Origin of the sequence: Streptomyces clavifer, assembly GCF_036345975.1 — a bacterium.
GTDB classification, from domain to species: Bacteria; Actinomycetota; Actinomycetes; order Streptomycetales; family Streptomycetaceae; genus Streptomyces; species Streptomyces clavifer.
The window spans coordinates 7,045,295-7,159,106 of the sequence record NZ_CP107793.1; the positions used below are offsets into that span (position 1 = coordinate 7,045,295).

Here is a 113,812-nt window from a genome sequence, read left to right on the forward strand (position 1 = left end):
GCTGACCGAGACATGACGCAGCCGCCGTTCGTCGACGCCCACCACCACGTGTGGGATCTCTCCGTACGCGACCAGGGATGGATCACCGGCGAGGAACTCGCCCCGCTCCGCCGCACCTTCACGCTCGCCGACCTGGAACCGGAGGCCCGGGCGGCGGGTGTCGGCGCCACCGTCCTCGTCCAGACCGTCACCGTCGCCGAGGAGACCCCCGAGTTCCTCGAGCTCGCCGCCGGCAGCGGCCTCGTCTCCGGCGTCGTCGGCTGGACCGACCTCACCGCGCCCGACGTCGCCGGCACCCTGGCGGCCCTGCGCGGCCTGCCCGGCGGGGAGCTGCTCGTCGGGATCCGCCACCAGGTGCAGGCCGAGGCCGACCCCCGGTGGCTGCTGCGCCCCGACGTCCTGCGCGGACTCCGGGCCGTCGCCGCCGCCGGACTCGCCTACGACCTGATCGTCCTGCCGCATCAACTGCCCGCCGCCGTCCGAGCCGCCGCCCTGGTACCAGGGCTCACCTTCGTGCTCGACCACGCGGGGAAGCCGCCGGTGGCCCAGCGGCGTACCCACCCCTGGGCCGACGGGCTGCGGGCGCTCGCCGCGCTGCCCAACACCGTCTGCAAACTCTCCGGCCTGGTCACCGAGGCCGACCCCCGGACCTGGACCGCCGAGGATCTGCGTCCGTACACGGACACCGTCATCGACGCCTTCGGACCCGAGAGGCTGATGTTTGGCTCCGACTGGCCGGTGTGCCGGCTCGCCGCCTCGTACGCGGACGTCCTCGACACGGCGCGCACGCTCACTGCCGGACTCGGCGAGGACGGGCAGCGGGCCGTGTTCTCGGCGACCGCGCGCCGTGTCTACGGTCTGGGCGGACCCACCTGACCGTCGGAGGAGGCATCCGCCGGGCCGCTGCGGCAGGCTGGTGTCATGCCCGAACTACCGGAAGTCGAAGCCCTGCGGGAATTCCTCGACGACCATCTGGTCGGCAAGGAGATCGCCCGCGTCCTGCCGCTGGCGATCAGCGTCCTCAAGACGTACGAGCCGCCGCTCGGCGCCCTGGAGGGCACCACCGTCACCTCCGTGGCCCGCCACGGCAAATTCCTGGACATCGCGGCGGGCCCGCTCCATCTGCTCATCCACCTGGCACGTGCGGGCTGGCTCCAGTGGAAGGACGGCTTCCCCACCACACCGCCCCGCCCGGGCAAGGGGCCGCTGGCCCTGCGTACGGTCCTGAGCGGCGGCGACGGTTTCGACCTGACGGAGATGGGCACCACCAAACGCCTCGCGGTCCACCTGGTTCACGACCCCGCCGACGTGCCGGCCGTCGCACGGCTGGGGCCCGATCCGCTGGCCGACTCCTTCGACCGGGACGCGTTCGCGAGGCTGCTCGGCGGGCAACGGCGGCAGGTCAAGGGAGCGCTGCGCGACCAGTCGCTGATCGCCGGCATCGGCAACGCCTACAGCGACGAGATCCTGCACGTCGCGAAGATGTCCCCGTTCAAGCTCACCACCAGCCTCGGCGACGACGACGTCACCCACCTCTACACGGCGATGCGCACCACCCTGCGGGAAGCCGTCGATCGCTCCCGCGGCCTCGCGGCCGGGAGGCTCAAGGCCGAGAAGAAGAGCAGCATGCGCGTCCACGGCCGTGCCGGACAGCCCTGCCCGGTGTGCGGCGACACGGTTCTCGAGGTCTCGTTCAGCGACTCGGCGCTGCAGTACTGCCCCACCTGCCAGACCGGCGGCAGACCCCTCGCCGACCGGCGCCTGTCCCGGCTGCTCAAGTAGGGCCCTCAGCGCGTCACGGTCGCGAGCCGATGCCCGTCCGACGCCCGTACCTCGAAATGATCGATATCGGCAGGATCCAGCGCCGCGCCGCCCCGCACGGTCGCCGGCTTCCCGCCGGCCCCCGCCACCGACCAGGTGCTCACCGTCTGCTCACTGCCGTCCCGGCCCACGGCGACCAGGGCGCACACCCCGGCCGCCACCGGAAGGCGCGCCACCTCCAGGCCGACGTCCGTCCCCCACTCCCGGGCACCGGTCGTCACCACCGCGCTCACCCCCGGAAGCCCGCCCGTCGCCGTCCACCGTTCGGCCCCGGCCCGGTCCGCGGGAACGCCCTGCAGGACCAACGCCGGGCCTCCGACGCCGAGCGCCACGGCGGCCGCCACCAGGGCCAGGCGCCGTCTGCGGGACGTGCGCCGGCCGACCGCGGCCGCGGCGACCATGCGGCGCAGCACCTCGGGCCCGGGAGACACCACCGGAGCCACCCCCGCCGGCGTCCGGCGCGCGTACGCCGCCAGCTCGGCCGCCACCGCGCGGAATTCGCGCACCCGGACCCCGCACGCGGAACACTCCGCCAGATGCTCCTCGAAGCGGAAGACATCGGCAGCGCCGAGCACCCTGAGCGCATAGGCTCCGGCGTCGCGGTGGGGTTCGATGATGCGCATGCCCTCGGATACGGGGAGAACCCGCGAATCACTCACCCCGCTTCGCCCGGACACCACCTAAACTCCGGCCTCATGCTGCGCGTACTGGCCGTCGACGACGAAGAACCCGCCCTGGAGGAACTGCTCTACCTCCTGCGCGCCGACCCCCGCATCCGGAGTGCCGAGGGAGCCACCGGCGCCACCGAGGCACTGCGCCGCATCGGCGGCGCCGTCGACGCCGGACCCGAAGACCCCTCGGCCATCGACGTCGTCTTCCTGGACATCCACATGGCCGGCCTCACCGGACTCGACGTCGCCCAGCTCCTGGCCGGCTTCGCCGCACCCCCGCTCATCGTCTTCGTCACCGCCCACGAGGGCTTCGCCGTGCACGCCTTCGACCTCAAGGCCGTCGACTACGTGCTCAAGCCCGTCCGCCGCGAGCGGCTGGCCGAGGCCGTACGACGCGTCGCGGACCAGGTGGGCGAACGCTCCGCCCCCGTCCACGACGCCGCCGCCGACCAGATCGCCGTCGAACTCGGCGGCGTCATCCGCTTCGTCCCCGTGGACGACATCGCGTACGCCGAGGCGCAGGGCGACTACGCCCGGCTGCACACCGCCACCGGCAGCCACCTGGTCAGGATCCCGCTCACCACCCTCGAGGAACGCTGGCGGTCCCGGGGCTTCGTCCGCATCCACCGCCGCCATCTCGTGGCCCTGGGCCGCATCGACGAGCTCCGCCTCGACGCGGGCAGCATGAGCGTGCGCATCGGCGACGCGGAGCTCGCGGTCAGCCGCCGTCACACCCGCGCCCTGCGCGATCTCCTCATGCGCCAGACCGGCCGCTGACCTGGGCCGACCCGGCTTCGACCTCTTCCCAGCCGCCTCCGCGCCGCCTACACTCCGAGCCCATGTCCGCAGAGAGCACACCCCGGCGCGAAGTGGTCACGGGGGAGCCCCGGCGGGTGCGTCCGCTGCCCCGCTACCGTGCCCAGTCGGAGATCGACGAGCAGACCGCGCTCGGCGGCGCCTACGTCCGCTCGCTGATGCGCAGCCAGCTCCGCGCCGGACTCACCGCCTTCGCCGGGCTCGCCCTCGCCGCCGGCACCCTGCCGCTCGTCTTCGAGGCACTCCACAGCAACGCCGTCGTCTGGGCGGTGCTCGGATTCGCCACCTATCCGCCGCTCACCCTCGCCGGGTGGTGGTACGTGCGGCGGGCCGAGCGCAACGAACGCGACTTCGCCCGACTGGTGGAAGGCCGCCCCGCACCGTGAACGCACCCGGCCATCCGGCATCGGTGGTGGCGGTCGCGCTCGTCGTCCTGGCCACCGTGCTCGTCGGCGGCTTCGGACTGCGGATCTCGCGCACCACGTCCGACTTCTACGTCGCCTCGCGCACCGTCCGGCCGCGGCTCAACGCGGCGGCGATCAGCGGCGAGTACCTCTCCGCCGCCTCCTTCCTCGGCATCGCGGGCCTGGTCCTGGTGCACGGACCCGACATGCTCTGGTACCCGGTCGGCTACACCGCCGGATACCTGCTGCTGTTGATCTTCGTCGCCGCGCCGCTGCGTCGCTCGGGGGCGTACACCCTGCCCGACTTCGCCGAAGGACGCCTGGAATCACGCCAGGTGCGCAGGCTGGTCAGTGTCTTCGTCGTCGGCGCGGGCTGGCTGTACCTCGTGCCCCAGCTGCAGGGCGCCGGCCTCACGCTGAGGATCCTCACCGGAGCCCCCGGCTGGCTCGGCGACGTACTCGTCGCCTCCGTCGTGGTGCTCGCCGTCGCGGCGGGCGGCATGCGCTCGATCACCTTCGTGCAGGTATTCCAGTACTGGCTGAAGCTGACCGCGCTCCTCGTGCCGGCGATCTTCCTGGTGCTGGCCTGGCAGGGCGACGGGCAGCCCCGTGTCAGCTTCGACGAGCAGGCTTCCGCCTTCCGTGCCGACCATCCGCTGTACGCGACGTACGGGCTGATCGTGGCCACCTTCCTCGGCACGATGGGCCTGCCCCACGTCGTGGTCCGCTTCTACACCAGCCCCAACGGCCGCGACGCCCGCCGCACCACGGTCGCCGTGCTCGCCCTGGTCGGCCTGTTCTACCTGCTGCCGCCGGTGTACGGGGCGCTGGGCAGGCTGTACGCCCCCGAGCTCATCCACGGCGGTGACGCCGACGCGGCCGTACTGCTGCTGCCCGCGCGGGTGATCGGCGGACTCGGAGGCGACCTGCTCGGCGCGCTCGTCGCGGGCGGGGCCTTCGCCGCGTTCCTCTCCACGGCCTCCGGGCTCACCATGGCCGTCGCCGGAGTGATCACGCAGGACGTCCTGCCCTCCCGCGGCGTACGCCACTTCCGGGTGGCCACCGTCCTCGCCATCGCCGTGCCCCTGGCGGGTTCGCTGCTGGTCAGCCGGGTGCCGGTGGCCGACGCCGTGGGCATGGCGTTCGCGGTCTCGGCCTCCTCCTTCTGCCCGCTGCTCGTCCTCGGCATCTGGTGGCGGCGGCTCACCCCGCCGGGTGCGATCGCGGGGCTGCTGCTCGGCGGCGGCTCCGCCCTGCTGTCCGTGGCCATCACCGTCAGCGGCGCGGTCCGTCCGCCCGGCTGGCCGCACGCCCTGCTCGCCTGGCCCGCCGTCTGGTCGGTGCCGGTCGGCTTCCTCGCGATGATCCTCGTCTCCCTCGCCACCCCCGGACGGATACCGCCGGGCACCAACGCCGCGATGACCCGCTTCCACCTGCCGGAAGCCCTGACCTCCGGGAGGGGACGTTGACCGGAGCGGCCGTCGGCGTCATCGCCGTGCTCGCCCTGCTGCTGTTCGGCACCGGCTTCCTCCTGGGGCGCACGGCCCGTCCCGTGCGCCCCAGCGACGTGGGCACACCCGTCGAGCACGCCACGTTCGAGACCCTGCACACGGCCTCCCTGGCCGCGCCGCCGCTGCGCGCCGGACTCACCGAGGAGAGCGCCCGCAGGTCGGCCCGCCGGCTCCGCTCCCTGCTCGGCACCGACGCCCTGTGCCTCACCGACCGGGACCGGGTGCTCGTCTGGGACGGCGAAGGGGACCACCACGGCACGGACGTGATGCAGCACGTCCGTGAACTTCTCGCCAGCGGCCGGGACACCGCCTTCCGCAGCGACTGCGGCGACCTCGACTGCCCACTGCGCTGGGCCGTCGCCGTCCCGCTGACGGTCGACCACCGGGTGCTCGGCACGCTCGTCGCCTACGCCCCGCGGGAATCCGCCGTCCTGGCCAGGGCGGCGGGCGAGGTGGCCCGCTGGGTCTGTGTCCAGCTGGAGCTCGCCGAGCTCGACCGCTCCCGTACGCAGCTGATCGAAGCCGAGATCAAGGCACTGCGGGCCCAGATCTCGCCGCACTTCGTCTTCAACTCGCTGGCGGCCATCGCCTCGTTCGTCCGCACCGACCCCGAGCAGGCACGCGAGCTGCTGCTGGAGTTCGCCGACTTCACCCGGTACTCCTTCCGCAAGCACGGCGAGTTCACCACGCTGGCGGACGAGCTGCACTCCATCGACCAGTACCTCGCGCTGGTGCGGGCCCGCTTCGGTGAGCGGCTCTCGGTCACCCTCCAGGTCGCCCCGGAGGTGCTGCCCGTCGCCCTTCCGTTCCTCTGTCTCCAGCCCCTCGTGGAGAACGCCGTCAAGCACGGCCTGGAGGGGGCCGTCACCAGGAGCCGCATCACCATCAGCGCCCTGGACGCGGGTGCCGAGGCGGAGGTCGTCATCGAGGACGACGGCACCGGCATGGAGCCGGAGCGGCTGCGGCGGATCCTGCGCGGCGAGGGCGGCGCCTCCACCGGAATCGGCCTGCTCAACGTGGACGAACGCCTGCGGCAGGTGTACGGCGACGACTACGGGCTGGTCATCGAGACGGGCGTCGGGGCGGGCATGAGGATCACCCTGCGGCTGCCCAAGTACCGCGCGGGAGTACACGGTTCGTGACCGGCCGCGGCTGCCCGGCGCTCAGTACAGATGGATCGCCAGGTGTCCCAGCGGCAGTCCCAGCTGCCACGCGGGCGTCCACACCCGCGCCTCCCCGTACTCCCCGGCCCTGTCGTCGCCCACCGGCTCCCAGGGGGGCGGCCCGATCGCGTCGAGATCCGCGGCCAGCAGCTCCGTCTCCTCCAGCCACCGCCAGGCCGCACGCGCCAGTGCGAGGTCGGGATCCGGCTGCCCGGCCGGGGGCGCGGGCAGCGTCAGGGCGGTCAGCCGCTCGCAGACCCAGCGTCTCCAGGACGCGCCGTACGCGGTGAGGAGCCGCAGCTCGTCCACCCGGGCCGCGGGCAGCGCATCGGCCACCGCCCCGTCGGAGAGGAAGAGCGTCAGGGCGAGCGCATCGCGTCCCGCGCGGTACTCCAGCGTGGCCGGTTCCATCAGGTCACCGGTCACCAGTAACTCGTCCGCGACGTACTCGGCGTACATCCAGGCCATCGGGACCAGCAGCCCGCCCCCGCCGGGTCCGTCATCATGTTCGGGACGCATCCCGTCTCGCCTCTTCCTTCGACTCGGTACCGGGCTTCACGCAGCATTGAACCGGGGGCGGATGCCCCGCGTGGGCAGAAGGGCAGGATCCGTCGGGAGATACGAGGTGAGATGACCGCCGACCGCGGTGACGACCCCCACGTGCGGCAGCTGCTGGGCGCGTACGTGCTCGACGCCCTGCCCGCCGACGAGACGGGCCCGGTCGCCCGGCACCTCCAGCGGTGCGACGCGTGCGCCGCGGCCTACGTGGAGGTCGCGGACGCCGTGTCCCTGCTCGCGCTGCTCGACGAGGAGGACCTGCTGGAGTAGCCCGGCAGGTTGCGGGACAGCAGTCGCAGCGCGTAGTAGGAGCGCGATTTGACCGTGCCCGCCGGTATGCCGAGGATCTGGGCCGTCTCGCCCACGCTCAGCCCGCGGAAGTAGATCTGCACCAGCACCGCCCGGTGCTCGGGGCTGAGCGTCCTGACGGCCTCGCGCACATCGAGGGCGCGGACCGCCGAGTCCGCGGTGTCCTCCCGGGCGGGCGCGCTCTCCAGGACGACGTCGCTGACCTCGGTCGGCCGGGCCTGGCGGGACCTGCGGGCGTCGATGGCCAGACGCCGGGCGACGGTGAAGAGCCAGGGCCGCATCGAGTCGTAGGGCGCGTCGAACGCCTCCGGGTGCTGCCACGCGCGCAGCAGCGTCTCCTGCGAGAGGTCCTCCGCCCGCTGACGGTCGCCGAACGTCAGTCCCAGCAGGAAGTGGAGCAGCGCGGGCCCGTGCTCCCGCTGCAGCTCCGCGAGGGTGCGCTCATCGGTTGTCGCCGTGGTCATCGTGAACGTCCTTTCCCGAAGAGGCTCCTGCCGCCTCGCTCCCGCCTGGCGTATACGAACGCATCGAGGCGCGGGGGAACAGGCGGTGCGCCGAGGTCTGCGCCGAGCGGTCGCACAGAGCGGCGAGTGGTGCGGTGAACGGTCGAGGGATGGCGATACGGCCGATTCAGGTACTTCATCTGCTTTGTCCTTGACTCGGCAGTATGAATATATGTGTATTCGGATGGCTGAAATCATCCGAACCGGGAGTCGTGCAGATGGCGAAGCGCATCCGAAAAACCACGCTGATCGCCGTCGCGGGCCTCCTCGCTGCCGCTACGGCCTGTACCGGCCAGCAGTCCACGCCCCCCGGATTCGCCGGACGGAACCCGTCCGCCGGGCACGGCGCGAGCGGCGCGGCCGGCGGGGGAGAAGGCGGTGCGCGGCCCTTCACGCTGCTGGCCTCGGGGGACGTCCTGCCCCACTCCTCGGTCATCGACCGGGCCGCGGTTGACGCGGGCGGCAGGGGCTACGACTTCCGCCCGATGCTCAAGGGCGCCGCGCCCCTCGTCTCCGGTGCGGATCTGGCCATCTGTCACATGGAGACGGTGTACGGGCAGAAAGGCGGCCCCTACACGGGCTACCCGTCCTTCAAATCACCGCCCGAGGTGGCGACGGCGCTGCACGCCACCGGCTTCGACTCCTGCTCCACCGCCTCCAACCACAGCCTGGACGACGGCGCTCCCGGCATCGACCGCACGCTGGACGCCCTGGACGAGGCCGGCGTCGCCCACGCCGGCTCCGCCCGCTCCGCCGCCGAGGCGGGCCGCCCCACCCTCCTCCGGGCGGGCCCGGGCAAGAACGCGGCGAAGGTCGCCCACCTCGCGTACACGTACGGCACCAACGACCTGCCGCTGCCCGCCGACCGGCCCTGGGCGGTCAACCTGATCGACAAGGACCGCATCGTGGCGGACGCCCGCGCGGCGCGCCGCGCGGGCGCCGACGTGGTCGTCCTCTCCCTCCACTGGGGGACGGAATGGCAGGACGCGCCCGACGACGTCCAGCTCGACCTCGGTCGCGAGCTCACGGCCTCCGGCACCGGGGGGCGCCCCGACATCGACCTGATCCTCGGCACGCACGCCCACGTTCCGCAGGCGTACGAGAAGGTCAACGGCACCTGGATCATCTACGGCATGGGTGACCAGATCGCCGGTGCGATGGTCAATCACGAAGGGGCTCAGGACCCGCGGGGCAACGAGAGCTCGATGGGCCGCTTCACCTTCGCACCGCCGAAGGGCGCGGCGAAGCGCTGGACCGTGAGCAAGGCCGAGTTCATCCCCCAGTGGTTCGACCCCCGGGCCGGGCGCGTGGTCGGCCTCGGCGAACCCGCCGAGCACCTGCGCGAGGTCCGCGACCGGATCCGCGGCGTGGTCCTCAGCCGCGGAGCGGCCCAGGCGGGTCTTGTCATGGGGAAGTGACGGGCCGGCACGTCGTACACGAGGGCTGAGCCGAGACGCGACGGGGCTCCGGAGGCGCCGGCACCGGAGGCGGGACGGTGCGCTGCGGCGCGGCCGGAACACCACGGTGCTCCGGCAGGCCCGTACGGCGGGGCTACGGCACGACGGTGACCGGCCAGCGCCCGGCCTTCACCAGCCGGACGGCCACCGAACCGATGAAGCGATGCCCGGCGGACTCCGAGGCGCCCACCACCACGGCGTCCGCCTTCAGCTCGTCGGCCGCCGTCACGAGCCCGTTGTACGGGTCACCGCGGAACGTGTGGAACTCCCAACGGACGTTCCAGATGTCCTTGAGGTGCTCGGTCGCCGTCCTGATCTCGTTCACCAGCTCCTCCGCGACCTCCCCCGTCGTATCGGCGACCGGCACGCCCAGAGCGGCGCCGGCGGGCATCACCGGCTGCACGTAGACGAGGGTGAGCATGGCGTTCTGCCGACGGGCCAGGCCCGCCGCGTACGCCGCCGCGCGCATCGAGGAGTCGGACCCGTCGATGCCCGCGACGATCACCTTGGGGCCGTCGGTGCCGCGCTCGAACCGGTCGTGTCGCTGGTCTGTCACGGCCACGAGGTTAGCCGCTGCGGTCGCGGGCCGGCCGTGCCGGGTCCGTAGCGGCCCGGTCGGTGCCCTCCGGACACCGGGCTCCGCCCATCGGGTGCAGATCACCGTTCATCCGGTGTCGTGGACGTATCCGAGCGGAGATCCGTGCAAGCAGTTGGTCATGAAAAATGATCAGATTCCCGCGGAACGCCGCATCCTGCTGCGCCTCGGCCTCGCGCTGGGCGCCGCCGCCGTCGTGCGCATGATCGTCGCGGACCCGGCCGGTACGCCCGCCCGCCCCGGGGGTGAGCCTCTCGGACCGGCCGCAGGGCCCCCCGCGAGGGCGGGAACGGGCCCCACCACGACCTACCGGCTGCGGCCCATGACCGGGGAGGCCCCGCCCGGCTTCCTTCCCGCCCCGCCACGGGTCCGCACCCGGCCGATCGAGGAGATGCCGGAGCTGGGTGCCGACGCTATGGTCCTCAGCTTCGACGACGGCCCCGACCCGCGCTACACGCCGGACATCCTGGCGACGCTGCGCAGGTACGGGGTGCGGGCGATGTTCTTCGTCTGCGGCGAGATGGCGGTGGACAACCGCGACCTGTTGCGCGAGATGGCGGGTGACGGACACGTGGTCGGCAACCACTCCTGGTCGCACCCGCTGATCCCGAAGCTCTCCCGGCGCAGGATCCGTGACGAACTGGGCAGCACCAGTGAGCTGATCGAGAAGACGCTCGGGACCCCGCCGCTCTGGTACCGGGCTCCTTACGGGGCCTGGAACCGCAATTCCTTCGAGATCGGCGCGGCCATGGGCATGGAACCACTGGCCTGGACCGTCGACACCCTGGACTGGACGCGACCGGGTGCCGATGCCATCGTCGGCAAGGTCGAGCAGGGTGCCGGGCCCGGTGTCGTGGTGCTGTCGCACGACGCGGGCGGCAACCGGGCCCAGAGCGTCGCCGCCCTGCGGCGGTATCTGCCCGCGCTGATCGCGGACGGGTACCGCCCGACCGTGCCGCACCGCAGCTGAGCGCCCCCGCGCGCCGCGCGACCACCGGGGCCCCGGTGGTCGTCGTACCGGCTATCGCGTCTCGACGAGCCGGGCGAAGACGACGACGTTCCCGTCGTAGCCGTCGGCCTTCGAATAGCCGCCGCCGCAGGTGATGACCCGGAGCTCGGAGTACCCGGTGTCGCCGTACACCCGGGCCCCGGGGAAGTCGTTCTTGGAGAACACCTCCACCCCGTAGACCTCGAACACCGCGACCCGGTCGTCGTAGCGGGACACTTCGACGCGCCCGCCCTTCTGGAGGGAGCCCAGGCCGTAGAAGACCGCCGGACCGGACAGATTGTCGACGTGCCCGACCACCACCGCGGTTCCGCGCTGTCCGGGGGAGATGCCGTTCTGGTACCAGCCCGCGAGGTTCGGGTCCTGCGCGGGCGGCGCCTCGATCCAGCCGGCCGGATCCAGGTTCACATCGATCACGGGCGCGTCGACCTGGATCGACGGGATCCGTACACGGGCGGCGGGGGCGTACGCGAGCGGCTGGACCGGCTCACCCTCGACCGGTTCGGCCCGCACCGCGTCCCGGGACCCGGACACCGAGGCCGCGGCGGCGGGCTGCGGGGGTCCGGGAGAGGTCTCCACACCGTTACGCATCAGAGCGAGCCCGGTGAGCATCACGAGGGCGATCGCGCCCCACGGTGTGTGTCTGCCCCGCACGGTGCCCCACTGGTCCCGGCCCATGGTCATCCCTTCGTCGCGACACCGCACACGCTAGGTGCGCGGTGGTGCGGGGGCGATCAGGGGAGTGCGAACGGGTGGTGGCCACCGGGCCGGCCACGGAGCCGACTCCTCTTCGGAGTAATGAGCGGATAAAAATACTGACGGTCCGTGACCTGCGGCTCCATCAGGTTGGGGAGACGTCGCACGGCGTGTCGGCTCACCGGGGTGGAGCAGTGCCGAAGTGCGACTTCATCGGCATCTGGTGAGGGTTCGTCATGGGACGCGTTCTCGTCGACGATCCCGGAGAACAGGACTCCGGGGCGCTTCCCGCTGGAGGTTCAACGATGCGTGCTTCACGCACTCTCGCGGTGACCGCGACCGCATTCGCTGCGGTCGGGCTCGCCGCGCCGATGGCCGCTGCCGGCGGTGGACCGGGCAACCCGAGCACCGCTCCCACCAACGTCACCGTCAACCCGTCCTCGGTGCACCAGGGCGCCACCATGCAGGTCAGCGCCGAGGGCTGCGGCCGCGCCGGTGGAAAGGTCTGGTCGAACGCGTTCCCGACGGTGAACCTCTCACCGGGACGGGTCGGCTACGCCACCGCTCACATCCGGGACAATGCGACGCCCGGTCAGTACAGCCTGTCCGTGCGGTGCAACGACAGCGACAACAACTTCGGCGGCGGCAACGGGGGTGACGGCGGCAACGGCGGCAACGGAGGCAACGGGGGCGACCGCGGGAACGGAGGCGACCGCGGGAACGGAGGCGACCGCGGCAACGGAGGCGACCGCGGCAACCGCGGTGACGGGGGCGACTCGGTCGCGACGGCTCGGTTCACCGTGCTCCCCAGCCGGGGCGCGCAGGGCGGCCTCGGTGGCTCGATGGGCCCGAGCTCCGTCGAGATGCAGGTCGGAGGCGGTCTCGTGGCCGCGGCGGCCGTCGGCGGTGCCGTCTTCGTCATGCGTCGCCGGATGAGCAATGCGGCAGTCTGACGCGTCGAACCTCCCGTCCGGCCCGATACGCCCGTCGCCCCGAGTCCTGGATCAGGACCCGGGGCGACTGTCGTGCGGAGTGTGCCGGGGCGTCAGTGCTGACGCCCGGTGCGCCGCTTGCGCAACGCGAAGAAGGCGCCTGCTGCGGCGACAGTCACCAGGGCGGAACCGGCGGCGATCTCTCCGGGGTCCATGGTGTCGACACTGCCCCCGAGCCCGCCCAGCACACCGCTGGGAGACGCGGTGGAGCTGGTGGTGGGAGCAGTGGTGGGAGCCGTCGTAGGAGTGGCCGTGGCACCACTCGTGATGGACAGGTCCGCCGTCCGCGTGGTGGTGCCGCAGCGGAAGGTCACCTCGTAGACGGAGCCCCGCTTGGCATCCCAGTCGACGGTGGCGGTGGCCGACCTCCCCCTCGGAATGGTGATCGTGTCGAACACGCCCGAGAAGGCGGTCGCGTCGCTCGTGCACCCCATGGCTCCGAGGGTGACCCGGCCTCCCGGCGCGACCGTCGAAGGAGTGATGGTCGGCGTGAAGGTGGACGTGCCTCCCGTGGGCACGTGGGCCGATGCGGCCGGCGCCGTCAGGAGACAAGCGGCAGCACCCAGCAGGGCGGCGGGTGCGACACGTATCGCGCGCATGGTGAATCCTCCGGGTCCCGAGGAGCAGCTGCGGAACGGATTTCCGCAAGGAAAGAGAAATGCACCTCGATGCCCGAAACGGTAGAAGTGCCACATATGACCCGCGATCGGGGTCAGGCGAATGGGGCAGCCATGTCCCCCGGCCGGCGCACCGGCCGGGGGAGGGGCTCGGGGGTCCGCTGTGCGGATCGCGCGGGGCCCCGAGCCGTGACGCTGAGGGACGGTCCGGGGCCCTTCGGCAGGACCCCGTTCCGGGGGCCCGCCGTGACCGGGACTGGTCCCTAGCCCCCCGTGGCGTGCGGGAAGAGATCGTCGAACGGGGCGGTGGTCGCCGAGATCCCCCGGCCGAAGGGGGCGTCGAAGTCCCAGATCAGGAAGAGCAGGAAGGCGATCAGGACGCTGAAGAGGCCCGCCAGCAGCAGCTCACGGAATGTTCTGCGGATCTGGAGCGTGAAGATCAGCCCGACCGTGACGAGCGCGCCGGTGATCAGGCCGAACCAGACGACGCCGGGCATGGTCGCGCCCGCGTTCTGTCCCCGTGAGCCCCGTGCGTCGTCGACGGCGGCCACCTGGTCCACCAGCGGTTGGTACGCCTGCCCCTCGTGGTCCGTCTTCGGCTGGTACTCCGTGACGTCCGCACGCAGCCGGTCCAGGAGCCTGGTGCCCTCGGCGGTGAGGGTGGCGTGGTCCGTCATGGCCTTCCACTCGTCGTTCACGACATACGAGACGTACGCGTCGACATCGCCGCGGATGCGGTCCCGGACCTCTGCCGGATAGACGGCGGCCCGCGCGCTCACCTCGTGCAGGGCCTGGGCCTCCAGGCGTACCGACTCCTGGGCTGCGCTGCGGCCCTCCCAGACGCCCGCGATGGCGAGACCGAGCACGATCGCGTACACCACGCCGATCATCATCGTCATGTACTCGATGACGTCGGGCGTCTCGGAGGGGTCGTCGTCCTCCCCGATGCGGCGGTTGTTGAGGACGGCGATGGTGAGGACGACGGCACAGGCCGAGGCCATCGCGATGGTCAGAACAAGCCATTCCGACATGTGTTCCCTTCGGTGGTCAGCGGGACGAACGGGGCCGCAGTACGGCTACGGCGAAGACGGCCGGTGCGGTGATGAGCAGGGTGAGCGAGACCAGTGAGGGACCGGCCCGGGGTGCCTTCCGGGCCGGTCTCCGGTAGGTGGGGAGCGCGACGGGCGCGGGCGGGGTGGCGCGCGGCCGGCGCGGCGGGGCGGGGGCCGGTTCGGGCTCCGGTTCGGTCGGCGCAGGGGGTGGTGGAGGAGGCGGGGGAGGCGGGGGAGGTGGAGCGGGCGGGAGAGCGGGTTCCGGCAGCGGTGGAGGGGGTGGCGGTGGCGCGGGCCGGGGCTCGGGCGGGGCCGGCGGCGGGGGTGGAGGCGGCTCGGGCTCGGCGATGACCGCCGCGCATCCGCCCTCGCCGGACACGGCGATGGACGAGCCGCCGTCCCCCAGGCCGATGGAGGCGACGGCGCAGTCCTCACCGGCCGCCGGTATCGGCAGAGCGAAGAGCCAGAGCAGAGCGGCAGCGGCCGTGAGGCGCCCCATACGTGATCCGTACACGCGGGGGATCATGGTCCCCGGCGGCGGGGGACGCGCCGAGCACGGAGATGATTCGCCTGATGGGGGGATATTCGGCGATTCACGTTTGCGGCCGGAGAAACTTTATCGGTGACCGATTGAACAAGCGGCCACCGATCGCCCGTACCTAGGGCCATGAAAGGCGCGGACTCGCGTCACAACCGGCAGAAGGACAACGGGAGTCGACATGAACACCTGGCGGAACGCCTCGCTCGCGGTCACGGCCGCGGCCCTGTTGACGCTGACGACGGCGTGCGGTCAGGAGAACGGCACCTCGTCGCCCAACGGCCAGGCCGTGGGCAACGCCGCCCCCGCCCAGCAGCCGGCCGGCAGCGGCTACGGCTCGGACGGCGGCTACGGCACCGACACGGAAGCCGATGCGTCGGCGCCGAAGCCGGCGGGCCGGCTCGCGGTGTGGGACAGCAAGGAGCTGGGCAAGGTGCTGACCGACAGCGCGGGTTTCACGCTCTACCGCTTCGACAAGGACACGGCCGATCCGCCGAAGTCGAACTGCGAGGACGACTGCGCGAAGGTCTGGCCGGTGGTGCCCGCCGGCGATGCCACGGCCGCCGCCGGAACCGACGCCGCGCTGCTGGGCGAGGTCACACGGGCCGACGGCACCGAGCAGTTGACCGTCGGAGGATGGCCGATGTACCGGTACGCCAAGGACGCGGGGCCGGGCGACGCCAACGGACAGGGTGTCGGCGACACATGGTTCGCCTCGGCGCCGGACGGAAAGAAGGCGGCGGTGAACGCGGATGGCCCCGCCGCTGCCGAACCGGCGGATCTCGCCGGGCTTTCGGTTCGTAAGGACCCGAAACTCGGAGATATCGTCGTCGACAAGCGGGGCATGACGGTTTACCGGTTCAAGAAGGACTCGGCCTGGCCGATGAAGTCCGCGTGCACCGGCGACTGCCTCAAGAAGTGGCCCGTTGTGAGTCCGGTGGAGAAGAATGACGTCGACGGCGTCACCACCAAGGGATTCACGACCTTCGACCGCCCGGACGGCATCAAGCAGCAGTCGCTCGATTGCTGGCCGATCTACACCTTCTCCGGCGATGCCGAGCCCGGAGACACCAACGGCCAAGGCGTCGGGGGCACATGGTACGCGGTGTCGCCCGAGGCGAAACTGGTCGGAGCCCCCAAGTAGCACCGACGAAGCTCGCCGTACCGGTCCGTCGCTGATTGTTCACACGCAGCGACGGACCGATGCACATGCCACCGGTGTGTGACCAATAACGGATCTCTAATTTCCGTTTCCACTCGCTCTCTTGGCGGTCGATCAGTAGCCTCTGGTCCACACTGACCATGAACATGGCCGGATCGCCGTGGCGACTGTTGGAGACATCGATGGAGCGTCCCTCCTGGGCACCGCAGGGCATAGACATCTCGGTGCCGAGTGTGTCTCGCATGTACGACTTCTATCTGGGCGGTTCGCACAATTTCGAAGTGGACCGCGAAGCGGCCCGCAAGGCCATGGAGTTCATGCCGGGGCTTCCCAAGATCATGCAGGCGAATCGCGCCTTTATGCGACGGGCCGTGCGCCACGCCACCGCTTCGGGCATCAACCAGTTCCTCGACATCGGCTCCGGCATACCGACGTTCGGCAACGTCCACGAAGTCGCCCAGGCGGACGACCCGGAGGCCCGGATCGCCTACGTCGACCACGACCCGGTCGCGGTCGCGCACAGCCAGGCCGTGCTGGAGGGCAACGAGCGGGCCGTGGTCGCCGCCGCGGATCTGCGCAAACCAGCGGAGATCCTGGAGAACCCCGAGGTCCGCGCACTCATCGACCTGGACAGGCCGGTGGCCCTGCTGCTCGTGGCGGTGCTCCACTTCATCGAGGACACCGACGACCCGTACGGGGCGGTGGCCGCCCTGCACGAGGCACTCGCCCCGGGCAGCCTGCTCATCCTCACCCACGCCTCGTACGAGGGCATTCCGCTCTCCCAGGAGGAGGCGGGCGGTACGGTCGGCGTCTACCGCACGATCCGCAATCCGCTCATCATGCGGTCGCGCGAGGAGATCAGCCGCTTCTTCACCGGCTTCGACCTGGTGGAGCCCGGACTGGTCTCGATGCCCGACTGGCGCCCCGAGTCCCCCGGCTCGCAGACGCAGGAAGACCCGTTCGCCTTCTCGGGCTTCGCCGGGGTCGGGCGCAAGGCGTGAGCATCCCCGCCCAGGCGTCCGGCGCGCCGGACGCGGAACCGGACGGGCCCGAGGGCCGGCTCCGGAGATTCGCCACCATCTGGAGCCGGGCGATCTTCCCCTCGACGGCCACCTCGATGACCCGCCCGGAGTTCGAACAGCACCTGCTGCCGATGGCCCGGGAGCTCAGTACGATCCTGCACGCGCGGCCGTTCGACGCGGCGTCGGCGCAACGGGTGGGTGCGGCGCTCGTCGACGCGCACTGCACCGATCCCGACGCCCTCAGCTCCACGCTCGGAGTCGTCGACTCGTACCTGGTGTTGTACTGCGGAGGAAACGGGCCGGTGGAGCTGTCCACCGAGGACAGCCGGGCCCGCTGCGCGCGCATCCAGCACGCGTTCGCCGGCGGCTTCACCCAGGCGCTGCGCGAGCGGACACTCGCCGAACAGGAGGCCATCGCCCGGTCGGCACTCACCGCCCGCTCGCACGCGGAGGAGGCGCTCCACGCGACCGAGGCACGCTTCCGCGCCGTGTTCAAGGACGCCGCCGTCGGGATCGGCATCGCCGACCTCGACGGCAACATCCTGGAGATCAACGACACCCTCACCCGGATGTTCGGCGGACTCGAGAACCACGTCCGCAGCCACAAGGTGAACGAGTGGGTCCACCCGGAGGACTCGCCGCACGTCTGGAAGTACTACAACGAGCTGGTGCGCGGCGAACGCGAGCACTACAGCGTCGAGAAGCCGTACTACCGCAACGACGGCACCGTGCTGTGGACCAACCTCACGGTCTCGCTGCTGCGCGACTCGGAGGGCAGACCGGAGTATCAGCTCGCCCTCATGGAGGACACCACCGAGCGGCGGCTGCTCAACCTGCGGCTGCGGTACGAGGCCACGCACGACGCGCTCACCGGACTGCCCAACCGGACCCTGTTCTTCGAACGTCTGGAGAAGGCCCTCGCCCACAAGGAGGGCATGCGCTTCGGGCTCTGCTATCTCGACCTCGACGGCTTCAAGGCGATCAACGACAGCCTGGGGCACGCGGCGGGCGACCGGCTCCTGGTCGAGGTCGCCGACCGGCTGCAGAGCTGCGCGACCGCTCCCGGCGAGATGGTCGCCCGGCTCGGCGGCGACGAGTTCGTCGCCCTCACGACCGGCCCGCGGACCGAGCAGGAGGTCGACGAACTGGCCGGCCGTATCCTCTCGGCGCTCGCCACGCCCATCCGCCTCGACGGCCGGGAGCTCACCGTACGGGGATCCGTCGGTGTCGTCGAAGGGCCGTCGGGCGAACGCACCGCCGCGGAGGTGCTGCGCAGCGCCGACATCACGATGTACCGGGCCAAGGCGGCGGGGGGCAACCGCTTCGCGCTCGCCGACGCCGAGGCCGACGCCCGTGCCATCACCCGGCACGGTCTGACGACGGCCCTGCCCACGGCGCTGGACCGGGGTGAGTTCTTCATCGAGTACCAGCCGCTGGTCCACCTCGGCGACGGCAGCGTGCACGGCGCGGAGGCGCTGGTGCGCTGGTGCCACCCGCAGCACGGCGTGCTCGGCCCCGACCGGTTCATCCCGCTCGCCGAGCACACCGGGCTGATCGTGCCGCTCGGCCGCTGGGTGCTGGAGGAGTCGGTACGGCAGGCCAACTTCTGGCAGGAGCGGCACACGGACGGCGGGCCGCTGCGGATCAACGTCAACCTGTCGCCGACCCAGCTGCACCACCCGCGGCTGGTCGCCGAGACCGTCGACGTGCTCGAACGTTCCGGGCTCGAACCGGGTGCGCTCTGCCTGGAGGTCACCGAGTCCGCGCTGATCGGCGCCGACGACGACCTGCTCAAGCCGCTGCGTCAACTGGCGGAGATGGGCGTGGACATCGCGCTCGACGACTTCGGCACCGGCTACTCGAATCTGGCGAATCTGCGCCGGCTCCCGGTGAGCGTGCTCAAACTGGATCGTTCCTTCACCCAGGGCATGCAGCACCACCCGGCCGATCCGGTGGACATGAAGATCGTCGAGGGCATCGTCTCGCTCGCCCACAGCCTGGACCTCGCGGTCACGGTGGAGGGCGTGGAGACGGGAGCGCAGGCGGAGCAGCTGAAGCAGCTCGGCTGCGACACGGCCCAGGGGTGGTACTACGCCCGCCCCGGGGCGCCGGACCGGATCCACGCGCTGCTGCTGGCGGACGCGGTCTGAGGCCTGCTCACGGCCGCCGGACGGGTCGTGTCCGACCGGCTGCCGGGCACGCGGCGTACGGCTACGGCCGGTCCGTCCCGGCCGCCCGGCCCGCCCCGTCCGCCGCGTGGGCGAGGAGCATGCGCTGCAGCTCGCGTGCCGCCCGTGTGGGCGGCACGTCGCTGCGGTGCGCGAGCGCGATCGTGCGCCGCAGGCCGGGAGGGGCGAGAGGGGTCGTCCGCAGGTCCCGGCCCGTCCGCACAGCGACCATGCGGGGCACCACGGCGATCCCGAGCCCCGCCCGTACGAAGCCCAGTACGGCGTCCATCTCGCCGCCCTCCACCGTGAACGACGGCTCGAAGCCCTCCGAGCGGCAGGCGGCGACGGTCAGCTCCCGCAGGTCGTAGCCGTGCCGGAACATCACCATCGGCTCGCCCGCGAGATCCGCGATGCGGACGGTCCCCCCGTGGCCCGGGGCCGGCCGGGCGGGCGACGACAGCACCACCAGGTCCTCCCTCAGCAGCTCCACCGTGGTCAGCGCGGGCGACGCGGCGGGCAGCGGCAGCACGAGGAACGCGAGGTCCAGCGCGCCCCGGGCCAGCTCCCGTACGAGGTCGTGGGAGCCGCCCTCCTCGATCAGGAGCCGGACCCCCGGGTGCAGGTCGTGGAAGGCGCGCAGCAGATCGGGAAGCAGGCCCGTGCAGACGCTCGGGGTGGCACCGAGCCTGATCCGTCCCCGGCGCAGCCGCACCAGCTCCTGCACCTCGTGCCGTGCCGTGTCGGCGTCCGCCAGGATCCGGCGAGCCAGCGGCAGCAGTGCCTCACCCGCATCGGTCAGCGCGATATTGCCCCGCGCCCGGCTGAACAGCTCGGCACCCAGCTCGTTTTCCAGCGCCTTGATCTGCTGGGAGAGCGACGGCTGTGAGACGTGCACCTCCTCGGCAGCCCGGGTGAAGTGCTTCGCCTCGGCGACGGCCACGAAGTAGGTGAGCTGCTGGAACTGCATGAGGTCGACCATAGCGGTCGCATAGCCAAAGGCTATGGAGATCAATCACTTCATGTCTTGGACTGATGATGCCCCGTGGCCCTAGCGTCGTGTCCATGGCACTGGCAACCCGGACGGACCGACGGTCGTCCATGACGCGCACGCTCTGGGACTCGTCCGTCGGCAAGAAGACGATCATGGCTGTGAGCGGTCTGATCATGCTCGGGTACCTGGTCGTCCACATGCTGGGCAACCTGAAGATCTTCTTCGGATCCGACGAGTTCAACCACTACGCCCACTGGCTCCGGACCCTCGGCGAGCCCTTCCTGCACTACGAGTGGGCCCTGTGGATCGTGCGTGTGGTGCTCGTCGCGGCGGTCGTCCTGCACGCCGTCTCCGCGTACCAGCTGAGCCGCCGTGACATCAGGGCGCGCCCGAACGCGTACGTGCACAGGAAGGCGCGCGCGAGCTACGCCACCCGCACCATGCGCTGGGGCGGCATCATCCTGGCGCTGTTCATCGTCTGGCACATCCTGGACCTGACCACCGGCACCGTGCACCCGGGCGGATTCCAGGCCGGACACCCCTACCAGAACGTGCTCGACACCTTCTCCACCTGGTACGGCAACGTCATCTACATCGTCGCGGTGCTCGCCGTGGGCCTGCACGTCCAGCACGGTTTCTGGAGCGCCGCACAGACCCTCGGCGTGGGCAACGCGACCCGTGACCGGATGCTCAAGACCGTGGGCAACGTCCTGGCAGTGGTGCTGACGGCGGGCTTCGTCTCCGTGCCCGTGGCCGTCATGACCGGAGTGGTGAACTGACATGAGTGACTACACGAACTACGTGACCGGGGAACCCGTCGTCGACACCAAGGCGCCCGAAGGGCCCGTCGCCGACCGCTGGGACACCCGCCGGTTCGAGGCGAAGCTGGTCAACCCGGCAAACCGCCGCAAGCACACCGTCATCGTCGTGGGCACCGGACTGGCCGGAGGGTCGGCCGGCGCGACGCTCGCCGAGCAGGGCTACCACGTCGTCCAGTTCTGCTTCCAGGACTCGCCCCGGCGTGCCCACTCCGTCGCCGCGCAGGGCGGGATCAACGCGGCGAAGAACTACCGCAACGACGGCGACTCCGTGCACCGGCTCTTCTACGACACCGTCAAGGGCGGCGACTTCCGCGCCCGGGAGTCCAACGTCCACCGCCTGGCCGAGATCTCCGTCGAGATCATCGACCAGTGCGTCGCCCAGGGCGTGCCCTTCGCCCGCGAGTACGGGGGTCTCCTCGACAACCGCTCCTTCGGCGGCGTCCAGGTCTCCCGCACCTTCTACGCCCGCGGCCAGACGGGACAGCAGCTCCTCCTCGGCGCCTACCAGGCACTGTCCCGGCAGATCGCCGCCGGCAACGTCGAACTGCACCCGCGTACCGAGATGCTCGACCTGATCGTCGTCGACGGCAAGGCCCGCGGCATCGTGGCCCGCGACCTCGTCACCGGGAAGATCGACACGTACTTCGCCGACGCGGTCGTCCTGGCCAGCGGCGGCTACGGCAACGTCTTCTACCTGTCGACGAACGCGATGAACTCCAACACCACCGCCATCTGGCGGGCCCACCGGCGCGGTGCCTACTTCGCCAACCCCTGCTTCACGCAGATCCACCCCACCTGCATCCCGCGCACCGGCGACCACCAGTCCAAGCTGACGCTGATGAGCGAGTCGCTGCGCAACGACGGACGCATCTGGGTCCCGAAGGCCAAGGGCGACACCCGGCCGGCGAACGAGATCCCGGAGGAGGAGCGGGACTACTACCTGGAGCGCATCTACCCGGCGTTCGGCAACCTCGTACCCCGCGACATCGCCTCCCGCGCCGCCAAGAACGTCTGCGACGAGGGCCGCGGGGTGGGACCCGGCGGACAGGGCGTCTACCTCGACTTCGCCGAGGCCATCCAGCGGATGGGCCGGGACAAGGTCGAGGAGAAGTACGGCAACCTCTTCGACATGTACGCGCAGATCACCGCGGAGAACCCGTACGAGACGCCCATGCGGATCTATCCCGCCGTGCACTACACGATGGGCGGGCTCTGGGTCGACTACGACCTCCAGACCACGATCCCCGGCCTCTTCGCGATCGGCGAGGCCAACTTCTCCGACCACGGCGCCAACCGGCTCGGCGCCTCCGCGCTCATGCAGGGCCTGGCCGACGGCTACTTCGTCCTGCCGTCGACCATCAACGACTACCTGGCCCGCAACCCGCACGCCGAGGCGGTCGACGCCGGCCACCCGGCGGTCGCCGAGGCCGTCGCCGAGACCGAGGACCGGCTCAACCTGCTGCTCGCCGTCGACGGCGACCGGACCCCGGACTCCTTCCACCGCGAGATCGGCGAGCTCATGTGGGAGTTCTGCGGAATGGCCCGCACCGAGGAAGGGCTGCGCAAGGCCCTGGACCGGATCCCGCAGATCCGCGAGGAGTTCTGGCGCCGCATCAAGGTGCCCGGCACCGGCGAACAGTTCAACCAGTCGCTGGAGAAGGCCAACCGCATCGTCGACTACCTGGAGCTCGCCGAGCTCATGTGCCTCGACGCCCTGCACCGCGCCGAATCCTGCGGAGGCCACTTCCGCGAGGAGTCGCAGACCCCGGACGGCGAAGCCGCCCGCCGGGACGCGGAGTTCTCCTACGCGGCCGCCTGGGAGTTCAGCTCCACGGGCGACGCCCCCGTCCTGCACAAGGAAGACCTCGTCTTCGAGTACGTCCACCCCACCCAGCGGAGCTACGCATGAAGCTCACCCTGCGCGTCTGGCGCCAGCAGAACGCCGAGACGCCCGGCGCCATGGCCACCTACGAAGTCGACGGCATCTCCCCGGACATGTCGTTCCTGGAGATGCTCGACACCCTCAACGAGGAGCTCATCCTCGGCGGGGACGAACCCGTCGCCTTCGACCACGACTGCCGCGAAGGCATCTGCGGCGCGTGCAGCCTCGTCATCAACGGCGACGCCCACGGCCCGGAGCGCACCACGACCTGTCAGCTCCACATGCGGTCGTTCCAGGACGGCGACACGATCGACGTCGAGCCCTGGCGCGCCTCCGCCTTCCCCGTCGTCAAGGACCTCGTCGTCGACCGTTCGGCCTTCGACCGGATCATCCAGTCCGGCGGATACATCTCGGCACCCACCGGCACGGCGCCCGACGCGCACGCCACCCCGGTACCCAAGCCGGACGCCGACTTCGCCTTCGAGCACGCCGAGTGCATCGGATGCGGCGCCTGCGTCGCGGCCTGCCCCAACGGCTCCGCGATGCTCTTCACCTCGGCGAAGGTCAACCACCTCAACGTGCTCCCGCAGGGCGCACCCGAGCGCGAGACACGCGTGCTCGACATGGTCGCGACCATGGACGAGGAGGGCTTCGGCGGTTGCACCCTTACCGGGGAGTGCGCCACGGCGTGCCCGAAGGGCATCCCCCTGCCCTCGATCGCCGCGATGAACAAGGAGTGGCTCCGGGCCACCCGCAAGGTGCGCCGCTGACCGAGGCCCGTGCCCCGGCGGGGAGTCAGGCCGTCCGCAGCGCCTTCGCCAGGTACGCGGCCGTCCGGCTCCCCGCCGCTCGCGCGACCTCCCGCGGGGTGCCGGTGGCAACGATCCGGCCGCCCCGGTCACCGCCGCCCGGGCCCAGGTCGATCACGTGGTCGGCACCCGCGACCACCGCCATGTCGTGCTCCACGACCACCACCGAGTCGCCCGCCTCCACCAGACCGTGCAACTGCCGCATCAGCACCTCCACGTCGGCCGGATGCAGGCCCGTGGTCGGCTCGTCCAGCAGATACAGGGTGTGTCCGCGACGGGTGCGCTGCAGCTCGGTGGCGAGCTTGATCCGCTGGGCTTCGCCCCCCGACAGCTCCGTCGCCGGCTGTCCCAGCCGCAGATAGCCGAGCCCCACGTCGAGCAGAGCCCGCAGACTGCGTTCGGCCGCGGGTGTCCCCGCAAGGAATCCGGCAGCCGCCTCCACCGTCAGGTCCAGCACCCCGGCGATCGTGAGACCGCGGAGCGAGACCTCCAGCGTCGCCGGGTTGTAGCGCGCGCCGTGGCAGTCCGGGCAGGGGGCGTACGTGCTGGGCAGGAAGAGCAGCTCGACGGAGACGAACCCCTCGCCCTGGCAGGTCTCGCACCGTCCGCCCGCCACGTTGAACGAGAACCGCCCGGCCCGGTAGCCCCGTTCCCGAGCCGTCGCCGTCCCCGCGAACAGCTTCCGTACGACGTCGAACAGCCCGGTGTACGTGGCCAGGTTGGACCGGGGCGTCCGGCCGATGGGCTTCTGGTCGACCTGCACCAGCCGGTCCACCGCACCCAGGCCCTCCGCCGACGCGCAGCTCCCCTCCCCGACCGGTGCCCCGGGGGCGTCCGCCTGCCGGTCGGCCAGCACACCCGCCAGTACCTGGCCGACCAGCGTCGACTTCCCCGATCCCGACACCCCGGTGACGGCCGTCAGCACCCCGAGCGGGAAGTCGGCGTCGGCGCGGCGCACATTGTGCCGGTCGACCCCGCGCAGCCGGATCCACCCGGACGGGGTGCGCGGCTCCCGCGCCGGAGCCGGGTCCTCGTCGAAGAGGAAGCGCCGGGTCGCGGACGCGGCCACGCCGGCGAGCTCGTCCGGCGGTCCGCTGTGCAGCACCCGGCCCCCGTGCTCGCCCGCCAGAGGACCCACATCCACCAGCCAGTCGGCCTGCCGCACCACGTCCATCTGGTGCTCCACCACGAACACCGAGTTGCCCGCCTCCTTGAGCCTGCCGAGGACGGAGAGGAGGGACGCCGTGTCGGCGGGGTGCAGCCCGGCCGACGGCTCGTCCAGCACGTAGACCACGCCGAAGAGCCCCGACCTCAGCTGGGTCGCGAGCCGCAGCCGCTGCAGCTCGCCGGAGGACAGCGTCGGGGCCGTGCGGTCGAGGCTGAGATAGCCGAGGCCCAGCTCCGTCACCGGCTCGATGCGCCCCAGCAGATCGGCGGTCAGTACCCGTGCGGTGTCGCTGCGACCGCCCGCGGCGAGCAGCACCTCGGTCAGGGCGGAGAGCGGAAGAGCGGTGAGGCCGGCGATCGTGCGGCCCGCGAACGTCACCGCCATCGCCTCCGGCCGGAGCCGGCTGCCGTGGCAGACCGGACATGGGGAGCTGGTGAGGAAGCGCTCCGCCTTCGCCCGCAGCGCGCGGCTCCTGGAATCCGCGAACGTGTGCATCACATAGCGTCGTGCGCTCATGTACGTGCCCTGGTAGGGGCGCTGGATCCGCCCGGCCTCACGGACCGGATGCACCGTCACCACCGGCTGCTCGTCGGTGAACAGGATCCACTCGCGGTCCCGCGCGTCCAGCTCCCGCCACGGCCGTTCGATGTCGTATCCGAGCGCGTCCAGCACATCGCGGAGGTTCTTCCCCTGCCAGGCGCCCGGCCAGGCCGCGATCGCCCCGTCCCGCACCGACAGAGAGGGGTCCGGCACGAGGAGTTCCTCGGTCGTGCGGTGGATCCGCCCCAGCCCATGGCACTCGGGGCACGCGCCGGCCGCCGTGTTCGGCGAGAAGGCGTCGGAGTCGAGCCGTGCGGCCCCCACCGGATAGTCACCCGCGCGGGAGAACAGCATGCGCAGCGAGTTCGACAGGGTCGTCACGGTGCCCACCGAGGACCGTGATCCGGGCGCCGAACGGCGCTGTTCCAGGGACACCGCGGGCGGCAGGCCGGTGATCTCACCGACATCGGGAGCGCCGACCTGATGGATCAGCCTGCGGGCGTAGGGGGCGACGGACTCGAAGTAGCGGCGCTGGGCCTCGGCGTAGATCGTCCCGAACGCCAGCGAGGACTTTCCCGAGCCCGAGACGCCGGTGAAGACCGCGAGGGTGTCCCGGGGGATGTCGACGTCCACATCGCGGAGGTTGTGCTCCCGGGCGCCTCGCACCCGGACGTACGGATCGTGTGGGGTGGGCATGGGCGGTACGGCTCCGTACGGATCAGTGGGGCGGACAGGCTCTGCCGGTGATCCTCCCGCATGCCACTCGCGGGAGGACCGCCGGCAGGCGCGGGCGCGGGTCCCCTACACCATGGGATCCATGCCGCGGTCCTGCATACTGCTCTCCTGCTCGCCCTGCTCCCGCAGGCGACGGGCCTTGTCCTGGAGCCTCTGGCGCTGCTCCGGGTCCGTGGCGCGGTCTGCGGCTTCCTTCAGTTCTTCTGCCTTGGCCTTCAGCTGCCGCGCACGGCCGCCGGACTCACCTGCAACGCTCATGATCACTCCTGGGTCGGTGGGGGAGTGGACCCGATCAGCGAATCAGCGGCCGGGCGCACACGCATCTCGAACGGCCACGGTCGATGGCGACGAGTTGGTCCGCGGCGCCGCCGAGCCGGCCGGAGTCGGGTGGTGCGGGCCCGCTGGGGAGCGTGCGGGCCGCACCTGATCCGGCCGGGGACGGGCGTCACGCCAGGGTCCGCGTCCGGTCAGGCGTTCCCGTCGAGCCGGAAGCCGACCTTGAGGCCCACCTGGTAGTGGGCGATGCGGCCGTCCTCGATATGGCCGCGCACCTGCGTCATCTCGAACCAGTCGAGATGGTGCAACGTCTCCGACGCCCTCGCGATGCCGTTCCGGATCGCCGCGTCCAGGCCCTCCTCGGAGGTTCCCACGATCTCGGTGACCCGATAGGTGTGATTGGACATGTATGTCTCCTTTCGTGGTTCCACGGTGCCTCACCCTCCGTCGGTGCGCGAGGCACCGCGATCGGTGATCCGCTCGCGACCGGGGCTTGACCTGTGCATTGGTCCATACCAAACTCCGGTCCATACGCCCGTGCGAGCGCCGCCCGCAGTCCCCCCACCCGGGTCCTGTCATTCGTCGTGCCGTTTCGCAGAAGGTGACCCCCGTGAAGATCCGCACTCTGGCCGGAGCCCTCGCGCTCGTTTCCTCCGTCACGCTGGGCGGCTGCGGTTTCCTCCCCGGCTCGGGCGGCGACGGCCGCACGGTGACGGTGTGGCTGATGAAGGGCAGCGTCTCCCCGGACTTCCTGGACCGCTTCACCCGGTCGTACGAGGAGGAGAACCCCTCTGTCGAACTGGAGTTCGTTCTCCAGGAGTGGGGCGGAATCGGCCCCAAGGTCCTGAAGGCGATCGAGGGGGACGACGCGCCCGACGTCATCGAGGTGGGCAACACCCAGGTCGCCCAGTACGCGGACAGCGGGAAGCTGCGTGACCTCACCCTGGAGTCCATGCGTGACCTCGGAGGGGAGGACTGGCTGCCGGGTCTCGCCGAACCGGGCAGCATCAACGGCGGGCAGTACGGGATTCCCTGGTACGCCGCCAACCGCGTCGTGATCTACAACAAGGACCTCTTCGCACAGGCGGGCATCACCGCTCCACCCACGACCCGCGAGGAATGGGTCGGGATCACCGAGAGGCTGGACGACAGCGCGGACCAGCAGGGCATCTACCTCGCGGGGCAGAACTGGTACGTCCTGGCCGGGTTCATCTGGGACGAGGGCGGGGAGCTGGCCGAGGACACCGGCGGCGACTACCAGGGGGCTCTGGATTCGCCCGCCGCACTCAGGGGCATGGACTTCTACAAGGAGCTGCAGGCGCTCGGCGCCGGCCCCAAGGACGCCGACGAGCAGACACCCCCGGAGACCGACGTGTTCGCCGGGGGCGACGTCGCCCAGATCATCGCGGTGCCGGGCAGCGCCGCGCTCATCGAGCAGGCGAACCCGGAGCTCAAGGGCAAGCTCGGCTACTTCCCCATACCCGGCAAGAGCGCGGACAGGCCGGGAGCGGTCTTCACCGGTGGTTCGGACCTCATCGTGCCGGAGCGTGCCGACCGGCGGAGCGAGGGCATCGAGGTCGTCAAGGAGCTGGCGGGCGAGAAGTGGCAGACGGAGCTCGCCAGGGCCATGAACTACGTGCCCAACAAGCCCGCCCTCGCCCGTGTCATCGAGGGCCAGGAAGGGACGGCCGCGATGGCCGTGGGCGCCGCCGAGGGGAGGGCCACGCCCAACTCCCCCCACTGGGCGGCCGTCGAGGCCGACAACCCGATCAAGCCGTACATGACGACGGTGCTGCAGGGGGGTGACGCCGCGGAAGCGGCGAAGAAGGCGTCGGCCCGCATCACCGCGAAGCTCATCACCGGCTGACGGACCGCGCGCCCGGTGGCGGCCCGCCGATCCGGACCGTGGCGCGCCCGGCGGCCCGGCGTTCGGGCCGGCGTGCTCGGCCGGCCGGGCAGGGCGCGATCCGGCCACCTGGGGATTCAGCAGGATCACATCCCCGCTCCCCGTGGCGGTCATGTCAAGTCCAGCCGGTCGCGGAAGAAGTAGGGGGCCGGGCCGTCCCGCAGCCGCGGAGGTCCGGCAGCCGCCCCAGCCGATCCGTCCCCGGAGACCGCCATGACCGTGCTGCCCCTCGCCCCTCCGCCCGCTGCCACCGTCCCGCCGGCCCGTGTGCCCGCCCCCGCCCGTCCCACCGGCTACCGGGTGTCACTGGCCACCGGCCCGGAAGACGTACGCGCAGCCCAGCGCCTGCGCCACCAGGTGTTCGCCGGAGAGCTCGGCGCCCGGCTCGACAGCCTCGAACCCGGCCTGGACAGTGATGCCTTCGACGCCTACTGCGACCACCTGCTGGTGCGTGAGGCGGCCACCGGAGACGTGGTCGCCACCTACCGGCTGCTGCCGCCCGAGGGCGCCAGGCTCGCCGGCGGCCTGTACGCGGAGGGGGAGTTCGACCTCTCACGGCTCGCGCCGATCCGCGACGACCTCGTCGAGGTCGGCCGCTCCTGCGTCCACCCCGCCCACCGGGACGGAGCCGTCATCGCCCTGATCTGGGCCGGACTCGCCCGCTACATGGAGCGCACCGGACACAACTGGCTGGCCGGCTGCTGCTCCGTACCCCTCGCCGACGGGGGCGCGCTGGCGGCCACGAGCTGGAACACCGTGCGCACCCACAACCTGGCGCCCGAGGAGTACTGGGTAGCCCCCCACCGCCTCTGGGACACCACCGGACATCCCGGCGACGGCCCCGGGGGCCGGGCGGCGCTGCCGCCCCTGCTGCGCGGCTATCTGCGCCTCGGCGCCTGGGTCTGCGGGGCCCCCGCCCACGACCCGGACTTCGACGTCGCCGACCTCTACGTCCTGCTCTCGATGCGCCGCGCCGACCCGCGCTACCTCCGCCACTTCCTCTCGCTCGCCCCGCTGCGGTGAGCGTCTGGCTGCCCTCCGCCCCGTGCACCCCGCGCGCGTGCGCGGGGCACCGGGGCGCGCGGCGCGCACCCCTGCCCGCAGCCGTCCTGCTGACCGCGGGGTGCACGCTCACCCTGCTCGGTGCCGTGTGCGTGCCGGCCGTGCTGCTCCTCGGGCCCGCACTCCGCGACCGGCTGATCCGCGGCTGGGCGTACGCCGTGGTGAGGGCCTTCGGCGTACGCGTACGGGCCACCGGACCAACGGCGGACGCGGTCCGGCACGGGGCGGACCCGGTCCGGGCCCCGGTGGGTGAACTCGTCGTCGCCAATCACGTCTCGTGGCTGGACATCCCGCTCGTCGCGACCGTGTTCCCGGCCAGGATGCTCGCCAAGAGCGAGATCCGGACCTGGCCGCTGCTCGGACCGCTCGCCGCGCTCGGCGGCACGCTGTTCATCGAGCGGGACCGGCTGCGTGCCCTGCCCGGCGCGGTACGGGCGCTCGCCGGGGCGCTGGCCTCGGGGTCACGGGTCGCGGTGTTCCCGCAGGGCAGCACCTGGTGCGGCCGGGGCGACGGCGGCCGCTTCCGGCACGCCGCCTTCCAGGCGGCGATGGACGCGGGGGCCGCGGTCCGGCCGGTCCGCATCCGGTACCGGACCGCGGAACAGCGCCCCGCGGGCGCCGCCGCGTTCGTCGGCGAGGACCCACTGGCCGCCTCGCTCTGGCGGGTGGTGACGGCTGCCGGGCTCACCGCCGAGATCCGCGTCCTGCCGCTGATACCCGCGGGCGGTGAGCCCGACCGGCGCGCGCTGGCGCGCGCTGCTCAGTCCGCCGTCGCCAGCGACAGCGCGAACCGGCCTCCTGAATCCGTCCACCACTGATCCAGCCGCAGTCCCGCCGCGGCCAGTTCTTCCCGCACTCCTTCCTTGCGGAACTTCGCCGAGATCTCCGTGCGCAGCTCCTCGCCCTCCTCGAACGGCACGACCAGGTCCAGCTCGCGGATCTTCACGGTCAGCGCCCGGCGGGCGCGCAGCCGCATCTCGATCCACTCGTGGTGCGGGTCCCACACGGCCACGTGGTCGAAGTCGTCGAGCTGGAAGTCCGCCCCCAGCTCACGGTCCACCACCGTCAGCACGTTCTTGTTGAACGCCGCCGTCACCCCGGCCCCGTCGTCGTAGGCCGCGACCAGCGTCGCCTCGTCCTTGACCAGGTCGGTGCCGAGCAGCAGCCCGTCGCCGGGCGAGAGCCGCGCTCGTACGGACCGAAGGAACTCCGCGCGCTCCCGGGGCAGCAGATTGCCCAGCGTGCCACCCAGGAAGGCCACCAGCCGGGGCCCGGGGCTGTCCGGCAGCTCCAGGACGTGCGTGAAATCGGCGATGAGGGCGTGCACGGAGAGCCCGGGGCGCTCGGCCAGCAGTGCCTGGGCCGCACCCGTGAGGGCGCTCTCACTGACGTCGACCGGCACGTACGTGTGGAGTCCGGGCAGTGCGTCCAGCAGGTGCCGGGTCTTCTCCGACGACCCCGACCCCAGCTCGATCAGGGTACGGGCCCCGGATGCCGCGGCGATGTCCCCGGCACGGGCGATCAGGATCTCCCGCTCCGAACGGGTCGGGTAGTACTCGTCCAGCCGGGTGATCTCCTCGAACAGGTCGCTGCCGTGCGCGTCGTAGAACCACTTGGGCGGCAGCGTCTTCGGCTGCCGGGTCAGACCGCTCAGCACATCGGCGCGCAGCGCCGCGTCCGTCGCGTCCACCGGCAGGGTGCGGGTCAGCAGGAAGGGACTCACGCAGTGGGCTCCTTGAGCGGGGTCAGTAGAACATCGGTGCGGGTCGCGGCCAGCAAGGTGCGGTCCGGGACCTCGTGCCAGGACGGATCGTCGTCGTACGGCTCGGAGGCCACCACCGTGCGACCGCCCGGTTCGTCGAGATACCAGAGCGAGTCGCCCCAGGCGGTCGCCACGATCGTGGAGCCGTCGGTGAGCAGCAGGTTGAGACGTGACCCGGGGGCGGCAGCCGCGACGTCGAGAACGGTGTCGGCGACTGCCCGGGCTATGTCGTCGCCCGCCGTGATCCGGTGGAGCACGAGCGCCCAGAGCAGTGCGGAGTCGCTCCGCGCCGCCAGCGAGAGCAGGGCCGCGGGCGGCAGCGTGCCGGCCAGCGGAGCCAGGGAGCCGGGCCAGTCGCGCACCGCTCCGTTGTGGCTGAACAGCAGCGTGCCCTCGGCGAAGGGCGCGGCGGCGGCCTCCCCGTCCGCGCCCGCCCACGTCGCGTCACGGACGGCCCCGAGCAGCGCGGTGCTGCGCACCACGCGCGCCAGGTCGGCGAAGGTCTCGTCGCCCCACACGGGCCCGGCACGCCGGTAACGGCCCGGCGCGGGGTCGTCACCGGCGTACCAGCCGACCCCGAATCCGTCAGCGTTGACCGTGCCGTTCCTCTGGCGCCGGGGCTCCCAGGACTGCCGTACGAGTGCGTGCGGGGGTGTGACCAGCACCTCACCCAGGGCCACGGAGGGCCCGAGATAGGCGATGTGGCGGCACATCAGGCATCCCTCGCGGTGCGGAAACCGGAGAAGATCTGGCGCCGCACGGGAAGGTCCCAGTTGCGGAACGTCCCCCGGCAGGCCACCGGGTCCACAGCGAACGAGCCGCCGCGCAGCACCTTGTGCTCCGGCCCGAAGAACACCTCGGAGTACTCGCGGTACGGGAAGGGGGCGAAGCCGGGGTAGGGAAGGAAGTCGCTCGACGTCCACTCCCACACATCACCGATCAACTGCCCGGCTCCAGCCGGGGACCGGCCCGCCGCGTAGGCCCCCGCGGCGGCGGGACGCAGATGCCGCTGGCCCAGGTTGGCCCGCTCGGGCGTCGGGTCACCGTCGCCCCAGGGGTAGCGCAGCGACCGGCCGGAGGCGGGGTCGTGACGGGCCGCCTTCTCCCACTCGGGCTCGGTCGGCAGCCGCCGGCCCGCCCAGCGGGCGTACGCGTCCGCCTCGTACCAGCTGACGTGGAGCACCGGCTCGTCCGGGGGCACGGGCTCGGTGACGCCGAAGCGCCGCCGCAGCCACTGGCCGGCGTCGCGATGCCAGAACAGGGGCGCGGTCAGCTCGTGCCCGCGGACCATGGCCCAGCCGTCCGGGGCCCACCAGCGGGCGTCGGTGTACCCGCCGTCGTCGATGAACCGCTGGTAGGCACCGCACGTGACCGGAGCGGTGTCGACGAAGAACGCCGCGACCTCCCGCCGGTGCGCGGGCCGTTCGTTGTCCAGTGCCCACGGCTCGGTGGACGTGCCCATGGTGAACGGGCCACCCGGAACCAGCACTTCTGCCGGAAGCGCCACCGCGTCGTCGGCCACCGGCGGCTCCGGTGCGCTGAGCACGGGGGGCCCGGTACGCAGCTGATGAGTGATCAGCATCGTCTCGTCGTGCTGCTGCTCGTGCTGGGCGACCATGCCGAAGGCGAAGCCCGCCTGCTCCAGTGGCCGTCCCCCGCCGTGCAGCGGGGCCCCGTCGAGGATGTCCAGGGCCCGGCCGCGTACGTCAGCGGCATAGGTACGCGCCTCGGCGGGTGCCAGCAGCGGCAGCGAGGGACGGCTCGCCCGGGGATGCTCGAAGGCGTCGTACAGTCCGTCGATCTCGGGGCGCAGCGCCGCCCGCCCGCCCACCGCCCGCAGCAGCCACAGCTCCTCCTGGTTGCCGATGTGCGCCAGATCCCAGACCAGGGGCGACATCAGGGGGGAGTGTTGGGCGGTCAGGTCATGGTCGTCGACGCTGTCGGTGAGCAGCGCGGTGCGTTCGCGGGCGGTGAGGAGCGCGGCCAGGGCGCGCTTGCGCAGCGCCTCCGTGTCGAGGTCCCCGTGCCCGGGGGGAACAGATGTGCCGGTCATCGGCGCGGACTCCTTCCGTGCTGCGGTCCTGCGGCCTGCTGCCACGGTGCCGGGTCGGGCAGATCGTCTGCGGGACATCGGCCCCGGGCCACGTAACGGTCGGTGAAGGCCGCCACGGTGTTCTGCACGTGGTCGCTCGCGCCGAGCCGGGGCAGCGCGTCCAGAGCCGCGGCGAAGCAGGCCGCGGCGGCCGAGGCCAGCTCCGGGTTGCCCAGCCCGTCGCGGGCGGCGGCCGTCCACAGCGGATTGCGGGGTGCGGCGGCCGGGCCCGCCGTCTCGGCCAGCGGTTTCACGGTGCGGTACACGGTCTCGGCCGCCTCCGGGTCGTCGAACATCGCGGTGGTCGCGGCCAGTGGCACCAGCCAGCCGTCGGTGCCCGACTGGGCGTCGATCATGCGCAGCTCCAGATGCCCGCGGGGGCGCACCGGGGGGAAGAGCGTCGTGATGTGGTAGTCGAGATCCGCGCGCACCACCGGCCGGGGCCCGCCGCCGCGGATCCAGTCCCGGAGTGACAGCCCCTCCGGCACGGCCCAGGGGCCGTCGTCGTTCCGGATGCACATCACGGGCGTGTCGAGTACGTGGGCCGCCCAGGCGTCCCGCGGTGCGAGACGGCTCGTCGGGGCCAGCGACCTGGCCGGGTCGAGAGCGGCCCACAGGGCCTGCCGGGTCGAGCGCCAGCCGGTCCGGCGTCCCTGCCGGAACGGCGAATTGGCGAACGCCGCCACGAGGACCGCGCCCAGCAGGTGTCCGAGCTGCCAGCGCCGCCCGTAGCCCAGCGGGCCCGGCTCCTCCTCACCGGCGTCCAGGCACACCTGGACGGAGGCGGAGGTGCACATCATGGCGCGCCCGGCGGTCCCGGAACGGTCGAGCGCGGCTTCCATCGCCGCGTAGCGGGGCTCCTTGAGCAGACGGCGGGGGGAGTGCCACGGATCGACACCGAGGCCGGCCGGCACGAGTCCGGCCCTTCCGAGGGTGTCGCGCACGGCGGCCAGATCGGCGGCAGTGGCGTCGATGCACGCCATCAGGGAATCCGCCGGCCGGGAGCTGAGCTCCAGCTGACCGCCGGGTTCGAAGGTCAGGGACGCGTCCAGCGGGACCGCGCGCACGGCGTCGGCACAGGCGCGCAGGCGTTCGGGGGAGACCGCCGTCCCGGGGTCCTCACGGTCGTGGATGAGCCATTCGAGTTCCACACCGACCGTCCTGGGCGGTCCCGTCTTGAAACATATGCCGCGGAGCAGATCCTCCGCCTCGTCCTCGCCGAGGGGTTCCACGTCAACGGTCGAGCCATGAACGCCGGGAGTGTCCGGGAGCATGCTGGTCCTCCTCTTCGGGTGCTTCCTTACCACCCAAACCCTTACCGGGAGTTCGCACAAGGGTGCCCCTGCGGGACGGAAAACCGGTTGCGTCCATGCCGCTGGACGTCCAGCATGCCCCGTATGCACCACACGGGGGCGCGCCCATGAGCGCACGACTGCGCGGGATCGCGCGAGAGACCGAGGCCATCGTCGAGGCCGGGTACTACCGGACGCCGGAGGGGCGCGAGGTGACGATCGAGCGCGCGCTGACCGCCGCGCTGTCCGGGACGCGGCTGTACGGTCCCGAGCCGGTGCCCGTCGCCGTCCTGGACACGGACCGCACACCCGTCATCGAGGTGACCGGTGAGAGCAGCCTGCAGGCGGCACGCCGGATGACGGGTGCCTCGGCGGGCAGGGTGGCCGTGCTGAACTACGCCTCGGCCCGCAATCAGGGCGGTGGATATCTGAACGGCGCGCAGGCCCAGGAAGAGGCTCTGTGCCGTGGCTCCGCGCTGTACGTGACGCTGCTGCGCGCCCCCGAGTACTACGCCCACCACCGCGCCGAACGCAGCGCCTTCTACACCGACCGGGTCATCCACTCACCCGGTGTGCCGGTCTTCCGCGACGACCGGGGGCGGCTCCTCGACACCCCGTACACCGCGGGATTCCTCACCTCGCCGGCGCCGAACGCCGGAGTGATCCGCAGGCGGGAGCCGGAGCACGCGCACAGCATCCCCGCCGCGCTCGCGAGCCGTGCCGAACGGGTGCTCGAGGTCGCGGCCGTCCGCGGCTACCGGAGGCTGGTCCTCGGAGCCTGGGGCTGCGGCGTCTTCCAGAACGACCCGGCCGAGGTGGCGGGCGCCTTCCGTGCGCTGCTCGCCGACGGCGGACGGTTCGCGGGCCACTTCGAGCAGATCGTCTTCGGCATCCTGGACCGCAACCCCGATTCCGCCGTACGGGCCGCCTTCACCAGGATCCTCGCCCCTCAGCTCCAGCCGTAACGATCCCGCAGTCGTACCACCACCAGGTCGAATCTGTCCCGGTCCAGCGCACAGGCCTCGCGCCGCATACCGTCCTCGTGTACCCGCAGCACCCGGTCCAGGTCCACCCAGGACGCACGGCCCGAGCTGTCCCACGGCCCCGCACCCAGCGCGACCCACTCGTGTTCCCGTTCGTGCTGCTTGCTGGACAACTGGACGGCGAGCAGCGTGCCCTCCCTCTCGCGGGCCACGACGAGAACCGGCCGGTCCTTGCCGCGACCGTCGTTCTCCTCGAACGGCACCCAGGTCCAGACGATCTCGCCGGGATCGGGAGCACCGTCGCGGTCGGGGGCGTACGAGGTGCGGACCGGTCCCGCCTCGCGCGGGTCGGCCTCCGCCGTGGCGGTCGGTCCGCTACGGCCCGGGAAGTCGGTCGAGGGATCACTGCTGTGGTCGTGCTGGAACGTCATCACCACACCGTAGAACCTGGACGGCCCAATCCGCCCAGCGGGTCCGCGAACGGGGCCTCAGGCTCGATCTCATGATCACCTCAGTCGTCACCGCCCGTCTGTCCCGCGCCTTCGCGGCCGTCGGGCTCCTCGCGGCAGCGGCCCTGCTGCCCGCGCCTTCTGTCGCCGCGTCAGGGCCGTCCTCCGCCTCACCGGCCGCCCGGGAGCCCGCCGTGGACCCTGCTGCGGCACCACCACCCCGCACGGTGTCGGGATGGCTGCCCTACTGGGACCAGGAGGGCGCCTACCAGGACGCCCTGCGCCACGCCGACCAGCTGCACACCGTCAGCCCGTTCTGGTACGAGGCCGTCTCGGCCGGCCGGATCGACAGCCATCCCGGCGCGGGAGAGCGCCGCATCATCGACGGCCTGCACCGGGCCGGGGTGAAGGTCGTCCCCACGGTCATGGAGACGATGGAGCCCGGCGCGCTGGCGGCGATCCTCACCAGCCCCGCCCGGCGCACCGAGCACGCCGACGCCCTGATGCGCACGGTCGCCACCCGCGACTACGACGGCCTCGACCTCGACTACGAGTCGATCGCCGCCACCGGGGACGCCACGTACGCCTCGGTCCGCGACGGATTCACCACCCTGGCGACGGACCTCTGCCGACGGCTCCGGTCCCTCGGAAAGCAGTGCGTGATCACCGTGTTCCCCAAGACCGCCACCACCGGGCGCATCTGGGACTACGCCGCCCTCGGGCGTGTCGCCGACCGGGTCCGCATCATGGGCTACAACCTGCACTGGTCGGGCGGTGACCCCGGACCGCTCGCCGACACCCGCTGGTACGACGACATCCTCACCCGCGCCACCGCTCTCGTACCGGCGGCCAAGCTGGAGATGGGGCTCCCCGCCTACGGCTGGGACTGGCCCGCGGACAGCGACAGCACGGCCGCCACGAAGCACGTCACCTGGAAGGAGGCCGAGGCGCTGCGCGCGGAACAGGGCGCCCCCTACCGGCTCGACGAGGTCTCCGGGACGCCGTACTTCACCTACGACGACGGCACGGAGCTCCGCGAGGTCTGGTACCAGGACGCCCGCGGGGTCGCCACGCACCTGCCGGTGGTCCGCAAGCACGGTGTGACCCACACGGTGCTGTGGGCCCTCAACTTCGAGGACCCGCAGGTCTGGCCGGTACTCGCCGGTAGCTGACGCCCGTTCCGGGTACCGGTGCCCCGGCCCACGGGGGGCACCACAGGGTCTGTAAGACTGCCCGACGCGATGAGCCAGTTACCCGAGCAGCCCGCCGACACGTCCGTACCGACCAGCGCCGATGTGGCGCGACTCGCCGGAGTCTCCCGGGCCACCGTGTCCTACGTTCTGAACAACAACACGACGGTGCGGATCAGTGAATCCACCCGCCGCCGGGTCAGGGAAGCCGCCTCCGATCTCGGCTACGTCCCGCACGCGGCGGCCCGCAGTCTGCGGGCAGGGCACACCAGAACGGTGCTGCTGCCCGCCGCGCACGTTCCGGCCGGACCTCTCCAGCAGCGCTTCTTCATCGACCTGCAGTCGGATCTGCGCCGTCTCGACTACACCGTCGTCCAGTACGGAAGCGGCGGCCTCGATCCCGACGAGGCCGCCAGGGCGTGGGCCGAACTCCGGCCCGTCGCCGTCGTGTCGCCCGTGGGGATGGCTCTCACCCGCGTCGGCATAGGCGTCCTCACCCGCTCGGGCGCCAAGGCGGTGATCACGCTCGGACCGCAGCCGGTGGACGGCGCGCACGCGCTCGTCATGGACCAGCGCGAGGTCGGCAGCTGCGCGGTCCGCCACCTGCTGTCCGGCGGCCGCAGCCGGATCGGGGTGGTCATGCCGCAGGAACCCGGCCTCGCCCCGTTCTCCGAACCACGACTGGCCGGAGCGCTCCGCGCCCTCGACGAAACGGGCGCGGACGCCCGGATCCAGCCGCTGCCGCTGCGGTACGAGGAGGCATCCGCCGAGGACCTTGCCGCCCGGTGGCGGAGTCTGGGCCTGGACTCCGTGTTCGCCTACAACGACGAATACGCGATGCTGCTGATGAGGGCCCTGCAGGACGCCGGGGTGGAGGTGCCCGCCGAGGCGGCCGTCATCGGCGCCGACGACCTGATGCTGGGACGGCTGCTGCGGCCCCGGCTCAGCAGCGTCAGGATGGAACTGGCCACCGCACAGCCACTGGCGGAGATGATCGACCGGCTGGTGCAGCACCCGGGCGGAGCGCCCGAGCGCCACTACCTGCTGCGGGCGAGAGCGGTGGCCCGCGAATCGGGCTGACCGGCCGGGGTCCACGACATGCGCGGCCGACGGCGGGTGTCTAGCGTCGTCGGCATGAGTCATCCGCAGAGCTACGAGATCCTGGTGTTCCCGGAATTCAGGAAGACCGTCACCGGGGCGCCCGCGCCCGGTTCCGCGATCCGCTCGGCGGTCGTGGCGGCCACCGGTGACACGGGCGCGTCGGGCTACCCGCGCTACGCGGGGGACGGCATGGAGGCCGACATCGACCCAGCGACCCACACCGTGGAGGCCCTGCTGGTGGACGGTGCGGAGCTGGACTACGGACTCACGGTCAGGATCGCCGAGCGCATCGGCGGGGTGAGGGTGCCCGGCGGCGAGGGGGAGCCGCGGGGTGCGGAGCAGTCCGGCACCGCGGCGCCGCGCGGAGCGGAGGAGCCGGGCGCCGTGGCAGCCACGGCCGCGGAGGGCGGAAACGGCACCGGGGAGCCGGAGCCGAACGAAGAAGCCCGCTGAGCAGACCGGAGGGCCCAGCCGTACCCGGCCAGGCCCTCGCACCGCGTCCGCCGCACCCGCAGGGGGCTACTGCTGCTCCTGAGCCTGCCCCTGTGCCTGCTTCTGCTCCTCGACGGACTTGCGCACCTCGTCCATGTCCAGCTTCCGCGCCTGCCCGATGACGTCCTCGAGCGCCGCCTCGGGGAGGGCCCCGGGCTGTGAGAAGACCGCCACGTTGTCACGGACGATCATCAGCGTGGGAATCGACCGGATCTCGAAAGCCGCCGCCAGCTCCTGCTGCGCCTCCGTGTCGACCTTGGCGAAGACCAGGTCGGGGTGGCGCTCGGACGCCGAGTCGTAGACCGGCGCGAACTGCCGACACGGGCCGCACCAGGAAGCCCAGAAGTCGATCAGCAGGAATTCGTTGTCGCTCACGACCTGATCGAAGTTTTCCTTGGTGAGCTCTACGGTGCTCATGCTTTGTTACCTCTCCCTGGGACCGATCGGACCTGTCCCGCACAACGGCGACGTCGGTTGTCCTATTCCGCCTGCCCGTGTGGCCGCTGCGCACACCCACGACCACACTGTTCCCATGACTGACGCTGATGCTGTGAAGAACAAGGAATACGACGTCGTGGTGATCGGCGCCGGCCCCGTAGGGGAGAACGTGGCCGACCGGGCCAGGGCAGCGGGGCTGAGCACCGCCGTGGTGGAGTCCGAGCTCATCGGGGGCGAATGCTCGTACTGGGCGTGCATGCCCAGCAAGGCGCTGCTCCGGCCGGTGGTGGCACGGGCCGACGCGCGCCGCGTGCCGGGGCTGAGCGGGTCGGTGCAGGGGCCGCTGGACGCGGATGCCGTCCTCGCTCACCGGGACGAGCAGACCTCGCACTGGAAGGACGACGGGCAGGTCGGCTGGCTGGACAGCATCGGCGCGGAGATCTACCGGGGCAAGGGCCGGCTCACCGGTGTCCGCAAGGTGTCCGTCACCGGCTCCGACGGGTCGGAGCAGCATCTCATCGCCCGGCACGCGGTGGCCGTCTGTACCGGCAGCCGGGCCGTCGTTCCGGCACTTCCCGGGGTCGAGGGCGTCCGCCCCTGGACCAGCCGCGAGGCGACCAGCGCCAAGGAGGTGCCGGGCCGCCTCGTCGTGGTCGGCGGGGGAGTGGTCGGTGTGGAGATGGCCACCGTCTGGCAGGGACTCGGCGCCGAGGTCACGATGCTGATCCGCGGCAAGGGCCTGCTGCCCAAGATGGAGCCGTTCGCGGGCGAACTGGTCGCCGAGGCCCTGACCGAAGCGGGCGTCACGATCCTCACGGAGGTGTCGGCCACCGCCGTGAGCCGGGCGGGGAACGACGGACCGGTCACGGTCGAACTGGACAACGGTGAACGGCTGGAGACCGACGAGATCCTCTTCGCCACCGGCCGGGCCCCGCGCACCGACGACCTCGGCCTCGACACCGTGGGGCTGGAGCCCGGCTCCTGGCTCACGGTCGACGACAGCTGCCTCGTCGAGGACAGCGACTGGCTGTACGCGGTCGGGGACGTCAACCACCGTGCGCTGCTGACCCACCAGGGCAAGTACCAGGCGCGTATCGCGGGGGCCGCGATCGCCGCCCGTGCCCAGGACGCGTCCCTCCTGGAGACGGACCGCTGGGGTGCCCACGCCGCCACCGCCGACCACGCCGCCGTGCCCCAGGTCGTCTTCACCGATCCCGAGGCATCCTCGGTCGGTCTCACCCTCGCGGAGGCGGAGGCCGCCGGCCACCGGGTGCGGGCGGTCGACTACGACATGGCCTCCGTGGCTGGTTCCGGCCTGTACGCGCAGGGGTACAGGGGGCGCGCCCGGATGGTCGTCGACCTGGACCGCGAGGTGGTGCTGGGCGTCACCTTCGTCGGCCCGGGCATCGGTGAGCTGCTGCACTCCGCGACGGTCGCGGTCGCGGGCGAGGTGCCGATCGAGAGGCTGTGGCACGCGGTTCCGGCGTACCCGACGATCAGCGAGGTCTGGCTGCGGCTGCTGGAGTCGTTCAGGGGCTGAGGGCAGCCGGGGGCGGGGTGCGCGTACGCGGTGTCGCGGTGGGAGTGACCGCATGTGTCGACGGCGGTGGCGGACGTCGCCTGGTCGGTGTCCGCCGTCCCTCTCCGATGCCGGCCGCTACGTCCTCCCCCTGAGCGTCGGCGTGAAGACGTGCTCGCCGCAGTCCGGAGGCTGCGGCGGGCACGTCGTCGCGCGGGCGGACGCCGGGGAGGCGTCGGGCGCTGCCGGCCCGATGCCGCGGCCGGGACCGCGGGCGCCCGCACAGACGGACGACGACTTCACCGTCCGGTCGCACTGTGGGGTGGCTCGACGGACCGCCTACGGCCACCCCGTCCTGCTCATCCGACCCGAGGCGCACGCCGGGCGTCGGCTGGTGGCGGGTCACTCGGATCCCCCGTCCCTTGCCTGCGGGAACGACTCGGTACGGAGGGGTCCATGAGCAACCGGACACGAGAGACCCCTAGTTGAACGGGTCCAGCGTGATGTACGCCTGCTGCGGGTCGCCGTCGTGCACGAGCGATTCGTGCGCGCCCACGTCGTCGAAGGCGAAGCCGTAGGCCTTGCCGTCCGCCATCTGGGCGTGGATCTTGGCGGAGTAGTGGTTGGTGACCGCGTCCTTGTAGAAGTTCGCGTTGTTCGCGTCGGGCTGGTTGGGGTTGCTCAGCAGCGTCGACCGGTTGTAGCCGGCGCACAGTGTGCGGGAGATGGGCCCCCGGACCAGGTCGTTGGGCGCGTCAAGGAGTTTGTAGCAGCCGAAGACGCTGTCGGAGTCAGGCTTCTGGAAGCTGGTGACGACCGCTCCCGAACTGTTGGTGAAGTTCATGGTGTTGCCCTGAACTCGCCCGAAGTACTTCGTGTTCGGCTGGTCCTTGAACGGCTGGACGGTCAGTGTCTGCGAGGAGTACTTACTCCACACCCGGTTGACGTAGTCGTTCATGACGGAGGCCGGTAGCGCCCCGGCTTCGATGCCGTGGCCGGGGGCGAGCGCCCGCAGGATCGTCCCGTCGGAGCGGGTCCTGATGAGCCCGCCCCAGCCGCCGGGCTGGCTGCGCAGGGAGTCGAAGAACGCCTTGTAGCCGCCGGGCTTCAGGTGGCCGGTGCTCAGGGTGGTGCCGTTCGGGCGCTTCACTCCGACCGCGTAAGGGGCGGAGAACATGTCGACCTGCGTGCTGTTGATCCACAGGCCGGCGTCGTTGAGCGTGTACTCGGTCCAGTTGAAGAGGATGTTCGCGTTCGGGTCGCTCGGGTTCTGCACCGCGGGCTGCACCAGACCGCCGGTGGTGAGCTTGAAGACGAGCTTCTGCCCGTAGGAGAAGTAGACCCGGCCGGAGAACTTCGGCATCCGGATCGTCTTCGACTGCCCGTTGGCCGGGCCCGCGATGGACGCGTCGGGAGCGGGCGTCGGGGGGTTGCCGCCGGCGGGCCACGGATGGAAGGCGCCGTTCGTGTCGGCCCAGCCCTGGCGCCCGGACGAGAGCTCGGTGCCGATGACGTAGACGTGCACCTGCTCGCCGCGCCCGGAGTTGTTGGTCAGAGTGAGCGGGATGGTCGTGGGGACGGCCGCCGCGTCGGTGGCGGCGGTGACCTGGGTGGCGACGAGACATCCGCCGGCCAGCGCGAGCGCGGCAACCAGGGCGGCGGGCCTGGGGCGGGCCCGGTGCGTACGTGGGGCGGAAGGAAGGGTGGCAGACAAGCTCTTCTCCTCATCCGGAAGGCCGTGCTGTGGGGGTAGCCGGTGTGAGAAACCCGAGGCGACTCTGAGAGCGCTCTCAGGAGACTTCCTGGAGCGTATCGACCGGTCAGGGACGCGTCAATGTTCTGGTCTGGACCATAATCCCGTACCCCGTGGCGGCGGAACAGCGGTGAGGGCCTGGTGCGGGGCGGGCGGTTGCCGTCGTCGTCGCCCTCGTCACCGGGACGGGCGGACTCGTCCTCACCTTCGACGCCGCGGCCCGCAGCGCCGGGAGAAGCGCCGCCGAGATAGATGGCCAGGAGGCTCCTCGGCGGAGGGCGGAGGGCGGAGGGCGGAGGCTCTCACGTCTCACGAGATCGCCCACGGCGGGGGCGTACCGACCGAGGGCCCTCATCGGCTACCGCAGGCTCGCCCAATGAGAGGACTTCCCATAGGCGGTCATGGGTGTCACTTGGGAATTCTCCGCCCGGGCGAAGTTCGTGGGGTCGCCCTCTGGGCACCCCGATCGCCACTGCGGCCCCGTCCGTTCTGGCACGGATGTGGTGCGAGCCCTGGCGATCTTCCGGTCAGTGAGGGCCGCGCCGCGGTGGACGCAGCAGGGCCCACACGGCGAGTGTCTGGGCAGAGTATGTGACTCGCTCGACGAGTCGCTCGACAGTGGAGCGGCGCAGGGTACACAGCCACACGTAGCTGCTCAGGGAGACACAGAGGCATCCCAAGGTCTGCCCCAAAAAGGTTTGCTCCGCTGGCTCTTGCCCAGTGCGCAGGTAGAGCATCCATGTGGCTGCCGTGGCTACTCCCACTGCGACCAGGCCAGCTTTGGCTACCTGGCCGCGGACTGCCCAACGGGAGGCGAGAAGGCCGGCGGGAATCTGGATAGCGACGTGGAGCATCAGCACCGAGATCATTATCTCGAACGTTTGGGCATAGGTTTCCGCGGACGCGGCTGGAATCCAGCAGAAGCCGATGTACAGCAGAACGCCACTCACGTGCATGGCGGCAACGTTCAACGGAACGTGCCACCGGCTGACCCAGTGGCGCTCGTTGTCGCTCGCCCGCACGACGTCCTCCCCCTGAGGGCTGGAGCCCCCACTGCTGGCGGGGAGTCTACGTCCAAGGGCAGCATGCGAGGCGTTCCAGCCGCTTTGATCCCCGCGACGAACGACAGCCTACCGAGCTCACCAAATGAGATGACTTTTTGTGCCGGTTTTCGTTCCGATGTTCCTCAAGCCCCATACCACGTCCGTGCTCCTGCCGCGGTCCGGCCGGACCGGTCGGGCCCGGCCGGACCGGTCGGGCCCGGCCGGAACGGCGGATCAGATGTCGATGACCCGGTAGGCGATGGTGTAGACGCCACCGGAGCCTTCCAGTACCCGGTACTGCGTCTCCGCGCCGAACTCGTTGCCCGTGATGGTCACCGAGCCGAGCCGGTCGTCGCTGCTGGTGCTGTCGTAGTCCCACAGCGAGAGCGTGCGGGACTCGGTCTTGCCGAGGACCAGCAGCGCGTTGCCGTTGCTCCCGTCCAGGGCGCGGCGGTAGCCGGTGCCCATGGTCTGGTACGACGTGTTGGCGGGCCAGAGCTTCACGGCCTTGCCGCCGTTCGCCGCGATGTTGAGGTAGGCCTCGTCGTGGTCGCCCTCGCTCTCGTCGCTGCAGTACAGGTCGACGAGCTGGATCTGCACGTAGTCGACCGGATCGGCCTGCGCGGCGCCGGCGGCGCCCACCAGCGAGGTGAGGCCCAGCGCGCCTGCCAGGGCGAAGGTGGTCAGTCGTCGGACGGTCATCTTGTCCCCCGTGGTCTCAGGTTTTCGCCGGTCCCCCGACCGGCTCGAAGAACAGACTGCCGGACCGCCGTCCGTCGTTCTACGCGCGTTCCACTGAGCGGAACCGGCGCGCGGAGAAGGGTCCGTCAGGTCAGGGGCGCCAATTCTGACGATGCGTCAGTAGTGCAGGACGGGAGGCAGGCGGGGCGAGGCGCCGGCACGGACGAGGGCCGCGGTGACGGCCGCGGCCGCCCGCGCCGCCTCCTGGGCCGCCCGCTGCAGCCCTTGTGCGGACAACGTCATGACGGCCATCGCGGCGACGGTCCGGTCGTCGCGTCCCCGCACCGGCAGCGCCGCGCAGCACACCCCGTCCATCACCTCCGCGCACTCCAGAACCGCCCCCGGCAGCCGGCCCGCGGAGCCGGCCCGGCCCCGATCGCTCAGCACCTGGCCGGCCGCCGTGTCCAGCAGGAAGCTCATCCCGTTCCGCACCGGCACCAACGGCTCCACCTCGCCCGGCACGGACGCCACGGTGAGCGCCCGGCCGTCGTGCAGGACGGTCAGCAGGGCGCTCGCCCCGGTGGCCGCCCGCAGCCGGTGCAGCGGGTGACGGGCCGCCACCCGTAAGCCCGGGTGCGGCTCCCACGCCTGCCCGAGACGGTAGAGCTGCGAGCCGACCCGGTAGCGGCTGCCCCGCCGCTCCACCGCGCCCACCAGCAGCAACTGCTCCAGCAGTCGGTGCGCGCTCCCCTTGGGCAGGGCGCAGGCCGAGGCGATCTCGGTGAGCCCCGCCTCCCCGCCGCACCTGCGCAACGCCTCCAGGAGCGCGAACGCCCCCTCGATCACGCCTCTTCCGCGGTCCGTTCCCCGCTCCTGCTCCCCGCCCGCGTGTCGCGACATCTCTCCCCCAGCCGGTCACCGGGCCGTACCTCTTCGTACGGCCGCCGGGAGAGGATGCCCGACCTTCACGGCAGGGGCACACCCCGCCACGCGTGAACGTGACCCACAGCACACCGGCCACCGCTACCCGTGGGACGGGAGGAGCGCAAGAGGGCTCGGGGGCCGGAGCGTGCGCACCCTCCTCCGGTCAGCCGGAGGGGTCCCGTTCCGCGGCGAGTGCCGCACGAGCGATGCGGACCGCCTCTTCGGAGGTGAGCCGGGCGCCGTGGTCGTAGGCCTCCGTGAACGCGGAGGCCCCCAGGGAGGCCCGCGCCGAAGCGGCGACGCGGTCGACGTCGGTGCGTTCGGCGGGCGGCAGCGGGGCTCCGGCCCGTTGGCGGGCGGCAGCCGCCGCGCCCAGGAGCACGGCCGCGCGGGTGGCGGCGGGCGCGTGGCCGTGCAGGGCCGCCGCACCTGCGAGACCTTCCAGGGAGAGCGCCAGGGCGCGGGGCTCGGCGAGGGCGCGGGCGATCTCGAGTCCCTCCAGGTGGTGGTCCGCGGCCCCGCGCGCGTCGCCGCGGAGTTCGGCGGCGAAGCCGAGCTCGGCCAGGAGCAGGTGATCGCCCGCCCGGGACGACACATCGGCGTAGCCGTCGCGGATGTGCAGCAGGTGCGCCTGTGCCCCGTCGAGGTCGCCGGACCGGCGGGCGCCGAGGGCGAGGCCCATCACGGAGTGGATCTCGCCGTACTTGTAGCCCTGCTCGGCAGCGATCCGGCGGGCCTGTTCGTGCAGGTCACGGGCATGGTCCCAGTCGCGGGCGAGCAGCGCGAGGCGGCCGAGGCCGGAGAGCCGCGCGGACACCTCCGCTTCCAGACCCAGCTCCCGCGCCATCCGGAGCCCTTCGTGCTGGCGGCGCTCCGCGTCCGCGTACGCGCCCTTGATCTCGGCGAGCGCGGCGAGCGGGGAGACCGTCTGCAACTCACCCCAGCTGTCGCCCAGTTCACGGAAGAGCAGAGCGCTCCGCAGGCCGTCGCGGCCGAGCCCGGCGAGGTCGCCGCAGACCAGTGCGAGTGTCGCGCGCAGGCCGAGCGCGGCGGCGGTGCCCCACTGGTCCTCCGCGGCGGTGAACAGGGCGAGCGCTCGGGTGTTCAACTCATTGCTCTCGGCCGCGTCACCGGCGCTGTACAAGCCGTACGCGCACAGCCACAGTGCACGGGCACGACGTACGGGATCGGGGACGGCGTCACCGGCAGCGGCGAGGCCGGCTCCCCTCGCGCCGCCACTGTGTGCCGTGGTGGCGGCGACCGCCGCGTGATCTCCGGTCAGCAGTGCGAAGGCGGTGTGCAGGAGGGCGAGTTCGGCGGGTGCGGAGGGGGCTGACGTCGCGGCCAGCACCGACCCGAGGCTGCGGCGCGCTTCGGTGAGGCGGCCCCGCAGCAGCCACCACCAGGCCAGAGCGGTGGCCAGCCGGACCGCCTCCTCCGGTTCACCCGTGGCCGCCCGGCGCACCGCCTCATCGAGCGCCGTGCGCAGATTGCCGGCCTCCGCGTCCAGCCGGGCAAGCCAGGGCCGCTGCGCGGCCCCGCGCAGATGCGGCTCGGCGTGTACGGCCAGGGCCCGGTAGTGGCGCAGTTGGCGGTCCCGTACGGCGGTGAAGTCCTCCATCTCGTGGAGCTGCTCGGTCGCGTACGCGGCGACCGACTCCAGGAGGCGGTACCGGGGGCCGGTGGGCCCGTCCACCACGACCACCAGGGACCGGTCGACCAGCCGGGTGACGAGATCGAGGACCTCGTCCCGGGTGACGCCGTCACCCGCGCAGACCGCCTCGGCCGCCTCCAGGTCGCAGCCGTCGCTGTGCGCGGCGAGGCGGCGCAGAACGATGCGCTCGGGCGCGCTGAGCAGCTCCCAGCTCCAGTCGATCACCGCCCGCAGCGTCTGCTGGCGCGCCGGCGCACCGCGCTGCCCGAAGGTCAGTACCCGGAAGCGGTCGTGGAGCCGGGCGGCCAGGCCCTGGACCCCCAGGGCCCGCACGCGGGTGGCGGCGAGCTCGAGGGCGAGCGGGATGCCGTCGAGGCGGCGGCAGATCTCGGCGACGGCCCGGCGCTCGGGCCCGTCCGGGGCACCCGGGTCGCGCGAGAAGCCGGGGGTCGCGGCGGCGGCACGGTCCATGAACATCCGGACGGCGTCGGCGGGCGGCAGTGGCTCGACGAGGAACACCGCCTCGCCCGCCAGGCCGAGCGGCTGCTGCCCGGTGGCCAGGACGCGCAGGCCGGGGGCGGTGCGCAGGAGCAGCTCGGTGAGAGCGGCGGCGGCGTCGACGACGTGCTCGCAGTTGTCCAGGACGAGCAGGGTGCGGCGGTCGCGCAGGGCGGCGGCGAGGCGGTGCGGCAGAGAGGGGGTGGAGGTGCCGGTGCCCGGCAGGGAGCGGGGGACGTCGTCCCGGATGCCGAGGGTGGCGGCGACGACCTGCGCCAGGTCGGCGGTGGTGCCGGCGTGGATGCCGGAGAACTCCACGAGCCATGTCTCGCCGGCCGGTTCACCGGCCGCGGCGCCGTCCCGCTCGGCCGTGGCCGCGGCGACGGCCAGCCGGGTCTTGCCGACGCCGCCGGTGCCGGTGAGGGTCACCAGCCGCTTCTCGGCGAGGAGCCGGGAGATCCGGGCGAGGGCCTGGCGGCGGCCGATGAGAGGAGTGAGGGGGACGGGAAGGTTCGAGAAGGAGCCCGGCCCGGCCGCGTCCGCGGCATCCGGAGTCTCCGTGCTGTGCGCGGTCGCCGGAGTGCTCGACGTGGCCGCCCCCGGTGGGGGGTCCGCCGCCACCGTCCCGGCCGCACCCTGGCTCAGACCCGGGTCCTGCCGGAGCACCGCGCCGTGCAGGGCGGCCAGTTCGGGGCTCGGGTCGACCCCCAGCTCCTCGACGAGCAGCGCCCTCAGATCGTCGTACGAGGCGAGGGCCTCGCTCTGCCGCCCCGCCGCGTACAGGGCCCTCATCTGGACGGCGCGCAGCCGCTCCCGCAGTGGGTGGCGCGCCACGAGGTCGGTGAGCTCCCCGGCGAGCAGCGCATGGTCCCGTGCCTCCAGGCGCGCCTCCGCCTGCTCCTCCAGCACGGACAACCGCTGCTCCGCGAGGCGCTGCGCCGCCCCCCGTACGAACCCGCCGTCACCGAAGTCCGCGTACGCGGGCCCACGCCACAGCTCCAGTGCCTCGGTGAGCAGCGCGGCCCGGGCGCGGGGGTCCTGGGCGGGGCGGGCCCCGGTCACCAGGGCGCGGAACCGTACGGCGTCGACCTCGTCGCCGCCCTCGAGCCGCAGCCGGTAGCCCGGCGGCTGCCGCACCACCCGGTCGCGGCCGATGACCCGGCGCAGTTGGGAGATCTTGGCCTGAAGGGCCGCCCGGGGGTTGCCCGGAGGCACGTCGCCCCACAGGTCGTGGATGAGCCGGTCGGCGGACACCGGTCCCTCGTCGTGCGCGAGCAGATCCGCCAGCAAGGCCCGGACCTTGGCCTCGGGGACCTTGACCTCCCGGCCCGCGCCGTCCCACACCACCAGTGGCCCGAGCACCCCAAACCGCATGAGCACCACCGTACATGGCCGGGTGACCGGCGCCCGGCAGGCTTCCGGCAGCCCTCCCTCCACCGCCCGCACGCCCGTCCGGCCCTCCGTCCCGAAGGTTTCCGGAAGGTTCCCCGAAGCGTCTGGGCGCAGAGTCGTCCCCATGGGTGGCACCACGCACCGGCGAGGAACGGGCACCCCGGAGGGAGCAGCACCCATGACCAAGTACGCGCGCAGAACAGCCCTCGTCGTCGGTGAGGTCACCGGCATCGGTCTGGCCATCGCCAAACGTCTCGTGGAGGGCGGGGCGACGGTCCTGCTGACCGTGCGCACCGCACACGAGCGCGCCCACGCGATCGCCGAACTGGGCTCCACCGCCCGCGTCGTCACCCCGGACACCCTCGAAGCCGCTCTCGCCGCACAGTCCGGCACCGGACCCGGTGGCGGAGAGGGCCGCGTCGATCTGCTCTTCTCCGACGCCGTCGCCACCGTGCAGCCACTGCTGCGCCACCTCAAGGGCGGCAGCGCGATCGTGCTCACCGCCCCCACCCCGTGCCCCGACGCCGTACGGGCCCTCGCGGCCGAACTCGCCTCCCGGGGCATCCGCGTCAACGCGGTGGCCCCGGGCTGTATCGAGGCGCCGGGCGCCCGCACCGAACCCCTGCCTCCGCTGGGCCGTCTCGGCGCCGCCGAAGAGGTGGCCCGCGCCGCGCTCTTCCTGGCCACGGAGGCGACGTTCACCACGGGGGTCCGGTTCCCCGTCGACGGCGGACTCGGCCCCCCGTGAACCGGCCACCGAGGACCACCCCCGCGGCCCGGCCCCCACCGCCCCCGCACCCACTCGACGCCCCACACCTCCCTTCCGGAAGACCTGGAGCACATCCCATGAGCACCGCACCCGACACGGCGCCCGCCGCTGCGGCACCGGACCCGCAGAGCGGAGGCGAGGGACAGCAGAAACTCCCGCTGTTCGCCCTGCTGGCCCTCGCCACCGCCGTCTTCATCACCAGCCTCACCGAGACCCTCCCCGCCGGTCTGCTGCCCGCGATGAGCCAGGACCTGCGGGTGAGCGAGTCCGCGACCGGACAGACCGTGACGGTCTACGCGATCGGCACCGCCCTGACCGCGATCCCGCTCACCGCGGCCACCGCCGGCTGGCGTCGCAAGAAGCTGCTGCTCAGCGCCATGGCCGGCTTCGCCGTCGCCAACACGGTGACGGCCGTGTCGTCCGTCTACGAGCTGACGATGGTGGCGCGGTTCGTCGCCGGTGTCGCGGCCGGTCTCGCCTGGGCCCTGCTCGCCGGGTATGCGCGGCGCATGGCCCCCGCCCACCTCCAGGGCAAGGCGATGGCCATCGCCATGGCGGGTATCCCCGTGGCGCTGTCCCTCGGCGTGCCCGCGGGCACCTTCCTCGGTGACTGGCTCGGATGGCGCGTGGCGTTCCTGGCGATGACGGTGCTCACGCTGCTGCTCCTGGTGTGGATCGTCGCGGCGGTGCCGGACTTCCCCGGACAGGGGCGCGGCGAGCGGCCGAAGATGCTGAGCACCCTGCGCATCCCCGGAGTGACCCCGGTCCTCTTCGTCACGCTCGTCTTCGTCCTCGCCCACACCATCCTGTACGCGTACATCGCGACGTACCTCGACGACCTGGGTCTTGGCCGCAGCACCGGCCTGGTGCTCCTGGTGTTCGGCGCCGCCTCGCTGGCGAGCATCTGGATCGTCGGCGCGCGGATCAACCGACAGCTGCGCGGCCTCACCGTCGCCGGCGCCCTGCTCGTCGCCCTCGCAGCCGCGCTCCTGGCCGTCCTCTCCGACACCACCGCCCTCGTCTACGTCGCCGCGGTGCTGTGGGGTCTCGGCTGGGGCGGTGTGCCCACGCTGCTCCAGACCGCTGCCGGTGACGCGGGCGGCGAGTCGGCCGACTCGGCACAGGCCATGCTCGTCACGCTCTGGAACGTCGCGATGGCCGGCGGAGGCATCGTCGGAGGCATCCTGCTGGACGGGGTCGGCAGCGAGTCCTTCCCCTGGACCGTTCTGCTGCTCCTGCTGCCGGTGATCGCGGTCGTCCTGTACGCCCGTCAGGCGGGCTTCCCCGTCCGCCGGCCGACGGATCCGGCCGCGGGCGTGGACCCGGCGGCCTGACGCACCGGAAGCACGACGACCGACCGCCGGGGCAGTCCGTCCCCCGGTGGCCGGTCGTCCAGCCCTCTCGTGATCGGGACATCGCCGCCGAAGTCCGTGCCCTCGGGGACGCTCGGTGGCATGTTCATGATTTGTTAACACTTCACCTGACATGTCCGTGGTGGGGTTTCGCCACTGGTGAAGCCCGTTCCTTCCCGCCCACGCGTCACTCGCCACAGCCCCGGCGAAGGGAGTCTGCGCAGGTCAGCCCGTGAACTTGCAAAGTAGACGGCCGACCCGGGCAAACTCCGTCCCGGACGGTACTTTCACCTCGTACGTATGTGCCATGCATTCACTCGGATGCGAGCGGTGACGGGTATCGAGGGGGCGTAGCGTCAGATGTCGTCAAGCGAGGTGCGCGCGGGGGTGCCGGGCGACGGCGCGCACATGCAGCCGTTCATGGACGAGGTCTTCCGGGCGTTCGGGCGCTCCGAGCAGCGCCGTTGGGCCCAGACGTATCTGTGGGCCCTGATCCATGTGTCCGGCAGGAAGACGCCGCGGCGCATCGCGCTGGCGAGCCCCTTGCCGTCGGCCGCGGCGCGGGGCCTGCACCAGTTCGTCAACGTCAGCCCATGGGACTGGGTTCCGGTCCGCAGGCGGCTCGCCCGGCTGGTGGCCGCGCGGACGACGCCGCTCGCCTGGACCGTCACCGAACTCATCATCCCCAAGCGCGGCGAGCACTCGGCCGGTGTGCACCGGCGCGTGGACACGGCGACCGGGCGCACCGTCAACTGCCAGCGTGCGCTCGGCCTCTTCCTTGTCTCCGGGACCCAGTCCTACCCGGTGGACTGGAGCCTCGTGCTCGGCGGAGCGTGGGAATCGGACCGGGAGCGCAGGCGCCGTGCGCGCATCCCCGGGACCGAGAGGGCGCGCACCGCCGCCGACCACGTCGTCCGGTTCGCTGCCGAGGTCACCGCGCAGCCTCAACTCCCGCGCCTGCCCTGGGTGCTTGACCTCACCCGGTGCGAGGACGTGGCCGGGGTCCTCGCGGGCCTCGCCCGACTCCGGGCCGACGTCGTGTGCGAGGTCTCCGCGGAGCAGCAGGTGCTCACTGGGCAGCACGCCGCCGTGGTCAGTACCGTGAGCGCGCTCATGGAGGTGCGGCACGCCCGGCAGACACACGTGCTCCGCGGGCAGACCCCCGACGGCCGCGTCAGAGCCGTCCCGGTCCACACGCACGCGGGCGCGGTGGGGCTGCCGAGACCCGGCAACGCCGGCGACGCGGGCTCCCGCCCCTACCGCGCCGTGGAGCGGCCCGACCCGGACGGCCGGCAGCCGGCCCGCTACTGGCTCACCACGCTCGCGGGCCGCCGCGTGGAGGAGAACCTGCGGCTCGCCCGGAGCCACGCCGCGGCGCTCTCGGCAACGGCCACGCTCGTCCAGCGGTTCGGCCTCCTCGACTTCGAGGGCCGCTCCTTCCCCGGATGGCACCACCACATGACCATGGCCTCGGCCGCCCACGTCTACCAGCACCTGTTCGGCGCCCCCGGCGGGACCGCCGTTCCCGCCGACCCTCCCCGGGCGCCGACCGCGGGGCCACCGGACCCGCCGCACGCACCGGTCGCCGCGCTCACCAGCGCCCTGAACTGACGTGAAGGAGAGAAGCGAGGGTGAGCACGTGAAACGGGTACTCGTGGTGGAGCAGAACACCGAAGCCGCCGCGGCCATGGTGAGCGATCTCCGGCGGCAGGGATTCACGGCTCGCAGCGTCGGTACCGGAGAACGGGCCCTGCGGGCGCACGTCGAAGCGGATCTCGTGCTGTTCTCCCTGGAGCTGCCCGATATCGACGGACTGGAATTGTGCCGGTCCCTCAGGGACGGTGGCGATACAGCCCTGATGGCCGTCACCGATGCCGGCGACGAAATGGGGCGGGTCCTTGCCCTGAATGCGGGGGCGGACGACTGTGTGGTGAGAACCTGGGGCTTCCGTGAAATCGGTGCCCGTATCGATGCGGTGCTGCGCCGTGCGCAGCCCCGGCACGTCCTTCCGGGCGCCATTTCCCTGCACCAGCTCCATATCGATCCGCGTCTGCGGGAAGTGCGACTGCACAACCGGCTCGTCGGAGTCACGTCGAAGGAATTCGAGCTGCTCTACACCCTGGCCGCCACCCCTGAAACGGTCGTGACGCGAAAGGAGCTCATGGCCCGGGTCTGGGGGAGCAACTGGGGGCACACCAGCCGCACCATCGACACGCATGTGAGCAGCCTCCGGGCGAAACTCGGCAGCGGCGGCTGGATCATCACGGTCCGGGGCGTCGGCTACCGCATGGGGTACGCCTACCGCGTGCCCGAGACGTCCGCCGGGTGAGGGGGGTCCGGCGTGTGAGGGCCTCGAGGGGCGTTTCCGCGTCCGTCGAGGCCCTCGCCGTCACCGTCGCACCGACGCGCGCTCCAGCCTCCGCAGCAGCGGGTGGCGCGCCCCGTCGGTGACTCCCGCCACCCGCCGCGCCCACCAGGCCGAGGCGAGGTTGGAGGTCAGCAGTGTGCGCCGCGGCTCCTGCCGGACCAGCTCGGCGAGGGCGGCGAGCGTGCCCATGCCCGTACCCGTGAACAGCAGGGCCGTGTCGGCGGGCAGCTCCCGCTCCCGTATGTGCCGCAGGATCGTCCCGGTCGTCACCACGTACGGGTCGAAGTGCGCGGCGCCGCCCGCATCCGGGCCCGCGGTGCCCGGGCGGGCCGGCACGAGCACCACCTGGTCGACCGTGAGGCCGGCTCGCTCCCAGAAGGCGCGGGAGGTGTCGGTGAGCCACGGCTGGTACGGGGAGACGAGCGTCAGACGGGTCACCCCGAGGCCCTCGCAGGCCGTGAGGATCGCCTGCGTGGAGGACCGTACGGGGCAGCCGGCGCGCTCGGACAGCTCATCGCAGAAGGCCCGGTCGCCCTCGGGGCCCAGCAGGTAGTGCGACGCGCTGCACGCCACCACGACGGCGTCCAGGCGCAGCGCGCCGAAGCTGCCGAGGAGCGCCGGCAGCACCTCGTTGTACGTCTCCAGCATGGCCCTGAGCCCGACGCCCGGGGTCACCGGGAAGCGGGAGGTGTACACATTCATCGCGGTGCCGAGCAGATGGTTGAACTCGGGTTCCGCCGTCGGATTCTCCGGCGGCACGACGACCCCCAGGCGGGGCAGCGAGAAAAGATCCATGTCCGCACCGTAGGACGCGGGCCGTACCGACGGCCGTTCTTCGACCGGCATTTGGCATCCGCACCACACCCGTCTTGCATTCCCTTTCCTTCTTGACATTCCTTGACACTCCACCACGCAGGCCTGACACGGACGCTGTTGCTCTATTCAGCCGGGCGGCGAAGGATGAAGGCCGGCGATCAACGCCGGTGGTACCCCGAATTTCTATTCACGGACCCCGTCGGTAATGCAGACCCTTTCGGGAGCGAGGAGTGAAGGAAATGACAGCAGGAGAAAGCCCCGAGGAACCGGAGAGGCTGCCTCGCATATCCGACGCGACGCTGCGGGACTCCGCACACATGGCGGGCGTCGAGTTCGGCCCCGACGACGCCGCCGCCATCGCGGACCTGCTGGTGCGCACGGGCGTCGAGCTCGTCGAGGTGGGCATGGTCTCCGGCCCGGACTCCAAGGACGCCGACCTCGTCCTCGCCACCCATGCGGCCGTCGGCCCCGAGCGCAGCATGACGCTCCTCGTCGTACGCGACCGCCGGCAGGTCGCGCGTGCTCTCGACGAGGCGGAGCGCCTGGGCGTGCGCCACATCATGTACTCCATCCCCACCTCCGAGCAGCACGCGCAGTTGAAGCTCGACTCGGCCAGCCCCAAGTTCCTCCAGGCACTCGCGCGTTCCGCGATCTCCCAGGCCAAGGAGCGAGGCTTCCACGTCACGTTCAGCGGTGAGGACGGCGCCCGTACCCCCAGGGAGCGGCTCGTCCCCTACGTGGAGGCGGGGTTCGCGGCCGGGGCCGACCGGTTCCGGCTCGCGGAGACTGTCGCCCAGCTGTCCCCCTGGCAGATGGAGGAGGTGATCGCGGACATCGTCGCGATCGACGGCTCAGAGATCGAGATCCACTCGCACAACATGCTGGGCATGGCCGTCGCCAACTCCCTCGCCGCCGTCCGCTCGGGTGCGCAGTGGATCTCGGCGACCGTCGGCGGCATCGGCGAGCGGGGCGGCAACGCCCCGCTCGCCGAGCTGCTCACCTCGTTGCGTGTGATCCACGGCGACACCCGCTTCGACCTGACCCATCTCACCGAACTGGCGCGGATCACCCTCAGGGGCGCCGGCCTGGGGGACGCCTTCCAGTCCGGGCCGACCACCCCGCACGCCTTCGCGTACGAACTCCCGGGCCAGCTGAACCACCCGGAGGCGTACGAGACGCTGCCCGCCGAACTCGTGGGCAACAAGCGTGAGCTGCGGGTCCGCAGCCGCCTGACCACCGCACTGGTCACCTGGGCCCTGACCGGCTCGGGCCTCGAGGTCGACGTCGACGCCTTCACCCCGTGGCTGGCGGAGCGGCAGGAGCGCGACGGCCGGCCGCCGCTCGACCGGGACGCGATCCGCAAGGCCGCTATCGACTTCCGCCCCGTGTACGTCTGACCCCCACGCATCCCCCCTCTCCCCAATCCCACCTCATCAACGGAGTTGACCCATGTCCACCGTCACCCTGACCGGTGTCTGCCCCGAGTGCGAGACCGACCTGACCGTGCCCCCGGTCACCAGGGGCGAGACCCTCTCCTGCCCCGAGTGCATCCTGACCCTCCGTGTCGAGGCCGTCGAGGACGGACGGCTGACGCTGGAGATGATCGAGGTGCAGCTCCGCGACTGGGGCCAGTGACATGGGAAGCCACCGCACCGTCGCGGTCGTCGCCGACCGTCTCGCCTGGGAGGAACGTCTGCTGATCGAGGCTGCTCCGGCCTTCGGCCTCCGTCTCGACTGGGTCAACGACGAGTCACTCTCCCTCGGCCACCCGGACGCCCCGGCCGTCAAGGGATACGACACGCTGCTGATCCGCAGCCGCAGCTACACCCGCGGCGGACTGATCGCCACCCTCGCCGAGGCGGCCGGCGTCCCCACGCTGAACACCGCCCGGGCCATCCACGCCTGCGAGAACAAGGCCGCCCTGCGCGCCCTGCTGCACACCGCGGGCGTACCGGTGCCGGACCACCGACTCGTGCTCTCGCGCAAGGACTTCGACACGGCACTCGCCGATCTGCCGCTGCCCCTCGTCCTCAAGCCCGTCTTCGGCGGCATGGGCAAGCGGGTCACGCTGATCCGGCACGCCGACACCGCCCACTCCGTGTACGACTACATCGAGGATCTGGCACACGCCTTCGAGCAGGCCAGCGTGGTGGAGCCCTACCTGGGCGGCAGTTCGGTGCGCTGCCTCGTCGTCGGGCGCGAGCTGATCGGCGCGGCGGAGTTCGAGAGCGGCGGGAAGGACTGGCGCAACAACGCCGCGCTCGGCAACAAGAACCGCGCAGTCGACCACGACCCCGACGTACTCAAGATCATCGATGGCGTGGTGGACGTGCTCGGACCCGGGATCTACGGGGTCGACCTCTTCAGCACCCCCGACGGCTACGTCGTCAACGAAGTCAACCACGCGCCCGGCTTCCGGGCCGTGGCCTCCGCCACCGGGGCGGACATCCCCTCGGCCATCGGCCGTCATCTGCAGGAGCTGCTCACATGATCCGTGCAGGAGTCGTCGGTGCCTCCGGGCTCGCCGGCGGCGAACTCATCCGACTCATCACCCAGCACCCCGACCTGGAACTGACCTTCCTCGGCGGTTCCTCCAGCATCGGCAGGCGCCCGTCCGAGCTCCACCCCGGCCTGCGCATCCACCAGAACCTGACCGTGCAGCCCGTCACCGAGGAGGTCGCCGACAAGGTCGACGTCCTCTTCCTGGCCACCCCGGCGACGGTCTCGGCCGACCTGGCCGGCCTGCTCGCCGACCGGGTCCCGGCCCTCGTCGACCTCAGCGGTGCCTTCCGCATCCGTACGCCCGAACTGCACGACCGCTGGTACCCGAAGGTCAAGCGGCGCACCGACCTGACGGACCGCTTCGTCTACGGGGTGCCGGAGCTGGTCGGCGACCAGCTGAAGGACGCCGCGCTGATCTCGCTGCCCGGCTGCTACGCCACCGCGATCACCCTGGGCCTGGCCCCGCTCACGCTCGGCCTCGGGCTCACGCTGAAGACGGTGGTGGTGGACGGCAAGAGCGGGTCCAGTGGCGGCGGGCTCCAACTGCGCACCTCCGACCTGCACCCGTTCCGGGCCGGGGCCATCGCCCCGTACTCCCCGACCGGACACCGGCACGCCGCGGAGGTGGGCGACTTCCTGGAGCGGAGCAGACCCGGTGCCGTCGGCAATCTGTCCATGTCGGCCTACGGCGTCTCCCACGTACGGGGACTGCTGACCTCCTCGTACGTCTTCACCGACGACAAGGTGGACCAGCGCGAGCTGTCACGGGCCTATCTGCGCTTTTACAAGGGCCACCCGTTCGTGCGGGTGCGCCGGCACGACGAGACGCTGATTCCGGTGCCCGACCCGCAGGTCGTCCTCGGCTCCAACTTCGCCGATGTGACGGTCCTGCACGACGAGGAGGGCGGCCGGATCGTCGTGCTCGCCGCGCTCGACAACCTCGTCAAGGGTGCCGCGGGCCAGGCCGTGCAGGCCGTGAACCTGCGGTTCGGCCTGCCGGAGGAGACGGGGCTGACGCAGCAGCCGGTGATGCCGGCGTGAGCGCACCGCACTTTGTTCCCACGGTGGTGAAACTCGGCGGGAGCTGCCTGGACGATCTCGACGGCAGCTGGTGGGACGACCTGGCCCGCCACGGCCGGAGCCGCCCCCTGATTCTTGTGCACGGCTGGTCCAAGCCGCTCAGGAGGGTCAGCGCCCGCTACGGCGAACCGTCGGCGATCCTCCGCGACCGGTACGGCAACCAGAGCCGGTGGACCACGCCCGAGGTCATCGACGACATCAAGGCCGTCAGCACCGAACTGGCCGCGGACGTCCTCGCGCAGCTGGAGGACCGCGGCATCACCGCCGAGCGGCTGCTCGGCAGTGACGGTCTGGTGAGGGCGGGCGAGGGCGAGCGCTGGTGGTGGCGGGAGAAGCGGCTCGTCGAGCTGGAGAATCTCGTCGGCCCGATCACCGGGGTCGACACGGCTCCGCTGAAGGACCTCCGGCCGGGCCACGCCCACCTCGTCACCCCGCTCGCGCGGAACGCGGCGGGCCAGGAGGTCAACACGGACGCCGACCGGGCCGCCGCCGCGATCGCCGGGGCCACCGGCGCGACCGACCTGGTCCTGGTCACCGATGTGGGCCACCTCCTGATCGACGGGGAGCCGGTGTGCCGGATCAGCAGCCGGGACGCGGCCGCCTTCCGCGACAGGGGAGCGAAGGGCGGCATGCGCAAGAAGCTGCGGGCCGCGGGCGAGGCACTGGACCACGGCGTGGAACGCGTCGTCATCGGCGGCGCCGCCGTCACGGAGCTGCTGGACGGCCGCACCGGCACGGTCATCACCGACGCACCGGCCACCACCCACACCTCAGGAGCGAGCGCATGACGCGGCCCCGCGTACTGGTCGTCAACAACGGAACACTGTCCCTCAGGCAACTCCGCTCACGTTTCGAGGCGCTGGGGTCGCAGACCGAGGCGGCCGACGCCCGGTCCGTACCCGCCAGGGTGGACGGCCGCTACCAGGCGATCGTGCTGAGCGGCACCAAGGTACGCGCGTACGACAGCGAGTACTACAAGCCGCTCATCGACCTGGTCACCGACGCCGACGTTCCGGTCTTCGGCATCTGCGGCGGTCTGCAGATCCTCGCCGTCGCGGCCGGCGGACGCCTCGTGGAGGGGCCGCAGCGGGTCGGCGGCTACGAGGCACAGGTCGACACGGAGGAGCCGCTCTTCGCCCACGTGAAGCCGACGGTCACCGTCTTCCACCGCCACACCCTCTACCTCCAGGAAGCCCCGGCGGGCTACCGCACCATAGGCCGCTCCGCGCACGCGCCCGTCGAGTTCCTGCGCTCCGACGACGGCCGGATCTTCGGCTCCCAGGCCCACCTGGAGTTCCGCAAGGACGGGCTGGAGATCCTCCGGGGCTTCGCGCAGCTCTACCGGTGACCCGTAGCCGGTACGCCTCCTCCCGTCCCTCAGCTCCTGAGACCCCTCACACACCAGACGCAAGGACTTCGCCATGAGCGCTCCGGAAGAGCCGCAGGACCCCGCCCTCACCGTCCACCTCAACGGCAGCGGCGGCACCATCAAGGGCTGGGTGGTGATCGACACGCTCGTCGACGGCCTGGCCATGGGCGGCACCCGGATGACCGCCGGGGTGACCGAGGAGGAAGTAGCGGGCCTGGCACGCGACATGACCGAGAAATTCACCCTGGCGGGGCTGCGCATCGGCGGTGCCAAGGCCGGGATCGTCTCCGACGGCTCCCACCGCGAGGAGACCTTCCGCACCTTCGGCCGCACGGTGAAGCCGCTCCTGCACGGCGGCATCCACCTCGGCATCGACATGGGCGTCACCCCCGCCGACCGGGCCGTCTTCTTCGCCGAAGCGGGCTACGACCCCCGCTACCGCCTCGGCGCCCCGGACATGCCGATCGACTGGCGTACGTACTACGAGCCCTTGATCGACGCCACCGGCCACGGCGTCGGCGTCGCCGCGGTCACCGCCCTGGAGGCCCGTGGCCGCAGCGGACCGGCCCGGGTCGTCGTGCAGGGCTTCGGCGCGGTGGGCCGGGCCGTGGCAGGGTTCCTGGAGAACCGCGGGCACATCATCGTGGGCATCGCCGACGTGCAGGGCACCATCAGCGCGGACCGGCTGCCGGTCGCCGGACTGGTCGACATCACCGATCAGTTCGGGCGCATCGACCGCACCCGCCTGCCACAGGACGTCACGCTCTCCAGCGAACCGGAGGCCTGGCTGGACGTCGACGCGGACATCCTGGTCCTGGCGGCCCAGAAGAACGCCCTCACCGCCGAGAACACCCACCGCCTGCGGGCCGGCCTGGTGGTGGAGGGCGCCAACCTCGCCTCCAGCGCGGCGGCGAAGGAGAAGGTGGCCGCTTCCGGTGCCGCCCTGATCCCCGGAGTGATCGCCAACATCGGAGGCGCCGCCTCGGCGGCCCTGGCTGTCACCCGGGTCGTCCCGTTCGGCCTACCGGCCGAGGCACGCAAGGAGTGGGTGTTCGACTGGGTCGGCGACCGGGTGCGGCAGAACACCCGGGACCTGCTGGAGATCGCGGCGGCCCGTGCGGGCAACCCGTTGCCCGAGCTGCTCGCCGCCCGCCGGAAGGACCGCTGATGAGCGCGACGACCACGACGACCACGACGGCGGGGTCGGCCGAGGCCGCCGGGGAGCGGCCGGCTCCCCCCGTCCTCGGACAACGCGCCGCCGAGTACCGCCGCCGTGGCTGGTGGCGGGACGAGACCTTCCTCGACGACCTGCACCGCCAGGCACGCCTGCGTCCGCACCGGCTGGCCGTCGCGGGCCGGCGCGTGGCGGAGTCCCGCACCGACACGCTCGACTACGCCGAACTGAACCGTCTGACCGACCGGTTCGCCCTGGCGCTGCTCGACCTCGGCGTGCGGACCGGCGACTTCGTCGCCGTACAGCTCCCCAACCGGTGGGAGACGGTGCCGCTGATCTTCGCCTCCATCCGGGTCGGCGCCGTCATCATCCCGGTCTCGCCCCTCTGCACGGAGGAGGAACTGCGCCATCGCCTCGCCCTCACCGGGGCCCGGGTGTGCGTGACGCTCCCGGAGTGGTCGGGGACACCGCTGGCGGAGATCGTCACCCGGCTCAAGGGCGAACTGCCCTCCCTCGAGCACGTGTCGGTCGTCGACGGCCCGGCACCCGCCGGCGCGCTTCCTTTCCACGAGCACTTCGTGGCCGAGGAACGGGAGAGGCGTGAGGGCGCCGCCGACCGGCTGCACGGACTGGCGCTCGGCGCCGACGACCCCTTCGTGGTGCTGTTCACCTCCGGCACCACCGGCCCGTCCAAGGGCGTCCTGCACAGCCAGAACACCGTCCACTCGGCCGTACGCGGATACGTCGACGCGTTCGGCGCGGGCGACGACTGGGTGGCGGCGGTCTCCACTCCGCTGGTCCACTACTCCGGATTCGCGCAGGGCGTCCTCGCGGGCGTCATGCTGGGCGGCACCGTCGCCTTCCAGGACGTACGCCGCAACGAGGCACTGCTCGACCTGGTGGAGCGGTACGGGGCCACCCTCCTGTACGGGCCGCCCGCCACCCTCGCCGACGTCGCCGCGTCACAGCGGTTCGGGCGGCGCGACACGAGCACGCTGCGCCACGTGGTGATCGGCTCGGCACCGGTCCTGAAGGAGCTGGCCGACGACGTCCACGAGACACTCGGCGCCCGCGTCCACTCCCTGTGGGGCATGTCCGAGAACGGGCCGGTGACCACCACCCGGCCCGAGGACCCCGAGGGCTGGGCGGCGCGGAGCAACGGCAGGGCCATCGACGCCATGGAGACCCGTATCGAGACGTCCGGGGCGTACGGAACCGCAGGGGCGGAGGGCTCCGTGGGCCTGCTCAAGGTGCGCGGCGCGTCCCTCGCGCTCGGGTACCACCGGCGTCCGGAGGCGTTCGCGGCCGAGCTCGGCGCGGACGGCTGGTTCGACACCGGCGACCTCGCCCGCGACGACGGCCGGGGCGGCATCCGCATCATCGGCCGGGCCCGGGACGCGGTCCTGCGGGACGGGCGGGTGGCGCCGATGACGGAGCTGGAGGCGGTGATCGGCAGCCACCCGAAGGCCGTCGAGGCCGCGCTGGTCGGCCTGGAGACGCCGGCGGGCGGTACCGGGGAGGCCGCGCCCCGGAACGTCATCGTGGCCGTCGTGGTCCCACGCGGTGGTCAGGGCCCGACACTCGACGAGGTCCGGACCCGGATCACGGAAGCGGGCCACGACACCCTCTTCCTGCCGGACCGGCTGGAGCTGGTCCCCGTCCTCCCGAAGACGCTGACCGGCAAGGTCCGCAAGGCGGAGCTGCGCGAACGGTACGCCACGCCGATGCCCGCCTCCTGACCCGCAGCCCCGCCACCCGACGCGCCCCTTCACCCCGACCGCTGGAGTTGTCATGCCCGAACCCGCACCGATCCCCATGTCGGCGACCCTCGCCGCCGACGAGGCCCTGGCCCGACGGCGCCGGGCGGGGGAGCGGGTCCTGTCGATGGCCGGCGGGGAGATCGGCCTGCCCGTCCTTCCCGCGCTCAGGGATCGGCTCGCCGCCGCGGCTGCCGAGAACGCGTACGGCCCCGTCGCCGGAAGCCCCGCCCTGCGGACCGCCGTCGCCGGGTACTGGGAGCGGCGCGGCCTGGCCGTCGACCCCGGGCTCGTCGTGGCCGGCCCCGGCAGCAAGTCGCTGCTGTTCGCGCTGCTCCTCGCCATCGGCGGGGACGTGGTCGTGCCGGTCCCGAGCTGGGTCAGCTACGCGGCCCAGGCCCGGCTGGCCGGAGCACGGCCCATCCCCGTACCGATCCGGCCGGGGCAGGGCGGGGTGCCCGACCCGGACCGGCTGCGTGAGGCCGTCGTCGACGCCAGGGCCGCCGGGCAGGACCCGCGCGTCGTGGTCGTGACCGTCCCGGACAACCCGACCGGAACGGTCGCGTCGGCCGCCACCGTTCGGCGGCTGGCCGACACGGCTCGCGAACTGGACCTCGTCATCGTCTCCGACGAGATCTACGGCGACCTGGTGTATGACAGTTCCGAGCCGGCCGTCTCCCCGGCCCTGCACGCGCCGGAGCGGACCGTCGTCACCACCGGGCTCACCAAGAACCTGGCACTGGGCGGCTGGCGGACGGGAGTGGCCCGGCTGCCCGACAGCGAGCCGGGACGCGCTCTGCACACCCGGCTCGTCGCGGTCGCCAGCCAGATCTGGTCGAGCCCTCCCGCGCCGGTGCAGACGGCGGCCGCGTACGCGTTCGGGGAACCGCCCGAGGTCACCGAGCGCATCGCGGCGAGCCGGCGCCTGCACGAGAAGGTGGTGCGCGCGGTCGCCGCCCACTTCGCGGCCGCGGGCGCGAAGGCGGCCCCCGTCGCCGCGACCTGCTACCTCTACCCGGACTTCGAGCCCCTGCGGGAGCACCTGGCCCAGGTGCACGGTGTCCACGACGGGGACGCCCTGGCCGGGCTGTTCTCGGAGCGCTACGGGGTCGGTGTGCTGCCCGCGAGCGCCTTCGGGGAGCCCGGACGCCCCCTGCGCATCCGCGCGGCGACCAGTCACTTCTACGGCACGACCGACGAGCGGCGCACGGCCGCCCTGGAGGCGGCGGACCCGCTCGCCCTGCCGTGGATACGCACGGCGGTCGACCGGGTCGGCGAGGTCCTGGCCGACCTCACGGGCGCGGACGTGCCCGCCCTCGTCCCGCACTCCTGATCCGCCTCGACCCATCCTCGTACAGAAGGAGCCACCCATGTCCCGCCCCGACCTCCCCGTCCTCTTCGAAGGCCTGTACAACGGCGAACGCCACGTCGGTTTCGGCCGCCACGAAGACGGTGCCGAGCAGACCCTGTACCGGGTGGAGGACGGCCGGGTAGCCGCTGCCTTCATCGCCACCGACGGCTCGGAGGAGGCACTGCGGGCGGCACTCACCGAGGGCTCCACGGCTGTCACCGTCACCGCCGGGGACCCCGGGCTGCGGCTGCTCCCTCCGTTGCTGCCGGCGGCGACGGGCAACGCCCTGCTGAGCGGCTTCATGGGCACGCACAAGAAGAAGTGGGGCGGCGAAACCGCACCGGAGGGGGGAGAGTTCACCCCGCCCAAGTGGTTCTTCAAGGGATTCGGCGACTGGGTGCGGCTGCCAGGCGAGGCGCTGAACGTGCCCGCACGCCCCGTCGCCCTCATCGAGGAGCCGGAGGTCGCCCTCGTCTACGTCAACGACGCCGACGGCACTCCGCACTACGCGGGCTACACCTTCGGCAACGACCTGTGCGACATCGGCCTGCACCGCCAGGACCCGGGCTACAACCCGTACTGCAAGCTGTGCGACACCGCGCTCACCCCCTGGCTCTTCCTCGGCCCCCCGCCCCGCACGGTGACCGGCCGGGTCACCATCGTCCGGGACGGCGCGACCGCGTGGGAGGGCACCTTCGACTGTGGCGACGACGCCCTCTACTACCGGGTGCAGGACATGGCCGACCACCTGTTCACCTTCCCTGCGGTGCGACGGCCCGGGCTGGTCAACTACGTCCTCCTGGGTGCCGACGAGGCCAGCTTCCACGACGGCTTCCGGATCGCCGACGGCGACCGCGTCGCGATCGACGTGAAGAGCCACGGCGTCGCCTTCGAGAACCAGGTGCGGTACGTCTCCCCGGCGCCCTCCGCCACCCCGGCCGCGGCCCCGGCTCCCGCCGCAGCGGCCGCGGCCCCGGAGCCTGTCGCCACGGTATGAACACCTCATGAAGCAGGGCCGGTTGCGCTGTGCAGAAGCGGACCGGCCCGTGCACGCTCTGAGAGCCACCCCCCGACCCCACTCCGACCTTCCGCCCCGCAGCCCGACTTCGCAGGAGGAGACCGCACCGTGCCCGCCACTCCCAGGAAACAGGTGCATCTCGCAGCCCAGCTGCCCGGCATCCACAACGTCACCGTCTGGTCGGACCCGCGCTCCGGGAGCCAGATCTCCATCGACTCCTTCATCCGGCTCGCGCAGACCGTCGAACGCGGCAAGTTCGACTTCTTCTTCCTCGCCGAAGGGCTGCGGCTGCGCGAGCACAAGGGCCACGTCTACGACCTGGACATCGCGGGGCGACCGGAGAACCTGACCGTGCTGAGCGCCCTGGCAGCCGTCACCACCCGCCTCGGTCTCGCCGCCACGGTCAACGCCACCTTCAACGAGCCGTACGAGGTGGCACGCAGGTTCGCGACCCTGGACCGGCTCAGCGGCGGGAGGGCCGCCTGGAACGTGGTCACCAGCTACGACGCCTTCACCGGCGAGAACTTCCGCCGGGGCGGCTTCCTCCCCGAGGCCGACCGCTACACCCGGGCCGCCGAGTTCCTGAACACGGCCCGGGAACTGTGGGACAGCTGGGCGGAGGGCGACCTACGGGCAGACGCGGCGACGGGGGAGTTCGCACGGGCCGGGGCAGGCCGCTTCGCCCACCACGGGCAGCACTTCGACATATCCGGCCGGTTCACCACCCCGCCCGGCCCGCAGGGCCACCCGGTGATCATCCAGTCCGGTGAGTCCGACGCGGGACGCGAATTCGCCGCGTCCGACGCCGAGGTCATCTTCAGCAAGCACAACCGGATCGACGCGGCCCGGTCCTTCTACCGGGACGTGAAGCGGCGCCTGGCCCGGTACGGCCGCAGCCCCGACGACCTGCTGATCCTTCCCACCGCCAACGTGGTCGTCGCCGACACGGACGGCGAGGCCGCAGCCTACGCCGCGGAGATCAGCCGTGAGCTGGTGAGCCCGCAGACCGCCATAGCCCACCTGGAGGCGGTCTGGGGCCGCGACCTGTCCGCCTACGACCCGGACGGGCCGCTGCCGGACATCGAGCCGGAGGACGACGCCCACCTCCTGAAGGGGCACTCGGTCTTCCGCAAGGGCAGAGGAGAGACGGCCCGGCAGTGGCGCAAGATCGCTGAGGAGCGCAACCTCTCGATCCGGGAGCTGGTCATCGAAGTGGGCGGCCGCCACACGTTCGTCGGCAGTCCGCGTACGGTCGCCGACGCCATCGACCACTACGTCCAGAGCGAGGGCGCCGACGGCTTCGTCCTCGTGCCCCACTTCACCCCCGGCGGCCTGGACGATTTCGTGGACCGGGTGGTGCCGCTGCTCCAGGAGAAGGGCGTCCACCGCGACGACTACACCGGCACCACGCTCCGCGACCACCTGGGCCTGTCCGGCGCGCCCCGCCCGGCCGGGTGGGGTGGCCCCACCGCGCGCGACGAGTCCGACGACCCCGACGAGAAGGAGATCCCCGCATGACCGGCACGACGGGCGCACCCGGCACCCCGCTGCACCTCGCCGTCGCCCTGGACGGCGCGGGCTGGCACCCGGCGGCCTGGCGCGAGGCGGGCGCCCGGCCCGGTGAACTGCTCACCGCCGCGTACTGGGCCGAACTGGTCGCGGAGGCCGAGCGGGGCCTGCTCGACTTCGTCACCTTCGAGGACGCCCTCGGGCTCCAGTCCGCAGCCTTCCACCAACCCGACGACCGCACCGACCAGGTCAGGGGCAGCGTGGACGCGGTGCTGCTCGCGTCCCACCTCGCCCCGCTCACCACCCGCATCGGCCTGGTCCCGACGACGAACGTCACCCACACCGAACCCTTCCACCTGGCCATCGGGATCGCCACGCTCGACCACGCCAGCAAGGGCCGCGCCGGCTGGCGCCCGCAGATATCGTCGCGCGCGGCCGACGCCGCCCACTTCGGCCGCCGCACCACGCCCCGGCTCACCGAGGAGGACGTGACCGACTCGGAGCTGATCGCCAAGCGGCTGCGCGAACTCTTCTCGGAGGGCGCCGAGGTGGTGGAGGCCGCACGGCGGCTGTGGGACAGCTGGGACGACGACGCGGAGATACGTGACGCGGCGACAGGCCGTTTCATCGACCGCGACAAGGTCCACCACATCGACTTCCAGGGCACGAACTTCAGCGTGAAGGGCCCGTCGATCACCCCGCGCACCCCCCAGGGGCAGCCACCGGTGGTGAGTCTCGCCCACGCCTCCACGCCGTACGAGTTCGCGGCTCTCAGCTCCGACGTCGTCCACGTCACGCCGCACGACCGGGCGGGCACGGGGGCGATCCTCGCCCAGGTCGCAGAGGCGGTGAAACGCACCGGCAGGGACGTGACGAGCCGGCCGCTGCGGACCTTCGCCGACCTCCTCGTCCTCCTGGACGAGAAGCCGGGAGCCGCAGCCCGGCGCCTGGCACGCCTGGACGAGACGGCCGGCGCCGAGCTCACCTCCGACGCCGAGATCTTCACCGGCACCCCCGGCGAACTGGCCGACCTTCTGCTCGACCGGCACTCCGTCGGACTGGACGGATTCCGTCTGCGGCCGGCCGCACTGCCGCACGATCTGACGGCGATCACCCGGGGCCTGGTCCCGGAGCTGCAACGGCGCGGGGCCTTCCGCACGGAGTACGAATCCACCACCCTGCGCGGCCACTTGCGCCTCCCGCGCCCCGTCGGCCGCTATGCGAAGGCCGGTTGACGAGCCCCGGCGCGACCATGGGCCCGCCCCCGGGACGACCACCACGCGAAGGATCTGGGGCGGGCCCCGCTGTCCGCACCTCACGTTCCGGGAGGCGCGCCGCGCCCACGCCTGCCCCGGCGGTGGGGGCAGGCCCCCGAGACGGCCGTCGGCCGCACGTCCGCGGCAGGTGACCGTGACCGGCGGTCACCTCCGTCGTTGGTCCGGCCATGGGTGAGGATCTCGCTGATGTCAGGGTGCGCCGGGCAGCCGCGATCCTGAGGGCCGATCCCTGCGCCCCGAACACCGGAATGATCCGGACGGCCGAGCCGAGCGCCCCGAACACCGGAGTGATCCGGACGGATCCGCGGACGGCCGCGCACCGGGCCCCTCGGGCGCAGGAGGCCGGCGACCGGGCCCTCCCACTTCCTCGCCGTGCCGCGTTCTCCGCGTTGGTCGGACTCGCCGCCCTTCCTCTGGCCGCGTGCCGCGTCGCCGCGTCGGATGCCGTACCGCCCGTGGGCTCCGGGGCCGAGTCCTCGCGGTCCGGAGGCGCCGCGCACCGGACGGCGCGCGCGTTCCGGGGGCTGGAGCGGGAGTTCGACGCCCGGCTCGGTGTGTACGCGGTCGACACCGGGAGCGGTCTGTCCGTCACCCACCGCTCCGACGAGCGCTTCGCCTACGCTTCGACCTGCAAGGCGCTGCTGGCAGGGGCACTGCTGGACGCCCATCCGCTCCGCCGACTCGACCGGCGCGTACGGTACGGCCCCGGTGATCTCGTCGCCAACTCCCCGGTCACGGAGGAGCACGTGCGCTCGGGCCTCAGCCTGCGCGCCCTGTGCGAAGCCGCCATCCGCTTCAGCGACAACACCGCGGCCAATCTCCTCTTCCGCGAGCTCGGTGGCCCCGGTGGCCTGCAGGACGCGCTCGTCGCCCTCGGCGATCGCACCACCCGTTGCGACCGCTACGAGACCGATCTCAGCGAGGCGGCGCCCGGGGACCCCCGCGACACCAGCACACCTCGCGCCCTCGCTGCCGATCTGCGCGCCTACGTGCTCGGCGACGTCCTCGCCCCGGACGCGCGCGCTCTGCTGACCGACTGGCTCCGGCGCAACACGACCGGCGACACCCTCATCCGTGCGGGCGCCCCCGACGGCTGGGTGGTGGGCGACAAGACCGGCACGGGTGGCTACGGCACCCGTAACGACATCGCCGTCGTATGGCCGCCGGGCTCCGCTCCGATCACCATCGCTGTACTCTCCCGTCGCGCCGCACACGGAGCGGAGCCGCAGGACGCACTCGTCGCGCGCGCGGCGGGTGTGGCGCTCACCGCTCTCGCCACCCGGAGGAGATGAGGGTGCGATCGGGCGCGGGCGCGGAGGCAAGCCGAACTTTGAACTCGCAGATGACAAAGTATGGACTTCCTCAGCAGAAGTCTCCTAGCCTGGCGGGCGCAACCGCAGGCGTAGTGCTCATTCGAGGATCCGTACAGCCCGACCGGAGTGCGACCCCCCTTCTGGAGGACCGATGCATCCACGGCTGTTTCAGCGTGCCCGAAAACAGCTCACCACCGTGCTCGTCGGAGGCTTCCTCGCGGGGGGTGTCTGGGCCGGCGCCCCGGCCGCCGCCGCACCCGACGACATCCCTGCCCAGGAACCGGGCGTCACCCTGCGCGTCTTCGACACCCAGGTGCCGCTCAGCAAGCTGTGCACGCTCAAGCCGGGCCAGACGCCCAATCACGACAAGCTGATGTCCACCGTGGACTGGTCCACGGTCGGTGACTTCGGCGGCTTCGCCGACAACTTCGTGGCCGAGGCCTCCGGCTACCTGGTGGTCCCCGCCGACGGGACCTACACCTTCCGTCTCACGAGCGACGACGGCTCGAGGCTCACCATCGACGACCAGGCGGTCATCGACCACGACGGTCTGCACGGCGCCGAGCCGAAGGACGGCTCCGTCCAACTCACCGCAGGGTCACACCCGTTCCGCGTCGACTACTTCGAGCGGGGCGGCGAGCAGCAACTGACGCTCGCGTGGAAGCCACCGGGCGCGGCGGACTTCGGAGTCGTTCCGCGCGAGGCCCTCAGCACCGACGCCGGGGTCGTCAGGGTCACCGCGCCGGGCCGCAAGGAGTGCGAATCCGGGGCGGACAGCCCCGGCGACGGCCTGCCGCTCACCGGCGTACGTCCCGACCTCGACCTCACCGACCTGCGCCCGCCCGGCTTCGAACCACAGGTCACCGGGATGGACTGGCTGCCCGACGGACGTCTGGCACTCTCGACCTGGGGTGGCTCCGAGAGCCGGACCGGAGAGGTGTACCTCCTCGACCACGTCACGGGTGACACCAGCCGCGACAAGGTGACCGTGAAGAAGGTCGCCGAGGGCCTGCGCGAACCCATGGGCATCAAGTACGTCGACGGTTCGCTGTACGTCTCGCAGAAGCACGAGCTGACGCAACTGGTCGACGAAGACAAGGATTTCGTCACCGACGAGTACCGCACGGTCGCCACCTGGCCGTACGGCGGAAACTTCCACGAGTTCGCCTTCGGACTGCTCTACCGCGACGGCTACTTCTACGTGAACCTGTCGGTCGCCATCAACTACGGCGGTGCGACCACCACCCCGCAGCCGGCGAAGGGCCGCGGCACGACCTACAAGGTCAGCAAGAAGACGGGCAGGATCCAACCCGTCGCAGGCGGCCTGCGGACGCCCAACGGAATTGGCTGGGGCCCCGGCGGCAGCATCTTCACCACCGACAACCAGGGCGGGTGGCTGCCCGCGTCGAAGCTGGTCCAGATCAAGCAGGATCGCTTCTTCAACCACTACACGGAGCCGTCGGGCCCGTTCGACAACCGGCCCGTCACCGAACCGGTGCTCTGGCTGCCCCAGAACGAGATCGCCAACTCGCCCAGCACCCCGCTGCAGCTGACGGAAGGCCGGTTCGCCGGCCAGATGCTCGTGGGCGACGTCACGTACGGCGGACTCCAACGTGCGTTCCTGGAGAAGGTGAAGGGTCAGTACCAGGGTGCCGTCTTCCGCTATACGCAGGGACTCGAAGCAGGCGTCAACCGCATCACCATGGGGCCCGACGGTGCGATATACACGGGCGGTCTCGGTGCCGACGGGAACTGGGGCCAGGAGGGGAAGCTGAAGTTCGGCCTGCAGAAGCTGACACCGAACGGCGGTAACACCTTCGACGTCAAGGAGATGCGCGCCGTCCCCGGCGGGTTCGACCTGGAATACACCCAACCGCTGTCCGAGGCGACCGCGGACCAGCTGGCGTCCCGCTACCAGGCGGAACAGTGGCGCTACACCCCGACCACCGACTACGGCGGTCCGAAGATCGCGGAGGAGCGGCTCGCCGTGGGTTCGGCCACCCTCGCCGACGACGGCCGTACCGTGCGACTGAGGCTCGACGGGCTCAAGCCGGGCCGGGTCGTGCATCTCCGCTCACCACGCCCCTTCGCCTCCGAGTCCGGCGAGACGCTGTGGAGCACGGAGGCCTGGTACACGCTCAACGCCCTGCCGGGCAAGCAGCCCCCGGCGGCCACGCTGTACGAGGCGGAGGAGGCGCGGCAGACCGGCACGGCCGGCGTGGACACCGACCACACCGGATACTCGGGCAGCGGTTTCGTGGACCGCTACGACACGGAGGGCAAGGGCGCCACGACCTTCGACATAGCAGTCCCCAGGGTCGGCGACTACGACGTGAACCTGCGGTACTCCAACGGTCCCAACCCCTTTCAGGGCACCAAGTCCCTCTCCCTCTACGTCAACGGGAAGAAGCTGAGACAGACGAAGCTCCCCTCGACCGGCACGTGGGACACCTGGTCGACGCGGACCGAGCGGATCCGCCTGCACGCGGGGCCCAACACCCTCTCGTACCGCTTCGATCCGGGCGACACCGGTCATGTCAACCTCGACCTGGTCACCGTGCTTCCCCACGATGTCCCCGTCGCCCTCTTCGACGGCAGCACTGCCTCCCAGGGACAGTGGCAGCACACGGACGGCCGACGCGTGGAATGGCCGCAGGCGGCAGAGCAGTCGATGGAGGTGTGCTGCGGTGACATCCGCACCAAGGACGCCTACCAGGACTTCAAGCTGCACCTGGAGTTCCGGGTGCCCCTGCTGCCCGACGACGTGACCGGCCAGGACCGGGGCAACAGCGGCGTCTACCTCCAGGACCGCTACGAACTCCAGATCCTCGACTCGTACGGTGACACCACGCTCGACACGAACGATGCCGGAGCGATCTACCAGAAGAAGGCACCGGACATCAACGCCGCCACGGCTCCGGAGACGTGGCAGACGTACGACGTCACGTTCCGCGCGGCACGCTTCGACGACAGCGGCGGCAAGACCTCCGACGCGCGCGTGACGGTGGTGTGGAACGGCAAGAAGGTCCACGACGACCTCGTGATCGACGGACCGACCGGCGCGGGCGCGCCGGAGGGGCCGTCGGCCGGAGCGATCCGTCTCCAGGACCACGGGAACAAGGTGCGGTTCCGCAACATCCGGATCGAACCGCTGGGCTGAGGCTCCGGATCCGTATCCCGGCACGGGGCACCCACGAACCGTGGGTGCCCCGTGCCGCTGCTCGCCTGCACAGGGGGTCCCTCTGCGCCGGTGCCGAACGGCGGGGGACCCATCGCCTGCGCCTGCCGGCTTCCGCGACGCCCGGGGCCCTTGCGGTGCGTCCGGCGGACAGCTCGATCAGAAGGCGAAGACCGGTCCTTCGCCCAGGCTCGCCCGCATCTCGCACGCGTTGCCGTAGGAGGCGGACCAGGAGACGTTGCGGCCCTGCCACACACCGGTCGCGTCGAGGACGACGGGGTCCCACTGGCGTGTGCAGTTCCCCTGCGACGGAGTTGTGGTGAGCCGCGTGAACTCGCCTTCCACCGAGCGCAGTTCCGTGCATGCCGCGGTGGGGGAGGGGTGCGTGCCGCTCGGCCGGGGTGCGCAGCTCAGGGTGACAGCTCGCTCGACGGTGACCGCGGAGGCGGCGCTGCCCTTCCCGACCGACAGGACGAGTGCGGACGGGGCGTACAGGCCGGTCGGCTGAGCAGGACGGGCCTGGGCGACGCCCATGGCTGCCGTACCGGACATGACGAGTGCGGACACCGTGGTGATGACGCCGATTCTGCCGAGGCGGTGACGCATGTAAGCAACTCCTTAGCCGGGGGTGGTGATTGCGGTCGGGAGTCTGGCGCCTGCGCGGAGTGAACGCACATCGATCAGTACTTTTCGGCCCTACCCGCGTGAAAGCGGTCTACCGAATGGCCGTTCGGGCAGCTGGGGAGTGGTGCGCGCGCCTCGTTCCGGGTGTCCGGCATGTGGACAGATCGCAGTGGTACAACCGCGAACTACCGCCTGACCTGCAATGACGTCGATGTGGTACGCGAGTGGGAAGGCGGGCTTCGGCCGGAAAGCAGTGCCTGGGACGCCTCCGGGCGGCGGCCCGAGGCCCGTTTCGGGCGGCTCGCGGAACGGCCTGCGCAGGGCTGCCTCATCGCCGCCCCGCGGATCGGCGGTGACGGCCGATCGGCCCCGGGCCGTGCTCAGGCCGCCGCCCCGGTCAGGATCACCGGACGCGACAGATTCCGGGGGCGGTCCGGGTTCATGCCGCGGTGGGCGGCGACCTCCACGGCCAGCCGCTGGGCGCGGACCAGGGAGGCGACCGGATCCAGAGCATCCGCGGTGAACAGGGCCCCCGTGGTGGCGACTTCGTCCTTCAGTCCGGCCGGAGGCTCGCCGAAGGACCACACCAGGCTCGACCGGTCGCTGATGCTGATGGGGCCGTGGCGGTACTCCATGGCGGCATAGGACTCGGTCCAGGCGCGGGCGGCCTCCCGCAGCTTGAGTGCCGCCTCGTCGGCGAGGCGGGTCGTCAGAAGGCTCTTCTCCGTGGGTCTGCCAGTGTCCGACGGTCATGTTCTATCCCGGTCCGCACGCCACTGCAATGAGCAATAAGCGAGCAATCATCGAGAAGTTCGACAGTATTTCGGTGATTGCTTATTGATTGCGCCCGTGAGGAGTGAGTAGACCTGCGGCTCAACAGGGCAACACCGGTGTTGAGGAGCAGGGCGATGAACAGACGGCTGATCCGGCGGACCGCGGCCATGGGCCTGGCCGGCGCGCTCGCCCTCGGGCTGGCCGCGTGCGGCGGTCCGACAGGCGGCGCTTCCACGGGCGACGGCAGGGAGCTCACCTACTGGTCGATGTGGAAGGAGGGCGAACCGCAGCAGAAGGCGCTGTCCGCGGCCATCGAGGACTTCACCGCCGAGACCGGGATCGAGGTCGACGTGCAGTGGCAGGGGCGTGACGTGCTGAAGAAGCTGCAGCCGACCCTCCACGGCGTGCCGGCCGCGGACCTCGTCGACCGCAGCCTTCCCCAGGTCAAGTCGATGATGGTGTCCACCGGCACCGCCGCCGACCTGACCGGGGTGCTGAAGGAGCCGATCCCCGGCGAGCCCGGCAGGACCGTCGGCGACGTGGTGCCGGCGAAGTACCTCGAGCTCGGCAGGGCCGAGGGCAAGCAGGTCGTCCTGCCCTACGCGATCGTCGCCAACGGCCTCTGGTACGACGGGGCATCGTTCCCCGGACTCCGGGAGAAGCCCCCGAAGGACTGGGACGCCTTCCGGGCGACACTCGCCGCCGAGAAGAAGGCGGGCAGGGCGCCGCTCGCCCTCGACGCGGACATCCCCGACTACGGCGCCTACTGGTACAGCAACTTCGTCGTCGGCGCGATGGGCCCCGGATCCCTCCACGAGGCCGCCGCCGACCGGACGGGCACAGTGTGGAAGCAGCCCGGCTACGTCAGGGCCGCCGAGCGCGTCGCCGCCCTGGCCGAGGACGGGTACTTCGCGGACGGCTACGACGCCAGCAAGTTCCCGGCTATCCAGCAGAAGTGGGCAACGGGCAAGGCCGGCTTCCTGCTGATGGGTTCGTGGATCGCGGGCGAGACGAAGCCGTACGCCGCGTCCGGATTCGACTTCAGGATGCTGCCGTTCCCCACGGACGGTGCACCCGGCGCCGGAACGCCCGTAGAAGCGGCCACCTTCGGCTGGGTCGTGCCTGCCAAGGCCCGGCAGAGCGAGGCGGCCCGCCGCTTCATAGCGTTCCTGTACGGAAAGAAGCAGATGCAGGCCTACGCCGACCAGGCGCAGGGAATCGTCGCGCGCGAGGACATCGAGACGGCCCCGGCCATGGCGGATGTCGCCCGGGCCCTGAAGGAGGGCACTCCCTACCCCACCTTCGACGGTGTCGACATGGACTTCGCCGAGTGGTGGACGAAGACCTTCCACCCGCTGAGCACCAAGCTGGTCACGGGCAAGATCTCCGCGGCGGACTTCAGTGAGCAGCTCGCCGCGCAGAGTGCGGACTTCTGGAAGCGGGCGGGCTGATGACCACCGCCGTCCCCGACGCTGCCCGTGCGACCGCCCCGACCCGGCGCCGTACGGCGGGCCGGGCCGCCGTGGGCCCGTTCGCCGCCCACCGCAAGCGGCTGTACCTGCCCTTCGTCCTGCCCGCCTTCCTCCTGTACGCCGCGTTCCTGCTGGCGCCCGTCGTCGCCACCGCCTGGATCAGCCTGCACGCATGGGCGGGCGCCGGGCCCATGGAGTGGGTGGGCGCGGAGAACTACACCCGGATGTTCCTCGACCCCGTCTTCCGGACGTCCTTCGGCAACACCCTGCTCCTGCTCTTCGGCGGCGGAACCGTCACCTTCCTGCTCAGCTTCGTCCTGACGATGCTGTTGCGCGATCTGGCCGGCCGGTCCACCGCCCGCTCGGTGATCTTCTTCCCGAACATCGTCCCCGCGCTGGTGATCTCGATCCTCTGGGGATTCCTCTTCCAGGCCGACGGGCTGCTCAACTCCGCACTGCGCTCCATCGGCATCGCCCACCCGCCCGCCTGGCTCGCCGAAGAGAACCAGTTCAAGGTCATCATGCTGGGCATCATCTGGATGAGCACCGGCTACTACACCACGATCATCATGGCCGCGGTGGACCGCATCCCGCCGTACCTGTACGAGGACTGCGCCCTGGCCGGAGCGAACGCCTGGCAGCGCTTCCGCCACGTGACCCTGCCGCTGTCCTGGGACGTCATCGGGATCTGCGCGGTGCTGTGGACCATCAACGCGATGAAGACCTTCGAGTTCATCCTCGCCATGGCCGGCTCGGCCAGCTCGATGCCCAGTACGTCCACCTGGACCGCGTCGCTGTACGCCTACACCTCGGTCTTCGCACCGACGGGTGTACCGCAGTACGGCATCGCCGCGGCGTCCGCCGTGGTCACGCTCGCTCTCGTGGGCGTCCTCGTCGTACTGATCCGCCGCCTGATGCGGCGCGAAGCGCTCGAATTCTGAACGGGGAACACTGTGAGCACTGCATCTACTCTGCGTGCCGGACGGGCGCAGCGCCTGCTCGGCGCCCCTCTGGTCTGGGCGTTCGTCGCCTTCAACGTCCTCGTGCTGGTGTGGATCCTGGCCTCTTCGGCGAAAGAGACCAGGGACATCATCACGTCGCCCTGGGCACTGCCCGACGCCCTCCACTGGGACAACTTCGAGCGGGCCTGGAACGCCGGCAACTTCGGCCCGGCCGCCCTCAACTCCTTCGTCCTGGTGGGTGGCACGGCGCTGGCGACCGTGCTCCTCGCAGCCCCGGCCTCGTACGCGCTGAGCAGACTGGGGGCCCGGAGCGCGGGGGCGGCCACCTCGCTGTTCGCCATCGGCCTCGGCATTCCGGCGCACGCGGTGTTCCTGCCCCTGTACCAGGTGATGGCACCGCTGGGCCTCGTCAACAACCTCTGGGGACTGTGGCTGCTGTACACCGCGACCTCGATGCCCTTCGCCGTCTTCTTCCTGACGGGGTTCTTCCGGTCGCTGCCCGCGGAGCTGGAGGAGGCGGCGGCCCTGGACGGGGCCTCCCCGTCGTACACCTTCTGGCGGATCATGCTGCCACTGGCGCGCTCCGGACTGATCACCCTGGTCCTGCTCAACGTGATCAACCACTGGGGGGAGACGTTCTTCGCGCTGGTCTTCATCCAGGAGCAGGACCTCCAGACGCTGCCACTGGCCCTGCTCGGCTTCATGCAGCAGATGCAGTACAACGGCGCCGACTGGGGCGGGCTCTTCGCGGGGATCGCCGTGGTCGTCCTGCCGCTGGTGGGCCTCTACATCTGGCTCGGCCGCCGCATCATCGAGGGCATGACCCTCGGCTCCGGCAAGTAGCACCTACACGCATCGGACTGCCGGTCATGAAAGGCGAAACACACGGTGTCACCCCGACTTACGGCTCTCATCGCCATGCGCCAGGACGTGGCGGCCCTGGCACTCCCCGCGGACGTGCGGGCCCGGCTGGACGCGGTCTGCGACGTCCCGGACCAGGTGGTCGACGACTTCAGGAGGCCTGAGGCGCGCAAGGCGCTGGCCCGTACGGACGTGCTGATCTCGGGGTGGGGCTGTCCGGAGGTGGACGCGAGCGTACTGGCGGACGCCCCGCGGCTGCGTGCCGTCATGCACGCGGCGGGCTCCGTCAAGCACGTGCTCACCCCGGAGGTGTGGGGGCGCGGCATCACGGTCTCGTCGGCCGCGCCCGCCAACGCGGCGCCGGTCGCCGACTACACGCTCGCCGCGATCCACCTGTCCGCCAAGCGGGCGTTCCGCACAGCGGGGGAGTACCGGGCGGGCCGCCCCCGGGACCTGACGGTCTCTCCCACGACCGGTCTGCTCGGCCGCACCGTGGGCGTCGTCGGCGCCTCGAAGATCGGACGGCTGGTCCTGGAACGGCTCTCCGGCGCCGGCGTGCGGCTCCTGGTGCACGACCCGTTCCTGGACGCCGCGGGCGCGGAAGGGCTCGGCGCCCGGCTCGTGGGCCTGGACGAGCTGCTGGCAGGCTCGGACATCGTCTCGCTGCACGCCCCGCTCCTGCCCGCGACGCGACACCTGATCGACGCGCGCGCCCTCGGCCTGATGCGGGACGGTGCGGTGCTCATCAACACCGCGCGAGGCGGACTCGTCGACACGGAGGCACTGGCGGGGCACTGCTCCGCAGGGCGCATCGACGCGGTCCTCGACGTGACGGAACCGGAGCCGCTCCCGCCGGGGCACCTGCTGCTGACCCTGCCGAACGTGCTGGTCACCCCGCACATCGCGGGCGCGATGGGCACCGAGGTACGGCTGCTGGGGGCGTTCGCGGTCGCCGAGGCGGAGCGATTCGCGGCAGGCGACCCGCTGCTGGGGGAGGTGCGCGCGGAGGACCTCCCCCGCATCGCCTGAAAGCGGGGCGGGGGTCAGCTCGTGCGACCTCCGCAGGAGGCACGGATCACCAGACGGGGCCGCAACTGCACCTGGTGCAGCGGGGACGCGTCACCGTCGGCCAGGCGGCGCAGCAGGATCTGCGCTGCCAGCCGGCCCACCTGGAACTTGGGCGGCGAGACCGCGGTCAGCGGAATCTCGGCCACGTCCGCGAACTCGTTGTCGTAGCTGACCATGGCGAGGTCCTGAGGGACGCGCAGCCCCGCCCGCCTGGCCGCCGACTGCACCAGCGCCGCCTCGCGGTCACCGAAGCACAGGGCTCCGGTGACCCCCGCGGCGACGAGCTCCGACACGGTGGCGTCCGCACGGCCGGGGTCCCAGTCGTCCATGGCCGCGCTGTCGTACACCGGTGCGGGCAGCGCGAAGTCCGCGACGGCACGGGCGAATCCGGCCCGGATGGGCGCGGCGGTCGGGGCGTCGACACGGACGACCAGCGCGAGACGGCTGTGACCGAGGTCGCGGAGGTGGCGCACGGCGTCGTAGGCGCCACCCTCGTGGTCCGTGCAGACGTGCTCCGTGGAGTCGCCCGGGCCGGCCGTCGCCAGCCGCCGCTCCACCAGCACGGCGGGCACGGAAAGGCGGAGCAGCTCGTCCGCGCGCCCTGCCGGATCCCCGGAGGCGTGCAGGCCCGGCACGAGCAGCAGGCCGTGCACACCCGCCGCCAGCAGCTCGGCGATCGCCGCGTCCTCCGCCGCCGGGTCGTAGTGCGAACAGGCCAGCACGAACTGGGCACCCGCGTCCGCCAGCACCTCCTGTATGCCCTGGAGGACGCGCGGGTAGTACAGCGCCGTGTCGGGCACGAGCACGCCGATGATCCTGCGCCTGTCGGGCACGCGCGGAGGACCTCCCAGCGCGAACGTACCGGCGCCCTGCCGTCGCTCCACCAACCCCTGCGCGACCAGGTCCTCGTACGCCCTGCGGACCGTGGTGACGGACAGACCGGTCTCGACCGCGAGGGCCCGCTCGGTGGGCAGCTTGCTGCCCGGCGGCCAGGTGCCGTCATGGATGCCGCGCCGCAGATCGGCGGTGAGCTTGCGGAACTTCAGTTCTCGGGCCGACACGGTCCCCCCTGGGACATCCGATGAAGAAGCAATTCCCGAACAGCGACGGAATGCTCCTTGAATCCTATCCTCGGGCCTCCCTAACGTCCGCAGGCAATTCGGCATCAGGACGAGCACCGGTTCACATCCCGGTTCGGAGCCCTGGTTCAGCTCAGTGGAGGACGCCCATGGACGCGCTACCCGCCCTGCCCGTTTCCCGCCGCAGACTCCTGGCGTACGGCGTGGCAGCCACCGGCGCCGTCGCCCTGCCCTTCGTCGCGGTCCCGGCCGCCGGGGCCACCACGGCGCCGCCGTTCACGGAGCTGGAGGAGCGCGCCCTGGCGCTGCGCCCGCCCGCCTTCCTCCTCGAGTCCGCCGTACCGCGCCAGATCACCGCGAGTCCCGGCACCCGGCTCGGCATCAGTGGCGTGCGGTCCGTGTGCGGCACGCACGCGCTGCGGTGGGACCACGGCCCGCGCTCCGTGATCACCGTCGACGCCGAGCCCGCCTGGGCCGCCGACCCGTACGAGCCGAGGCCGCTCGCCGACCAGGCGTGGCAGGGCACCGTCGACACCTTCTCGGTGTGGATCTACAACGAGGCACCCGCCGACCCCGACGACGTCGTGCGCTTCGAGTTCGGGCGGGGGAGCCGCACCGACTGCTGGTTCGAATTCCGCCTCGACTTCACCGGCTGGCGCACCGCGTGGGTGCGCTATGCCTACGACATGCACGGCCGTCCGCACCCCGCCATGGACACCGTCCGCATCATCGCGCCCCGCAGGCCGGGGACGCTCTGGATCGACCAGCTGCTGCTCAACGTCGCGCTGCGCCCCGACGCCCCGACCCGCGACGCCCAGGTCCCCGAGATCTGTGTCGAGGGCGACGACTGGGACCAGCAGCACTGGCAGGCGCTGTACCTCTTCGACCGCATCCTCACCCGCACCACGATCCCCACCCCCGCCCCGTCGACTGCCGAAGCCGACGCGCTGGGTGTCCTGAAGACCCGCTATCACACCGACTACCTCGCCGCCGCGCCCAAGGTCGACGACGCGTACGTCGCCACCCTCACCGGGCAGGCGGACGCCGTCCTCACCGGCCGCCCCGTGTTCTCGTACCAGTCCCAGATCTACCCGCCCGAGATCAGTGCCGACCTCAAGTCCTTCGTCGGCGCCGTCACCCTGAGAACCGTCACCGACCTCATGCAGAAGATCGCCCAGGCCCACGACGCCGGGGGCACCGCCTACAGGCCGGCTCTCGGCAGCCTCTACGTGCGGCTCGTGGAACGGCTGCGTGAGCAGGGCTGGACGTACGGAAGCTGCCTCGGCACGATCCATCACGTCGGCTACGACATCCGCGGCTACTACGACTCCGTGTACCTCATGCGCCAAGTGCTGGCGGCGGCGGGCCTTTTCGAAGCCGTACGCACCGACCTGACCTGGCTCACCGGCTTCGGCCGGATCTTCCGGGGCTTCGACCACCGCAACGCCCACGGCTCCACGTCGGACATCATCAACACCACCGTGCGGGGCAAGCTCGCCGTCGCGCTCCTCCAGGACGGCGAGGCCCGTCAGATCGCGTACCTGAAGGCGCTGCGCGACTGGCTGAGTACGTATCTGCTGCCCACCACCGGCATCCAGGACGGCGTCAAGACGGACGGCACCACCTTCCACCACGTCGGGTTCTTCCCCGACTACGCCCGCGACGGATTCGTGGGGCTCGCCCCGCTCGTGTACGTGTTGAGCGGCGGCCCCTTCCGGATCTCGACCGAGGCCCACGAGTCCCTCAAGCAGGCCGTCCTGACCCTGCGCGTCGTCGCCAACACCCACCACTGGCCGGTCTCGCTCAGCGGCCGCAACCCCGGAGGCACCACCGGTCTGGTCATCTCGCCCTTCCAGTGGCTCACCGTCGCGGGCACCCCCGACGCTTCCAGGGACCTGGACCCGGAGCTGGGCGCCGCCTTCCTCCGCCTGCTGCCCGCCGCCCCCACCACCGCTCAGAAGAAGATCGCGGCCAGGCTCGCCGCCGAGGGAGTCTCCGCCGAGAGCGCGCCTTCCGGTGCCTGGGCCTACAACTACGCCGCGCTCGCCGTGCAGCGCCGCGACGCCTGGCAGGTCACCGTACGCGGCCACAACCGGTACCTGTGGTCCACCGAGATCTACGACGGTTCCAACTGGTACGGCCGCTACAACACGTACGGCCAGATCCAGGTCCTGCACCGCGGCACCCCCGTCACCAACCTCGACAGCGGCTACAGCCACGACGGATACGACTGGAACCGCCGCCCCGGCACCACCACCCTGCACAAGCCATGGGCGCGACTGAAGGGCGATCTCACCGGCACCATCGAGGAGGTCCTGCTCACCGACGAGAGGTTCGCCGGCGCGCACACCATCGAGGGGCGCAACGGCATGTTCGCGATGCGGCTGCGCGAGCACCCCAAGTACGAGGGCAGCCACCGTGCCCGCACATCCGTCTTCCTCTTCGACAACCTCGTCGTCGCCCTCGGGACCGGCATCGAGAACAGCGACCGGCAGCACGAGACGGAGACCACGCTCTTCCAGACCCGGCTTGCCGCCACCTCCGCGCCGACCCTCGTCGACGGGGAGCCGGTCACGTCCTTCCCCTACGCGCTCACCGACCAGGAGCTCACCTCCGCCCGGTGGCTGCTCGACGACAAGGGGCTCGGCTACTACCTCCCGCCCGGTCAGCGTCTCGCGCTGACCCGCTCCACCCAGCTCTCGCGCCACCACGGCACGGACGCCGAGACACGCGGCGACTTCGCCACGGCGTGGCTGCGCCACGGGACCGCGCCGCGCGACGCCTCGTACACGTACGCCATGCTCGTCGGTGCGACCGCCGAGGCGATGGAGGACTTCACCGAGGCGATGTCCGACGGGGCGCGGGCGCCGTACACGGTCGAACGGGCGGACACCCTGGCGCACATCGTGACCGACCGGGCCACCGGCATCACCGGGTACGCCGTCTTCGACCCGACCGCCGCACTCGCCGGTAGCGGACCGGTCCGCGCCGTCGACACCCCCTGCATGCTGCTCCTGCGAACCCCGTCCGGGCCGGCCGGCGAACAGTCCCTGGTCCTGTCCGTGTGCGACCCGGACCTCCGCCTCTACGAGGGCCGTGACCACGCCCAGTACGACGGGCACGAGTACACCGGGCACTACAGCCCGTTCTCCCGACCGTGGCTGGCCGATCCGAGCAGCCCGCACACCCTGCACGTCACGCTCGACGGCCGCTGGCACCCCGCGGCGTCGGACCAGCCCTGCACCACGCGCATCCGGGGCGGCCGCACGGTAGTGGCCTTCCGCACGGTCGACGGCCGCCCCGTCGAATGCCGTCTGACGAGGGAGACACGATGACCCGCGTACTCCGGCCCCTGGCAGCGGCCGCGCTGCTCGCCGCCCTGCTCGACTCCGGCGCGTACGCGACGGAGTCCGCCGCGACCGCACCGGTGGACGCCGCCACTCCGGCCTCGGCCCAGCCGGAGGCCGGCCCCCGGGGAACGCTGGTGTTCAGCGACGAGTTCACGGGCTCGGCGCTGGACACCGCGAAGTGGAACGTACGCGACCAGGAGCGCACCGAGACCGACCGCACCGACGGCCTGCGCTGGTGGTACAGGCCCGCGAACGTCCGGGTGATCCCCGACAACGGCGGCAACCTGGCCATCGACCTGCGCAACCCGGCAGCGAACCAGTACGCGGGGGGCCGTGTCGACACCGACGGCATCTTCGACTACACCCACGGCACGCTCGAGGTCCGCGTCCACGTACCGCCCACGGAAGGGCACCTGGGTGCCGTCTGGCTCCAGACCCACAGCTGGGGCGGCATCGCCGGGAGCGCCGAGGACGGTGCGGAGATCGACCTCATCGAGAGTGCCTACAAGGCCGACCGGTACGCCGCGACCATCCACTACGACGGCTACGGCGCCGACCACCGGCAATCCGCCGAGGTCGTCGCGGCACCCGGCCTGCACGCCACGCACTACCACACCATCGGCCTGAACTGGACAGCCGCACGCATGGAGTTCACCTACGACGGCACGGTCGCACGCACTGTTACCGACCCCCACCTGATCAGCCGGGTGAAGGAGTATCCGATCCTCTCCCACGAGGTACTGGACTGGGCCGAGGGGGACGTGACGACGGCGCCGCTGGACCACCGGTCGACGATGTACGTGGACTGGATCCGCGTCTGGCAGTGACACCGCAACGGTGGAGATACCCCGGGCGTCCGGCAGGGCCGGACGGCGGGCCCACGCGCCCGGGGCGCGTCCTCCTGCGCGTACTCCTGCAGGGGTGCTCGGGCGGCCCCGCCCTGCCCGGCGTCCGCCGAGCGTTCACCGCGCCCGGCGGGCCGGGCGAGGACGAGCCCCGTACCCGAGCGGTCGGGTGAGCCACGGCTCGCGCTCACCCCCAACAGGACCGGCGAGAGGGTAAATTCGAACAATGAGTTCACCCAGCGGTCCCGCCCCGCACCCGCCGAAGGGTCAGGGAAGGCTTCTCGCAGTGAGCGATCTTCACCTCGGGATCGCCGACAACCGCCCGATCGCCGACCAGTTGCGCCCGACGTCCGACGAGGACTGGCTCATCGTCGCGGGCGATGTGGCGGAACAGGCCGAAGAGGTCGAGCGCGCCCTGGCCATGCTGGCCGGGCGCTTCGCCCAGGTGATCTGGACCCCTGGCAACCACGAACTGTGGACCGTGGACCGCGATCCCCTGCCCCTGCGCGGTCGGGCGCGGTACGAGCACCTCGTCCGGGTGTGCGCCGAGCTCGGCGTGACGAGCCCCGAGGACCCGTACCCGCACTGGCGTGGAGCGGACGGCCCCGTGGCCGTCGCCCCGGTGTTCCTCCTGTACGACTACACGTTCAGGGCACCTGGAGCGGCCACCAAGGAGGACTCCCTGGCGCGGGCGCACGAGGCGGGCGTCGTGTGCACCGACGAATACCTGCTGCACCCGGATCCGTATCCGACCCGGGACGACTGGTGCAGGGCGCGGGTGGCGCTGACCGAGGAGCGGCTGGCCGCGCACGATCCGGAGATCCCGCTCGTGATCGCCGGCCACTGGCCACTGGTGCGCGAACCCACGTCGGTCATGTGGTACCCGGAGTTCGCCCAGTGGTGCGGCACGGAACTCACCGCCGACTGGCACCGCCGCTTCAACGTCGCGGCCGTCGTCTACGGCCACCTCCACATCCCCCGGACGACCTGGTACGACGGAGTGCGGTTCGAGGAGGTCTCGATCGGCTACCCGAGGGAGTGGCGCAAGCGCGGGCACCCGCGCGGGCTGCTGCGTCAGATCCTTCCGTACGAGGGGGAACAGGCTCCGGCAGCCCCGGGCTCCGGTGATGCCGACTCGCCCGGCCCTTCGGGCCCTGCCGGTGATGCGGGTGTCGCGTCGTGATCGAGCGACTGCTCCCCGCGTACGTGGCGTGTGCGGACACGCACGAGACGGAGGCTCCGGCCGGAACCCTCTACCCGGAGGAGGCCCGGCTGGTCGCCACGAGCGTGGACCGGCGCAAGCACGAGTTCGCGGCTGTGCGTGCCTGTGCGAGACGGGCCATGGCCACCCTCGGGCTGCCGCCGCACCCGGTGCTGCGCGGTCACCGGGGCGTGCCGCTGTGGCCGGCCGGGACCGTCGGCAGCATGACGCACTGCGACGGCTACCGGGCGGCGGTGCTGGCACGGGCGTCCGATGTCCGCGCGCTGGGCATAGACGCCGAGCCGAACGAGCCGCTGCCGCCTGATGTGTGGGAGGCGGTGTCGCTGCCCTCGGAGCGGCGGCGGCTCTCCTCGTGGGGCGTTTCGGAGGACTCCCGGGGGAGCGCGGAGGGAGTCCCTCCGGGGACTCCGCACGGGGCGGGCGGAGCGCTGCCGCACTGGGACCGCCTGCTGTTCAGTGCCAAGGAGAGCGTGTTCAAGACGTGGTTCCCGCTCACCCGGACGGAACTCGACTTCGACGAGGCCGACATCTCCTTCCACCGGAGCTCCGAGGCCGCCACCCACGGCACGTTCACCGCCGAGCTGCTGCGCACGGCGCCGGGGATGCCGAGGTCGTACGTGGGGAAGTGGCTGGTCGACAGCGGCTTCGCGGTCACCGCGATCGCGCTTCCCCACGGGTGAGGGCACCGGTACCGTGCGGGCCGCGCCACGCCCTCCGGGCGTCGCGCGGCCCGATTCTCAGCCCAGCGGTCGGCCGCACAGGAGATTCCAGCGACCGGAACGGCCACTGAGCTCGGTCAGGGTCAGCGGGGCGACGTCCAGCCGCCAGAAGGTCTCCATCGGCAGACCCAGGGCGTGGAGCAACGCGGCGCGTACGACCGCCGGTTCGACGACGGCCAGCAGCCGCCCGCCGGTCCAGGCCGGGGACTCCAGGAGCGCGCCCACCCGGGCGGTCAGGTCCAGCAGCGACTCGCCACCGTGCGGAGCGGCAGCGGGATCGGTCAGCCAGGCCGACACCGCAGCCGGCTCGGAGGCGCTCACCTCGGAGAGACGCCGGCCGCGCCAGCGCCCCATGTCCCAGTCACGGAGGGCGGCTTCGGGGCGGGCGGGACCGGTCGTGGTCGTGAGCCCGAGCGCCTCGGCGGTCTGCCGGCAGCGGACCGAGGGGCCGTGCGCGCGGTGGTCGGCGACAGGCACCTCACCGGCGGCAGCGGCGGCCACGGCTCTGCGGGCACCGGCATCGTCCAGAGCGTCGTCCGCCTCGAAGCGGGCCTCCCGCAGCGCGGGGTTCATGGCCGGTGAGATCAACATCACCCGCACCGTCATCATCTGCCCCCACTCGCCGAACCGGAGTCTCCTGCGTAGACGCCCCATGGGAACACGGCCCGTCCCACGGCCGGTTGTCCGGCCCGCCGCACCATGGCGGTGGCCGAACCGCAGGCGGTATGGTCGCCGCACCATGACGAGGGTGTGACGGAAGTCCGGTGAGAATCCGGCACGGTCGCGCCACTGTGAACCCGCATCTCCGCGGGGAGTCAGACCCGCCACCTTCGTCTCAGGCACCACGACAGGGACGCGTGTTCCCACAGGAGGTTCTGCCATGGCACATTCTGCCGCCCCCACCACCGTCGCACCGGTCATCACCCCCATCTCGCCGAAGGCCATCGCGCCCTGGGCCGCCTTCTTCGGCATCCTCATGCTCGTCCTGCTCTACTTCGTCGGAGCCGAGCAGGGAGCCACGGCGGTCATCTCCGGCGAGGCCGTGCACGAGTGGGTCCATGACGGCCGTCACCTCCTCGGCTTCCCCTGCCACTGAGACTCCGGGAACCAGAGGAACGTCTCATGAACTCCATATCGGTCAGAGCCCTGCTCATCCGCGGCATGCTGGCCGGCCTCCTGGCCGGTGCGCTCGCCCTTGCCGTGGCCTACTTCCTGGGTGAGTCCCGCGTGGACGCCGCCATCGCGCTGGAAGAGGCCCACGCACACACGCACACGCACGAGCACGGCGAGGAACTCGTCAGCCGCACGATGCAGGCCACCGGCGGTCTCGCCACCGGCGTCCTGGTCTTCGGTGTGGCGGTCGGTGGCATCGCCGCACTCGTCTTCTGCTACGCCCTCGGCAGGATCGGCTCCTTCGGGCCGCGGGCCACAGCAGCGCTCGTCGCGGGCGCCGCCCTGCTGACGGTGTACGTCGTGCCGTTCCTGAAGTACCCGGCCAACCCGCCGGCGGTCGGGAACCCCGACACCATCGGGCAGCGCACAGGGCTGTTCTTCCTGATGGTCGCGCTCAGCGTGCTGCTTGCGGTGGCCGCAGTCATCGTCGGCAAGCGGCTCGCACCCCGCCTGGGCAACTGGAACGCGACGATCACCGCAGCCGGGGCCTACGTGCTGCTGATCGGGCTCGCGTACGCCTTCCTGCCCTCGTTCAACGAGGTCGGGACGGACTTCCCCGCCGGCCTGCTGTGGGAGTTCCGGCTGGCTACGCTCGCCGTCCAGACGACGCTGTGGGTCAGCTTCGGCCTCGTGTTCGGCCACCTCACCGAACGGCTGCTGGTGCCGGAGGCGAGCACCGGGAGTGCCGGGGTGTCCGACCACTCCACGGCCCGCTCGGCGGGTGCCGTGAGCTGACCCTCACGCCTGCTGCCGACAGGACGGAACCCGCCGGAGAAGGACCGGCGGGTTCCGTCCTGTCGCGTTCCCGGGCGTCCCGGCCGGCCCGGGTGGGGCATGTCCGACGCGCGAAGTGCGTCGGGGGTAGCGATGCTATCCATGGAAGAAAGCGGCGCCGTCCTGAGGGGTAGCGTTGATAACGCGAGAGTGTTAGCGTTGATTAGGTCGAGGCTCGCGGAGCCGGCCGCAGCCCCCTTCTGCCAGGAGCAACGCCATGACTGAACAGCACACCACCAGCCCTGTGCGCCGGGTCGCTCTCGTCACCGGGGGATCACGAGGCATCGGCCGGGAGAGTGCCGAGAGGCTGGCGGCGGACGGATTCGCCGTCGTCATCAACTACGCGGGCAACCACACCGAGGCCGAGGCCGCCGTGGCCGCCGTCGTCGCCGCGGGCGGCGACGCCATCGCGCACCGGGCGGACGTTGCCGACGAGGCGGCCGTGGCTGCTCTGTTCGACGCGGCCGAGGAAGCGTTCGGGGGTATCGACGTGGTCGTCCACGCCGCGGGCGTCATGACGCTCGCCCCGCTGGTCGACACCGATCTGGACGCGCTGGACCGGATGCACCGCACCAACATCCGCGGCACTTTCGTCGTCGACCAGCAGGCGGCGCGCCGCCTGAGGGCCGGCGGGGCGATCATCAACTTCTCGAGTTCGGTGCTGTCGCTGGCCCTCCCCGGATACAGCGCCTACGCGGCCACCAAGGGTGCTGTCGAGGCCATGACGCTCATCCTGGCGCGTGAGCTGCGCGGCCGGGACATCACGGTCAACGCCGTCGCCCCGGGGCCGACCGCGACCGCGCTGTTCCTGGACGGCAAGGATGAGGAGACCATCGCGCGGATGGCGGCCCAGCCGCCCCTGGAGCGGCTCGGAACGCCTCAGGACATAGCGGAAGTGGTGTCCTTCCTCGCCGGCCCCGCCCGTTGGGTGAACGGTCAGGTTTTGCGCGCCAACGGCGGCATCGTCTGAGCGGCGGCCCGGAGGCCGAGCGTGAGCACCGGTGCGCGGAGCGGTTTCGGAGCGCACGCGGGCAGAGGGCAGGCCGCGGGCGGAGGGCTGGCCGCGGACGGGGTGGCGGGCCTGGGACAGGGGTCGGGCACCCGCCGGTGACCGGTGTCCCATGGGTGCCGGCATCCTTGCCAGGACCTTGCCGAGGTGGTGGACACCGGGCAGGGAGAAGCGCCCCTTCCGTGGACACCTGGGCCCGGCGCACGACGATGGTGAAGCCGCCCCTGTTCCCGCCGATCGGATCCGTGGCGCCATTCCCGTCCTGGACGCGGCTCGACGACCTGCCGGCTTCCCGTGCCGCAGCCTGACCCGGGCCGGGCGCCGCTTGATAGCGTCCATGCGATGAGCACACGAGCACGCATCCTCGAAGTGGCGGCCAGGCTGGTCGCCGAGTCTCCCGACGGGGACATCTCCACGCGAGCCGTGTGCGAGGCCGCCCAGGTCGGAGCACCGGCCCTCTACCGGCACTTCGGTGACAAGGAGGGGCTGTTGTCAGCCGTGGTCGACCACGGTTTCGACGCCTACCTGGCGACGAAACGGGACCGCGGCGACACCACGGATCCCGTCGAGGACCTTCGTAACGGCTGGGACAGCCACGTGGAGTTCGCCCTGCGGAACCCGAATCTGTATCGGCTGATGAATTCCCCCGCGATGCGGACCCCACCGGCCTCCGCGGCCGAGTCCCACCGCATCCTCACCCGGGACCTGGAACGGGCCGCGGAGCAGGGCAGGCTGCGCATCGCCCCCGGACTCGCAGCCCAGATGATCATGTCGGCCACGACGGGCGTGGCGCTCATGCTCGTATCCCGCCCCGGGACGTTTTCGGACGCCGGCACCTCGACGCGTGTGCGCGACGCCGTGCACGCCGCGGTGTTCACCCCGGATGTACGGGTGGCCACACCGGCGGACACGGATGTTCCCTCCACCGCCGCCCGGTTGAGTGCCCTGCTGCGCAGGTCGCAGGGTTCCGGGCTCAGTACGGCGGAGTCGGCGCTGATGACCGAATGGCTGGACCGCGTGTCGAATTCGGCACACGAGCACGGATGAGAGCGCGGTGCCCGGGGGTGAAGGGACATGCCCTCCACCCCCGGAGCTTCGCTCCGCTACTGCCCCGGTTCCAGGCCGGAGTCACCGGTCAGGGCGGCGGCCATCCGCAGATGCGGTGCCGCTTCCGCGGACCTGCCCTGGCGCTCGAGGGTGCGTCCGAGCATCAGCCGCGCGTAGTCCTCGACGGGGTTGCGCTCCAGCACCTCACGCAGTTCGGCCTCGGCCTTCGTGAGCCGCGCCGAGTGGTAGTAGGCGCGCGCCAGCAGCAGTCGCGGGGCGACCTGCTCCGGCACCTCCTCCACCAGCCCGCCGAGGATCCGGGCCGCGGTCATGTACTCCTTGGCCTCGAAGAACAGCTGCGCCCGGTCCCAGCGGTCGGCAGGGGTGCCGAATTCGTAGTACGTGTCGTTCACTTGTCCTCCTCGGTCGAGCGCTTGCAGATGCGTCAACACCGTAGGGTAGTTCAACATTCCACTAAAATTTCGGCGTGGGGACCGGTGCTCCGGGTCCGCACGGGAATAGGTTGAGCGCCATGAGTAATCTCGATCGCCAGGCCGCACTCTCCGTCTGCGGAGGCCGCGGCTTCGTCGTCGCCGAACCCGTACGTGAACTCCTCACTCCGCGACGTGTGCAGCTCGGTGAGTCCACGGAGGTCCGCCGCCTGCTGCCCAACCTCGGACGCCGCATGGTCGGAGCCTGGGCCTTCGTGGATCACTACGGCCCCGACGACATCGCCGAGGAGCCCGGGATGCAGGTGCCCCCGCACCCGCACATGGGTCTGCAGACGGTCAGCTGGCTCCACGACGGCGAGGTGCTGCACCGGGACAGCCTGGGCAGCCTCCAGACCGTCCGCCCCCGCGAACTGGGCCTCATGACATCGGGCCGGGCCATCAGCCACTCCGAGGAGAGTCCGAAGCCCCACGCCAGGCTTCTGCACGGCGCCCAGCTCTGGGTGGCCCTGCCCGACGCCCACAGGAACGTCGAAGCCCACTTCCAGCACCACACCGACCTGCCGACCGTCACGGCGCCGGGCCTCACGGCCACGGTGATCCTCGGCGCGCTCGACGGCACCGAGTCGCCCGGCACCGCCTACACCCCGATCGTCGGAGCCGACCTGGCCCTGACCCGCGGCGCCGAGGCCAGACTGCCACTCGACCCCGACTTCGAGTACGCCGTCCTGTCGATGTCCGGTGAGGCCGAGGTCGACGGCGTCCCGGTGCTGCCGGGCTCGATGCTCTACCTCGGCTGCGGCCGCACGGAGCTCCCGCTGCGAGCCGACTCCGACGCGGCACTGATGCTTCTCGGAGGTGAGCCGTTCGAGGAGGAGATCGTCATGTGGTGGAACTTCGTGGGCAGGACCCAGGACGAGATCACGCAGGCCCGGGAGGAGTGGATGAACGGCGATCGGTTCGGCACGGTACGCGGCTACGACGGTGCGCGGCTCCCTGCTCCTGCGTTGCCCCCCGTGCCCTTGAAGCCTCGCGGGCGTGTGCGCTGACCTGCGCGTTTGTTGAAGATCGGCGGTGCGGCGCCATGAGGGCAGGCTGTTGCGGTCTTGACCCGTTGCCTGGTGATGTGTCGCGGTGCAGGGCGGGCGCACACCCCGCTGTCCGGCACCGGCCACATACAAGAGGCCCCTCGCCCCGGCCGCGTCCTGTCCGCGGTTGCCCTGCCTCGCGACCGGGGCGGCTTCTTCCCCTCCCGGACACGCTGTTCCCGCCGAACGGCTGAGACGTCCCCCTCCCCGGCTCAGCGCCGGGCTCTGTGGTCGCTCGGGCTGCTGTGAGCGTGTAGGACCCCACGGCCCCTGCGGCCACCTGACGGCGACGCGCGTTGCCGTCCGTGCCCCGGAGAGCGCGCTCCTTCGTGACTGCCGGTCGGTCCCGCACCGACGTGGAGATGGTCCGCACCGAGCAACGGACGAGAAGACAGATCGCGGGGTCCGGCGACAGACTCGTTCCGCCGCGTCGACCGGCCTGGTCAGGAGCGCGTTTTCCGAGGAGGGACCCCTTTGACGAAACCACTTCACGCATGCGCGGATCCGGTGGCCGAGGGTGAGGGAACCGGCCCGCCGCCCGGTCCGGACGACGAGCGGCGGCAGCCGCCCACGCCGGCACGCCCGCAGCACCTCGCCGAGGAGCCCGGCGGCAGTCGGGGGAGTCCGTACGTGAGGACGGGACCCGGCACTCCGGCGACATCGCGGCAGATCGGCGGGGCCCCATGAGGTTGGCGGAACTCAGCAGCCTCAGCGGGATGCCGGCCGCGACGATCAAGTACTACCTCCGGGAAGGGCTGCTGCCCCCGGGCCGGCGCGTCACCGCGACCCGTGCCGAGTACGGCGAGGCGCACCTGCACCGACTGCGGTTGATCCGGGCGCTGATCGGTGTGCGCCGGCTGTCGGTCGGTGCGGCCAAAAGGGTTCTCGGCACCATGGCGCGGCAGCCGGATCCGCACCGGATCCTCGGAACGCCGATCGACGGCGGGCCGGAGTCGCCGGACGGGGACCGCGAACGGGCGAAGGCTCCGGGCGTCGCGGGCGCGCGGAGGCTGGTCACCGAGATGGGCTGGGACGTCGACACCGGTACCGCCGCCACCCGGAGTCTCGGCGAGATTCTGCACGCCCTGTCGGAGCTGAGTACGGGGATCGACTGGCGGACGCTGCTGCCCTACGCGCGATTGGCGGACCGCGCATCGGAGCTGGACATCGAGCAGCTGAAAGGCGCCTGGGGGCCCGAGGAGGCCGCCGAACGCGCCGTGCTGGTGAGTCTCCTGCTGGAACCGGCGCTGCTCGCGCTGCGGCGCCTCGCCGTGGAGGACAAATCAGTCCGTCACTTCCAGGACGTCGAAGGCGGCGCGGAGAGCACGTGCGAAGAAGCGGCGGTCCGCCCGCTTCCGGAAGATGGACACGGTTCGCCCGCTGTGTTCTTCGGCGCCCCGAAAGGAACGGCCACGTGACCGCGATGCAGGACGTGTACGCCGATCTGGCGGTGGAGGGCACCGAACTCGGTGATCTCGTGTCAGGACTGAGCCCCGAGGAATGGGCGGCGGAGACCCCCGCCGCCTCCTGGACGGTCCGTCACCAGGTGGCTCACCTGGCGTACGTCTCCCGTATGGTCCGGCTCGCGGTGAGCGACGCGGAGGCGTTCGAGGCCGAGACCGCGCCGGTCCGGGACGACTTCCAGTCCGGGCTGGACGCCAGGCTCGCCGAGTACGTCGCGGAGCCGCTTCCCGGTCTGCTGCGTCGCTGGGCCGAGGAACGGGCCGCCGCCGAGAAGGGGCTGGCCGCACTGGAGCGGCGTGACCTGGTGCCGTGGCCGGCCGGGCCGCTGCCGGGCAGCGTGCTCGCCGCGGTCGCGTTGACAGAGCTGTTCGCGCACGGCCAGGACATCCGCGACGGCCTCGGGCGTCCGCGCGTGCTCACCGACCGGATCGGCCACATCGTCTTCCTCGGGACCCGCACCCGGGACCTGGCCTACCGTGCCCGCGGCCTGCGGCCTCCGGCCGAGCCGTTCCGTTTCGAGCTGACGGCCCCGTCCGGGGAGCTGTGGGCCTTCGGCCCGCCGGAGGCCGGGCAGCGGATCGCCGGCCCGGCCCAGGACTTCTGTCTGCTCGTCACCCGGCGCAGACACCGCGACGACCTCGCGCTGAGCGCTGTCGGGACGGAGGCCGACCAGTGGCTGGACATCGCACAGTCCTACGTCGGACCGCCCGGCACGGGCCGGGCACCGCAGTGAGCAATATGGCGTATAGATCACCGGCCCGGTGGCTGCTTTCCTAGCAGGCGGGCCGTCTTCGGTCCGCCCGACACGAGGGATCTGGGGTTGCCGTGCGAGAACAAGGGACCAGCTGGTGGCTGCTGCCGAAGCGTGCCTGTGCCACCGCCCTGATCGTCACCGGACATCTGATCGCCGCCCTGCCGCACACGATGACCCGCGGCGGTCGGACCCGGCTGGCGCTCCGCGCTCCCCGGCTGCTGACCGCGCTGGGGCCGTTCTTCGTCAAGGCGGGGCAACTGCTCAGCACGCGCCGTGACCTGGTCCCCGAACGCTGGTGCGACGCGTTGGGTGAACTGGCCGACGAGGTGCGGCAGCCGAGACGCGCGGCGGTGGCACGCACCCTCGCCGAGGCCGGATTCTCGGATGCCTTCGCCGAGTTCGACTGGGAGCCGGTGGCCTGCGGCAGTATCGCCAGTGTGCACCGCGCACGGCTTGCCGACGGCACCGAGGTCGCCGTCAAGGTGCAGCGGCACGGCATCCGCCCGGTGCTGGAGGCCGATCTGCGGCTGGCCCTGCTCGGCGCGCGGGCCGGTCGGCTGCTGCCGAGCATGCGGGACCTGCCCGCCGAGGAGATGATCGGACAACTCGGCGGCGCTGTCCTGCGCCAGCTCGACTTCACCGCCGAACACGATTCCCTGCTCGCGCTGCGGGGCAACCTCGGCGAACACACCGAACTGCGCATCCCCGCGCCCGTCGAGGGACTGTGCGGACCGACGGTGCTCACCATGGAGTTCGTCCCGGACATCGGCCGGTTCCGGCCCCACGGCATGTCGATGGCCCGCCGCCAGGAGGTGGTCCGCGACGTCCTCCGGGCGGTCTACCGGATGCTCTTCGTGGACGGCGTGGTGCACTGCGACCTGCATCCGGGCAACCTCTGCCTGGACGGTGAGGGACGGGTCGTGGTGCTGGACGCCGGCTTCGTGGTGCAGCTGCCCGACGCGGTGCGGCGCTCCTTCGCCGGCTTCTTCCTCAACATGGCCCAGGGCAACGGCCCGAAGTGTGCGGACATCGTGCTCGACAGCGCCGCGCGGCTCCCCGCTGACATGGACCGGGAGGGCTTCCGCAGCGCGGTGACGGAGCTGGTGGACGAGGTGGCCGGGGCGCTGTCGAAGGACTTCGACCTCGGGGCGTTCGCGCCGCGGCTGTTCAAGCTCCAGAAGGATTTCGGCGTCTTCGCCGCGGCCGAGTTCGCCTTTCCGCTACTGTCGCTGCTGGTGCTGGAAGGAATGATCAAGGAGTTCGACTCCGAGGTCGACTTCCAGGCCGAGGCGGTTCCCGTGCTCATGGCCTCCTTCGCCAAGGACGTCCAAGTGGACGCCGAGCGCCGTGAGAGCGGGTGGGCCGCCTGAGAACCGTGCCGGCCCCGCCGAACCCCGCACCGTCTGCGGACGCCCGTACCCGCCTTCGTGTGGCCCGGGCCGGACGGCACGAACCGCCGCTTGGCGGACATCACCCGACAGCTCCTGCCGGACCGGCTGTGCACGCCTGCGGACCGGCCGTGCCGGCGGGCGAAGCGGCACGTCGAGCAGGGGACGGAAAAGGAGGAACGACATGTTGGTCTGTGTGACAGGAGGCACCGGCTTCCTCGGCTCGCACACGGTCGCCGCCCTCGCGGCCGGCGGAGCACGGATCCGGCTGCTGGTGCGCGACCCGTTACGGCTGGCGCCCGCGCTCGGCCCGCTCGGCATCGACCCGGACACGGTGGAGACCGTCACCGGCGACGTCGCCGACGAGGCGGCGGCGGCCCGCGCGGTCCGCGGCGCCGACGCCGTGATCCACCTGGGGTCGGTCTACTCCTTCGACCGCCGGCGCCGTGACGACATCACCCGCACCAATGTGGCGGGCACCGAAGCGGTCCTGAAGGCGGCGGTCCGGGCCGGGACCGGTACGGTGCTGTACGTCTCGACCGTTGGCGCGCTGATTCCCACCACCGAATCCGAGCTGCGCGCCGAAAGCCCGGTGGGGGACCCCGTTGAGCCCTACCTGGCGAGCAAGGCGGCCTGCGAGACGGTCGCCCGGCGGCACCAGGACGACGGGGCACCGATCCACATCGTCTACCCCCCGGCCCTGCTGGGCCCGGACGACCCGAGGCTCGGTGACCAGACCGGCCGGCTGCGCGACGCGCTGCGCGGCCTGATGCCGCTGTGGCCCACCGGCGGCTTCCCGCTGGGCGACGTGCGTGACACCGCCGCGGTACTCGGGGGACTGGCCCTCGGCCCGCCGCCGGACAAGCCGGTACGGGTCTTCGGGCCCAACCGGTACGTGACGACGGCCGACTACCTGACGGAGCTCCGCGCGGCGACCGGCCGCAGGCTCACGACGCTACGGCTGCCGGGGCGGGCCATGCTTCCCGCCGCCCGGGTCGCCGATGAGGTCCAGCGGTGGTGGCCGTGGCACATACCCGCCGAGTTCGGCGCCGCCTACACCTGCGTGCACGCGGTGCCGGTGGCCCGGGCCGCTACGGCCGACGTCCCCACGGCGCGGCCCGTCGCGACGACGATGGCCGACACCGCTCGCTGGCTCCACCGGGCCGGCCTGCTGACGCGGCGCCAGGCCGGTACCGCGGGCGAGCGGAGCGGGTCATGACGGCGGCGGGGACCGGACACGATCCGGCCGAGCAGTACCACGCCTATCGGCGGACCAGGGAAAACATCACCGGCCTGGTCACCCGGACGCCGGACACGGCCGCCGCCGGCGTGCCCGCCTGCCCCGACTGGACCGTGCGCGACCTGATCGGACACCTGGTCCACATATGCGAGTCGTTCGTCGCCCTGGAGGACAACCAGATCGATCTGGGCCCGGCGGAGGGCGTTGACCTGCCCGGTCTGCTGGACCGGTGGGACGCCCTGGACAGCGAGTTGCGCGAGGCACTGGACCACACCCCCGAACTGCGGCGGCGCATCATGTTGCTCGATGTGTTCTCGCACGAGATGGACCTGCGCGTCGGTCTGGGCGAGACGGTCGCGCCGTCCGGCCATCCGGCGTTCCCCGGCGCGCTGGACCTGGCCACCATGGGCTTCGGCCTCGCGTTGCACGGAGGGAATCTGCCGGCGCTGCGGATCGACACCCCGGAGCGGGACTGGGTGGTGGGCGAGGGGGCTCCCGTCGCCACGGTCCACGGCCAGGCCTTCGACGTGTTCCGGTCGCTGACCGGCCGCCGCACCCGGCACCAGATCGAGGACCTGCGCTGGTCCGGGGACCCGTCGGTGACCTGGATGCCGGCCTTCGCCTGGGGGCCGTTCGCGCCGCCCGCGAACGAGGTGGAGCCGGTCCGCGGGTTCTGACCCACCGGGCCCCGCGAGAGCCGCGGCAGGACTGTCCGGGCCGCACCGGCCGGGCCGGTGCCAAGGGCGGGCCCGGCGCACGGACGGGCCGCACCGCTGGAGAACGCCCGGCCCGTCGCACGACGGGCCGGGCGTTCTCCTTCGCGCCCACGGTCTCAGGTGCCGGTGATGGCGGGCAGCTCGAAGGGAGCAGCGCCGGCCTTCGGCAGACCCGAGAAGTCCAGCTCCGGCAGCGCCAGCAGGATCGGCAGGTCCAGGGGGGTCAGCGGACGCCCGATCAGGTTGACCCGGGTGACCTGGTCCCGTCGTACGTTCAGTACCTGGCTCGAGGCCACCAGCAGCGGGCGCCGCTGACCGAGCGGCGAGGGCGGGTCCTCCATGGCGAGTACGGCCGCCCGGATGTACCAGGCGCCCTCCGGCAGGCGCAGCGAGAACGAACCGGGCCCGTCCAGGATCGCGCAGGCGGTCGGGCGGCCCTGCACGATGGACTCACGGAACGCACCGACGTAGATCCGTACCGGCTGTGCGGTGGGGAGACGAATGGTGCCTTCGAGCTGACTGGCGGGCCGGCAACCGTCGAGGAGCTGTTGCGGCCCCGTGGCGGCCCCGCCGCTCGGCGCGAGCAGTCCGGCACGGGCCAGCGCCCGGTAGCGGGCCGGGGAGTGGCTCACGCTGCGGGTGAAACGACTGGTGAAGGTGCCGAGACTGTTGTAACCGACCCGGTAGGAGATCTCGGTGACGCTGAGATTGGTTTCCAGTAACAGGCTCTTCGCCTGGTGCAACCGGACCACGGAAAGGAATCGGCCCGGAGAGGTGCCGGTGAGATTGCGGAACACCCGGGAAAAGTAGAATTTGCTGAGAATCGCGGTGTTGGCGATCTCGTCGAGCGAGAGTGGTTCCTCGTATCGCTCCCACATCGTCGCTATCGCGCGCTCAACGGCGACCTGCATGGCAATGCTCCAAGCTTGTCGATGAATCGAATGCGTCCTGACGGAAATGGCCGAGCGACATCTCAGAACTGACGCTCTGTCGGTGCGATAATGTGTACCGCAAAGATTTGCGCGGTGTTTCTCCGAGCGTGCTGATGAAGCGAGTACGTCCTGACCGGACGTGCAGGCCAGCGCCTGACGACCGCAGGTCGGCGGGAAAGGGAACCCGCTTTCGGGCGACGACATGAAAGTGCTGGATCCCGCTGAGCTGCATCGGGTATCAACACCTGGAGAATTCAGGGCGCACGGACCCTGTATCGGAGCACCACCGCAAGGCGGTGGGCGGAACAACAGCTGCCGACCCGAGGGGAGCTGGGTATTCAGTTGTCGCGGAGCAGTTGTCCGCTGCGCCGCTGGGCCGCCCGCTGGGCGGCCCACGACGTGACCGCGAGGATCTCCCGGTCACCCCCGCCGTTCTGCCGGAAGGCCGCGATGACCTTGTCGTCCACCCGGTAGGAAGCCAGGGCGGTGAGCAGTGCGAGGTTGCCCGCCGGTCGGTCGGCCGGCGGCAGTTCCCGCAGCGGTGCGTCCAGCCAGGCCCGGCCGAGGCCGGGGTCGCCGCCGTCCCAGCGGGCCAGTTCGGCGGCCACCAGGTCCCGGACCGGCTCCGGCACCAGTTCGGCCGCTGTCAGCTCGACGGCCGCCGTACTGCGGGCCAGCGCCGCGGCGATCCGCGGATCGGCCGCCGCCCAGCCCAGGTCCTCGGGCAGCGGTGCGTCGGGCAGTAGCGACAGCGACGTACCCGCTCGGGGCCTGGCCCGGACGGAGCTGCGCATCAGGCCGGTCAGCACCCGCAGCACGGGGCCCACCGCCCGGTCCGGGGCGTGCGGCGGCAGCGGTTGCGCGCCCAGGAAGACGTTGACCATCCGGTTGAGGTACTGGAGGCAGAACGCGGTCCCGGCCAGCTCCGGCATCAGCTCGGGTGCGAACGGAGGCCTGCCCGCCGAGTCGATCCACGCCGTCAACTGGCCCGGCGCCGTCCCCGCGCCGCCGTTCGGTCCTGCCTTCGCGCCCCGCCCGGACGAAGTGGGCCGGGCAGTCAGGGAGTTGTGCATCGTGGAGTGCATGGTGATGCAGAAGGGGCACTGGTTGCCCCGGGACACGGCGGCGGCCACCGCTTCCTTCGCGGCCCGCGGTACCAGCCCGTCGACCAGCATCGTCTCGCGCAGTGTCATCCAGGAGGCCGCGAGCAGTGCCGGCACCGGGGCGTGCAGGGCTACGGGCGGAGCCAGCACCCCGAAGTCCTGTTCGAGCTCCCGGTAGACCCGGCCGGTGTCGCCGGTCGCCTCATCGAACGGCACGGTCGCGATGTGCCGGACCTGGAGCAGGGACAGCCTCCTGAGCGGCGACTGGATGAGCAGTCTCGGGTCCTTCATGCGTCCGCTCCGGGATCCGGACCGGTGACGTCGCGCCGCGGTGGCCCCGCGTGGCCTTCATACATCGGTGGCACTTCCCTCAGCTCCTCGGCGGATGTCTTTCGGTGAGTCAGTCAATCGTCACACCGATGCGGGGTTCCTCCTTCTTCATTCTTGCGGTCTGACGGCCGGTCCCGAACGATGTGCCGGCACGGCCTGCCGCCGGGCTCGCAGCCGCGCCCCGCCCGGCCGCCACCTTCGGCGGGCCCGGGCGGAGCCACGGTGACGGCACGCCTAGGGGACGGGAAAGAACGCCCGGACGAAGCGTTCGAACATCCTGTCCCCGATGGTCCACCGCATCCGCGGCAGCAGCCGGGACGGCATCCCGATCCGGTACCTGATCCGCGGGTTGTCGCTGGTCACCGCCTTCTCGATGACCTTCGCCACGGTCTCGGCGCGCACCGCCATCCGGCCGCGGCCGCTCGGCTTCTCCGTCTCCCGGTAGGCGCCGTGCCAGTCGACGAAGTACCGCCAGAAGTCGTCGTACAGACCGCCACGTTCCTGCCCGGACATCCCGAGGTCGGCGACCGACATCGGTACGAACCCGCCGAGCACCGGCGACGGCTCGACCAGCACCACCTTGATGCCGAACGTGTCCACCTCCAGGCGCAGCGAATCGCTGATGGCCTCCAACGCGTGCTTGGTGGCCTGGTAGTAGCCGCGGCCCGGGGTGGCGAACTGACCGAAGATGGACGACATCATGATCACCCGGCCGCTGCCCTGCGCCCGCATGCCGGGCAGCACGAGCTGGGTGAGCCGGCACAGTCCGAAGAGGTTCGTTTCGAACTGGCTGCGCACCTCGTCCATCGGCGTCTCGCCGATGGTGCCGTTGAGGCTGTAGGCGGCGTTGTTGATCAGAGTGCCGACCGAGCCGTGCTCGGCGGTGATCTTGTCGACGACGGCCGTCATCGAGTCCTCGTCGTTGACGTCCAGTTGGAGGACCCGGATGCCCTCGGCCTCCAGCTCGGCCAGTGCCTCGGGCCGTCGCGCGGTCGCGTAGACCGGCCAGCCGGCCCGGTGCAGCCGCAGTGCCACGGCCTTACCGGTGCCGGAGGACATGCCGGTGCTCGACGACGCCCCGGTCAGCAGGATCGCACGCGAGGGGCTGCTCATCGGGGTTCTGCCAGCCGCTGCTCGGACACCGTGGCGTCCTCCGGCTGCGAGGCGATCCGGCTGCGGGCCACCGAGTCGCCCAGGCCCAGGCCGTCCACCAGGCGGTTGATGAAGGCGAACAGTGAAGCGGTGAACACCGCCTCCAGCATCTCCGCGTTGGTCCAGCCCGCGGCCTCGGTCCTGGCCCAGTCCTCGTCGGTGACCCGGAACGCACCCGTGCAGATCTGGGTGACCAGGCGCATGAGTTCCTTGGTGCGCTCGTCGATCGGCAGGTCCTCCACCGAGGCGGAGTCGGCGATCGCGTCGGTGAGTTTCTGGTCGCCGCCGAACTGGGCCAGGAACCAGTTGTGGGTGCCCACGCAGTACGGGCAGCCGTTGACCTTGGAGCTCCAGGCGGAGATCATCTCGCGGGTCGCACGCGGCAGCACGCCGTCGTTGAACACGCCGCCGTAGCCGGCGATCACGACCTCCAGCAGGTCGGGCCGGCTGGACACCAGGCGGAACATGTCCGGCACGAAGGGAATGCCCATCCGGGACTTGATCGCCTCGTACAGCTCCGCGGTTCTGCCCTGGGCTTCGTCCTCCCCCACCAGGGGGACGCGGACCGTGCTCAGCACATTCGGATCGGTCATGGATGATCGCCTTTTCTTCCGATTGTGGGAGCCGCCCCGCGAACCAATTCAGAAAAACGGGAATATATCCGGTCTGGTGTAGCGGGTAATTGCGGCGTTGTTTTCTCTCATGGTGGCAGGAATGGTGACGGCGTCTCGTCTTTCAAATTGCCCTGCGTGCGCCCGCCGGCGGGTCCTGGACCTGGACACACGGACGGCCGTTCCGGCGCGGCAGGCGCCGGAACGGCCGTCTGGGAAGGCCGGGCGGGTTCAGTTCACTCGGCGCGCAGCCAGTCCGCCAGCCGCTCACCGATCATGATCGAGGTGAGGTTGGTGTTGCAGTTGACGATGCTCGGCATCACCGAGGCGTCGGCCACGTACAGGTTCTCCACCCCGTGCACCCGCAGCTGTTCGTCCACCACGGCGCCCGCGTCGTCGGCGGTGCCCATGCGGGCCGTGCCCACTGGGTGGTAGCCGCTGTCCAGGCTCACCTTCACGTACTGCTCGACCATCGCGTCCTTCTCGATGAGCTTGTCGTTCAGCACGATGAAGCCGTCGCCCCGCGACGCGATCCCCGGGTGGTTGGCCAGCTCCCAGCAGGTCCGGACGCCCTGGACCATCTTCTCCAGGTCCCGTTCGGTGGAGAGGAAGTCGAGCTGGATGTCCGGCCCCGCCGCCGGGTCGGCCGAGGCCAGCCGCAGCCGGCCGACCGACTCCGGCTGCTGGTCCACCACCATCACGCCGAAGATCATCGAAGCGCCGGCCAGCATCTGGAGCTCGGGGAAGAGCTCCAGGTCGAAGTGGTTGACCATGTAGTACTGCATGTCGTTGAAGTCAGTGGACCCCTTGGCCGTGGTCCGCACCATGGACTGCAGGAACGGCACGTTCTCGTCCAGGGCCCCCTCCTTGGGCCGCATGAACACGCCGGTCCGCGGGTGGTCCATCAGGTGGGCGCCGACCCCGGGCCGGTCCAGCCGGACGTCGATCCCGAGCCTGGTCAGGTCGTCGGCCGGGCCGATTCCCGAACGCATCAGCAGCGTCGGGGTGTTGACCGCGCCGGCCGACAGAACGACCTTGTGCGCCCGCAGTTCCTCCGGCTGGCCGGCACCGGCCGAGACGAGGACGCCGACCGCGCGGTCGCCCTCGAAGAGCACCTCGTGCACCAGCGTCCCGCTGCGGATGGCCAGGTTCTCCCGTGCCCGTACCTCGCCCGTCAGGTACGCCATCGCCGTCGAGACCCGGAAGCGGGGGTCGCGCCGGTTGGACGGGATCGGGCCGATACCGGTCGCCTCGGGGTGGTTGTGGTCGGAGACCTCGGGGAATCCGGCCGCCAGGCTCGCCTCGGTGAAGGCGCGCTGCATGGTGGTCATCTCGTCCGGCTGGAACCTGCGGATCGGCACCGGGCCGCCCTTGCCGTGGTAGCGGCCCTCGAAGTTCAGGTCGTCCTCCAGCCGGCGGAAGTACGGCAGCACCTGCTCGTACGCCCACGCCGGGTTGCCCGCCGCCGCCCACTTGTCGTAGTTCTCGGGCACACCCCGCAGCGCGATGGTGGCACCGACCGCGGACGAGCCGCCGGTGATCTTTCCTCGGGGGAAGAGGATGCGCCGGCCGTCCATGATCTCCGCGCGGTAGTGCCAGTCGTGCTTGCTCATCGACATGGCGTTGCCGTTGATGATGTCGTGCGGGATGTCGGCCGGATCGGGAAAGTCCGGGCCCGCTTCGATGAGGAGCACCGAACGGGCCGGGTCCTCGCTCAGCCGGGCCGCGAGCGCCGCACCCGCGGAGCCCGACCCGACGATGATCGCGTCATACGTGTGCGTCATGGATTTAAACCTCGCCAGACTGTGATTCGACAGGGTCCGATCTCACCCGAGTTTTACAGGCCGCCCGCATCCGGTCTTCTCCGAGACTGCTCAATGACCAGGGCCGTGGATATTCCCCGTACTGAAGGCGAGTGCTCCCTTCGAACCGTGGCAACGTCAGAGAAGCAGCCCTTGCCGGGGTGGTAGATCCTCAAGTGCCAGGTACTGCGACAGTAATTTCGGAATTACGTTCGCAATGACCTCGGCCAGTCGTTCATTTCTCGTTCACGGGAGGGAATTGGGATGTCGTACCGACAGCGATTCCGCAGGCTCATACCAGGGGTGGTCACGATATTGGTGACGACCTCGCTGTTCTTCGTCGTCCGCACATCGGTGTCCGTCGCGGGCGGTGACGAGGCTGCTGCGGCGTACAAGTTCAAGGAAATGCCGATCGCGATGCCGCCCGGATACGAATCGCAGCCGAAGAAGACGATCCGTGAGGTGAACCCTGCCTACGAGAAGATCCGCGCCTGGATCTCCTCGGTCGGCGCCAGCATCGCGGTCAACGATGTCACCGGCAACGGACTCGCCAACGGCATGTGCATCGTCGACACCCGTACCGACTCGGTCGTGGTCACCTACACCCCGACCGCTCGTACCGCCGACCGGTTCACCCCGTTCGTGCTGGACGGCAAGCCGCTGCCGATGGACGACGCCATGGCACCCACCGGCTGCACCCCCGGCGACTTCAACGGCGACAGCCGCAACGACTTCCTGGTCACCTACTGGGGACGCACTCCGGTGCTGTTCCTGGCGAAGTCCGACGCCAAGACCCCGTCCGCGTCCGCGTACGTCCCGCGCGAGGTCGTCGCCTCGCAGAGTCTCGACGGCAAGTACCACGGGCCGCGGTGGAACACCGACGCCGTCTACGTCGCCGACCTCGACGGCAGCGGCCACCCGTCGATGATCGTCGGGAACTACTTCCCGGACTCCGACGTGCTCGACCCGAACGGCCTCAACAACGTCGAGATGAACGACTCGCTGTCCAGCGCGAAGAACGCAGGCGGTAACCGCGTGCTGCGCTGGTACAAGGGCTCGGCCGGCACCAACCCGGACGTCTCCTTCGTCGAGGACAAGGACGCCATCCCGTACGACAACTCCACCGGCTGGACGCTGGCCATCTCCGGCGCCGACCTGACCGGCTCCGGACTGCCCGACGTCTACATCGCCAACGACTTCGGCCACGGGCACCTGCTGCACAACCGCTCCACCCCCGGCAACATCCGCTTCACGGAGGCCAAGGGCGAGCGCACCCCGACGACCCCGAAGTCGTTCGTGCTCGGCGACGGCTCCTTCAAGGGCATGGGGGTCGACTTCGGTGACGTCGACAGCAACGGCAGCTTCGACATGATGGTCAGCAACATCACCGTCGCCTGGGGCCTGGAGGAGAGCAACTTCCTCTGGGTCAACCAGGCCGACAGCCCGGCCGCCGCGAAGGCCAAACTGCAGGACGGCATCGCCCCGTTCAAGCAGGAGGCGCAGAAGAACGGCGTCGCCTGGACCGGCTGGGGCTGGGACGCCAAGATGGGCGACTTCCTCAACAACGGCCAGCAGAACATCCTGCAGGCCGACGGCTTCGTCAAGGGCGACATCGACCGCTGGCCGTGGCTCCAGGAATTGGCCATGACCAACGACAACCTGCTCTCCAACCCCGCGATGTGGCCGCACGTCGGCCCCGGTGACGACCTGGCCGGCGACGAGGTGATGGCGTTCTACGCCCGGACCAGCAGCGGCAAGTACGCGAACGTGAGCAAGCAGCTCGGCCTCGACGTCCCGATCCCGACCCGTGGGATCGCCACCGCCGACACCACTGGCAGCGGCGCGCTGGACTTCGCGATAGCCCGCCAGTGGGGCCCTCCGGCGTTCTATGCCAACCAGGCCCCGAAGCTGGGCAACGACCTGACACTGCGGCTGTACCGGCCCGCGCCGGACTCCACCGCTGGAGAGGGGCTGGCCGCGACCGGCTCGCCCGCGTACGGCACCACGGTGAGCATCACCACGCCGCAGGGGCGGCAGATCGCCCAGCTCGACGGCGGCGGCGGGCACGGAGGCTTCCGTAGCTTCGACGTGCGCTTCGGCCTCGGCACCTACACCGGCCCGGTGGAAGCGCACTTCACCTGGCGCGACAGCGGGGGCGGCCTGCACACCAAGACCCAGCAGCTCTCCGCGGGCAGCCACACCCTCATGCTGACCGACGACATCCAGGAGGTGACGAGCCGATGACCGACAACCGTTCCCAGACTGTCAAGGCGGCTCCGCACGCCGCCCAGCCCCACGCCGGGAAGAGGAAACCCAACCGGGATCCCCGCTACCTGGCACTGCGCAACTTCGCCATCTCCATGAGCGTGTTCAACATCCTGGGCTACACCCTGCTCGGCTTCGAGCAGCCCTGGCTGTGGCCGATCATCTGCGCGCCGTTCGCCTACGCGGTCGAGATGGTGCTGGAGGTGATCAGCGCCTGGGCCCAGAAGCGCCGGGCCCGCTTCCTGGGCGGCGGGTTCCGCAGGGTGTACGAGTTCCTGCTGCCCGCCCACATCACCGCGCTCGCGGTGAACATGTTGCTCTACGCCAACGACCTGCTGCTGCCCATCCTGCTCGGTGTCTTCATCGGCGTGGCCGGCAAACACGTCCTCCAGGCACCGATCAACGGCCGCATGCGGCACTACATGAACCCGTCCAACTTCGGCATCACCGTCTCGCTGCTCCTGTTCGGCTCCTGGATCAGCATCGCCCCGCCGTACGAGTTCACCGAGAACGCGAACACGTTCTTCCGGGTCGGCATCCCGCTGGTCATCGCCACCGCCGGCACGGTCATCAACGCCATGCTGACCAAACGGATCCCGCTGATCGTCGGCTGGCTCGGCGCCTTCGTCATCCAAGCGGTGCTGCGCCACTTCATATGGGACGTGGCGATCTGGTCCGCGCTCGGGCCGATGAGCGGTGTCGCCTTCGTGCTCTTCACCAACTACATGATCACCGACCCCGGAACCACCCCCTCGAAGGCCCGCAACCAGTTCATGTTCGGCTCCTCGGTCGCCATGGTCTACGGGCTGCTGATGGTCTTCAACGTCGTGTACACCCTCTTCTTCGCCACCACGATCGTGTGTGCCGTCCGCGGTATCGGCTGGTGGGTCGCCCACGGCCTGCAACGGCGCCGGGGCAACGGCGCGACGAGCGGAACGGTGGCGCAGCCCGCCGAGCCACAGCGCCTGGCCGGCAACGAGGCGGTGGCGGCATGACCGTAAGCGAACCGAGGCCCGTGACCACGGCCGAGGACGACGAGCGGGCACCCTCGGGCCGCATCGCGGTGGTCGGCATCGCCTGCCGCTACCCCGACGCCGAGAACCCCGAACAGCTCTGGCAGAACGTACTGGCGGGCCGCCGTGCCTTCCGTAAACTGCCCGACCAGCGGATGCGTGCCGAGGACTACTACTCACCCGATCCCGCCGCGCCCGACCGCTTCTACAGCGCCAAGGCAGCGGTGATCGAGGGATTCGAGTTCGACCGGGTCCGCTACCGGGTGGCGGGCAGCACCTTCCGCTCCACCGACATGACCCACTGGCTCGCCCTGGACACCGCGGCCCGCGCCCTGGAGGACGCCGGCTTCCCGTTCGGCGAGGGGCTGGCGGACGTCAACACCGGCGTCATCATCGGCAACACCCTCACCGGGGAGTTCAGCCGGGCCAATCTGATGCGGCTGCGCTGGCCGTACGTCCGCCGCACCGTCGGCGCCGCGCTGCGCGAGCAGGGCTGGGACGACGAGGCGCTCACCGCCTTCCTCGACAGTCTCGAACAGCGCTACAAGAGCGCCTTCCCGCCCATCGGCGAGGACACCCTGGCCGGCGGCCTCGCCAACACCATCGCCGGCCGCATCTGCAACCACTTCGACTTCAAGGGCGGCGGTTTCACCGTCGACGGCGCGTGCTCGTCCTCCCTGCTGTCGGTCTCCACCGCGTGCGACGCGCTGGCCCGCGGCACGATGGACGTGGCGGTGGCCGGCGGTGTGGACCTGAGCATCGACCCCTTCGAAGTGATCGGCTTCGCCAAGACCGGCGCGCTGGCCACCGGCGAGATGCGGGTCTACGACAAGGGCGCCAACGGCTTCTGGCCCGGCGAGGGCTGCGGCATGCTGGTCCTGATGCGGGACGAGGACGCCCGCGCGCAGGGCCGGTTCCGCTACGCCACCATCGCCGGCTGGGGCTACTCCTCCGACGGGAAGGGCGGCATCACCCGGCCCGAGGCCAGCGGCCACCGGCTCGCCCTACGACGCGCCTACCGCACGGCCGGCTTCGGCATGGAGACCATCGGCCTCCTGGAGGGCCACGGCACCGGAACGGCCGTCGGTGACGCCACCGAGCTGCGCGCCTTCTCCGAGGCCCGCCGCGCCTCCGGGGCTCTCGCCCCGGCAGCCCTGAGTACCGTCAAGGGCAACTTCGGCCACACCAAGGCGGCGGCCGGGGTCGCCGGGCTCCTCAAGGCGATCCTCGCGGTCCGCCACCAGGTGATCCCGCCCGCCACCAGCCACGTCGACCCGCACCCCGAACTCCTCGGCCCCGAGCCCGCGCTGCGGGTCCCGGACCGTGCCGAGCTGTGGCCCGAGGACATGCCCATCCGGGCCGGGGTCTCCTCCATGGGCTTCGGCGGCATCAACGCCCACGTCGTGGTCGAGCACGCCGACGGCTTGCGGCGCAGCGCCGTGCCGAGCGTCACCCGCAAACTGGTCGCCTCCCGGCAGGACGCCGAGCTGTTCCTGCTGGACGGCGCCGACCCGGAGGAACTGCGGGAGAAGGCGACCCGCCTCGCGGAGTTCTGCGCCCAGCTGTCGTACGCCGAACTCGGTGACCTGGCAGCCACGTTGCAGGGCGAGCTCGACGGCCGGCCGTTGCGCGCCGCGGTGCTCGTCGCTTCGCCCGAACAGGCCACCGAGCGGCTCACCGAGCTGGCCGGACAACTGGCCGCCGGGGCCCGCTCGCTGCTGGACACCCAGGGGGGCGTCTTCCTGGGCGGCGCCGGATCGGCCCCCCGGATCGCCTTCCTCTTCCCCGGCCAGGGCGCCGGAAAGCGGGGCGACGGAGGCGCGCTGCGCCGCCGGTTCGCCGCCGTGGACGAGTTGTACGACCGGCTCTCGCTGCCCACCGACGGCGACCTGGTCGCCACCGACGTCGCCCAGCCCCGGATCGTGGCCGCCTCGGTCGCGGGCCTGCGCATCCTGGACATCCTCGGCATCGAGGCGGTCCGGGCCACCGGGCACAGCCTCGGGGAACTTACGGCCCTGCACTGGGCGGGCGCGATGGACGAGCCGACCGTGCTGAGCGCGGCCGGCGCCCGTGGCCGGATCATGGCCGCGGCCAGCGACGGCGATGGCACGATGGCCGCGCTCGCGACCACCCCCGAACTCGCCGAGACCCTGACCGCCGGCGAGCCGGTGGTGATCGCCGGCTACAACAGCCCGCGGCAGACCGTGGTGTCCGGCCCGGTCGCGGCGGTCGAACGAGTCTGCGCACGGGCGGCCGGACAGGGCGTCGGCACGGCGAGGATCAATGTCTCTCATGCCTTCCACTCACCGGCCGTCGCCCCGGCCGCGGCCGGACTCGCCGAGCACCTGGAAACCGAGCGGTTCGGCCCGGTCGGCGAGGGACTGGTCTCCACCGTCACCGGCGGGCTGCTGCCCGCCGACACCGACGTGGTGGACCTGCTCACCCGCCAGGTACTGCAACCGGTCCGGTTCACCGAGGCGCTCCAGGAGATGGACGGCGAGGTGGACCTGCTGATCGAGGTCGGACCGGGCCACGTACTGAAGTCGCTGGCCGCCGAGATCCTGCCGGATGTGCCCGCGGTCGCCACCGAGGCGGACGCCCTGTCACTGACCGGGCTGCTCGGCACGGTCGCCGCCGCCTGGACGATGGGCGCGCCGGTCCGGCACAGTCGGCTCTTCGCCGGGCGCTTCACCCGGCCGCTGCCGCTGGACAAGGAGTTCCAGTTCTTCGCCAGCCCCTGCGAGTCCAACGGCGAGGACTTCGTGCTGGAGCAGTCGATGACGGCCGCGCTGCCCGAGCTCACCGCTCTCGCGGCCACCGCCGCCACCACGGCAGTCAACGGGGAGGACGCCTCCAGCCTGGAGGTACTGCTCCGGCTGGCCGCCGAGCGTGCCGAACTCCCGGTCGAAACGGTCGATCCGGCGGCCAACCCGCTCGACGAACTGCACCTCAGCTCCATCACCGTCGGCCAGATCATGAACCAGGCCGCCCAGGAGCTGGGCATCTCCGCCCCCATGGTCACCACCGCGTTCGCCACCTCCACGCTGGGGCAACTCGCCGAACTCCTCGACGAGCTGGCCGAGCAGTCGCCCGACGACCACCAGCCGTCCGCCGCCCCCGGCGTCGCGAGCTGGGTACGCCCGTTCGTGGTCGATCTGACACCGGCCGAGCTGCCCGGCGGCCCCGCCGCCGGGCCCGGTGGCGACTGGGAGGTCTTCGCCTCCGACCGGCACCCGCTGGCCGGCCCGCTGGCCGAGAAGCTGCGCGCGACCGGGCCCGGCGCGGGCGTCCTGCTCGCCCTGCCCCGCGACTGCGGTCAGGAGCACGTCGGGCTGATGCTCGACGCCGCCCGAGCCGCACTCGATCCGGAACGGCGTGCCGCCGGCACCCGGCTGGTCGCCGTCGGCGACCGCAGGGGAGCGGCGGGCCTGGCCAAGACGCTGCACCTGGAGGCACCGGACATCCCGGTCACCGTCGTCACCCTGCCGTTGCCCGAGGACATGACGGCCGACGCCGCCCAACGGATCGGCGTCCGGATCACCGCGGACGTCCTGGCCACCACCGGATTCAGCGAGGTGCACTACGACTCCGAGGGCGTGCGGCGGGAGCCGGTGCTGCGGGCGGTGGAGCTCGCGACGGGCTCCACCCACCAGGCGCTGGACGACGGCGACGTCCTGCTGATCACCGGCGGCGGCAAGGGCATCACCGCCGAGTGCGCCATCTCGCTGGCCGGGCCGAGCGGTGCGGCGATCGGGCTGATGGGCCGCTCCGACCCCGCCGAGGACGCCGAGCTCGCGGACAACCTGGCCCGGATGGAGGCGGCGGGTGTCCGGGTGTACTACGCGCGGGCCGACGTCACCGACGTCGACCAGGTCAAGGCCGCGGTCGGCGAGATCACCAAGGCGCTCGGCCCGGTCACCGGGCTGCTGCACGGTGCGGGCCGCAACCAGCCGCAGGCACTCGCCAACCTGGACGAGGACTCGTTCCGCCGCACACTGGCCACCAAGATCGACGGTGTGGAGGCCGTGCTGGCCGCGATCGACCCGGCGTCGCTGCGGCTCTTCGTGACCTTCGGCAGCATCATCGGCCGGGCGGGACTGCGCGGCGAGGCGGACTACGCGACCGCCAACGACTGGCTCACCGAGCTGACCGTCAAGTTCCAGCAGGACTACCCGGACTGCCGCTGCCTGGCACTGGAGTGGTCGGTCTGGTCCGGTGCCGGCATGGGGGAGCGGCTGGGCGTCCTGGAGGGGCTGGTCCGCGAAGGCATCGAGCCGATCCCCGCAGACCAGGGCGTGGAACTGCTCGGCCGACTGCTGGCCGACACCGGTGTCCCGCCGGCCCTGGTGGTGATGGGCCGGGCCGGCGGCCTGCCGACGCTCACCCTGGAGCAGCGCGAACCGCCGCTGCTGCGGTTCCTGGAACGCGTCCAGGTCCACTACCCCGGCATCGAACTGGTCGCGGACGCCGAACTCGGCGCCGGCAGCGATCTCTACCTGGCCGACCACCTGCTGGACGGCGACCTGCTCTTCCCCGCGGTCCTCGGCATGGAGGCCATGACCCAGGTGGCCACCGCGTTGACCGGCCACCGGGATACGCCGGTGCTGGAAGACATGCGGTTCCTGCGGCCCATCGTGGTCCCGCTGAACGGCACGACGACCCTGCGGGTGGCCGCCCTGGTCACCGGACCCGGCACCGTCGAGGCGGTGGTGCGCAGCAGTGAGACCGGCTTCCAGGCCGACCACTTCCGGGCCACCCTGCGCTTCGGCGTGCCGGAGCCGGTCGGTGACCCGGCGCCGGTCACCGACCAGGTGCCACGGGTGCCACTGGCACCCGATGAGCTGTACGGGCCGGTGCTCTTCCAGGGCGACCGCTTCCAGCGGCTGCTCGGCTACCGGGACCTGGCCGCCAAGCACTGCCTGGCCGAGATCGACGACACTCCCCGGGCCGACTGGTTCGCCGCCTACCACCCGGGCGAACTGGTACTGGCCGACCCGGGCACCCGTGACGCGCTCATGCACTCCATCCAGGCGTGCGTGCCCGACGCCACGCTGCTGCCGGTGAGCGTGGCACGGCTGCATCTCGCGGCCCGGCCGGCGCAGCACACCGGCCGACTGCTGTTCCTCGACGCCCGCGAGCGGTCCCGGGACGGCGACAGCTACCTCTACGACCTGGACGTCCGCGACGAGGTGGGCCGGCTGGTCGAGCGCTGGGAGGGCCTGCTGCTGCGGGCGGTGCGCAAGCAGGACGGAGCCGGACCCTGGCTGCCGGCCCTGCTCGGCCCCTTCCTGGAACGGCGCGCCGAAGCGGCGCTCGGCCACCCGCTGCGGTGCGTCGTGCTGCCCGGAGGCTCGGTGGACGGGTCCTCGGTGGACGAGCGCCGGCAGCGCACCGCCCAGGCGGTGAGCTGGGCGCTGGGGCGTACCACCGAGGTGCACCACCGGCCCGACGGACGGCCCGAACTGGCCGGCATGCGACGGGTGTCCTCCTCGCACGCGGCGGGCGTCACCTTCGCCGTGGTCGCCGACCAGGCCGTCACCTGCGACGTCGAGGTGGCCGCCGAGCGGCCGGCCGACGCGTGGGCAGCGCTGCTCGGCGCCGACGGCCTGGCGCTGGCACGGCTGCTCGCCGAGGGGCGGGGCGAGGCGCTGAGCCTGGCCGCCACCCGGGTGTGGGGCGCGGTGGAGACACTGCGCAAGGCGGGCTACGCGGTGGCCGCGCTGAGCCTGGACGGCGACGCGGGACTGCCGGCCGGCTGGGTGGCCTTCCGCGGCGGCGCACACCGCATCACGTCCTTCGCGACCGCCCTGGAGGGCGTCGCCGATCCCGTGTCGTTCACCGTGCTGACCGAGGGGACCCGATGACGCAACCGGCCTACTACGAGTACCGCCACCTGGTCGGCTTCGAGGAGACCAACCTCGTCGGCAACGTCTACTACGTCAACTACCTCCGCTGGCAGGGCCGCTGCCGGGAGATGTTCCTGCGCGACCGGGCTCCCGACGTGCTCGCCGACATCCGGGCCGACCTCAAGCTGTTCACCCTGAAGGTGGACTGCGAGTTCTTCGCCGAGATCACCGCCTTCGACGAACTGTCCATCCGGATGCAGCTGCTGGACCTCACCCAGACCCAGATCGCCTTCACCTTCGACTACGTGCGGCTCGGGCCTGACGGAAGCGAAACCCTGGTCGCGCGCGGGCAGCAGAGGATCGCCTGCATGCGCGGCCCCAACACAGACACCCGCCCGACCAGGGTCCCCGAGCCGCTGCGGTTCGCCCTGGTCCCTTACAGCGTCTCCGGTACGGCGTCCTCCCGGACGCCCACCACTACTGCGGGGTGATCCACATGTCCATCGTCCCATCCGCCTCTGTTCCGCTGCCCGGTCCGCTCGACCTGCCGCCACTTCCCGCGGAGGCGCCCGAGGCGGACATCCACGACCGTCGCGCACTGCGCGGGGTGCTGGGGCGTTTCGCCACCGGGGTGACCGTACTGACCGCGGGACGCGACGCGCCGCGCGGCATGACCGCCAACTCCTTCACCTCCGTCTCCCTCGAACCGGCCCAGGTGCTGGTGTGCGTCGTGAAGTCGGCGGCCATCCACCAACTCGTGCTGGCCGAGCGGGCTTTCGCGGTCTCGGTGCTCAGCCGGGACCAGGAATGGGTGGCCCGCCACTTCGCCGACCACTCACGCCCGCGCGGTGCGGCGGAGTTCGCCGGCATCGACCACGAACCCGGCCGGCACACCGGAGCCCCCGTGCTGGGCCACGTCCAGGCATGGCTGGAGTGCCGGCTCAGCGCCATCCACGACGGGGGTGACCACACCATCTTCGTGGGCTCGGTACTGGGCGCGGGCAACGCGTCGGGCGAGGACCCGCTGCTCTTCCTGGGCGGGGCCTTCCGCCGCATCGCCGCCTGAGCCCGGTTCGACCAGGAAGCCCGGCCGGCTGCCCCGGCCGGGCTTCCCGTGTTGCCCGCCGCACCCCCCGGCGGACTCCGGAACGCGAACGGCCGCCCCGGGCTACTGCTGCCCGGGGCGGCCGTTGGCGTGACCGATCCGTCCTCGCCGGCACACCGTCAGTTCCGCGCCTCCACGGTCATCGGCAGGCCGCCCTTGACCCGCAGGGTCAGCATCGGCTCGGCCCGCACCTTGTGGCCCGGGGGGACCGAGAGCCGCAGCCGGCGCAGCAGGACGGCGAGCACCACCGTGGCCTCCATCATCCCCAGGCTGCTGCCGACACAGACCCGCGGTCCCGCACCGAACGGTACGTAGCTGTACCGGTGCCGGTCCGCGGAGCGGCCCTTGGCGAACCGTTCCGGGTCGAACCGGTCCGGGTCCTCCCAGAAGTCCGGGTGCCGGTGCAGTGTGTAGGGGCACAGCACCACATCGGCGCCTGCCGGAACCCGGTAGCCGCCGATCTCGTCCGCCGCCAGCGCCCTGCGCGGCAGCAGCCACACCGCCGGGTACAGCCGCATCACCTCCTGGAGCACCATCGACGTGTACGTGAGCCGGTGGAAGTCCTCGATGGTCGGCAGCCGGTCGCCCAGCACCTCGTCGACCTCGGCGCGTACCCGGTCGCCCGCTTCGGGGTGCCGGTCCAGCAGATACAGCGTCCAGTTGAGGGTGCTGGCGGTGGTGTCGTGCCCGGCGAGCAGCAGGGTGATCAGCTCGTCGCGCATCCGGTTCTGCCGGACCGCCGGATCCCGCTCGTCGGCCGTCGCGTCGATGAGGCGCGAGAGCACGTCGTCGCGAGTGCCGTCGGAAGCCGGGTGCTGTTCCCGCTCCTGGGCGAGCGCGGCCACGATGCGGTTCAGTTCGGCCCGCGCCTTGCGGAACCTCAGCTGCAGGGGCAGCGGTACCCAGGTGGGCACCGAACTCAGGCTCATCATCTCGAAGACGGCCTGGTCCTGGACGATTTCGAAGGCCTCGCCGATGGACTCGTACGCGCCCAGGTCCGCGTCCAGCAGCGAGCGGCCGAGCACCCCGAGGGTGAGCCCGGTCATCTCCTGCCGGATGTCCACCGCTCCCGCGCCCGCCGACCGCCTCAGCCGGTCGGCCAGCAGCAGCGCCTCCTCGCCGATGGCCCCGATCTGCCGGTTGATCCGGCGCGGCTGGAACGCCGGCTGGATCACCTTGCGCTGGGCACGCCACAGGGGGCCCTCACTGGTCAGCAGGCCGTCGCCGAGCGCGCGGCGGGCGTGCACCAGACCGATGCCCTTGTGGTAGTTGGCGCTGTTGTCGGTCAGTACCCGGCGGATGTGGTCGGGGTGGTTGAAGAAGTACAGGGTCTTGGGGCCGAGCGGCAGCCGTACCGCGTCGCCGTAGGTGGCCGCCGCCTCGGTCATCACTGCCAGCCGGTCGGAGGCCATCCGGGCCAGGAGCACCGGGGTGCCGGCCCGCGACGGCCCCGGTGGCCGACGCGGCCGGCCGCCGCCCGGCGGGGCCGGGGCCGGTACCGAGTCCACGCCGGTCATGCCCGCGCCTCGGGGGCGTCGCTGGAGACGCGCTCGGCGATCTCCCGGCGCCATACCTCGTACGCCGTCAGCCGGCCGTCCACGACGGGCTCGGGCCGGGCCCGCGAGCAGACCTCGGTGACCTGCTGCGGGCTCATGCCGCAGAGCAGTCGCGCGGCCATTTCGGTGTGCGGTGTCAGCAGCCCGGACTCCACCCGGGTGGTCGAGGCGAAGGCCACGCCCTGGGCGAGTTGCGGCCGGTACTGGCCGGCCCGTTCGAGCAGGTACAGCAGCTCGGCCTCGCCGGCACCGCCCGCGTAGCAGGCGGCCAGGCCGACCCCGCTGTAGAGATCGGCCCGCCGGTCCGCCGCGAAGCTGTCCACCAGGTCCGCGACCACGGCAGGGTCGGTGCCGCCGATGAACCAGAGCGCCCGCCCGATGCCCTGGTCGACGGCGTGCCCGGCGTACCGCCGAGTCTCGTCGCCGGGCCACGGGAAGGACGGGTCCCGGTACTGCTCGCGCACATAGCGCTGGGTACGGAAGTAGGCCTGGTGGAAACCGTATCCGTCCAGGGCCAGCCATCGCAGCAGTGGGTCGGCGGGTGCGATGGACGCCCACCGGAAGCGGGGCAGCCGGGCCATCGCCCAGCCGACCCCGACGTGCACCATGTAGCCGTGCGGGGCGCCGTGGCCCGCCAGGAAGGCCGATATCCGGCCGTTGCCGGGTATCGGA

99 protein-coding genes and 1 pseudogene (1 of these 100 only partly in view) are annotated in these 113,812 nt (G+C 71.6%); 65 read left to right on the top strand and 35 right to left on the bottom strand.

Features of this window, described 5'->3' with window-relative positions; translation table 11 throughout:
- Positions 1-12 precede the first annotated feature (12 nt).
- Both OG927_RS30525 and OG927_RS30530 read left to right on the top strand, forming a co-directional pair.
- Positions 13-876 (top strand): amidohydrolase family protein, encoded by an 864-nt coding sequence (locus OG927_RS30525; RefSeq protein ID WP_056800103.1) that lies wholly within the window; start codon positions 13-15, stop codon positions 874-876.
- Between the two features lie 45 nt (positions 877-921).
- The gene (locus tag OG927_RS30530; RefSeq protein WP_056800100.1) at positions 922-1,782 is read left to right on the top strand and encodes an Fpg/Nei family DNA glycosylase; all 861 of its coding nucleotides are present in this window, start codon (positions 922-924) and stop codon (positions 1,780-1,782) included.
- A 5-nt stretch (positions 1,783-1,787) separates the two neighbouring features.
- Here the strand turns inward: OG927_RS30530 and OG927_RS30535 are convergent, their stop codons facing one another.
- Positions 1,788-2,444: a zf-HC2 domain-containing protein gene (locus OG927_RS30535; RefSeq protein ID WP_330321133.1), complete on the bottom strand. Its 657-nt coding sequence runs from the start codon at positions 2,442-2,444 to the stop codon at positions 1,788-1,790.
- A 72-nt stretch (positions 2,445-2,516) separates the two neighbouring features.
- Here OG927_RS30535 and OG927_RS30540 point away from each other — a divergent pair, with 72 nt between their 5' ends.
- From OG927_RS30540 to OG927_RS30555, 4 genes are all read left to right on the top strand, one after another.
- Positions 2,517-3,269, top strand: a complete 753-nt coding sequence (locus OG927_RS30540) for a LytR/AlgR family response regulator transcription factor (RefSeq protein WP_056800095.1) — start codon at positions 2,517-2,519, stop codon at positions 3,267-3,269.
- 62 nt (positions 3,270-3,331) lie between these two features.
- Positions 3,332-3,694 carry a hypothetical protein gene (locus OG927_RS30545; protein WP_056800091.1) on the top strand — a complete coding sequence of 121 codons (363 nt, stop codon included), beginning with the start codon at positions 3,332-3,334 and terminating at the stop codon, positions 3,692-3,694.
- The gene (locus tag OG927_RS30550) at positions 3,691-5,181 is read left to right on the top strand and encodes a sodium/solute symporter (RefSeq protein WP_056800087.1); all 1,491 of its coding nucleotides are present in this window, start codon (positions 3,691-3,693) and stop codon (positions 5,179-5,181) included. The genes OG927_RS30545 and OG927_RS30550 overlap by 4 nt, the downstream gene beginning before the upstream one ends.
- Positions 5,178-6,365 (top strand): sensor histidine kinase, encoded by a 1,188-nt coding sequence (locus OG927_RS30555; RefSeq protein WP_056800083.1) that lies wholly within the window; start codon positions 5,178-5,180, stop codon positions 6,363-6,365. Before OG927_RS30550 ends, OG927_RS30555 begins: the two co-directional genes overlap by 4 nt.
- 21 nt (positions 6,366-6,386) lie before the next feature.
- Here OG927_RS30555 and OG927_RS30560 read toward each other — a convergent pair whose 3' ends face one another.
- On the bottom strand, positions 6,387-6,905 hold the full coding sequence (locus OG927_RS30560) for a hypothetical protein (RefSeq protein WP_330321134.1): 519 nt from the start codon (positions 6,903-6,905) through the stop codon (positions 6,387-6,389).
- A gap of 111 nt (positions 6,906-7,016) precedes the next feature.
- Here OG927_RS30560 and OG927_RS30565 point away from each other — a divergent pair, with 111 nt between their 5' ends.
- Positions 7,017-7,214, top strand: a complete 198-nt coding sequence (locus OG927_RS30565) for a zf-HC2 domain-containing protein (protein WP_056800075.1) — start codon at positions 7,017-7,019, stop codon at positions 7,212-7,214.
- Here OG927_RS30565 and OG927_RS30570 read toward each other — a convergent pair.
- The gene (locus OG927_RS30570; protein WP_056800072.1) at positions 7,148-7,717 is read right to left on the bottom strand and encodes a sigma-70 family RNA polymerase sigma factor; all 570 of its coding nucleotides are present in this window, start codon (positions 7,715-7,717) and stop codon (positions 7,148-7,150) included. The two genes, OG927_RS30565 and OG927_RS30570, sit on opposite strands and share 67 nt — an antisense overlap.
- 257 nt (positions 7,718-7,974) lie before the next feature.
- On the opposite strand from OG927_RS30570, the gene OG927_RS30575 reads away from it, so the two are divergent.
- Positions 7,975-9,174, top strand: coding sequence for a CapA family protein (locus OG927_RS30575; RefSeq protein ID WP_330321135.1), 1,200 nt, complete (start codon positions 7,975-7,977; stop codon positions 9,172-9,174).
- 133 nt (positions 9,175-9,307) lie between these two features.
- Here the strand turns inward: OG927_RS30575 and OG927_RS30580 are convergent, their stop codons facing one another.
- On the bottom strand, positions 9,308-9,769 hold the full coding sequence (locus OG927_RS30580) for a universal stress protein (RefSeq protein ID WP_056800583.1): 462 nt from the start codon (positions 9,767-9,769) through the stop codon (positions 9,308-9,310).
- A 160-nt stretch (positions 9,770-9,929) separates the two neighbouring features.
- Between OG927_RS30580 and OG927_RS30585 the strand changes: the two genes are divergently transcribed.
- The gene (locus tag OG927_RS30585) at positions 9,930-10,778 is read left to right on the top strand and encodes a polysaccharide deacetylase family protein (protein ID WP_124280349.1); all 849 of its coding nucleotides are present in this window, start codon (positions 9,930-9,932) and stop codon (positions 10,776-10,778) included.
- A gap of 51 nt (positions 10,779-10,829) precedes the next feature.
- On the opposite strand, the gene OG927_RS30590 is transcribed toward OG927_RS30585, so the two are convergent.
- Positions 10,830-11,492 carry a class F sortase gene (locus tag OG927_RS30590; protein ID WP_056800577.1) on the bottom strand — a complete coding sequence of 221 codons (663 nt, stop codon included), beginning with the start codon at positions 11,490-11,492 and terminating at the stop codon, positions 10,830-10,832.
- Between the two features lie 323 nt (positions 11,493-11,815).
- Between OG927_RS30590 and OG927_RS30595 the strand changes: the two genes are divergently transcribed.
- A complete protein-coding gene (locus OG927_RS30595) occupies positions 11,816-12,463 on the top strand; it encodes a hypothetical protein (RefSeq protein ID WP_330321136.1) in 648 nt (215 codons plus the stop codon).
- A 92-nt stretch (positions 12,464-12,555) separates the two neighbouring features.
- Here the strand turns inward: OG927_RS30595 and OG927_RS30600 are convergent, their stop codons facing one another.
- The 3 genes from OG927_RS30600 to OG927_RS30610 all read right to left on the bottom strand — a co-directional run bounded on the left by OG927_RS30600 (position 12,556) and on the right by OG927_RS30610 (position 14,685).
- The gene (locus OG927_RS30600) at positions 12,556-13,101 is read right to left on the bottom strand and encodes a hypothetical protein (RefSeq protein ID WP_124280347.1); all 546 of its coding nucleotides are present in this window, start codon (positions 13,099-13,101) and stop codon (positions 12,556-12,558) included.
- A gap of 281 nt (positions 13,102-13,382) precedes the next feature.
- Positions 13,383-14,150, bottom strand: a complete 768-nt coding sequence (locus OG927_RS30605) for a bestrophin-like domain (protein WP_056800054.1) — start codon at positions 14,148-14,150, stop codon at positions 13,383-13,385.
- 16 nt (positions 14,151-14,166) lie between these two features.
- Complete coding sequence (locus OG927_RS30610) at positions 14,167-14,685, bottom strand: hypothetical protein (RefSeq protein WP_330321378.1); 519 nt, start codon at positions 14,683-14,685, stop codon at positions 14,167-14,169.
- Between the two features lie 205 nt (positions 14,686-14,890).
- On the opposite strand from OG927_RS30610, the gene OG927_RS30615 reads away from it, so the two are divergent.
- The 3 genes from OG927_RS30615 to OG927_RS30625 all read left to right on the top strand — a co-directional run bounded on the left by OG927_RS30615 (position 14,891) and on the right by OG927_RS30625 (position 19,043).
- A complete protein-coding gene (locus tag OG927_RS30615) occupies positions 14,891-15,853 on the top strand; it encodes an SCO0930 family lipoprotein (RefSeq protein WP_124280346.1) in 963 nt (320 codons plus the stop codon).
- Positions 15,854-16,053: 200 nt separating this feature from the next.
- Complete coding sequence (locus tag OG927_RS30620; protein ID WP_056800047.1) at positions 16,054-16,872, top strand: SAM-dependent methyltransferase; 819 nt, start codon at positions 16,054-16,056, stop codon at positions 16,870-16,872.
- Positions 16,869-19,043: a putative bifunctional diguanylate cyclase/phosphodiesterase gene (locus tag OG927_RS30625; RefSeq protein WP_056800042.1), complete on the top strand. Its 2,175-nt coding sequence runs from the start codon at positions 16,869-16,871 to the stop codon at positions 19,041-19,043. Before OG927_RS30620 ends, OG927_RS30625 begins: the two co-directional genes overlap by 4 nt.
- 61 nt (positions 19,044-19,104) lie before the next feature.
- Here OG927_RS30625 and OG927_RS30630 read toward each other — a convergent pair whose 3' ends face one another.
- Positions 19,105-20,028, bottom strand: coding sequence for a LysR family transcriptional regulator (locus tag OG927_RS30630; protein WP_330321137.1), 924 nt, complete (start codon positions 20,026-20,028; stop codon positions 19,105-19,107).
- Between the two features lie 95 nt (positions 20,029-20,123).
- On the opposite strand from OG927_RS30630, the gene OG927_RS30635 reads away from it, so the two are divergent.
- The 3 genes from OG927_RS30635 to OG927_RS30645 are packed head-to-tail and all read left to right on the top strand — an operon-like array spanning position 20,124 to position 23,525.
- Positions 20,124-20,831, top strand: coding sequence for a succinate dehydrogenase (locus OG927_RS30635; RefSeq protein ID WP_124280344.1), 708 nt, complete (start codon positions 20,124-20,126; stop codon positions 20,829-20,831).
- Position 20,832: 1 nt separating this feature from the next.
- Positions 20,833-22,782: a fumarate reductase/succinate dehydrogenase flavoprotein subunit gene (locus OG927_RS30640; RefSeq protein WP_330321138.1), complete on the top strand. Its 1,950-nt coding sequence runs from the start codon at positions 20,833-20,835 to the stop codon at positions 22,780-22,782.
- Positions 22,779-23,525: a succinate dehydrogenase/fumarate reductase iron-sulfur subunit gene (locus tag OG927_RS30645; RefSeq protein ID WP_056800034.1), complete on the top strand. Its 747-nt coding sequence runs from the start codon at positions 22,779-22,781 to the stop codon at positions 23,523-23,525. Before OG927_RS30640 ends, OG927_RS30645 begins: the two co-directional genes overlap by 4 nt.
- A 25-nt stretch (positions 23,526-23,550) precedes the next feature.
- On the opposite strand, the gene OG927_RS30650 is transcribed toward OG927_RS30645, so the two are convergent.
- From OG927_RS30650 to OG927_RS30660, 3 genes are all read right to left on the bottom strand, one after another.
- Positions 23,551-25,968, bottom strand: a complete 2,418-nt coding sequence (locus OG927_RS30650; RefSeq protein ID WP_056800031.1) for an excinuclease ABC subunit UvrA — start codon at positions 25,966-25,968, stop codon at positions 23,551-23,553.
- A gap of 105 nt (positions 25,969-26,073) precedes the next feature.
- The gene (locus tag OG927_RS30655; protein ID WP_056800027.1) at positions 26,074-26,265 is read right to left on the bottom strand and encodes a DUF6381 family protein; all 192 of its coding nucleotides are present in this window, start codon (positions 26,263-26,265) and stop codon (positions 26,074-26,076) included.
- A gap of 209 nt (positions 26,266-26,474) precedes the next feature.
- Complete coding sequence (locus tag OG927_RS30660) at positions 26,475-26,690, bottom strand: dodecin (protein ID WP_056800024.1); 216 nt, start codon at positions 26,688-26,690, stop codon at positions 26,475-26,477.
- Between the two features lie 203 nt (positions 26,691-26,893).
- Between OG927_RS30660 and OG927_RS30665 the strand changes: the two genes are divergently transcribed.
- From OG927_RS30665 to OG927_RS30675, 3 genes are all read left to right on the top strand, one after another.
- The gene (locus OG927_RS30665; RefSeq protein ID WP_124280341.1) at positions 26,894-28,150 is read left to right on the top strand and encodes an extracellular solute-binding protein; all 1,257 of its coding nucleotides are present in this window, start codon (positions 26,894-26,896) and stop codon (positions 28,148-28,150) included.
- Between the two features lie 252 nt (positions 28,151-28,402).
- A complete protein-coding gene (locus OG927_RS30670) occupies positions 28,403-29,212 on the top strand; it encodes a GNAT family N-acetyltransferase (protein ID WP_330321139.1) in 810 nt (269 codons plus the stop codon).
- Positions 29,209-30,069 (top strand): lysophospholipid acyltransferase family protein, encoded by an 861-nt coding sequence (locus OG927_RS30675; protein ID WP_124280339.1) that lies wholly within the window; start codon positions 29,209-29,211, stop codon positions 30,067-30,069. Before OG927_RS30670 ends, OG927_RS30675 begins: the two co-directional genes overlap by 4 nt.
- Here OG927_RS30675 and egtD read toward each other — a convergent pair.
- The 4 genes from egtD to egtA are packed head-to-tail and all read right to left on the bottom strand — an operon-like array spanning position 30,012 to position 34,379.
- The gene (gene egtD, locus OG927_RS30680) at positions 30,012-30,974 is read right to left on the bottom strand and encodes an L-histidine N(alpha)-methyltransferase (protein ID WP_330321140.1); all 963 of its coding nucleotides are present in this window, start codon (positions 30,972-30,974) and stop codon (positions 30,012-30,014) included. The genes OG927_RS30675 and egtD overlap by 58 nt on opposite strands.
- The gene (gene egtC, locus OG927_RS30685) at positions 30,971-31,726 is read right to left on the bottom strand and encodes an ergothioneine biosynthesis protein EgtC (RefSeq protein WP_319103960.1); all 756 of its coding nucleotides are present in this window, start codon (positions 31,724-31,726) and stop codon (positions 30,971-30,973) included. Before egtC ends, egtD begins: the two co-directional genes overlap by 4 nt.
- Positions 31,726-33,066: an ergothioneine biosynthesis protein EgtB gene (egtB, locus tag OG927_RS30690; protein WP_330321141.1), complete on the bottom strand. Its 1,341-nt coding sequence runs from the start codon at positions 33,064-33,066 to the stop codon at positions 31,726-31,728. Before egtB ends, egtC begins: the two co-directional genes overlap by 1 nt.
- Positions 33,063-34,379, bottom strand: coding sequence for an ergothioneine biosynthesis glutamate--cysteine ligase EgtA (gene egtA, locus OG927_RS30695; protein WP_124280335.1), 1,317 nt, complete (start codon positions 34,377-34,379; stop codon positions 33,063-33,065). Before egtA ends, egtB begins: the two co-directional genes overlap by 4 nt.
- A gap of 146 nt (positions 34,380-34,525) precedes the next feature.
- On the opposite strand from egtA, the gene OG927_RS30700 reads away from it, so the two are divergent.
- Positions 34,526-35,362 (top strand): TIGR02452 family protein, encoded by an 837-nt coding sequence (locus tag OG927_RS30700; protein WP_330321142.1) that lies wholly within the window; start codon positions 34,526-34,528, stop codon positions 35,360-35,362.
- Here OG927_RS30700 and OG927_RS30705 read toward each other — a convergent pair.
- Entirely contained in the window at positions 35,347-35,811 is a 465-nt protein-coding gene (locus tag OG927_RS30705) for a type II toxin-antitoxin system PemK/MazF family toxin (RefSeq protein WP_330321143.1), read from the bottom strand. The two genes, OG927_RS30700 and OG927_RS30705, sit on opposite strands and share 16 nt — an antisense overlap.
- Before the next feature lie 71 nt (positions 35,812-35,882).
- Between OG927_RS30705 and OG927_RS30710 the strand changes: the two genes are divergently transcribed.
- From OG927_RS30710 to OG927_RS36065, 3 genes are all read left to right on the top strand, one after another.
- Entirely contained in the window at positions 35,883-37,001 is a 1,119-nt protein-coding gene (locus OG927_RS30710) for a glycosyl hydrolase family 18 protein (protein ID WP_079100829.1), read from the top strand.
- 69 nt (positions 37,002-37,070) lie between these two features.
- On the top strand, positions 37,071-38,099 hold the full coding sequence (locus OG927_RS30715; RefSeq protein WP_124280332.1) for a LacI family DNA-binding transcriptional regulator: 1,029 nt from the start codon (positions 37,071-37,073) through the stop codon (positions 38,097-38,099).
- 54 nt (positions 38,100-38,153) lie between these two features.
- Positions 38,154-38,573: a hypothetical protein gene (locus OG927_RS36065; protein WP_371613221.1), complete on the top strand. Its 420-nt coding sequence runs from the start codon at positions 38,154-38,156 to the stop codon at positions 38,571-38,573.
- Positions 38,574-38,639: 66 nt separating this feature from the next.
- Here OG927_RS36065 and trxA read toward each other — a convergent pair whose 3' ends face one another.
- Entirely contained in the window at positions 38,640-39,029 is a 390-nt protein-coding gene (gene trxA / locus OG927_RS30725; RefSeq protein WP_056799995.1) for a thioredoxin, read from the bottom strand.
- Between the two features lie 115 nt (positions 39,030-39,144).
- On the opposite strand from trxA, the gene OG927_RS30730 reads away from it, so the two are divergent.
- Complete coding sequence (locus OG927_RS30730; protein ID WP_330321144.1) at positions 39,145-40,590, top strand: dihydrolipoyl dehydrogenase family protein; 1,446 nt, start codon at positions 39,145-39,147, stop codon at positions 40,588-40,590.
- A gap of 460 nt (positions 40,591-41,050) precedes the next feature.
- Here OG927_RS30730 and OG927_RS30735 read toward each other — a convergent pair whose 3' ends face one another.
- The 4 genes from OG927_RS30735 to OG927_RS30750 form a co-directional block, all read right to left on the bottom strand.
- Positions 41,051-42,283 (bottom strand): glycoside hydrolase family 64 protein, encoded by a 1,233-nt coding sequence (locus OG927_RS30735; RefSeq protein ID WP_056799989.1) that lies wholly within the window; start codon positions 42,281-42,283, stop codon positions 41,051-41,053.
- Positions 42,284-43,599: 1,316 nt separating this feature from the next.
- Positions 43,600-44,067 (bottom strand): hypothetical protein, encoded by a 468-nt coding sequence (locus tag OG927_RS30740; RefSeq protein WP_124280329.1) that lies wholly within the window; start codon positions 44,065-44,067, stop codon positions 43,600-43,602.
- Positions 44,068-44,223: 156 nt separating this feature from the next.
- Complete coding sequence (locus tag OG927_RS30745) at positions 44,224-44,946, bottom strand: IclR family transcriptional regulator (RefSeq protein WP_124280328.1); 723 nt, start codon at positions 44,944-44,946, stop codon at positions 44,224-44,226.
- A gap of 187 nt (positions 44,947-45,133) precedes the next feature.
- Positions 45,134-48,496: a BTAD domain-containing putative transcriptional regulator gene (locus tag OG927_RS30750; protein ID WP_330321145.1), complete on the bottom strand. Its 3,363-nt coding sequence runs from the start codon at positions 48,494-48,496 to the stop codon at positions 45,134-45,136.
- A gap of 196 nt (positions 48,497-48,692) precedes the next feature.
- Between OG927_RS30750 and OG927_RS30755 the strand changes: the two genes are divergently transcribed.
- From OG927_RS30755 to OG927_RS30770, 4 genes are all read left to right on the top strand, one after another.
- Positions 48,693-49,262: an SDR family NAD(P)-dependent oxidoreductase gene (locus tag OG927_RS30755; protein ID WP_056799981.1), complete on the top strand. Its 570-nt coding sequence runs from the start codon at positions 48,693-48,695 to the stop codon at positions 49,260-49,262.
- Positions 49,263-49,360: 98 nt separating this feature from the next.
- Positions 49,361-50,617, top strand: coding sequence for an MFS transporter (locus OG927_RS30760; RefSeq protein WP_330321146.1), 1,257 nt, complete (start codon positions 49,361-49,363; stop codon positions 50,615-50,617).
- A 378-nt stretch (positions 50,618-50,995) separates the two neighbouring features.
- Positions 50,996-52,246: an IS701 family transposase gene (locus tag OG927_RS30765; RefSeq protein WP_241191665.1), complete on the top strand. Its 1,251-nt coding sequence runs from the start codon at positions 50,996-50,998 to the stop codon at positions 52,244-52,246.
- Positions 52,247-52,292: 46 nt separating this feature from the next.
- Positions 52,293-52,964 carry a response regulator transcription factor gene (locus tag OG927_RS30770; protein WP_277426289.1) on the top strand — a complete coding sequence of 224 codons (672 nt, stop codon included), beginning with the start codon at positions 52,293-52,295 and terminating at the stop codon, positions 52,962-52,964.
- 60 nt (positions 52,965-53,024) lie between these two features.
- On the opposite strand, the gene OG927_RS30775 is transcribed toward OG927_RS30770, so the two are convergent.
- Positions 53,025-53,798 carry a maleate cis-trans isomerase family protein gene (locus OG927_RS30775; protein WP_056800550.1) on the bottom strand — a complete coding sequence of 258 codons (774 nt, stop codon included), beginning with the start codon at positions 53,796-53,798 and terminating at the stop codon, positions 53,025-53,027.
- Positions 53,799-54,058: 260 nt separating this feature from the next.
- Here OG927_RS30775 and OG927_RS30780 point away from each other — a divergent pair, with 260 nt between their 5' ends.
- The 14 genes from OG927_RS30780 to OG927_RS30845 all read left to right on the top strand — a co-directional run bounded on the left by OG927_RS30780 (position 54,059) and on the right by OG927_RS30845 (position 71,329).
- The gene (locus OG927_RS30780; RefSeq protein WP_330321147.1) at positions 54,059-55,216 is read left to right on the top strand and encodes a LeuA family protein; all 1,158 of its coding nucleotides are present in this window, start codon (positions 54,059-54,061) and stop codon (positions 55,214-55,216) included.
- 52 nt (positions 55,217-55,268) lie between these two features.
- The gene (locus tag OG927_RS30785) at positions 55,269-55,454 is read left to right on the top strand and encodes a hypothetical protein (RefSeq protein ID WP_056799978.1); all 186 of its coding nucleotides are present in this window, start codon (positions 55,269-55,271) and stop codon (positions 55,452-55,454) included.
- Position 55,455: 1 nt separating this feature from the next.
- Positions 55,456-56,310 carry an ATP-grasp domain-containing protein gene (locus OG927_RS30790; protein WP_056799977.1) on the top strand — a complete coding sequence of 285 codons (855 nt, stop codon included), beginning with the start codon at positions 55,456-55,458 and terminating at the stop codon, positions 56,308-56,310.
- The gene (gene argC, locus OG927_RS30795; protein WP_056799973.1) at positions 56,307-57,362 is read left to right on the top strand and encodes an N-acetyl-gamma-glutamyl-phosphate reductase; all 1,056 of its coding nucleotides are present in this window, start codon (positions 56,307-56,309) and stop codon (positions 57,360-57,362) included. The genes OG927_RS30790 and argC overlap by 4 nt, the downstream gene beginning before the upstream one ends.
- Positions 57,359-58,189, top strand: a complete 831-nt coding sequence (locus tag OG927_RS30800; RefSeq protein ID WP_330321148.1) for an amino acid kinase family protein — start codon at positions 57,359-57,361, stop codon at positions 58,187-58,189. The genes argC and OG927_RS30800 overlap by 4 nt, the downstream gene beginning before the upstream one ends.
- Positions 58,186-58,749: a type 1 glutamine amidotransferase gene (locus tag OG927_RS30805; protein ID WP_056799967.1), complete on the top strand. Its 564-nt coding sequence runs from the start codon at positions 58,186-58,188 to the stop codon at positions 58,747-58,749. The genes OG927_RS30800 and OG927_RS30805 overlap by 4 nt, the downstream gene beginning before the upstream one ends.
- A gap of 73 nt (positions 58,750-58,822) precedes the next feature.
- Positions 58,823-59,938 (top strand): Glu/Leu/Phe/Val dehydrogenase dimerization domain-containing protein, encoded by a 1,116-nt coding sequence (locus tag OG927_RS30810; RefSeq protein WP_056799965.1) that lies wholly within the window; start codon positions 58,823-58,825, stop codon positions 59,936-59,938.
- Positions 59,938-61,683 (top strand): AMP-binding protein, encoded by a 1,746-nt coding sequence (locus OG927_RS30815; RefSeq protein ID WP_330321149.1) that lies wholly within the window; start codon positions 59,938-59,940, stop codon positions 61,681-61,683. The genes OG927_RS30810 and OG927_RS30815 overlap by 1 nt, the downstream gene beginning before the upstream one ends.
- Before the next feature lie 52 nt (positions 61,684-61,735).
- Complete coding sequence (locus OG927_RS30820; protein WP_330321150.1) at positions 61,736-63,034, top strand: pyridoxal phosphate-dependent aminotransferase; 1,299 nt, start codon at positions 61,736-61,738, stop codon at positions 63,032-63,034.
- Positions 63,035-63,071: 37 nt separating this feature from the next.
- Positions 63,072-64,049: a fumarylacetoacetate (FAA) hydrolase gene (locus tag OG927_RS30825; RefSeq protein ID WP_330321151.1), complete on the top strand. Its 978-nt coding sequence runs from the start codon at positions 63,072-63,074 to the stop codon at positions 64,047-64,049.
- Between the two features lie 129 nt (positions 64,050-64,178).
- Entirely contained in the window at positions 64,179-65,588 is a 1,410-nt protein-coding gene (locus OG927_RS30830) for an NtaA/DmoA family FMN-dependent monooxygenase (protein ID WP_330321152.1), read from the top strand.
- Positions 65,585-66,814, top strand: a complete 1,230-nt coding sequence (locus OG927_RS30835; RefSeq protein ID WP_124280320.1) for an LLM class flavin-dependent oxidoreductase — start codon at positions 65,585-65,587, stop codon at positions 66,812-66,814. Before OG927_RS30830 ends, OG927_RS30835 begins: the two co-directional genes overlap by 4 nt.
- 329 nt (positions 66,815-67,143) lie before the next feature.
- Positions 67,144-68,148, top strand: a complete 1,005-nt coding sequence (bla, locus tag OG927_RS30840) for a class A beta-lactamase (protein ID WP_392928502.1) — start codon at positions 67,144-67,146, stop codon at positions 68,146-68,148.
- Between the two features lie 172 nt (positions 68,149-68,320).
- The gene (locus OG927_RS30845; protein WP_330321154.1) at positions 68,321-71,329 is read left to right on the top strand and encodes a family 16 glycoside hydrolase; all 3,009 of its coding nucleotides are present in this window, start codon (positions 68,321-68,323) and stop codon (positions 71,327-71,329) included.
- Between the two features lie 177 nt (positions 71,330-71,506).
- Here the strand turns inward: OG927_RS30845 and OG927_RS30850 are convergent, their stop codons facing one another.
- Both OG927_RS30850 and OG927_RS30855 read right to left on the bottom strand, forming a co-directional pair.
- Positions 71,507-71,953: a subtilase-type protease inhibitor gene (locus OG927_RS30850; protein ID WP_209471715.1), complete on the bottom strand. Its 447-nt coding sequence runs from the start codon at positions 71,951-71,953 to the stop codon at positions 71,507-71,509.
- A 398-nt stretch (positions 71,954-72,351) separates the two neighbouring features.
- Positions 72,352-72,681 (bottom strand): annotated as a pseudogene (locus tag OG927_RS30855) (SIS domain-containing protein); the annotation flags it as partial.
- A 198-nt stretch (positions 72,682-72,879) separates the two neighbouring features.
- Between OG927_RS30855 and OG927_RS30860 the strand changes: the two are divergent.
- The 4 genes from OG927_RS30860 to OG927_RS30875 are packed head-to-tail and all read left to right on the top strand — an operon-like array spanning position 72,880 to position 77,069.
- Positions 72,880-74,196, top strand: coding sequence for an ABC transporter substrate-binding protein (locus tag OG927_RS30860; protein WP_056799935.1), 1,317 nt, complete (start codon positions 72,880-72,882; stop codon positions 74,194-74,196).
- Positions 74,196-75,158 (top strand): carbohydrate ABC transporter permease, encoded by a 963-nt coding sequence (locus tag OG927_RS30865; RefSeq protein ID WP_056799932.1) that lies wholly within the window; start codon positions 74,196-74,198, stop codon positions 75,156-75,158. Before OG927_RS30860 ends, OG927_RS30865 begins: the two co-directional genes overlap by 1 nt.
- A gap of 12 nt (positions 75,159-75,170) precedes the next feature.
- A complete protein-coding gene (locus OG927_RS30870; protein WP_199862933.1) occupies positions 75,171-76,022 on the top strand; it encodes a carbohydrate ABC transporter permease in 852 nt (283 codons plus the stop codon).
- Positions 76,023-76,067: 45 nt separating this feature from the next.
- Positions 76,068-77,069: a hydroxyacid dehydrogenase gene (locus tag OG927_RS30875; protein ID WP_307840681.1), complete on the top strand. Its 1,002-nt coding sequence runs from the start codon at positions 76,068-76,070 to the stop codon at positions 77,067-77,069.
- Positions 77,070-77,083: 14 nt separating this feature from the next.
- Here the strand turns inward: OG927_RS30875 and OG927_RS30880 are convergent, their stop codons facing one another.
- Positions 77,084-78,169: a GntR family transcriptional regulator gene (locus OG927_RS30880; RefSeq protein ID WP_274922930.1), complete on the bottom strand. Its 1,086-nt coding sequence runs from the start codon at positions 78,167-78,169 to the stop codon at positions 77,084-77,086.
- Between the two features lie 167 nt (positions 78,170-78,336).
- Between OG927_RS30880 and OG927_RS30885 the strand changes: the two genes are divergently transcribed.
- The 4 genes from OG927_RS30885 to OG927_RS30900 all read left to right on the top strand — a co-directional run bounded on the left by OG927_RS30885 (position 78,337) and on the right by OG927_RS30900 (position 84,284).
- Positions 78,337-81,522: a chondroitinase family polysaccharide lyase gene (locus OG927_RS30885; protein ID WP_209471714.1), complete on the top strand. Its 3,186-nt coding sequence runs from the start codon at positions 78,337-78,339 to the stop codon at positions 81,520-81,522.
- Positions 81,519-82,364 carry a glycoside hydrolase family 16 protein gene (locus OG927_RS30890; protein WP_330321155.1) on the top strand — a complete coding sequence of 282 codons (846 nt, stop codon included), beginning with the start codon at positions 81,519-81,521 and terminating at the stop codon, positions 82,362-82,364. The genes OG927_RS30885 and OG927_RS30890 overlap by 4 nt, the downstream gene beginning before the upstream one ends.
- A 244-nt stretch (positions 82,365-82,608) precedes the next feature.
- Entirely contained in the window at positions 82,609-83,565 is a 957-nt protein-coding gene (locus OG927_RS30895) for a metallophosphoesterase family protein (RefSeq protein ID WP_330321156.1), read from the top strand.
- Positions 83,562-84,284: a 4'-phosphopantetheinyl transferase family protein gene (locus OG927_RS30900; RefSeq protein WP_056799919.1), complete on the top strand. Its 723-nt coding sequence runs from the start codon at positions 83,562-83,564 to the stop codon at positions 84,282-84,284. The genes OG927_RS30895 and OG927_RS30900 overlap by 4 nt, the downstream gene beginning before the upstream one ends.
- Positions 84,285-84,341: 57 nt before the next feature.
- On the opposite strand, the gene OG927_RS30905 is transcribed toward OG927_RS30900, so the two are convergent.
- A complete protein-coding gene (locus OG927_RS30905) occupies positions 84,342-84,929 on the bottom strand; it encodes a histidine phosphatase family protein (RefSeq protein WP_209471843.1) in 588 nt (195 codons plus the stop codon).
- Between the two features lie 274 nt (positions 84,930-85,203).
- Here OG927_RS30905 and OG927_RS30910 point away from each other — a divergent pair, with 274 nt between their 5' ends.
- The 4 genes from OG927_RS30910 (at position 85,204) to OG927_RS30925 (ending at position 88,326) form a co-directional block, all read left to right on the top strand.
- Positions 85,204-85,419, top strand: coding sequence for a CbtB domain-containing protein (locus OG927_RS30910; protein ID WP_056799918.1), 216 nt, complete (start codon positions 85,204-85,206; stop codon positions 85,417-85,419).
- Between the two features lie 26 nt (positions 85,420-85,445).
- Positions 85,446-86,231 (top strand): CbtA family protein, encoded by a 786-nt coding sequence (locus OG927_RS30915; RefSeq protein ID WP_056799915.1) that lies wholly within the window; start codon positions 85,446-85,448, stop codon positions 86,229-86,231.
- Positions 86,232-86,487: 256 nt separating this feature from the next.
- Positions 86,488-87,240, top strand: a complete 753-nt coding sequence (locus OG927_RS30920) for an SDR family oxidoreductase (RefSeq protein WP_056799912.1) — start codon at positions 86,488-86,490, stop codon at positions 87,238-87,240.
- Positions 87,241-87,621: 381 nt separating this feature from the next.
- Positions 87,622-88,326, top strand: coding sequence for a TetR/AcrR family transcriptional regulator (locus OG927_RS30925; RefSeq protein WP_124280311.1), 705 nt, complete (start codon positions 87,622-87,624; stop codon positions 88,324-88,326).
- A 56-nt stretch (positions 88,327-88,382) separates the two neighbouring features.
- Here the strand turns inward: OG927_RS30925 and OG927_RS30930 are convergent, their stop codons facing one another.
- On the bottom strand, positions 88,383-88,739 hold the full coding sequence (locus tag OG927_RS30930; RefSeq protein ID WP_056799906.1) for a tetratricopeptide repeat protein: 357 nt from the start codon (positions 88,737-88,739) through the stop codon (positions 88,383-88,385).
- A gap of 119 nt (positions 88,740-88,858) precedes the next feature.
- Between OG927_RS30930 and OG927_RS30935 the strand changes: the two genes are divergently transcribed.
- From OG927_RS30935 to OG927_RS30960, 6 genes are all read left to right on the top strand, one after another.
- Positions 88,859-89,824: a pirin family protein gene (locus tag OG927_RS30935; RefSeq protein ID WP_056799901.1), complete on the top strand. Its 966-nt coding sequence runs from the start codon at positions 88,859-88,861 to the stop codon at positions 89,822-89,824.
- Between the two features lie 722 nt (positions 89,825-90,546).
- A complete protein-coding gene (locus tag OG927_RS30940) occupies positions 90,547-91,281 on the top strand; it encodes a MerR family transcriptional regulator (RefSeq protein WP_124280309.1) in 735 nt (244 codons plus the stop codon).
- 5 nt (positions 91,282-91,286) lie between these two features.
- Positions 91,287-92,060, top strand: coding sequence for a TIGR03084 family metal-binding protein (locus OG927_RS30945; protein ID WP_056800525.1), 774 nt, complete (start codon positions 91,287-91,289; stop codon positions 92,058-92,060).
- A gap of 92 nt (positions 92,061-92,152) precedes the next feature.
- Positions 92,153-93,451: an ABC1 kinase family protein gene (locus tag OG927_RS30950; RefSeq protein WP_319103451.1), complete on the top strand. Its 1,299-nt coding sequence runs from the start codon at positions 92,153-92,155 to the stop codon at positions 93,449-93,451.
- Between the two features lie 202 nt (positions 93,452-93,653).
- The gene (locus OG927_RS30955; protein WP_056799894.1) at positions 93,654-94,688 is read left to right on the top strand and encodes an NAD-dependent epimerase/dehydratase family protein; all 1,035 of its coding nucleotides are present in this window, start codon (positions 93,654-93,656) and stop codon (positions 94,686-94,688) included.
- Positions 94,685-95,386, top strand: a complete 702-nt coding sequence (locus tag OG927_RS30960; protein ID WP_056799891.1) for a maleylpyruvate isomerase family mycothiol-dependent enzyme — start codon at positions 94,685-94,687, stop codon at positions 95,384-95,386. Before OG927_RS30955 ends, OG927_RS30960 begins: the two co-directional genes overlap by 4 nt.
- 155 nt (positions 95,387-95,541) lie before the next feature.
- Here the strand turns inward: OG927_RS30960 and OG927_RS30965 are convergent, their stop codons facing one another.
- From OG927_RS30965 to OG927_RS30985, 5 genes are all read right to left on the bottom strand, one after another.
- A complete protein-coding gene (locus OG927_RS30965) occupies positions 95,542-96,336 on the bottom strand; it encodes a helix-turn-helix transcriptional regulator (RefSeq protein WP_056799887.1) in 795 nt (264 codons plus the stop codon).
- Between the two features lie 359 nt (positions 96,337-96,695).
- On the bottom strand, positions 96,696-97,751 hold the full coding sequence (locus tag OG927_RS30970; RefSeq protein WP_056799883.1) for a carboxymuconolactone decarboxylase family protein: 1,056 nt from the start codon (positions 97,749-97,751) through the stop codon (positions 96,696-96,698).
- A gap of 273 nt (positions 97,752-98,024) precedes the next feature.
- Positions 98,025-98,903 carry an SDR family NAD(P)-dependent oxidoreductase gene (locus tag OG927_RS30975; protein ID WP_056799880.1) on the bottom strand — a complete coding sequence of 293 codons (879 nt, stop codon included), beginning with the start codon at positions 98,901-98,903 and terminating at the stop codon, positions 98,025-98,027.
- Positions 98,900-99,535 (bottom strand): carboxymuconolactone decarboxylase family protein, encoded by a 636-nt coding sequence (locus OG927_RS30980; RefSeq protein ID WP_056799877.1) that lies wholly within the window; start codon positions 99,533-99,535, stop codon positions 98,900-98,902. The genes OG927_RS30975 and OG927_RS30980 overlap by 4 nt, the downstream gene beginning before the upstream one ends.
- Before the next feature lie 254 nt (positions 99,536-99,789).
- A complete protein-coding gene (locus OG927_RS30985; RefSeq protein ID WP_330321157.1) occupies positions 99,790-101,337 on the bottom strand; it encodes a GMC family oxidoreductase in 1,548 nt (515 codons plus the stop codon).
- A 321-nt stretch (positions 101,338-101,658) separates the two neighbouring features.
- Between OG927_RS30985 and OG927_RS30990 the strand changes: the two genes are divergently transcribed.
- Genes OG927_RS30990 through OG927_RS31010 form a run of 5 tightly spaced genes read left to right on the top strand, consistent with a single transcriptional unit; the run spans position 101,659 to position 111,545 of the window.
- A complete protein-coding gene (locus OG927_RS30990; RefSeq protein ID WP_241191663.1) occupies positions 101,659-103,599 on the top strand; it encodes an ASPIC/UnbV domain-containing protein in 1,941 nt (646 codons plus the stop codon).
- Positions 103,596-104,615 (top strand): hypothetical protein, encoded by a 1,020-nt coding sequence (locus OG927_RS30995; RefSeq protein ID WP_056799865.1) that lies wholly within the window; start codon positions 103,596-103,598, stop codon positions 104,613-104,615. The genes OG927_RS30990 and OG927_RS30995 overlap by 4 nt, the downstream gene beginning before the upstream one ends.
- Positions 104,612-110,497 carry a type I polyketide synthase gene (locus OG927_RS31000; RefSeq protein WP_319103454.1) on the top strand — a complete coding sequence of 1,962 codons (5,886 nt, stop codon included), beginning with the start codon at positions 104,612-104,614 and terminating at the stop codon, positions 110,495-110,497. The genes OG927_RS30995 and OG927_RS31000 overlap by 4 nt, the downstream gene beginning before the upstream one ends.
- Entirely contained in the window at positions 110,494-110,970 is a 477-nt protein-coding gene (locus OG927_RS31005) for an acyl-CoA thioesterase (protein WP_056799862.1), read from the top strand. Before OG927_RS31000 ends, OG927_RS31005 begins: the two co-directional genes overlap by 4 nt.
- A 5-nt stretch (positions 110,971-110,975) precedes the next feature.
- On the top strand, positions 110,976-111,545 hold the full coding sequence (locus OG927_RS31010) for a flavin reductase family protein (RefSeq protein WP_245377952.1): 570 nt from the start codon (positions 110,976-110,978) through the stop codon (positions 111,543-111,545).
- Between the two features lie 158 nt (positions 111,546-111,703).
- Here the strand turns inward: OG927_RS31010 and OG927_RS31015 are convergent, their stop codons facing one another.
- Complete coding sequence (locus OG927_RS31015) at positions 111,704-113,101, bottom strand: cytochrome P450 (RefSeq protein WP_056799858.1); 1,398 nt, start codon at positions 113,099-113,101, stop codon at positions 111,704-111,706.
- Positions 113,098-113,812 carry the 3' portion of a DUF1702 family protein gene (locus OG927_RS31020; RefSeq protein ID WP_056799854.1) on the bottom strand. 269 nt of this gene lie beyond the right edge of the window, so 715 of the gene's 984 nt are visible here — the last part of the coding sequence; its start codon lies beyond the right edge, outside the window; its stop codon occupies positions 113,098-113,100. Before OG927_RS31020 ends, OG927_RS31015 begins: the two co-directional genes overlap by 4 nt.

What these genes read in the sequence shown, in the direction of transcription:
- OG927_RS30525 (WP_056800103.1), top strand. Translation starts at nt 13, where the DNA reads ATGACGCAGCCGCCGTTCGTCGACGCCCACCACCACGTGTGGGATCTC.
- OG927_RS30530 (WP_056800100.1), top strand. Translation starts at nt 922, where the DNA reads ATGCCCGAACTACCGGAAGTCGAAGCCCTGCGGGAATTCCTCGACGAC.
- OG927_RS30535 (WP_330321133.1), bottom strand. Translation starts at nt 2,444, where the DNA reads ATGCGCATCATCGAACCCCACCGCGACGCCGGAGCCTATGCGCTCAGG.
- OG927_RS30540 (WP_056800095.1), top strand. Translation starts at nt 2,517, where the DNA reads ATGCTGCGCGTACTGGCCGTCGACGACGAAGAACCCGCCCTGGAGGAA.
- OG927_RS30545 (WP_056800091.1), top strand. Translation starts at nt 3,332, where the DNA reads ATGTCCGCAGAGAGCACACCCCGGCGCGAAGTGGTCACGGGGGAGCCC.
- OG927_RS30560 (WP_330321134.1), bottom strand. Translation starts at nt 6,905, where the DNA reads ATGCGTCCCGAACATGATGACGGACCCGGCGGGGGCGGGCTGCTGGTC.
- OG927_RS30565 (WP_056800075.1), top strand. Translation starts at nt 7,017, where the DNA reads ATGACCGCCGACCGCGGTGACGACCCCCACGTGCGGCAGCTGCTGGGC.
- OG927_RS30570 (WP_056800072.1), bottom strand. Translation starts at nt 7,717, where the DNA reads ATGACCACGGCGACAACCGATGAGCGCACCCTCGCGGAGCTGCAGCGG.
- OG927_RS30575 (WP_330321135.1), top strand. Translation starts at nt 7,975, where the DNA reads ATGGCGAAGCGCATCCGAAAAACCACGCTGATCGCCGTCGCGGGCCTC.
- OG927_RS30585 (WP_124280349.1), top strand. Translation starts at nt 9,930, where the DNA reads ATGAAAAATGATCAGATTCCCGCGGAACGCCGCATCCTGCTGCGCCTC.
- OG927_RS30590 (WP_056800577.1), bottom strand. Translation starts at nt 11,492, where the DNA reads ATGGGCCGGGACCAGTGGGGCACCGTGCGGGGCAGACACACACCGTGG.
- OG927_RS30595 (WP_330321136.1), top strand. Translation starts at nt 11,816, where the DNA reads ATGCGTGCTTCACGCACTCTCGCGGTGACCGCGACCGCATTCGCTGCG.
- OG927_RS30600 (WP_124280347.1), bottom strand. Translation starts at nt 13,101, where the DNA reads ATGCGCGCGATACGTGTCGCACCCGCCGCCCTGCTGGGTGCTGCCGCT.
- OG927_RS30605 (WP_056800054.1), bottom strand. Translation starts at nt 14,150, where the DNA reads ATGTCGGAATGGCTTGTTCTGACCATCGCGATGGCCTCGGCCTGTGCC.
- OG927_RS30615 (WP_124280346.1), top strand. Translation starts at nt 14,891, where the DNA reads ATGAACACCTGGCGGAACGCCTCGCTCGCGGTCACGGCCGCGGCCCTG.
- OG927_RS30620 (WP_056800047.1), top strand. Translation starts at nt 16,054, where the DNA reads ATGGAGCGTCCCTCCTGGGCACCGCAGGGCATAGACATCTCGGTGCCG.
- OG927_RS30630 (WP_330321137.1), bottom strand. Translation starts at nt 20,028, where the DNA reads ATGCAGTTCCAGCAGCTCACCTACTTCGTGGCCGTCGCCGAGGCGAAG.
- OG927_RS30635 (WP_124280344.1), top strand. Translation starts at nt 20,124, where the DNA reads ATGGCACTGGCAACCCGGACGGACCGACGGTCGTCCATGACGCGCACG.
- OG927_RS30640 (WP_330321138.1), top strand. Translation starts at nt 20,833, where the DNA reads ATGAGTGACTACACGAACTACGTGACCGGGGAACCCGTCGTCGACACC.
- OG927_RS30645 (WP_056800034.1), top strand. Translation starts at nt 22,779, where the DNA reads ATGAAGCTCACCCTGCGCGTCTGGCGCCAGCAGAACGCCGAGACGCCC.
- OG927_RS30650 (WP_056800031.1), bottom strand. Translation starts at nt 25,968, where the DNA reads ATGCCCACCCCACACGATCCGTACGTCCGGGTGCGAGGCGCCCGGGAG.
- OG927_RS30655 (WP_056800027.1), bottom strand. Translation starts at nt 26,265, where the DNA reads ATGAGCGTTGCAGGTGAGTCCGGCGGCCGTGCGCGGCAGCTGAAGGCC.
- OG927_RS30660 (WP_056800024.1), bottom strand. Translation starts at nt 26,690, where the DNA reads ATGTCCAATCACACCTATCGGGTCACCGAGATCGTGGGAACCTCCGAG.
- OG927_RS30670 (WP_330321139.1), top strand. Translation starts at nt 28,403, where the DNA reads ATGACCGTGCTGCCCCTCGCCCCTCCGCCCGCTGCCACCGTCCCGCCG.
- egtC (WP_319103960.1), bottom strand. Translation starts at nt 31,726, where the DNA reads ATGTGCCGCCACATCGCCTATCTCGGGCCCTCCGTGGCCCTGGGTGAG.
- egtB (WP_330321141.1), bottom strand. Translation starts at nt 33,066, where the DNA reads ATGACCGGCACATCTGTTCCCCCCGGGCACGGGGACCTCGACACGGAG.
- egtA (WP_124280335.1), bottom strand. Translation starts at nt 34,379, where the DNA reads ATGCTCCCGGACACTCCCGGCGTTCATGGCTCGACCGTTGACGTGGAA.
- OG927_RS30700 (WP_330321142.1), top strand. Translation starts at nt 34,526, where the DNA reads ATGAGCGCACGACTGCGCGGGATCGCGCGAGAGACCGAGGCCATCGTC.
- OG927_RS30705 (WP_330321143.1), bottom strand. Translation starts at nt 35,811, where the DNA reads ATGACGTTCCAGCACGACCACAGCAGTGATCCCTCGACCGACTTCCCG.
- OG927_RS30710 (WP_079100829.1), top strand. Translation starts at nt 35,883, where the DNA reads ATGATCACCTCAGTCGTCACCGCCCGTCTGTCCCGCGCCTTCGCGGCC.
- OG927_RS30715 (WP_124280332.1), top strand. Translation starts at nt 37,071, where the DNA reads ATGAGCCAGTTACCCGAGCAGCCCGCCGACACGTCCGTACCGACCAGC.
- OG927_RS36065 (WP_371613221.1), top strand. Translation starts at nt 38,154, where the DNA reads ATGAGTCATCCGCAGAGCTACGAGATCCTGGTGTTCCCGGAATTCAGG.
- trxA (WP_056799995.1), bottom strand. Translation starts at nt 39,029, where the DNA reads ATGAGCACCGTAGAGCTCACCAAGGAAAACTTCGATCAGGTCGTGAGC.
- OG927_RS30730 (WP_330321144.1), top strand. Translation starts at nt 39,145, where the DNA reads ATGACTGACGCTGATGCTGTGAAGAACAAGGAATACGACGTCGTGGTG.
- OG927_RS30740 (WP_124280329.1), bottom strand. Translation starts at nt 44,067, where the DNA reads ATGACCGTCCGACGACTGACCACCTTCGCCCTGGCAGGCGCGCTGGGC.
- OG927_RS30745 (WP_124280328.1), bottom strand. Translation starts at nt 44,946, where the DNA reads ATGTCGCGACACGCGGGCGGGGAGCAGGAGCGGGGAACGGACCGCGGA.
- OG927_RS30750 (WP_330321145.1), bottom strand. Translation starts at nt 48,496, where the DNA reads ATGCGGTTTGGGGTGCTCGGGCCACTGGTGGTGTGGGACGGCGCGGGC.
- OG927_RS30755 (WP_056799981.1), top strand. Translation starts at nt 48,693, where the DNA reads ATGACCAAGTACGCGCGCAGAACAGCCCTCGTCGTCGGTGAGGTCACC.
- OG927_RS30760 (WP_330321146.1), top strand. Translation starts at nt 49,361, where the DNA reads ATGAGCACCGCACCCGACACGGCGCCCGCCGCTGCGGCACCGGACCCG.
- OG927_RS30765 (WP_241191665.1), top strand. Translation starts at nt 50,996, where the DNA reads ATGTCGTCAAGCGAGGTGCGCGCGGGGGTGCCGGGCGACGGCGCGCAC.
- OG927_RS30775 (WP_056800550.1), bottom strand. Translation starts at nt 53,798, where the DNA reads ATGGATCTTTTCTCGCTGCCCCGCCTGGGGGTCGTCGTGCCGCCGGAG.
- OG927_RS30780 (WP_330321147.1), top strand. Translation starts at nt 54,059, where the DNA reads ATGACAGCAGGAGAAAGCCCCGAGGAACCGGAGAGGCTGCCTCGCATA.
- OG927_RS30785 (WP_056799978.1), top strand. Translation starts at nt 55,269, where the DNA reads ATGTCCACCGTCACCCTGACCGGTGTCTGCCCCGAGTGCGAGACCGAC.
- OG927_RS30790 (WP_056799977.1), top strand. Translation starts at nt 55,456, where the DNA reads ATGGGAAGCCACCGCACCGTCGCGGTCGTCGCCGACCGTCTCGCCTGG.
- argC (WP_056799973.1), top strand. Translation starts at nt 56,307, where the DNA reads ATGATCCGTGCAGGAGTCGTCGGTGCCTCCGGGCTCGCCGGCGGCGAA.
- OG927_RS30805 (WP_056799967.1), top strand. Translation starts at nt 58,186, where the DNA reads ATGACGCGGCCCCGCGTACTGGTCGTCAACAACGGAACACTGTCCCTC.
- OG927_RS30810 (WP_056799965.1), top strand. Translation starts at nt 58,823, where the DNA reads ATGAGCGCTCCGGAAGAGCCGCAGGACCCCGCCCTCACCGTCCACCTC.
- OG927_RS30815 (WP_330321149.1), top strand. Translation starts at nt 59,938, where the DNA reads ATGAGCGCGACGACCACGACGACCACGACGGCGGGGTCGGCCGAGGCC.
- OG927_RS30820 (WP_330321150.1), top strand. Translation starts at nt 61,736, where the DNA reads ATGCCCGAACCCGCACCGATCCCCATGTCGGCGACCCTCGCCGCCGAC.
- OG927_RS30825 (WP_330321151.1), top strand. Translation starts at nt 63,072, where the DNA reads ATGTCCCGCCCCGACCTCCCCGTCCTCTTCGAAGGCCTGTACAACGGC.
- OG927_RS30835 (WP_124280320.1), top strand. Translation starts at nt 65,585, where the DNA reads ATGACCGGCACGACGGGCGCACCCGGCACCCCGCTGCACCTCGCCGTC.
- OG927_RS30845 (WP_330321154.1), top strand. Translation starts at nt 68,321, where the DNA reads ATGCATCCACGGCTGTTTCAGCGTGCCCGAAAACAGCTCACCACCGTG.
- OG927_RS30850 (WP_209471715.1), bottom strand. Translation starts at nt 71,953, where the DNA reads ATGCGTCACCGCCTCGGCAGAATCGGCGTCATCACCACGGTGTCCGCA.
- OG927_RS30860 (WP_056799935.1), top strand. Translation starts at nt 72,880, where the DNA reads ATGAACAGACGGCTGATCCGGCGGACCGCGGCCATGGGCCTGGCCGGC.
- OG927_RS30865 (WP_056799932.1), top strand. Translation starts at nt 74,196, where the DNA reads ATGACCACCGCCGTCCCCGACGCTGCCCGTGCGACCGCCCCGACCCGG.
- OG927_RS30885 (WP_209471714.1), top strand. Translation starts at nt 78,337, where the DNA reads ATGGACGCGCTACCCGCCCTGCCCGTTTCCCGCCGCAGACTCCTGGCG.
- OG927_RS30890 (WP_330321155.1), top strand. Translation starts at nt 81,519, where the DNA reads ATGACCCGCGTACTCCGGCCCCTGGCAGCGGCCGCGCTGCTCGCCGCC.
- OG927_RS30895 (WP_330321156.1), top strand. Translation starts at nt 82,609, where the DNA reads ATGAGTTCACCCAGCGGTCCCGCCCCGCACCCGCCGAAGGGTCAGGGA.
- OG927_RS30905 (WP_209471843.1), bottom strand. Translation starts at nt 84,929, where the DNA reads ATGACGGTGCGGGTGATGTTGATCTCACCGGCCATGAACCCCGCGCTG.
- OG927_RS30910 (WP_056799918.1), top strand. Translation starts at nt 85,204, where the DNA reads ATGGCACATTCTGCCGCCCCCACCACCGTCGCACCGGTCATCACCCCC.
- OG927_RS30915 (WP_056799915.1), top strand. Translation starts at nt 85,446, where the DNA reads ATGAACTCCATATCGGTCAGAGCCCTGCTCATCCGCGGCATGCTGGCC.
- OG927_RS30920 (WP_056799912.1), top strand. Translation starts at nt 86,488, where the DNA reads ATGACTGAACAGCACACCACCAGCCCTGTGCGCCGGGTCGCTCTCGTC.
- OG927_RS30925 (WP_124280311.1), top strand. Translation starts at nt 87,622, where the DNA reads ATGAGCACACGAGCACGCATCCTCGAAGTGGCGGCCAGGCTGGTCGCC.
- OG927_RS30935 (WP_056799901.1), top strand. Translation starts at nt 88,859, where the DNA reads ATGAGTAATCTCGATCGCCAGGCCGCACTCTCCGTCTGCGGAGGCCGC.
- OG927_RS30940 (WP_124280309.1), top strand. Translation starts at nt 90,547, where the DNA reads ATGAGGTTGGCGGAACTCAGCAGCCTCAGCGGGATGCCGGCCGCGACG.
- OG927_RS30945 (WP_056800525.1), top strand. Translation starts at nt 91,287, where the DNA reads ATGCAGGACGTGTACGCCGATCTGGCGGTGGAGGGCACCGAACTCGGT.
- OG927_RS30955 (WP_056799894.1), top strand. Translation starts at nt 93,654, where the DNA reads ATGTTGGTCTGTGTGACAGGAGGCACCGGCTTCCTCGGCTCGCACACG.
- OG927_RS30960 (WP_056799891.1), top strand. Translation starts at nt 94,685, where the DNA reads ATGACGGCGGCGGGGACCGGACACGATCCGGCCGAGCAGTACCACGCC.
- OG927_RS30965 (WP_056799887.1), bottom strand. Translation starts at nt 96,336, where the DNA reads ATGCAGGTCGCCGTTGAGCGCGCGATAGCGACGATGTGGGAGCGATAC.
- OG927_RS30970 (WP_056799883.1), bottom strand. Translation starts at nt 97,751, where the DNA reads ATGAAGGACCCGAGACTGCTCATCCAGTCGCCGCTCAGGAGGCTGTCC.
- OG927_RS30975 (WP_056799880.1), bottom strand. Translation starts at nt 98,903, where the DNA reads ATGAGCAGCCCCTCGCGTGCGATCCTGCTGACCGGGGCGTCGTCGAGC.
- OG927_RS30980 (WP_056799877.1), bottom strand. Translation starts at nt 99,535, where the DNA reads ATGACCGATCCGAATGTGCTGAGCACGGTCCGCGTCCCCCTGGTGGGG.
- OG927_RS30985 (WP_330321157.1), bottom strand. Translation starts at nt 101,337, where the DNA reads ATGACGCACACGTATGACGCGATCATCGTCGGGTCGGGCTCCGCGGGT.
- OG927_RS30995 (WP_056799865.1), top strand. Translation starts at nt 103,596, where the DNA reads ATGACCGACAACCGTTCCCAGACTGTCAAGGCGGCTCCGCACGCCGCC.
- OG927_RS31000 (WP_319103454.1), top strand. Translation starts at nt 104,612, where the DNA reads ATGACCGTAAGCGAACCGAGGCCCGTGACCACGGCCGAGGACGACGAG.
- OG927_RS31005 (WP_056799862.1), top strand. Translation starts at nt 110,494, where the DNA reads ATGACGCAACCGGCCTACTACGAGTACCGCCACCTGGTCGGCTTCGAG.
- OG927_RS31010 (WP_245377952.1), top strand. Translation starts at nt 110,976, where the DNA reads ATGTCCATCGTCCCATCCGCCTCTGTTCCGCTGCCCGGTCCGCTCGAC.
- OG927_RS31015 (WP_056799858.1), bottom strand. Translation starts at nt 113,101, where the DNA reads ATGACCGGCGTGGACTCGGTACCGGCCCCGGCCCCGCCGGGCGGCGGC.